The sequence below is a fragment of the Desulfacinum hydrothermale DSM 13146 genome, assembly GCF_900176285.1.
GTDB lineage: Bacteria > Desulfobacterota > Syntrophobacteria > Syntrophobacterales > DSM-9756 > Desulfacinum > Desulfacinum hydrothermale.
Genome location: NZ_FWXF01000015.1, coordinates 1 through 89,021, shown reverse-complemented (window position 1 = coordinate 89,021; position 89,021 = coordinate 1). Strand labels below are relative to the sequence as shown.

Annotated in this window: 98 protein-coding genes, 2 tRNA genes and 2 pseudogenes; 71 read left to right on the top strand and 31 right to left on the bottom strand. The window is 60.7% G+C overall.

Going from position 1 to position 89,021, the window contains the following annotated elements:
• From B9A12_RS12765 to B9A12_RS12595, 34 genes are all read left to right on the top strand, one after another.
• The coding region (locus B9A12_RS12765; protein ID WP_483863794.1) for an elongation factor Tu at window positions 1–414 on the top strand (414 nt) is incomplete at its 5' end.
• Window positions 415–489: 75 nt separating this feature from the next.
• Complete coding sequence (gene rpsJ, locus B9A12_RS12760; RefSeq protein WP_073037150.1) at window positions 490–798, top strand: 30S ribosomal protein S10; 309 nt, start codon at window positions 490–492, stop codon at window positions 796–798.
• A 43-nt stretch (window positions 799–841) separates the two neighbouring features.
• Window positions 842–1,474 carry a 50S ribosomal protein L3 gene (rplC, locus tag B9A12_RS12755; RefSeq protein WP_084058434.1) on the top strand — a complete coding sequence of 211 codons (633 nt, stop codon included), beginning with the start codon at window positions 842–844 and terminating at the stop codon, window positions 1,472–1,474.
• Window positions 1,475–1,516: 42 nt separating this feature from the next.
• Window positions 1,517–2,140, top strand: a complete 624-nt coding sequence (gene rplD, locus B9A12_RS12750) for a 50S ribosomal protein L4 (RefSeq protein WP_084058432.1) — start codon at window positions 1,517–1,519, stop codon at window positions 2,138–2,140.
• Window positions 2,137–2,430 (top strand): 50S ribosomal protein L23, encoded by a 294-nt coding sequence (rplW, locus tag B9A12_RS12745; RefSeq protein WP_084058430.1) that lies wholly within the window; start codon window positions 2,137–2,139, stop codon window positions 2,428–2,430. The genes rplD and rplW overlap by 4 nt, the downstream gene beginning before the upstream one ends.
• A gap of 72 nt (window positions 2,431–2,502) precedes the next feature.
• Window positions 2,503–3,324 (top strand): 50S ribosomal protein L2, encoded by an 822-nt coding sequence (gene rplB / locus B9A12_RS12740; RefSeq protein ID WP_084058428.1) that lies wholly within the window; start codon window positions 2,503–2,505, stop codon window positions 3,322–3,324.
• Between the two features lie 21 nt (window positions 3,325–3,345).
• Complete coding sequence (gene rpsS / locus B9A12_RS12735) at window positions 3,346–3,633, top strand: 30S ribosomal protein S19 (RefSeq protein WP_084058426.1); 288 nt, start codon at window positions 3,346–3,348, stop codon at window positions 3,631–3,633.
• The gene (rplV, locus tag B9A12_RS12730; protein ID WP_084058424.1) at window positions 3,633–3,965 is read left to right on the top strand and encodes a 50S ribosomal protein L22; all 333 of its coding nucleotides are present in this window, start codon (window positions 3,633–3,635) and stop codon (window positions 3,963–3,965) included. The genes rpsS and rplV overlap by 1 nt, the downstream gene beginning before the upstream one ends.
• A 108-nt stretch (window positions 3,966–4,073) precedes the next feature.
• Entirely contained in the window at window positions 4,074–4,700 is a 627-nt protein-coding gene (gene rpsC, locus B9A12_RS12725) for a 30S ribosomal protein S3 (RefSeq protein ID WP_084058423.1), read from the top strand.
• Between the two features lie 86 nt (window positions 4,701–4,786).
• Window positions 4,787–5,203, top strand: a complete 417-nt coding sequence (rplP, locus tag B9A12_RS12720; protein ID WP_084058421.1) for a 50S ribosomal protein L16 — start codon at window positions 4,787–4,789, stop codon at window positions 5,201–5,203.
• Window positions 5,200–5,400 carry a 50S ribosomal protein L29 gene (gene rpmC, locus B9A12_RS12715; protein ID WP_084058419.1) on the top strand — a complete coding sequence of 67 codons (201 nt, stop codon included), beginning with the start codon at window positions 5,200–5,202 and terminating at the stop codon, window positions 5,398–5,400. The genes rplP and rpmC overlap by 4 nt, the downstream gene beginning before the upstream one ends.
• An 11-nt stretch (window positions 5,401–5,411) precedes the next feature.
• Window positions 5,412–5,675, top strand: a complete 264-nt coding sequence (gene rpsQ, locus B9A12_RS12710) for a 30S ribosomal protein S17 (RefSeq protein ID WP_084058417.1) — start codon at window positions 5,412–5,414, stop codon at window positions 5,673–5,675.
• A 64-nt stretch (window positions 5,676–5,739) separates the two neighbouring features.
• Window positions 5,740–6,108 (top strand): 50S ribosomal protein L14, encoded by a 369-nt coding sequence (gene rplN / locus B9A12_RS12705; protein ID WP_084058415.1) that lies wholly within the window; start codon window positions 5,740–5,742, stop codon window positions 6,106–6,108.
• A gap of 23 nt (window positions 6,109–6,131) precedes the next feature.
• Window positions 6,132–6,464: a 50S ribosomal protein L24 gene (gene rplX / locus B9A12_RS12700; RefSeq protein ID WP_084058413.1), complete on the top strand. Its 333-nt coding sequence runs from the start codon at window positions 6,132–6,134 to the stop codon at window positions 6,462–6,464.
• Window positions 6,465–6,496: 32 nt separating this feature from the next.
• Window positions 6,497–7,036: a 50S ribosomal protein L5 gene (gene rplE, locus B9A12_RS12695; RefSeq protein WP_084058411.1), complete on the top strand. Its 540-nt coding sequence runs from the start codon at window positions 6,497–6,499 to the stop codon at window positions 7,034–7,036.
• A 19-nt stretch (window positions 7,037–7,055) separates the two neighbouring features.
• The gene (locus tag B9A12_RS12690) at window positions 7,056–7,241 is read left to right on the top strand and encodes a type Z 30S ribosomal protein S14 (protein ID WP_073037093.1); all 186 of its coding nucleotides are present in this window, start codon (window positions 7,056–7,058) and stop codon (window positions 7,239–7,241) included.
• Window positions 7,242–7,269: 28 nt separating this feature from the next.
• Entirely contained in the window at window positions 7,270–7,668 is a 399-nt protein-coding gene (rpsH, locus tag B9A12_RS12685) for a 30S ribosomal protein S8 (protein WP_084058409.1), read from the top strand.
• Window positions 7,669–7,733: 65 nt separating this feature from the next.
• Window positions 7,734–8,273 carry a 50S ribosomal protein L6 gene (rplF, locus tag B9A12_RS12680; protein WP_084058408.1) on the top strand — a complete coding sequence of 180 codons (540 nt, stop codon included), beginning with the start codon at window positions 7,734–7,736 and terminating at the stop codon, window positions 8,271–8,273.
• Window positions 8,274–8,284: 11 nt separating this feature from the next.
• A complete protein-coding gene (rplR, locus tag B9A12_RS12675) occupies window positions 8,285–8,659 on the top strand; it encodes a 50S ribosomal protein L18 (RefSeq protein WP_084058406.1) in 375 nt (124 codons plus the stop codon).
• Between the two features lie 40 nt (window positions 8,660–8,699).
• A complete protein-coding gene (gene rpsE / locus B9A12_RS12670; RefSeq protein ID WP_084058449.1) occupies window positions 8,700–9,191 on the top strand; it encodes a 30S ribosomal protein S5 in 492 nt (163 codons plus the stop codon).
• 19 nt (window positions 9,192–9,210) lie between these two features.
• Window positions 9,211–9,393 carry a 50S ribosomal protein L30 gene (gene rpmD / locus B9A12_RS12665; protein WP_084058404.1) on the top strand — a complete coding sequence of 61 codons (183 nt, stop codon included), beginning with the start codon at window positions 9,211–9,213 and terminating at the stop codon, window positions 9,391–9,393.
• Window positions 9,394–9,424: 31 nt separating this feature from the next.
• A complete protein-coding gene (gene rplO, locus B9A12_RS12660) occupies window positions 9,425–9,865 on the top strand; it encodes a 50S ribosomal protein L15 (protein ID WP_084058402.1) in 441 nt (146 codons plus the stop codon).
• A gap of 18 nt (window positions 9,866–9,883) precedes the next feature.
• Window positions 9,884–11,191, top strand: coding sequence for a preprotein translocase subunit SecY (secY, locus tag B9A12_RS12655; protein ID WP_084058400.1), 1,308 nt, complete (start codon window positions 9,884–9,886; stop codon window positions 11,189–11,191).
• A gap of 111 nt (window positions 11,192–11,302) precedes the next feature.
• Window positions 11,303–11,944, top strand: coding sequence for an adenylate kinase (locus B9A12_RS12650; protein WP_084058398.1), 642 nt, complete (start codon window positions 11,303–11,305; stop codon window positions 11,942–11,944).
• Between the two features lie 8 nt (window positions 11,945–11,952).
• A complete protein-coding gene (map, locus tag B9A12_RS12645) occupies window positions 11,953–12,705 on the top strand; it encodes a type I methionyl aminopeptidase (protein ID WP_084058396.1) in 753 nt (250 codons plus the stop codon).
• Between the two features lie 250 nt (window positions 12,706–12,955).
• On the top strand, window positions 12,956–13,177 hold the full coding sequence (infA, locus tag B9A12_RS12640; RefSeq protein WP_073037079.1) for a translation initiation factor IF-1: 222 nt from the start codon (window positions 12,956–12,958) through the stop codon (window positions 13,175–13,177).
• Window positions 13,178–13,238: 61 nt separating this feature from the next.
• Window positions 13,239–13,352: a 50S ribosomal protein L36 gene (gene rpmJ / locus B9A12_RS12635; protein WP_073037078.1), complete on the top strand. Its 114-nt coding sequence runs from the start codon at window positions 13,239–13,241 to the stop codon at window positions 13,350–13,352.
• A gap of 15 nt (window positions 13,353–13,367) precedes the next feature.
• Complete coding sequence (gene rpsM, locus B9A12_RS12630; RefSeq protein WP_084058394.1) at window positions 13,368–13,739, top strand: 30S ribosomal protein S13; 372 nt, start codon at window positions 13,368–13,370, stop codon at window positions 13,737–13,739.
• 19 nt (window positions 13,740–13,758) lie between these two features.
• Entirely contained in the window at window positions 13,759–14,151 is a 393-nt protein-coding gene (gene rpsK / locus B9A12_RS12625) for a 30S ribosomal protein S11 (protein WP_084058392.1), read from the top strand.
• An 83-nt stretch (window positions 14,152–14,234) separates the two neighbouring features.
• Window positions 14,235–14,861, top strand: coding sequence for a 30S ribosomal protein S4 (gene rpsD, locus B9A12_RS12620; protein ID WP_084058390.1), 627 nt, complete (start codon window positions 14,235–14,237; stop codon window positions 14,859–14,861).
• Window positions 14,862–14,984: 123 nt separating this feature from the next.
• Window positions 14,985–15,995, top strand: a complete 1,011-nt coding sequence (locus tag B9A12_RS12615; RefSeq protein WP_084058388.1) for a DNA-directed RNA polymerase subunit alpha — start codon at window positions 14,985–14,987, stop codon at window positions 15,993–15,995.
• Window positions 15,996–15,997: 2 nt separating this feature from the next.
• Window positions 15,998–16,468, top strand: coding sequence for a 50S ribosomal protein L17 (gene rplQ, locus B9A12_RS12610; RefSeq protein ID WP_084058386.1), 471 nt, complete (start codon window positions 15,998–16,000; stop codon window positions 16,466–16,468).
• Between the two features lie 734 nt (window positions 16,469–17,202).
• Window positions 17,203–19,257: an elongation factor G gene (gene fusA, locus B9A12_RS12600; RefSeq protein ID WP_084058381.1), complete on the top strand. Its 2,055-nt coding sequence runs from the start codon at window positions 17,203–17,205 to the stop codon at window positions 19,255–19,257.
• A 216-nt stretch (window positions 19,258–19,473) separates the two neighbouring features.
• A complete protein-coding gene (locus B9A12_RS12595; RefSeq protein WP_084058378.1) occupies window positions 19,474–19,665 on the top strand; it encodes a hypothetical protein in 192 nt (63 codons plus the stop codon).
• A 153-nt stretch (window positions 19,666–19,818) separates the two neighbouring features.
• Here the strand turns inward: B9A12_RS12595 and B9A12_RS12590 are convergent, their stop codons facing one another.
• The 11 genes from B9A12_RS12590 to B9A12_RS12540 all read right to left on the bottom strand — a co-directional run bounded on the left by B9A12_RS12590 (window position 19,819) and on the right by B9A12_RS12540 (window position 29,744).
• A complete protein-coding gene (locus tag B9A12_RS12590; RefSeq protein WP_084058374.1) occupies window positions 19,819–20,967 on the bottom strand; it encodes an acyl-CoA dehydrogenase family protein in 1,149 nt (382 codons plus the stop codon).
• Between the two features lie 58 nt (window positions 20,968–21,025).
• Entirely contained in the window at window positions 21,026–21,817 is a 792-nt protein-coding gene (locus B9A12_RS12585) for an enoyl-CoA hydratase-related protein (protein WP_084058370.1), read from the bottom strand.
• Window positions 21,818–21,859: 42 nt separating this feature from the next.
• Entirely contained in the window at window positions 21,860–23,038 is a 1,179-nt protein-coding gene (locus B9A12_RS12580) for an acetyl-CoA C-acetyltransferase (RefSeq protein WP_084058367.1), read from the bottom strand.
• A gap of 189 nt (window positions 23,039–23,227) precedes the next feature.
• Window positions 23,228–24,256: a potassium channel family protein gene (locus B9A12_RS12575; protein ID WP_170920586.1), complete on the bottom strand. Its 1,029-nt coding sequence runs from the start codon at window positions 24,254–24,256 to the stop codon at window positions 23,228–23,230.
• Between the two features lie 149 nt (window positions 24,257–24,405).
• Window positions 24,406–24,482: transfer RNA gene (locus B9A12_RS12570), tRNA-His, on the bottom strand.
• Between the two features lie 346 nt (window positions 24,483–24,828).
• A complete protein-coding gene (locus B9A12_RS12565) occupies window positions 24,829–25,539 on the bottom strand; it encodes a succinate dehydrogenase iron-sulfur subunit (protein ID WP_084058360.1) in 711 nt (236 codons plus the stop codon).
• Window positions 25,540–25,624: 85 nt separating this feature from the next.
• Window positions 25,625–27,400: a succinate dehydrogenase flavoprotein subunit gene (gene sdhA, locus B9A12_RS12560; protein ID WP_084058356.1), complete on the bottom strand. Its 1,776-nt coding sequence runs from the start codon at window positions 27,398–27,400 to the stop codon at window positions 25,625–25,627.
• Between the two features lie 21 nt (window positions 27,401–27,421).
• Window positions 27,422–27,787 carry a succinate dehydrogenase, hydrophobic membrane anchor protein gene (gene sdhD / locus B9A12_RS12555; RefSeq protein WP_084058352.1) on the bottom strand — a complete coding sequence of 122 codons (366 nt, stop codon included), beginning with the start codon at window positions 27,785–27,787 and terminating at the stop codon, window positions 27,422–27,424.
• A gap of 16 nt (window positions 27,788–27,803) precedes the next feature.
• Window positions 27,804–28,190: a succinate dehydrogenase, cytochrome b556 subunit gene (gene sdhC / locus B9A12_RS12550; protein ID WP_084058349.1), complete on the bottom strand. Its 387-nt coding sequence runs from the start codon at window positions 28,188–28,190 to the stop codon at window positions 27,804–27,806.
• A 94-nt stretch (window positions 28,191–28,284) separates the two neighbouring features.
• A complete protein-coding gene (locus tag B9A12_RS12545; protein WP_084058345.1) occupies window positions 28,285–28,845 on the bottom strand; it encodes a Fe-S-containing hydro-lyase in 561 nt (186 codons plus the stop codon).
• A gap of 59 nt (window positions 28,846–28,904) precedes the next feature.
• Window positions 28,905–29,744, bottom strand: a complete 840-nt coding sequence (locus tag B9A12_RS12540; protein ID WP_084058342.1) for a fumarate hydratase — start codon at window positions 29,742–29,744, stop codon at window positions 28,905–28,907.
• A gap of 401 nt (window positions 29,745–30,145) precedes the next feature.
• Between B9A12_RS12540 and B9A12_RS12535 the strand changes: the two genes are divergently transcribed.
• The 6 genes from B9A12_RS12535 to B9A12_RS12510 all read left to right on the top strand — a co-directional run bounded on the left by B9A12_RS12535 (window position 30,146) and on the right by B9A12_RS12510 (window position 34,233).
• On the top strand, window positions 30,146–30,496 hold the full coding sequence (locus B9A12_RS12535) for a 4Fe-4S dicluster domain-containing protein (protein ID WP_084058447.1): 351 nt from the start codon (window positions 30,146–30,148) through the stop codon (window positions 30,494–30,496).
• A gap of 21 nt (window positions 30,497–30,517) precedes the next feature.
• On the top strand, window positions 30,518–31,663 hold the full coding sequence (locus tag B9A12_RS12530; RefSeq protein ID WP_245802443.1) for a 2-oxoacid:acceptor oxidoreductase subunit alpha: 1,146 nt from the start codon (window positions 30,518–30,520) through the stop codon (window positions 31,661–31,663).
• Between the two features lie 21 nt (window positions 31,664–31,684).
• Window positions 31,685–32,527: a 2-oxoacid:ferredoxin oxidoreductase subunit beta gene (locus tag B9A12_RS12525; protein WP_084058338.1), complete on the top strand. Its 843-nt coding sequence runs from the start codon at window positions 31,685–31,687 to the stop codon at window positions 32,525–32,527.
• Between the two features lie 244 nt (window positions 32,528–32,771).
• The gene (locus B9A12_RS12520; RefSeq protein WP_084058334.1) at window positions 32,772–33,320 is read left to right on the top strand and encodes a 2-oxoacid:acceptor oxidoreductase family protein; all 549 of its coding nucleotides are present in this window, start codon (window positions 32,772–32,774) and stop codon (window positions 33,318–33,320) included.
• Between the two features lie 4 nt (window positions 33,321–33,324).
• The gene (gene surE, locus B9A12_RS12515) at window positions 33,325–34,128 is read left to right on the top strand and encodes a 5'/3'-nucleotidase SurE (protein ID WP_084058330.1); all 804 of its coding nucleotides are present in this window, start codon (window positions 33,325–33,327) and stop codon (window positions 34,126–34,128) included.
• Between the two features lie 28 nt (window positions 34,129–34,156).
• A tRNA-Arg gene (locus tag B9A12_RS12510) sits at window positions 34,157–34,233 on the top strand.
• 319 nt (window positions 34,234–34,552) lie between these two features.
• Here B9A12_RS12510 and B9A12_RS12505 read toward each other — a convergent pair.
• Window positions 34,553–35,578: an ARPP-1 family domain-containing protein gene (locus B9A12_RS12505; RefSeq protein WP_084058327.1), complete on the bottom strand. Its 1,026-nt coding sequence runs from the start codon at window positions 35,576–35,578 to the stop codon at window positions 34,553–34,555.
• Between the two features lie 249 nt (window positions 35,579–35,827).
• Between B9A12_RS12505 and B9A12_RS12500 the strand changes: the two genes are divergently transcribed.
• On the top strand, window positions 35,828–37,405 hold the full coding sequence (locus tag B9A12_RS12500) for a sigma-54 interaction domain-containing protein (protein WP_084058323.1): 1,578 nt from the start codon (window positions 35,828–35,830) through the stop codon (window positions 37,403–37,405).
• A 536-nt stretch (window positions 37,406–37,941) separates the two neighbouring features.
• Window positions 37,942–38,271: a DUF2283 domain-containing protein gene (locus B9A12_RS12490; protein WP_212636934.1), complete on the top strand. Its 330-nt coding sequence runs from the start codon at window positions 37,942–37,944 to the stop codon at window positions 38,269–38,271.
• A 230-nt stretch (window positions 38,272–38,501) separates the two neighbouring features.
• Here the strand turns inward: B9A12_RS12490 and B9A12_RS12485 are convergent, their stop codons facing one another.
• The 8 genes from B9A12_RS12485 to B9A12_RS12450 form a co-directional block, all read right to left on the bottom strand.
• On the bottom strand, window positions 38,502–38,960 hold the full coding sequence (locus B9A12_RS12485) for an ARPP-1 family domain-containing protein (RefSeq protein ID WP_342752492.1): 459 nt from the start codon (window positions 38,958–38,960) through the stop codon (window positions 38,502–38,504).
• 57 nt (window positions 38,961–39,017) lie between these two features.
• Entirely contained in the window at window positions 39,018–40,715 is a 1,698-nt protein-coding gene (locus B9A12_RS12480) for an ABC transporter substrate-binding protein (RefSeq protein WP_084058313.1), read from the bottom strand.
• Window positions 40,716–40,880: 165 nt separating this feature from the next.
• Entirely contained in the window at window positions 40,881–41,153 is a 273-nt protein-coding gene (locus B9A12_RS12475; protein WP_084058442.1) for a DUF2160 family membrane protein, read from the bottom strand.
• Between the two features lie 121 nt (window positions 41,154–41,274).
• Window positions 41,275–42,078, bottom strand: a complete 804-nt coding sequence (locus B9A12_RS12470) for a carbohydrate ABC transporter permease (protein ID WP_084058309.1) — start codon at window positions 42,076–42,078, stop codon at window positions 41,275–41,277.
• The gene (locus tag B9A12_RS12465) at window positions 42,075–42,947 is read right to left on the bottom strand and encodes a carbohydrate ABC transporter permease (protein WP_084058306.1); all 873 of its coding nucleotides are present in this window, start codon (window positions 42,945–42,947) and stop codon (window positions 42,075–42,077) included. Before B9A12_RS12465 ends, B9A12_RS12470 begins: the two co-directional genes overlap by 4 nt.
• A 22-nt stretch (window positions 42,948–42,969) precedes the next feature.
• Window positions 42,970–44,055 (bottom strand): ABC transporter ATP-binding protein, encoded by a 1,086-nt coding sequence (locus B9A12_RS12460; RefSeq protein ID WP_084058302.1) that lies wholly within the window; start codon window positions 44,053–44,055, stop codon window positions 42,970–42,972.
• Window positions 44,056–44,070: 15 nt separating this feature from the next.
• The gene (locus B9A12_RS12455) at window positions 44,071–45,174 is read right to left on the bottom strand and encodes an ABC transporter ATP-binding protein (protein ID WP_084058299.1); all 1,104 of its coding nucleotides are present in this window, start codon (window positions 45,172–45,174) and stop codon (window positions 44,071–44,073) included.
• A gap of 200 nt (window positions 45,175–45,374) precedes the next feature.
• Complete coding sequence (locus B9A12_RS12450) at window positions 45,375–46,202, bottom strand: DeoR family transcriptional regulator (protein ID WP_084058296.1); 828 nt, start codon at window positions 46,200–46,202, stop codon at window positions 45,375–45,377.
• Window positions 46,203–46,451: 249 nt separating this feature from the next.
• On the opposite strand from B9A12_RS12450, the gene glpA reads away from it, so the two are divergent.
• From glpA to glpK, 3 genes are all read left to right on the top strand, one after another.
• Complete coding sequence (gene glpA, locus B9A12_RS12445; RefSeq protein WP_139796622.1) at window positions 46,452–48,032, top strand: anaerobic glycerol-3-phosphate dehydrogenase subunit GlpA; 1,581 nt, start codon at window positions 46,452–46,454, stop codon at window positions 48,030–48,032.
• A complete protein-coding gene (gene glpB, locus B9A12_RS12440; protein ID WP_084058293.1) occupies window positions 48,029–49,324 on the top strand; it encodes a glycerol-3-phosphate dehydrogenase subunit GlpB in 1,296 nt (431 codons plus the stop codon). Before glpA ends, glpB begins: the two co-directional genes overlap by 4 nt.
• A gap of 396 nt (window positions 49,325–49,720) precedes the next feature.
• Entirely contained in the window at window positions 49,721–51,232 is a 1,512-nt protein-coding gene (gene glpK, locus B9A12_RS12435) for a glycerol kinase GlpK (protein ID WP_084058289.1), read from the top strand.
• Between the two features lie 419 nt (window positions 51,233–51,651).
• Here the strand turns inward: glpK and B9A12_RS12430 are convergent, their stop codons facing one another.
• From B9A12_RS12430 to B9A12_RS17035, 6 genes and pseudogenes are all read right to left on the bottom strand, one after another.
• Window positions 51,652–53,106, bottom strand: a complete 1,455-nt coding sequence (locus B9A12_RS12430) for a nickel-dependent hydrogenase large subunit (RefSeq protein ID WP_084058285.1) — start codon at window positions 53,104–53,106, stop codon at window positions 51,652–51,654.
• Window positions 53,107–53,109: 3 nt separating this feature from the next.
• A pseudogene (locus tag B9A12_RS17880) lies at window positions 53,110–54,048 on the bottom strand (NADH-quinone oxidoreductase subunit B family protein).
• Window positions 54,049–54,054: 6 nt separating this feature from the next.
• Entirely contained in the window at window positions 54,055–55,167 is a 1,113-nt protein-coding gene (locus tag B9A12_RS12420) for a Coenzyme F420 hydrogenase/dehydrogenase, beta subunit C-terminal domain (protein WP_084058282.1), read from the bottom strand.
• A gap of 40 nt (window positions 55,168–55,207) precedes the next feature.
• On the bottom strand, window positions 55,208–55,639 hold the full coding sequence (locus B9A12_RS17650) for a hydrogenase iron-sulfur subunit (protein ID WP_245802440.1): 432 nt from the start codon (window positions 55,637–55,639) through the stop codon (window positions 55,208–55,210).
• A gap of 59 nt (window positions 55,640–55,698) precedes the next feature.
• Window positions 55,699–58,749 carry an FAD-dependent oxidoreductase gene (locus tag B9A12_RS12405; protein ID WP_170920584.1) on the bottom strand — a complete coding sequence of 1,017 codons (3,051 nt, stop codon included), beginning with the start codon at window positions 58,747–58,749 and terminating at the stop codon, window positions 55,699–55,701.
• Window positions 58,750–58,926: 177 nt separating this feature from the next.
• A complete protein-coding gene (locus B9A12_RS17035; RefSeq protein ID WP_170920583.1) occupies window positions 58,927–59,427 on the bottom strand; it encodes a hydrogenase maturation protease in 501 nt (166 codons plus the stop codon).
• A 178-nt stretch (window positions 59,428–59,605) separates the two neighbouring features.
• Here B9A12_RS17035 and B9A12_RS12390 point away from each other — a divergent pair, with 178 nt between their 5' ends.
• Window positions 59,606–60,283 (top strand): thermonuclease family protein, encoded by a 678-nt coding sequence (locus B9A12_RS12390; RefSeq protein WP_084058269.1) that lies wholly within the window; start codon window positions 59,606–59,608, stop codon window positions 60,281–60,283.
• Window positions 60,284–60,342: 59 nt separating this feature from the next.
• On the opposite strand, the gene B9A12_RS12385 is transcribed toward B9A12_RS12390, so the two are convergent.
• Complete coding sequence (locus B9A12_RS12385; protein WP_084058266.1) at window positions 60,343–61,569, bottom strand: cation:proton antiporter; 1,227 nt, start codon at window positions 61,567–61,569, stop codon at window positions 60,343–60,345.
• A 284-nt stretch (window positions 61,570–61,853) separates the two neighbouring features.
• Between B9A12_RS12385 and B9A12_RS12380 the strand changes: the two genes are divergently transcribed.
• Complete coding sequence (locus tag B9A12_RS12380; RefSeq protein WP_084058262.1) at window positions 61,854–62,168, top strand: hypothetical protein; 315 nt, start codon at window positions 61,854–61,856, stop codon at window positions 62,166–62,168.
• Between the two features lie 209 nt (window positions 62,169–62,377).
• Here the strand turns inward: B9A12_RS12380 and B9A12_RS12375 are convergent, their stop codons facing one another.
• The 4 genes from B9A12_RS12375 to B9A12_RS12360 are packed head-to-tail and all read right to left on the bottom strand — an operon-like array spanning window position 62,378 to window position 65,192.
• Window positions 62,378–63,004, bottom strand: coding sequence for a hypothetical protein (locus B9A12_RS12375; RefSeq protein ID WP_084058259.1), 627 nt, complete (start codon window positions 63,002–63,004; stop codon window positions 62,378–62,380).
• Window positions 62,982–63,539, bottom strand: a complete 558-nt coding sequence (locus B9A12_RS12370; RefSeq protein ID WP_084058257.1) for a DUF6691 family protein — start codon at window positions 63,537–63,539, stop codon at window positions 62,982–62,984. Before B9A12_RS12370 ends, B9A12_RS12375 begins: the two co-directional genes overlap by 23 nt.
• Window positions 63,536–64,090, bottom strand: coding sequence for a YeeE/YedE thiosulfate transporter family protein (locus B9A12_RS12365; RefSeq protein WP_212636932.1), 555 nt, complete (start codon window positions 64,088–64,090; stop codon window positions 63,536–63,538). The genes B9A12_RS12370 and B9A12_RS12365 overlap by 4 nt, the downstream gene beginning before the upstream one ends.
• A 7-nt stretch (window positions 64,091–64,097) precedes the next feature.
• On the bottom strand, window positions 64,098–65,192 hold the full coding sequence (locus B9A12_RS12360) for a sulfurtransferase (protein WP_084058252.1): 1,095 nt from the start codon (window positions 65,190–65,192) through the stop codon (window positions 64,098–64,100).
• Between the two features lie 470 nt (window positions 65,193–65,662).
• On the opposite strand from B9A12_RS12360, the gene B9A12_RS12355 reads away from it, so the two are divergent.
• The 24 genes and pseudogenes from B9A12_RS12355 to B9A12_RS17380 all read left to right on the top strand — a co-directional run.
• Window positions 65,663–66,217 carry a DUF4178 domain-containing protein gene (locus B9A12_RS12355; protein WP_084058249.1) on the top strand — a complete coding sequence of 185 codons (555 nt, stop codon included), beginning with the start codon at window positions 65,663–65,665 and terminating at the stop codon, window positions 66,215–66,217.
• A gap of 115 nt (window positions 66,218–66,332) precedes the next feature.
• Window positions 66,333–67,049 (top strand): hypothetical protein, encoded by a 717-nt coding sequence (locus B9A12_RS12350; RefSeq protein WP_139796621.1) that lies wholly within the window; start codon window positions 66,333–66,335, stop codon window positions 67,047–67,049.
• A 290-nt stretch (window positions 67,050–67,339) separates the two neighbouring features.
• Window positions 67,340–68,224 carry a DUF350 domain-containing protein gene (locus tag B9A12_RS12345; RefSeq protein WP_084058245.1) on the top strand — a complete coding sequence of 295 codons (885 nt, stop codon included), beginning with the start codon at window positions 67,340–67,342 and terminating at the stop codon, window positions 68,222–68,224.
• 43 nt (window positions 68,225–68,267) lie between these two features.
• On the top strand, window positions 68,268–69,848 hold the full coding sequence (locus B9A12_RS12340; RefSeq protein ID WP_084058243.1) for a polyamine aminopropyltransferase: 1,581 nt from the start codon (window positions 68,268–68,270) through the stop codon (window positions 69,846–69,848).
• Window positions 69,849–69,865: 17 nt separating this feature from the next.
• Window positions 69,866–70,273, top strand: a complete 408-nt coding sequence (locus B9A12_RS12335) for a YbjN domain-containing protein (protein WP_084058242.1) — start codon at window positions 69,866–69,868, stop codon at window positions 70,271–70,273.
• A gap of 93 nt (window positions 70,274–70,366) precedes the next feature.
• On the top strand, window positions 70,367–71,407 hold the full coding sequence (locus B9A12_RS12330; protein ID WP_084058240.1) for a potassium channel family protein: 1,041 nt from the start codon (window positions 70,367–70,369) through the stop codon (window positions 71,405–71,407).
• Between the two features lie 60 nt (window positions 71,408–71,467).
• Window positions 71,468–72,184, top strand: a complete 717-nt coding sequence (locus B9A12_RS12325; protein WP_084058238.1) for a PspA/IM30 family protein — start codon at window positions 71,468–71,470, stop codon at window positions 72,182–72,184.
• A 205-nt stretch (window positions 72,185–72,389) separates the two neighbouring features.
• Window positions 72,390–72,707 (top strand): hypothetical protein, encoded by a 318-nt coding sequence (locus tag B9A12_RS12320; protein WP_139796620.1) that lies wholly within the window; start codon window positions 72,390–72,392, stop codon window positions 72,705–72,707.
• 46 nt (window positions 72,708–72,753) lie between these two features.
• Complete coding sequence (locus B9A12_RS12315) at window positions 72,754–73,350, top strand: MarC family protein (RefSeq protein ID WP_084058234.1); 597 nt, start codon at window positions 72,754–72,756, stop codon at window positions 73,348–73,350.
• A 590-nt stretch (window positions 73,351–73,940) separates the two neighbouring features.
• Complete coding sequence (locus tag B9A12_RS12310) at window positions 73,941–74,996, top strand: epoxyqueuosine reductase (RefSeq protein WP_084058232.1); 1,056 nt, start codon at window positions 73,941–73,943, stop codon at window positions 74,994–74,996.
• Between the two features lie 630 nt (window positions 74,997–75,626).
• On the top strand, window positions 75,627–77,180 hold the full coding sequence (locus B9A12_RS12300) for an ABC transporter substrate-binding protein (protein ID WP_084058229.1): 1,554 nt from the start codon (window positions 75,627–75,629) through the stop codon (window positions 77,178–77,180).
• A 27-nt stretch (window positions 77,181–77,207) separates the two neighbouring features.
• Window positions 77,208–78,218: an ABC transporter permease gene (locus B9A12_RS12295; protein WP_084058227.1), complete on the top strand. Its 1,011-nt coding sequence runs from the start codon at window positions 77,208–77,210 to the stop codon at window positions 78,216–78,218.
• 4 nt (window positions 78,219–78,222) lie between these two features.
• Entirely contained in the window at window positions 78,223–79,104 is an 882-nt protein-coding gene (locus tag B9A12_RS12290) for an ABC transporter permease (protein WP_139796619.1), read from the top strand.
• A gap of 3 nt (window positions 79,105–79,107) precedes the next feature.
• Entirely contained in the window at window positions 79,108–80,076 is a 969-nt protein-coding gene (locus B9A12_RS12285) for an ABC transporter ATP-binding protein (protein ID WP_084058223.1), read from the top strand.
• A 61-nt stretch (window positions 80,077–80,137) separates the two neighbouring features.
• Complete coding sequence (locus B9A12_RS12280) at window positions 80,138–81,154, top strand: ABC transporter ATP-binding protein (RefSeq protein ID WP_245802439.1); 1,017 nt, start codon at window positions 80,138–80,140, stop codon at window positions 81,152–81,154.
• A gap of 18 nt (window positions 81,155–81,172) precedes the next feature.
• Window positions 81,173–81,997: a M55 family metallopeptidase gene (locus B9A12_RS12275; RefSeq protein WP_084058219.1), complete on the top strand. Its 825-nt coding sequence runs from the start codon at window positions 81,173–81,175 to the stop codon at window positions 81,995–81,997.
• A gap of 175 nt (window positions 81,998–82,172) precedes the next feature.
• Window positions 82,173–82,793, top strand: a complete 621-nt coding sequence (locus B9A12_RS12270) for a nitroreductase family protein (protein WP_084058217.1) — start codon at window positions 82,173–82,175, stop codon at window positions 82,791–82,793.
• A 523-nt stretch (window positions 82,794–83,316) separates the two neighbouring features.
• Complete coding sequence (locus B9A12_RS12265; protein ID WP_084058216.1) at window positions 83,317–83,751, top strand: hypothetical protein; 435 nt, start codon at window positions 83,317–83,319, stop codon at window positions 83,749–83,751.
• A 492-nt stretch (window positions 83,752–84,243) separates the two neighbouring features.
• Window positions 84,244–85,323 (top strand): SLC13 family permease, encoded by a 1,080-nt coding sequence (locus tag B9A12_RS12260; RefSeq protein ID WP_170920582.1) that lies wholly within the window; start codon window positions 84,244–84,246, stop codon window positions 85,321–85,323.
• 144 nt (window positions 85,324–85,467) lie between these two features.
• Window positions 85,468–85,698 carry a hypothetical protein gene (locus tag B9A12_RS12255; protein WP_084058212.1) on the top strand — a complete coding sequence of 77 codons (231 nt, stop codon included), beginning with the start codon at window positions 85,468–85,470 and terminating at the stop codon, window positions 85,696–85,698.
• Window positions 85,699–86,693: 995 nt separating this feature from the next.
• The gene (locus B9A12_RS12240) at window positions 86,694–86,897 is read left to right on the top strand and encodes a type II toxin-antitoxin system HicB family antitoxin (RefSeq protein WP_212636936.1); all 204 of its coding nucleotides are present in this window, start codon (window positions 86,694–86,696) and stop codon (window positions 86,895–86,897) included.
• A pseudogene (locus B9A12_RS17965) lies at window positions 86,894–87,055 on the top strand (type II toxin-antitoxin system HicA family toxin). Before B9A12_RS12240 ends, B9A12_RS17965 begins: the two are co-directional and overlap by 4 nt.
• A 110-nt stretch (window positions 87,056–87,165) precedes the next feature.
• On the top strand, window positions 87,166–88,542 hold the full coding sequence (locus B9A12_RS12230; protein WP_084058207.1) for an MBL fold metallo-hydrolase: 1,377 nt from the start codon (window positions 87,166–87,168) through the stop codon (window positions 88,540–88,542).
• A gap of 269 nt (window positions 88,543–88,811) precedes the next feature.
• Window positions 88,812–89,021 (top strand): hypothetical protein (locus B9A12_RS17380; protein ID WP_212636931.1); only part of this gene is annotated, 210 nt, incomplete at its 3' end.

Sequence of the window (89,021 nt, the reverse complement as noted above, 5' to 3'; positions counted from 1 at the left end):
GGCGTGGAGATGTTCCGCAAGACGCTGGACCGCGGTGAGGCGGGCGACAACGTGGGTTTGTTGCTTCGCGGGATCAAGCGCGATGAGGTGGAGCGCGGCCAGGTGGTGGCCAAGCCTGGGAGCATCACGCCGCACACGAAGTTCAAGGCGGAAGTTTACGTGCTGAAGAAGGAAGAAGGTGGCCGTCATACGCCGTTTTTCCCCGGGTACCGTCCTCAGTTCTATTTTCGGACCACGGACGTGACGGGTGTAGTGACGCTTCCTGAGGGCGTGGAGATGGTGATGCCGGGCGACAACGTGAACATGGAAGTGCAGCTGATCGCCCCGGTGGCCTTGGAAAAGGAGCTTCGCTTCGCGGTCCGCGAAGGCGGACGCACCGTGGGGGCCGGCGTCGTCACCGACATCATCGAGTAGGGCAGCACCAATAACGGAAAGGGTCCCCGGCCGACGCCTTCGGCGGGGACCCAACTTATGGGAACAACAGCTATGATGATGAATCAGCGAATCAGAATCCGCTTGAAAGCTTACGACCACAAGCTTCTTGATCAGGCGGCCGCGGAGATCGTGAACACGGCGAAGAAGACGGGTGCCCACGTGGCAGGGCCCATCCCGCTGCCCACCAAGATTCATCGCTACACGGTGTTGCGGTCTGTCCACATCGACAAGAAGTCGCGGGAACAGTTTGAGGTCCGGGTTCACAAGAGGCTGGTCGACATCCTGGAGCCGACGCAGCAGACGGTGGACTCCCTGATGAAGCTGGATCTTTCGGCCGGCGTGGACGTGGAAATCAAGCTGTAAAAGCCTCTTCGAGCGGAAAGGCTACTGAGAGAGAGCAGACAAAATGGTTAAGGCATTGATTGGACGCAAACTCGGTATGACGCAAGTCTTCGCCGATGACGGCAGCGTGGTGCCGGTGACGGTGATCCAGGCGGGTCCCTGTGTGGTCACCCAGGTGAAGGTGCCGGAGCGCGACGGTTACAGTGCCCTCCAGCTGGGCTTTGGCACCAAGAGTGAGAAGAAGGTCAACCGTCCCATGAAAGGCCACCTGGACAAGGTGGGCAAAGGCTATTTCCAGGCCTTGCGCGAAGTGCGCGTGGACAATGTGGACGAGTTCGAAATGGGGCAGGTGATCGGCACAGATGTCTTTGAAATCGGCGACCGGGTGGATGTGACCGGCATCAGCAAGGGAAAGGGCTTCGCAGGAACCATCAAACGGTGGGGCTTCCACCGGGGGCCGGAAACCCACGGCTGCAAGAACATTCGCGAGCCCGGTTCCACAGGATGTGCCACGTACCCCGGCAGGGTGATCAAAGGCAAGAAGATGGCTGGCCAGAAGGGAAATAAGCGCGTGACCACCCTCAACCTGAAGATCGTAGACGTGCGGCCCGAGGAAAACCTGCTGTTGATCAAAGGTGCTGTGCCGGGAGCCAAGAACGGTTTGGTGTTCATTCGCAAGACGAATCGTGTCAAGTAAGGCTCCAAGCCGGAAAAACCTGGGAGGACTAGAGGTAACGTCATGCCTACGATTGATATTTTCGACATGAACCGTCAGGTTGTGGGGCAGATGGAGCTCCGGGACGACGTGTTTGCCGTTCCGGTCAAGGCCCACGTGCTCCATGAGGTGGTGCTCTATCAGCTGGCCAAGCGCCGGGCGGGAACGGCCAAGACCAAGGGCCGAAGCGAAGTCGCCGGTGGGGGTCGAAAGCCCTGGCGCCAGAAGGGTACGGGACGTGCCCGCGTGGGAACCATTCGTTCGCCCCTGTGGAAGGGGGGCGGCACGGTGCACGGGCCGCAGCCCCGTTCCTACGAGATGAAGGTGCCCAAGAAGGTCCGGAAATTGGCCCTGAAGATGGCCCTGAGCCAGAAGCTTCAGGATCAGGAGCTGACCGTTGTGGAAGAGCTGAGCCTGCCGGAGATCAAGACCAAGGAATTCGCGGCGTGGGTCCAGCGCTTTGAGCTCAGCAAACCCCTGGTGGTGATTGCGCGCCGGGATGAGGTGGTGGAAAAATCGGCCCGCAACATTCCCAACGTGAAGGTGTTGCGCTCGGAAGGGCTGAACGTGTACGACATTCTCAACCACCGGAACGTCGTCCTGACCAAAGAAACGATTGGCAAAATAGAGGAGTCCTTGGGGTCATGACGGACAAAGCTTATCACATTCTCAAGCGCCCCCTGATCACCGAAAAGAGCACCCTGGAAAAAGAGCTGATGAACAAGCTCCATTTCGAAGTGGACCGCCGGGCCAACAAGATCGAGATCAAGGAGGCGGTCGAGCGAATCTTCAACGTGGACGTGCTCGAGGTTCGCACCATTCGGGTGAAGGGAAAGACGAAGCGTGTGGGTCGCTGGGTGACCAGGACGCCGGATTGGAAGAAGGCGATTGTGACCATCAAGCCCGGCCAGCGCGTGGAATTCTTTGAGGGCGTCTAGGTCTGGAAAGAGAGGGACGGATCCGGGGTCCTGCCGGGCCGTCCGTGAGCCAGTTGTTGACGAGGGATACCTATGGGCATCAGAAAGGTCAAACCGAGAAGCGCCGGTACCCGCTTCATCACCTATCCGATCTTCGAGGAGATCACCAAGAAGGAACCGGAAAAGAGTCTGCTCGAGCCCGTGAAGAAGTCGGGAGGCCGCAACGCCAACGGCCGCGTGACGGTCCGACATCGGGGCGGAGGACACAAGAGGCGGTATCGGATCATTGATTTCAAGCGCAATAAGGACGGGGTGCCGGCCAAGGTGGCGGCGATCGAATACGACCCGAACCGTTCCGCTCGCATTGCCCTGCTGCACTACGTGGACGGGGAAAAGCGCTACATCCTGGCCCCCGTGGGCCTCAAGGTGGGCGATCAGTTGCTGTCCGGGTCCAATGCGGAAATCCGCGTGGGAAACTGCCTGCCCTTGGAGAACATGCCGCTGGGTACGATCGTGCATAACATCGAGATGATCCCGGGAAAGGGCGGACAGATGGTGCGATCCGCCGGCACGGGCGCGCAGGTGATGGCCAAGGAGGGGCGCTACTGCACGTTGCGGATGCCTTCCGGCGAAATGCGCATGGTCCCGATCAAGTGCCGGGCCACCGTGGGACAGGTGGGTAATATCGACCACGAAAACGTCAGTTATGGCAAGGCGGGGCGTACCCGTTGGTTGGGACGCCGTCCCAAGGTCCGCGGCGTGGCCATGAACCCGGTGGATCACCCCATGGGCGGCGGCGAAGGCCGGAGCTCCGGCGGTCGCCATCCGTGTACCCCTTGGGGCAAGCCCACCAAGGGTTACAGAACCCGCAAGGCCAAGAACAGCGATCGACTCATCATCCGTCGCCGCAAGTAGCGTGAAGGTAAGGAGGGTAAGGTGCCTCGCTCTTTGAAGAAGGGACCCTTTGTCGATGATCACCTGATGCGCAAGGTCCTGAAGGCCAGGGAGACCGGTGATCGCAAAGTGATCAAAACCTGGTCTCGGCGTTCGACCATTCTTCCGGACTTTGTGGGCCTGACCATCGCCGTGCACAACGGGAAGAAATTCATCCCCGTCTTCGTGACGGAGAACATGGTCGGTCACAAGCTGGGGGAATTTTCGCCCACAAGGACCTTTTACGGTCATGCAGGTGACAAGAAGTCGAAGGTGAAAGGGAAGAAGTGATGGAAGTTAGGGCTGTGTCCAAGTATTTGCGGATTTCCCCACGGAAAGCGCGCTTGGTGGCCGAGCTCATCCGAAGCAAGAACGTGGGTGATGCCTTGACAATACTGAAGTTTACCCCGAAAAAAGGGGCCCGCTACATCAGTAAGACCCTGCGGTCTGCCGTGGCGAATGCGGAGAACACCAACGCCATGGACATGGACAGCCTGTATGTCAAGGCCATCTACGTGAACGAGGGTCCTCGGCTGAAGCGCTGGAGGCCGCGTGCCATGGGTCGGGCCACGCAGATTCTCAAGCGCACGAGCCACATCACGGTGGTGCTAGGGGAAAGATAGGAAGGAATCATTGAAGGCCGAAGGGCCTGCTCCCCCGGGGGCGTCGGTGCGGAACTGCCGGGCGCCGGGTGCGGGAGTCGAAGGATTCAACGAGCGCGGAGGTGAAGTTTGGGACAGAAGGTACACCCCATAGGATTCCGTCTGGGCGTCATCAAGACGTGGGATTCCAAATGGTTTGCCACGAAGGACTACGCCAAGCTGGCATATGAGGACCGCAAGATCCGCGAGTTCATCAAAAAGCGGCTCTACCATGCCGGCATTGCAAAAATCGAGATCGAACGCGCCGCCAACCGAGCCAAAATCAGGATTCATACGGCCCGCCCGGGAATTGTCATCGGAAAGAAGGGTGTCGAGATCGAAGCCTTGCGCCGGGATTTGGAAAAGAAGTTCCAGCGGGAGATGCTCATCGATATTCAGGAAGTGCGCCGTCCGGAGCTGGATGCCACGCTGGTGGCGGAAAACATCGCTCTGCAGCTGGAACGGCGGGTGGCATTTCGAAGGGCCATGAAGCGGGCGGTGACCTCGGCCCTCAAGTTCGGCGCCAAGGGCGTGCGCGTGGCCTGCGCCGGTCGACTGGGCGGGGCCGAAATGGCGCGTCGTGAATGGTATCGTGAAGGGCGCGTGCCTTTGCATACCTTGCGTGCGGATATCGATTACGCGGTGGGCGTGGCCAAGACCACTTACGGTGTGATCGGCGTCAAGGTATGGATCTTCAAAGGGGAAGTGTTGCCGTAGTCCCGATGGGGAGCCATCTGAGCCCATTCGCCCCCTTCGAGGGGGAACGACTTTCGCCGCGCTTGGAATGACAGAGGAGTTGGAAAATGCTAGCCCCAAAACGAGTGAGATACCGCAAGCAGCAGAAAGGCCGCATGAGAGGGACGGCGTATCGCGGCAATCAGCTGAATTTCGGTGACTACGGCATCAAGGCCCTGGAATCCGGGCGGATCACGTCCCGTCAGATCGAGGCGGCCCGTGTGGCCATCACACGGCATGTAAAACGCGGCGGGAAATTGTGGATTCGAATCTTTCCGGACAAGCCCATCACGAAGAAGCCTGCGGAAACTCGGATGGGTAAAGGTAAGGGATCGCCCGAGATGTGGGTGGCCATCGTGAAGCCGGGTCGGATTCTTTATGAACTGAAGGGCGTGCCCGAGGAAGTGGCCCGTGAAGCGTGCCGACTGGCATCCCACAAGCTTCCGGTGGCAACGCGTTTTGTGTCGAGGCAGGATGTCCTATGAAAGCAGCGAGCCTTCGAGAATTGAGCGTGGAAGAGCTTCAGCAGAAGCTGGTGGAGCTGCGCGAGTCGCACTTTAACCTGAAATTTCAGCACGCCACCGGGCAGTTGGAAAACACAGCGCAGCTCAAGCAACACAAGCGCAACATTGCGCGCGTGTTGACCGTATTGCGAGAAAAGCAAAGCGTCAGCGAGGCTTAAGAGGCATGTCAATGGAAGAGCGTAAGACCAACAGGAAGACCCGCGTCGGCACGGTCGTCAGCGACAAAATGAACAAGACGGTGGTGGTGAGTGTCGAGCGCCTGGTGAAACACCCTTTGTACGGAAAGTACATTCGACGTCGCAACAAGTTCAAGGCGCATGACGAAACCAACGACTGTCGCGTGGGCGATCGCGTCGTCATCCAGGAGAGCCGCCCGCTGAGCAAGACCAAGCACTGGGTCGTGGTCAAGATTCTGGAACGGGCTGCTGTGTGAGGTCCCGAGACGGCGGAGGCCGTGCGGTGGCCCAGCTGTGTCGAGCGATTGAAGGGAGTTCAAGATGATCCAGGCAGAAACGCAACTGACTGCCGCCGACAACTCCGGAGCGAAGCGGCTGTATTGCATCAAGGTGCTTGGCGGATCCAGGAAAAGGTATGCCACGGTCGGTGATATCATCGTGGTGTCTGTGAAGGAAGCCATCCCCAATTCCAAGGTGAAAAAGGGCGATGTGCTCAAAGCCGTGGTGGTGCGCACCAAGAAGGAAGTTCGCCGGCCGGACGGAACCTACATCAAATTCGATGACAATTCGGCCGTGCTGATCAATGCGGCCAGGGAGCCCATCGGGACCCGTATCTTTGGTCCTGTGGCTCGAGAACTGCGGGCCAAGCAGTTCATGAAAATCATCTCGCTCGCTCCGGAAGTTCTCTAGCGGGGTAACGGAGAAAGTCGAAAATGGCTTTGGCAAAAAAGTACCGCATCAAAAAGAATGACAAGGTGATGGTGATCGCCGGCAAGGAGAAGGGCAAGTCCGGGAAGGTCATGAAGATCTTGCCCAAGACCGACAGGGCCATTGTGGAAAAGCTCAACATGGTCAAGCGCCACATGCGTCCGGGAGCCTACAGCCGGCAGGGTGGAATCGTGGAGAAGGAAGCCCCTATTCACATTTCCAATCTCATGTTGATCTGTTCCAAATGCACGGATCCGACCCGAGTGGGCTATAAGACCCTGGAAGACGGCCGCAAGGTGCGCGTTTGCAAGAAATGCGGCGAAGTCATCGACGGGTGACGTCCACGACGTCGGGCGGAGTGGAGGCACGAATGGCTCGTTTACGTGAGTTGTATGCGAAGGAAATCGCACCGCAATTGGCGGGAAAATTCCAGTACAAGAGCCCCATGCAGATTCCGAGGCTGAGCAAGATCGTGCTCAACATGGGGCTGGGCGAGGCGATTCAAAACGTCAAGGTGTTGGAAACGGCGTCCGAGGAGCTGGCCCTGATCAGTGGGCAGAAGCCGGTGATCACCCGTGCCCGGTTGAGCATCGCCGCGTTCAAGCTGCGCAAGGGCATGCCCATTGGCTGCATGGTCACGCTGCGCAAAGATCGGATGTACGAGTTTTTTGACAAGCTCGTGAACATCGCCTTGCCCCGAGTCCGCGACTTTCGCGGCGTATCGCCCAAGTCCTTCGACGGACGGGGCAACTACACACTGGGTGTCAAAGAGCAAATCATCTTCCCCGAAATCGACTACGACAAGATCGACAAGATCAAGGGGATGAACATCACGATCGTGACGACAGCCAAGACAGATGAGGAAGCGCGGGAGCTTCTGACTCTTCTGGGCATGCCGTTCAGGAAGTAAGAGGTCAGAGGAGGCAGCCTTGGCTAAGAAATCGATGATGGCAAAAGCGCAGCGCCCGCCCAAGTTCAAGGTTCGGGCCTACAACCGTTGCCCGTTGTGCGGACGTCCTCGTGCGTTTCTGCGAAAGTTCGGGATGTGCCGTATCTGCTTCCGCAATATGGCGCTGAACGGCGAACTCCCTGGCGTGACCAAGGCCAGTTGGTAACCGGCTGGGAGCAGAAGGAGAATACCTCATGGTGATGACCGATCCGATTGCCGATTTTCTGACAAGGATCAAAAACGCGCACAGGGCGCGCTTCGATAAGGTGGACATCCCGGCATCACGCATCAAGACGGAGTTGGCCCGGATCCTGAAAGAAGAGGGCTACATCAAGCACTACAAGGTGATCAAGGACAACAAGCAGGGCATCTTGAGGATCCACCTCAAATATGGTTCCGACCGGGAAGCCGCCATTGTGGACATGAAGCGCGTGAGCAAACCGAGCCGGCGCATCTACGTGGGAGCCGACGAGATTCCCCGCGTTCTCAATGGTCTGGGCATTTCCATCCTGTCCACGTCCAAGGGAGTGATGACCGACAAGCAGGCGCGGCGCCAGGGCGTCGGGGGGGAAGTCCTGTGCCAGGTTTGGTAAGCCCTTGGGCCGCAGGCTCCTGCTGTAGGTGTGCGTTTCAGGCAGTCTAGACAAGGAGATCCAAGATGTCTCGTGTGGGCAAGAATCCCGTCCCCGTTCCCCAAGGGGTGGATGTGAAGGTGGACGGCGCGAAGATTACGGTCAAGGGTCCGAAAGGGGTTTTGACCCGTGAGTTGCCGAGCCAGATCCAGGTGACCGTGGAAGGTGATCAGATCGTTTGCCGCAGGGCGGACGAAAGCCGACAGGCCCGGTCTCTGCACGGTTTGGTACGGGCCCTGGTGAGCAACATGGTGGTGGGAGTCAGCCAAGGTTTTACGAAGGTCTTGGAAATCCACGGTGTGGGCTACCGCGCCGAGGTGAATAAAAACGTGCTCAATCTGACCCTGGGCTATTCCCACCCGATCAACTACGAGCTTCCGGAAGGCATCCAAGCCACGGTGGACAAGCAAAACGTGATCCGCCTGGAAGGGACCGACCGGGAAGTGCTGGGGCAGACGGCGGCCAATATCCGGGCCCTGCGGCCGGTGGAGCCTTACAAGGGCAAGGGTGTCCGGTACGCCGATGAGCAGGTCCGACGCAAGGCTGGCAAGGCCGGCAAGAAATAGGGGATAAGACGATGGGATCGAAGACGCATCCGAGAGTTCTCGCTCGACTGAAGCGGAAAAAGAGGATTCGAGCCAGGGTGACAGGGACTGCGGATCGCCCGCGGCTGACGGTCTACCGGAGTGCCAAGCATATCTACGCCCAGCTCATCGATGACACCGCCGGGGTGACCTTGGCGGCCGCGTCCACCCTGTCTCCGGAGTTCAAGAACCTGGAGGAGGAGGTCAAGGGCAAGGAGGGCGCCGCGCAGATGGTGGGGCAGTTGGTTGCCCAAAAGGCCTTGGAAAAGGGGATCAAGAAGGCTGTTTTCGACCGCAATGGGTTCATCTACCACGGTCGAGTGCGTGCCCTTGCCGATGGCGCCCGGGCCGCCGGTCTCGAGTTCTGACTAGAGCCCGAAAGGGAAGAGGAGGCATATCTTGGCAGCTCTGGAGTCCAACGAAGTTCAATTGATCGACAAGATTGTTCATATCAACCGCGTGGCCAAGGTGGTCAAGGGCGGACGCCGATTCTCCTTCAGCGCTATCGTGGTGGTGGGAGACGGCAACGGCCGGGTGGGCTTTGCCCTGGGTAAGGCCAACGAGGTCCCGGAGGCGATTCGCAAGGGGCTGGAGGCGGCCAAGCGTGAGATGTTCCAAGTGCCGCTCATCGACGGGACGCTCCCCCACGAAGTGCTGGGCCGTTTCGGTGCATCCCGTGTGGTTCTCAAGCCCGCCTCGCCCGGTACGGGAGTGATTGCCGGTGGGGCCGTGCGCGCCATCATGGAGGCCTTGGGTGTCTCGGACGTGCTCACCAAGGTCTTGGGATCGCGCAATCCGCACAACGTTGTGAAGGCGACGCTGACGGGCCTCAAAGCCCTGAGAAGCCCGGAAAAGATCGCCAAGATTCGCGGCATCGATGCGAACGAGCTGCGAGCCTAGCTTGGCAGGAGGAAGATCCATGGCGAAGCCCATTAAGGTGAAACTTGTCCGCAGCCCGATCGGGCGCCCTGAAAAACATCGAAAGATCCTCAAGGCGCTGGGGCTGACGAAGCTGCATAAGGAAGTGACCTTGTACGCCACCCCGCAAATCGTGGGTGCCGTCAAGAAGGTCAACCACTTGGTGGAAGTGAGCGAGGCGTAGGCTCGGCTGACTGGGGAAGGTGGTAAGAGCGATGCGATTGAATGAACTGAAGCCCGCAACGGGCGCCAAAAAGAATAAGAAGCGGGTCGGCCGCGGCTCGGGCTCCGGCCTGGGGAAGACGGCCGGTCGGGGTACCAAGGGACAGAAGTCGCGTTCCGGTGGTGGCGTCCCGCCCTGGTTCGAGGGCGGTCAGATGCCGTTGCAGCGGCGCGTGCCCAAGAGAGGATTCACCAACATCTTCCGGACCGAGTACGAAGTGGTCAATGTGCAGGACCTGGACCGCTTTGAGGCGGGATCCGCGGTGGGTCCCGACGAACTGAAGGCCGCAGGCCTCGTGCGCAAGAAGGCCAAGCGGATCAAGCTCCTTGGCGACGGAGATATCTCCAAGGGCCTGACCCTGCGCGTGCACAAGGCCAGTGCCTCGGCCATTGCCAAGGTGGAGGCGGCCGGCGGCAAGGTGGAGTTGATCTAAAGGAAGGGGAAGCAGAGCGTGCTGTCAGGTTTTCAAAACATAGGTCGAATCCCCGAGCTGAAAAAGCGGATCGGAAACACGCTGCTCCTGTTGGCCGTGTATCGCATCGGGGTGCATGTGCCCACGCCGGGGATCAACCGGGAGGCCCTTGCGGCCTTTTTCTCCGCCGCCCAGGGCACCCTCCTGGGGCTCTTCAACATGTTTTCCGGTGGAGCCCTCAGGCAGCTGTCGGTCTTCGCACTGGGGATCATGCCCTACATCAGCGCATCCATCATCTTGCAGCTCCTGACCGTGGTGATCCCGCACCTGGAACAGCTCAGCAAGGAAGGCGAAGCCGGTCACAAAAAAATCACCCAATACACCCGCTATGGGACGGTGCTGCTGAGCATCATCCAAGGATTCGGCATCGCCTTCGGTCTGGAAGGCATGACGGGTCCGGGGGGTGAGCCGGTGGTGCTCAACCCGGGATGGGGCTTTCGGTTGGTGACCGTGATCACCCTCACGGCGGGAACCGCTTTCATCATGTGGCTGGGTGAACAGATCACCGAGCGGGGTATCGGCAACGGCATCTCCCTCATCATCTTCGCCGGTATCGTGGCCGGCATGCCGGGGGCCGTGGGCAACACCCTGCGCTTGATGCAGACCGGGGAGATGAGTGTCTTCAAGATCCTGGTGCTGCTGGTGCTCATGGTGGGCGTGGTGGCCTTCATCGTCTACATGGAAAGCGGGCAGCGCCGGATCCCGGTCCAGTACGCCAAGCGGGTGGTGGGCCGCAGAATGTACGGGGGGCAAAGTACGCATCTGCCTTTGAAGATCAACACATCGGGGGTGATCCCGCCCATCTTTGCCTCTTCCATCATCATGTTCCCGGCCACGGTGGCCAACTTCATTCAGGTGCCCTGGGTGCAGAACATGGCCAACATGGTCCGGCCGGGCCACTGGCTCTACATCACCCTCTACGTGGGATTCATCATCTTTTTCTGCTACTTTTATACGGCCATCGTCTTCAATCCGGAGGATGTGGCCGACAACATGAAAAAGTACGGTGGCTTCATCCCCGGCATCCGGCCGGGACGGCCCACTGCGGAATACATCGACAAGGTGCTGAGCCGCATCACGCTCGGCGGGGCGATCTACGTGTCCGCCGTGTGCGTGCTGCCCACCCTGCTCATACGTAACTTCAACGTCCCGTTCTATTTCGGAGGGACGGCCCTCCTGATCGTTGTGGGCGTGGCCATGGACACGGTGGGGCAAATCGAGGCGCACATGCTCACGCGACACTACGAAGGATTCTTGAAGGGCGGGCGCGTGCGTGCCGGGCATTAGGTCCGGATCCAGTAAAGCAGGCGAGGGAACAGGGGAGGTTGCTCTGTTCCCTTTCACCGTTTGGGTGGTGTCCGAAGGGTATACGTTTTGAGAGCGAAAGGGAGGAAGCGCATGAACATCATCTTGTTGGGGCCTCCGGGAGCCGGAAAAGGAACACAGGCGAAACGGCTGATCGATGCTTACGGGATTCCACAGATTTCCACCGGGGACATGTTGCGGGCCGCCCTCAAGGAAGGCACTCCCCTGGGGCTGGAAGCCAAAAAGTACATGGATCAGGGCGCCTTGGTCCCGGACGAGGTCGTGGTGGGACTGGTCAAAGAGCGGATTCAGCAGGACGACTGCAAGAAGGGATACATGTTGGACGGGTTCCCGCGGAACGTGAGCCAGGCGGAGACCTTGGACAGGATGCTGTCCGAGCTGGGGCAGACCATCGACCATGTGGTCTGTATCCAGGTGCCCGACGAGGAACTGGTCAAGCGCCTCACGGGGCGCCGGACGTGCCGCGACTGCGGAGCCGGGTTCCATGTGATGTTCGATCCTCCCAAGAAGGACGGGGTCTGCGACAAGTGCGGCGGAGAGCTCTACCAGAGGGACGATGACAACGAGGCCACCGTCAAGTCGCGCCTTCAGGTCTATGGGGAACAGACCAAACCGTTGATCGACTACTACGAAAAGCAAGGCAAGCTGCGACAGATCGACGGCGTGGGTTCCATCGATGAAATCTTTGCTCGTATCAAGGCCGTTCTTGGCTAGAGGTTGTCTTGATTACACTGAAGTCTCCTGAAGAAATTGACAAGATCCGCAAGGCGTGCCGCATTGTGGCGGAGGTGCTGACTCGGCTGCGGGAAGCGGTCGAGCCGGGGGTGAGCACATGGGATCTGAACGCCCTGAGCGAAGAGCTGGCGGCGGAACGCGGCGCCAAGCCGGCCTTCAAGGGATACCATGGGTTCCCCCACGCCTTGTGCACGTCGGTGAACGAAGAGGTGGTCCATGGGATGCCGTCCAAGAAACGGGTCTTGAAAGAAGGGGACATTATCAGCCTTGACTTCGGCGTGATCGTGGACGGCTACTACGGGGACGCGGCCATCACCGTCGCGGTGGGCAAGATCAGCGGGCAAGCCGAGGCGTTGTGCCGCGTGACCCGGGAATCGTTGGACCAGGCCATCGCCAAGGCGAGGGTGGGCAACCGCCTTTCGGACATCTCCCATGCGGTTCAGGCCCACGTGGAAAAGCACGGCTTTGCCGTGGTCCGGGAATTTGTGGGGCACGGTATCGGTCGGAATCTACACGAGAGTCCTCAGATCCCCAACTACGGGCCTCCGGGGCGTGGCGTGAAGCTGCAGGCGGGCATGGTCTTCGCCATCGAGCCCATGATCAACCAGGGGAGAGCGGAAATCGAGATCCTGGAAGACGGCTGGACGGCGGTGACGGTTGATCGCAAGCTCTCCGCCCATTTCGAGCATACCGTCGCCATCACGAAAAACGGTCCGGAAATCCTGTCGGTGTGCGACTAGAGAGGACCGGCGACGGCCAGGAAGCAAACGACAGGGGCGCGTAACGAGCCCAAGCGGGACCGGGTGCAAGACGCCGTGAGCCAAGGGTTTTCGCTCGAATAGGGGTGGGTGCCCTGGCCCCAAGGGGGAGGGTCCAAGCGCCGGAACGTCACATCGCACATAAAGGCTTTACAGCCCCTGGGGGCATGTTTATAATGCAGCGCTTTGCAGAAGCCAGGTGAGGACTCTTAAGTTTTGAGGGGATTGATTTATGGCCAAAGAAGAAGCGATCGAGGTTGAAGGCACTGTCATTGAGCCCCTTCCAAACGCCATGTTTCGTGTTGAGCTGGAAAACGGGCACCGGGTGCTCGCCCATATTTCCGGGAAGATGCGTATGCATTTCATCCGCATCCTGCCGGGCGACAAGGTGACAGTCGAGCTTTCCCCTTACGATCTGACTCGTGGCCGCATCGTATATCGATCCAAGAAGTGAATGCGTAACGACCCAAGAAGTGAATGCGTAACGACAGCGTGTTGCGGGAAGGGAGTTTGGCATGAAGGTGCGAGCGTCGGTGAAACGCATCTGCCGCAAGTGCAAGATCATTCGGCGACATGGCCAGGTGCGGGTGATCTGTGAAAACCCCAAGCACAAACAGCGTCAAGGCTAGTGGGAGGATTTCGCATTGGCACGTATTGCAGGTATAGACTTACCCAAAAACAAGCGCATTGAGATTGCCCTGACCTACATCTATGGGATCGGGCGGGCCACCGCGTCCAAGATTGTGGCGGAGGCGGGCGTGGATCCTGCCATTAAGTCCGACGACCTGACCGAAGCTCAAATTACGGCCATTCGCCGGGTCATCGATACCAAGTACAAGGTGGAAGGTGACCTTCGGGCCGAAGTATCGATGAATATCAAGCGGCTGATGGATTTGGGCTGTTACAGGGGACTGAGACACCGCAGGGGCCTGCCGGTGCGAGGGCAGAGAACGCATACCAACGCCCGTACGCGCAAAGGTCCCCGACGATCGGTTATGGGCAAGAAGAAAAAGTAATTGAGAGGATGGAGTCAACATGGCACGGGGCAGAGGTGGACCTCGCAAGAAGAAAGAGCGCAAAAACATCCAGAATGGGATCGCTCATATCCATTCCACGTTCAACAACACGATGATCACCATCACCGATATGAGCGGCAACACCATTTCCTGGGCCAGTGGCGGCAAACAGGGCTTCAAGGGCTCCAGAAAGAGCACTCCGTTTGCGGCTCAGATGGCGGCGCAGGCGGCGGCCAAGGCGGCCATGGAACACGGCCTGCAAAACGTGGAAGTGCACGTGAAGGGTCCCGGCTCGGGGCGTGAGGCGGCGCTGCGTGCCCTGCAGGCAGCAGGCTTGAATGTGACCGTCATCAAGGACGTCACTCCCATGCCCCACAACGGATGTCGGCCTCCCAAGAGGCGGCGCGTCTAAGGGGAAGAACGTGCCCGTTTGGGTGGACCGGCGGATGGGTAGGTCCCGGCGGGCGGTTACCGGTTAAAGAGGAGGATTGGATTTTGGCTCGATATACTGGTCCTGTGTGTCGGCTGTGTCGGCGCGAAAGCATGAAGCTCTATCTCAAGGGCGACCGGTGCTTTTCGGATAAGTGTGCCTATGAACGTCGGAGCTATGCACCGGGACAGCACGGTCAGCGGCGCAGCAAGCTTTCGGACTACGGCATACAGCTTCGCGAAAAGCAGAAGATCAAGCGGATCTACGGCCTGCAGGAAAAGCAGTTCAAGGCCTATTTCAAGGAAGCCGACCGCCAGAAGGGTGTGACGGGTACCAACTTCCTGATCCTGCTGGAACGAAGGCTTGACAACACGGTCTATCGACTCGGCTTTGCCAACTCCCGCTCCCAGGCGCGTCAGCTGGTCCGGCATGGTCACTTCCTGGTCAACGGCCGCAAGGTGAACATTCCGTCCTACCTGCTTCGGCCCGGGGACGTGATCGCGGTTCGGGAAAAGAGCCGGCAGGTGGGCATGATCAACGAGGCCCTGGAGGCTTTGCCGCGGCGGGGTGTGATGCCGTGGCTGGATTTGGACAAAGACAAATACCAGGGTGTGTTTCGAACTCTTCCGACCCGGGAAGAGATACCGTTGCCCGTCCAGGAACACTTGGTGGTGGAATTCTACTCCAAGTAAGGCGACTCCGAACCGGCCGGCTGGTGCGCGGTAGCGAACGCGCCGGCCGTGCGGGCTTTTTCGTGATAGGACGGGGTGGGCCGCCACGGGCGGCCGCATCTTATCGAAGGGATGGGAACAGGTATGGAGAAGAATTGGCGCGAGTTGATCCGGCCGAGGCGCTTGGAGGTCGAAGCGGGGGAGGATCCCAGCCGCTATGCCAAGTTCACGTGCGAGCCTTTGGAAAGGGGCTTCGGAACGACGCTCGGCAATGCGTTGAGGCGGGTGCTGCTCTCGTCCTTGCGGGGCGCCGCCATCACCGCCGTGAAGATCGACGGCGTACAGCACGAATTTTCCTCGGCGCCGGGCGTTGTGGACGACGTGACCGAGATCATCCTGAACCTCAAAGAGGTGAGGTTGCGACTGGACGGTGACGGACCGAAGCAGCTCGTGTTGGAAAAGGAAGGTGAGGGCTTGGTCACGGCCGGAGACATGCAAGGGGACTCCTCTGTGACGATCCTCAACAAGGATTTGCCCATCTGTACGTTGGCCAAAGACGGCAAGATCCGCATGGAGCTGAGGGTGGATGAGGGCAAGGGGTATGTGCCCGCCGACTGGGATTCGGAAGCCACGGAAACGATCGGGATGATACCCATCGACGCCATCTATTCACCCGTGCGAAAGGTCAGCTACAACGTGACCCAGGCGCGGGTGGGGCAACGTACGGACTACGACAAGCTGACCATGGAGATCTGGACGGATGGCAGTGTGAGTCCCGAAGATGCCCTTGCCCTGGCGGCCAAGATTCTGAAAGAGCAGCTGTCGGTTTTCATCAATTTCGAAGAATACGAGCTTCCGGTCGAAGAAGGCGAGGAGGAAGAGGAGCCGGCCTTCAACGAGAACCTCTTCCGGAGCGTGGATGAGCTGGAGCTTTCCGTGCGTAGCGCCAACTGCCTGAAGAATGCGGACATCCGTTACATCGGTGAGCTGGTGCAGAAGACCGAAGCCGAGATGCTCAAGACGAAGAATTTCGGCCGTAAATCCCTCAACGAAATCAAGGAAATTCTCGCTGAAATGGGACTCTCCCTCGGGATGCAGCTGGAAAACTTCCCGAGCCGCGAAGAGATTGCGCAGAGAAGAAAGGAAGAGGAATAGCCATGCGCCACAGGAAATCTGGTCGGAAATTGAATCGGACTTCCAGTCACCGCACGGCCATGTTTCGAAATATGGTGACATCGCTCCTGGAACATGAGCGTATCTACACGACGGTACCAAAGGCCAAAGAAATTCGCCGTTGGGCGGATTCCATGATCACGCTGGGCAAGCGGGGCGACTTACATGCGCGCCGGCAGGCTTTGGGCGTGGTTCGGAGTAAGGCGGTCGTGCACAAGCTTTTTGCCGAGCTAGGACCGCGCTACCAGGATCGGCCCGGGGGATACACGCGGATTGTGAAGATGGGATATCGGCGTGGTGACGCCGCCCCCATGTGTTTGATCGAGCTGGTGGGAGGCGAGACGCAGCCGCCAAAGAAGGCCGAAAAGCCCGCTGAAAAGAGGGAAGCCCAGGCGCCGGCGGAAACGCTCGAGCCGGAAGGCGAAGGGGCGGCAGTGGAAAAGGAGTCGGAATAGGCGGCCCTGTGGCGCTGAGGTCCTTTTAAGAACGGCTGAATACAAAGAGCCCAACGTCCCTGGGGACGTTGGGCTCTTTGCTTGCGGGGGCCTGCGATGGAGGTCATTCGCGATCCCGCGAATTGTAAAAGGCGCATTCCACGCAAGTGAAACCGGTCCACATGGCCTTGGCGGCCTTGTCGAGGCAAGCATCGTAGTGGGCGCAGGCAAAATGACGAATGCCTCGCCCTTCCCGGCACAGGACGGGATTGGGGATTGGTTGTGCGCCATGGCGCACAGAGTCTCTCTGGCGGGTTGGCTGAGCCTTGGCCATCATCATAGTGTCCGCTCCTCCTTGTGATGTTTGGGAGTTACCTTAAAACCTTAAACTAATCAAAAAAACGGCGAGCGCAAGGGGATCGGTTTTCTTGACACCTAGATCTGGATTCCGTACCGTTGGCGCGCTGCCCTTGGAAGCGACAAACAGACGGCCATGGCCGGGCCGTGCGTTGTGGTATGTGTGACGCCGGGCGATGGCATGGGACTGTGTGATGCGCGTTTGGGGCATCGTGGAAGGGGTCGGCCGGCGATATCGAAGAGGCAGAGCGCAACGCCTGCTGTCGCCTGCGCCACATGCGGATCAGGAGAGAGCCTTCGCTCCCCTGAAAACGGTGGTCCGCTCAACAGGATGGGTTGGGGACTTTCGCCGCCTTCGGGCTGGGGGCGGCTCATTTCATGCCGAGAGAGGTGAGGACATGGCGGCGCCATCCAGGCTGAAGAAGGTCAGAAATATAGGTATCATCGCCCACATCGATGCGGGCAAGACCACGGTCACCGAACGGATTCTCTACTACACGGGCCGATCGTACAAGATCGGGGAAGTCCATGATGGCACGGCCGTCATGGACTGGATGGAACAGGAACAGGAGCGGGGAATCACGATCACCTCGGCGGTGACCACCTGTGAGTGGAAGGGCCACCAGATTCAGTTGATCGACACGCCCGGCCATGTGGACTTCACCATCGAGGTGGAACGTTCCTTGCGCGTCCTCGACGGCGTGGTGGCCGTATTTTGCGCTGTGGGGGGAGTGGAGCCCCAGTCGGAGACCGTCTGGCACCAGGCCGATAAATACGGTGTTCCCAAGATCGCTTTTGTGAACAAAATGGATCGGATCGGGGCGGATTTCTCTCAAGTTCTGGAACAGATGAAGGAGAAATTGCAGGCCAACCCGGTGGCGATCCAGATTCCCGTGGGCAGGGAATCGGATTTTCGTGGCGTGGTGGATCTTTTGAGTCAGCGCCAGATCGTCTGGAAAGACGAGGCCCTGGGGGCCGAATATGAATATGTACCCATTGAGGAGGCTCTGTCGGATCAGGTCCAGGAGGCGCGAGAGGAGTTGGTGGCCCAACTGGCCGAATGGGACGACCAGCTCATGGAGAAATACCTGGAGGGGGTGGAAATTACAGACTCGGAGCTTCGCAGAACGCTCAGACGCCTCACTCTGGAACTGAAGGTGGTCCCGGTGCTTTGCGGTGCGGCTCTTCGCAACAAGGGCATCCAACCCCTGGTGGATGCCGTGGTGGATTGCCTGCCGTGTCCTCTGGACGTGCCCCCGGTTCGGGGGATCCATCCTGTGACGAAGGAGACGGAGGAAAGGCTGAGCAGCGACCAAGAGCCCCTGGCGGCCCTGGCCTTTAAGATCCAGATGGACCAGGGACGCAAGCTGACCTACACGCGGATCTATTCGGGAAAGATTCGCGCAGGGGATGTGATCTACAATGCGCGACGAGGCACGCGGGAAAAACTGTCGCGAATCTTTAGGATGCACGCCAACAAGCGAGAGCGTCTGGAAGAGGCCGGGGCGGGGGCCATTGTGGCGCTCATGGGGCTCAAGTCCGCCAGTACGGGAGACACGCTCTGTGACGAAAAACGTCCGATCCTGCTGGAAGCCATCCAGGCCTACGAACCGGTCATCAGCGTGGCCGTGGAGCCCAAGACGCGCGGCGATCAGGACAAGCTGATGGATTCCTTACAAAAGCTTGCCGAGGAGGATCCCACCTTTCGCTTCTACGAGGATGAAGACACGGGCCAGATCGTCATCCGTGGCATGGGCGAGTTGCACCTGGATATCCTGATCACCCGGCTGCAGCGGGACTACGGCGTGGGGGTCAACGCGGGCAAACCCCAGGTGGTCTACCGCGAAACGGTCCAGGAGTCGGCCTTGGGCCGCGGCGTTTTCGACCGGGATATTGGAGGTGCCAAGCACTATGCGGCCGTTGAGGTCCATGTGGAACCGAGGCCGCGGGGCAAGGGAAACCGGGTCGTACAGCGGGTGCGGGACGACTCCATCCCGGAGGCGTTTCTACCGGCCGTGGAACAAGGGATATCAGATGCCCTCACCAGCGGGGAGCTGATGGGCTATCCGGTCGTGGACGTGGAAGTGTCCATCGTTGGCGGGGAGTTTCGAGAGGGGGCCTCCACGGAGCTGGCCTTTCGGGTGGCGGCGACCATGGCCTTTCGCGATGCGTGTCAAAAGGCGCAACCCACGCTCCTGGAACCCTACATGGCGGTGGAGGTGCTGGTCCCCGAAGAGTTTCTGGGGGAAGTGATCGGGGACCTGAACCTGCGGAAAGCGCGGGTGGAGGGCATCACAGCCAGGAAGGCCGTCCAGGTGGTCGATGCCATCGTGGCCCTGTCCAAGATGTTCGGCTATTCCACCGCCCTGCGTTCGGTCACCCAAGGTCGGGCCACTTTTTCCATGCAGTTTGCGCGCTACGACGTGCTGTGTGAACCGTTGGGCGGCTATTGAGGGGGCCGCCAAGGGAAAGATGGCGCGGAGGCCTTGGAATCTTGGCTCAAAGCACTTGCCAGAAGGTGCGGACCATGATACATGCCACAGGATCGCATGATAACGGCAGGCTGCAAGCGTATCGGAAATGCCTTCCCGATCTTTTCGGGGAAGGCAACTTTATGCAAGGAGATCCAGAGCGGATCTTTTTGTAGTTGAAAGGCAGGTGAAATCTGAATGTCGGAGCCGGAGACCCGGGAGAGTTTCGAGAAAAAGATTCGCAAGCTCCGGAAGGATTTTCAAAAGAACGTCCAGCCGGTGCTGCGACGCCACAATTACTACCTCTCCAAAGGTGAGCGCCGCCGCATCAAGCGGAAGAAGGCCATCAAGAGGATCCAGCGCCGCATGCGTCGGCTGCAGAGGATGTGATCTTCCCGCGGAAAGGCCTCGTATTGCGAAGCCTTTCCGCGGTTTACCCAACAACCTTTTCGCTTCAAGCAGCCTGCGGTGTGACCCAAAGAAAAGCCCCGGAAGACGCGCTTGTCTTCCGGGGCTTCTCTTTGGGGTTTTAAGTGATGGCGCTTAGAACTTGCCCAGGATTCTGCGGGCGATCACCAGGCGCATGATTTCATTGGTACCCTCATAGATCTGGGTGATCTTGGCATCGCGCAGGTGCCGTTCCATGGGATACTCCTTACAATAGCCGTAGCCGCCCAGGATCTGTACACCCTCCACGGCGGCCCACATGGCCGTATCCGAAGCAAAGAGTTTGGCCATGGCCGCTTCCTTTTCGTAGCCCCGGCCGTTTTGTTCCAGCCAGGCGGCCCGAAGTGCCAGCAGTTCCGCAGCGTCCAGCTGGGTGGCGATGTCGGCCAGCTTCCACTGGATCGCCTGGAACGAGGCGATGGGGCGTCCGAACTGCTCGCGCGTCTTGGCATACTCCAGCCCTTCTTCCAACACGGCCCGGCCGATGCCGATGGCCTGGGAGGCGATGCCGATCCTGCCACCGTCCAGGGTGGTGAGCATCTGCTTGAAGCCCTCGCCTTCCTTGCCCAGTAGGTTTTCCTTGGGAATGCGCGCATCCTCGAAGATCAGCTCCGCCGTACCGGAGGCAGCGATCCCCAGCTTGTCCTCCACGCGCCCCACCTTGAACCCGGGAGTGTTGTGCAGGTCCACCAGGAAGGAACTGATGCCCTTGTAGCCCTTTTCCTTGTCGGTCACGGCCGCCAGAACGCAGTAGCGGGACACGTTGCCGTTGGTGATGAACTTCTTTTCCCCGTTGATGACCCACTCGTTGCCGTCCAGCACGGCGGTGGTGCGCATCCGGGCCGGATCCGATCCCGCACCCGCTTCCGTCAGGCCGTAGCAGCCCAGGTATTCACCACTGGCGACGGGGGTGAGAAAGGCCTGCTTCTGCTCTTCCGTGCCGTAGGTGTAAACGGGGAAGTTGTAGAGGCTGTTGCAGACGCTCATGATGACGCCGCACGAGGCGCAGGCCTTGGAGATCTCGATCATGGCCAGGACGTAGCTCACGTAGTCCATGCCCGCTCCGCCGTATTCCGGCGGGATGGTGATGCCCATGAGGCCCAGCTCGCCCATCTTCTTGACGATCTCTTCCGGGTGCTTGTGGGTTTGGTCCAGTTCGCTCGCCACCGGCGCGATTTCCCGTTCGGCGAACTTGCGGGCCATGTCCTGGATCATACGTTGTTCTTCGGTCAGTTCGAAATTCATGGATTGTCCTCCGCACGCACTGGGTTCAATACTGTCTTTCAGCTTACCGGCCCAAGCCTCAGTTGGTAAAGGAGCCTTTGAAGACGGGTTTGCGCTTCTCCAAGAAGGCGGTGGTGCCTTCCTTGGCGTCTTGACTGGCAAAACAGACGCCGAAGGCCTCGGCCTCCAGGGCGCAGCCCGTCTTGAGATCCGCATCCATACCTCGGTCCACCACCTGCTTGATGGCCCGCAGCGCCGTGCAGCTCTTGGCGGCCATGGCCTTGGCCACCTTGAGAGTCTCGTCCAGGAGGGCATCGTGGGCAAAGACCTTGGCCGCCAGCCCCAGGTCCTTGGCCTGCTGCGCATCGATCATTTCGCCGGTCATGCACAATTCCTTGGCCTTGGCGCGGCCCACCAGGCGAGCCAGCCGCTGGGTGCCGCCGAAGCCCGGGATGATGCCCAGATTGATCTCCGGCTGGCCGAACTTGGCCTTGTCGGAAGCGTAGATGAAGTCACAGCTCATGGCCAATTCACAGCCCCCGCCCAAGGCGAATCCGTTCACACAGGCGATGACGGGCTTGGGCAGGGCCTCCAGGCTGAAGAAGATGTCTTGACCCCTCTGGGCAAAAAGGCGTGCTTCCAGGGGGTTCATCTTTTGTAATTCCGTGATGTCGGCTCCCGCCACAAAGGCCTTGTCTCCGGCCCCGGTGAGCACCAGCACGCCAACCGCGTCATCCTCTTGGACCGCAGCCACCGCCCGGGCCAGCTCCTCCAGGGTGGCAGGGTTCAAGGCGTTCAAGGCCTTGGGCCGGTTGAACGTGATCACAGCCACGCCGTCTTGCACTTGGAACAGAATGTTTTCAAATTCCATGATCCAGCGCCTCCCTCGGATTGGGTGTGTGGGGTGGTTGAGCTAGCGTTCGACGGCAACGGCCATGCCCTGGCCGCCGCCGATGCACAGGGTGGCCAGGCCCTTTTGGGCGTTGCGTCGCTTCATTTCATAAAGCAGGGTGATCAGTATGCGCGCCCCGGACGCCCCGATGGGATGACCGAGGGCGATGGCGCCGCCATTGACGTTCACCTTGTTCGTATCCCAGCCCAACTCCTTGTTGACCGCGATGGCCTGAGCGGCGAAGGCCTCATTGGCTTCCACCAGGTCCAGATCGTCAGGAGTCCAGCCCGCCTTTTCCAGGGCTTTGCGACTGGCGGGAATGGGACCGGTGCCCATGTAGGCGGGGTCCACGCCCGCAGACGCATAGGCGCGGATGGCGGCCAGGGGGGTCAACCCCAGTTCGGCGGCCTTCCGTTCCGACATGACCACGAGGGCGGCCCCGCCGTCGTTGATGCCGGAGGCGTTGCCCGCGGTGACCGTACCGTCTTTCTTGAAGGCGGGCCTGAGCTTGGCCAACGCCTCCAGGGTGGTGCCGAACCGGGGGTGTTCGTCCGTATCGAAGAGGATGGGATCTCCCTTTCGCTGGGGGACCTCCACGGGCACGATCTCGTCGCGGAATCGCCCTTCCTTGATGGCCGCTTCGGCCTTCTGCTGGCTGGCCAGGGCGAAAGCGTCCTGTTCCTCGCGGCTGATGCCGTAGCGCTCCGCCACGTTCTCGGCCGTGATGCCCATGTGGTAGCCGTTGAAGATATCCCAAAGCCCGTCGTGGATCATGATGTCCACCATCTCACCATGACCCATGCGCTGGCCCCAGCGCACTTTGGGCAAGGCATAGGGCGCGGCGCTCATGTTTTCAATGCCCCCGGCCACCACCACTTGGGCGTCCCCCACCATGACGGCCTGGGCCGCCAGACCCACGGACTTGAGTCCGGAGGCGCACACCTTGTTGATGGTGAAGGCGGGCACCTGGTGGGGGATGCCGGTATGGACCGCCACCTGCCGGGCTGGGTTCTGTCCTTGCGCGGCCTGGAGGACATTTCCCAGAATGACTTCATCCACCTGATCGGGGGAAAGGCCGATGCGCTTCAGGGCCTCCCGCACGGCCACCACACCAAGGGTTACAGCGGGGATGGCCGCCAGAGATCGGCCGAAGCTGCCGACGGGAGTTCGAACCGCGCTGACGATGACCGCTTGCTGCATGTTCACCTCCGTGAGAAAGGGGTTGGATAGGGATCACGGCTCAGGGATTGCCCTGTGACTGCATAAAGGAGGGTGATGCCTGTGAATCAACGTCACATATACGGGATGCTTTTGTGCTTGTCAAACTTTAGGAACCCCTGGACGAAAACCCGCCGGGAAGCGGAAGCCAAGGGGGGGGAAGGAACCGGTTTATGAGCGCTTGGAGGTGCCGAAAAGACCCTCGGCAAAACGGTCCAAATTCTCCCGAGGCCCGATGGCCACCAAGGTGTCGCCCTGTTCCAGCACTTCGCCGGGAGAGGGATTGTAGATCATGGTGCCTTCCCGGCGCTTGATGGCGACGATGATCAGGTTGTAGTCACTGCGGATGCCCGAATGCACCAGGTCCTTGCCGATGAGGTCGGCCCCGGCGGGGATCACCAGCTCTTCCATGGAAAGCTCCATGCCGTCGCCCGAAAGGGCCAGCTCCAAAAAATCCGTCACCGTGGGCCGAAGGATGTTCTGGGCGATGCGCATAGCCCCGCTGGCGTAGGGGGAGACCACCCGATCGGCCCCCGCTTTGCGCAACCGTCTTTCCGTTCCCGACGTGGAGGCCCGGGCACAGATGAAGAGATCCCGATTGAGGTCACGGGCCGTGAGGACGATGAAGACGTTGTCTGTGTCGCTGTGTACCACCGCCACCAGGCCTTTGGCCTTGCGGATGCCAACGGCCAACAGGTTTTCCTCTTCCTTGGCGTCGGCGATGAGGAAGGGAACTCCCAGTTCCTGCAGCTCCCCGGCTTGACTCTCATTGGTTTCCACCACCACCAAGGGCACCTGGTGGCGGAGGAGCTGGCGGACGATGTAACGGCCCATCTGGCCGTAGCCGCAGATGATGTAATGGTCCTTCATTTGGTTCAGTTTCTGTCTCACGCGCCGCCTCCGATAGACTTCCAGGAAACTTCCCTCCAAGATCATCTGACCCACGTAGGCCACGTGGTAGGCCACAAACACGACCCCCAGCGTGATGAGCACAATGGTGAACAGGCGCCCGTCGGAGTCCAAGGGCCGGACTTCCTGAAAGCCCACGGTGGTGAGGGTGATGACCGTCATGTAGAGGGCGTCCAGGAAAGGATAGTGGCCGACGAGCATATATCCGGACACGCCGAAGCAGAGAATAAAAAACGATGACAGGGCGACGAGCAGAAAGCGCTGGCCGAGCAATCGATGTAGGGATCGCATGGGGCCTCTCACTCGGATTTGTGGAGGGGTTATCGAGAAGACGAGTTTAGGCCAAAGGCCGCAAACAGGCAAGAGCCGAAAGGGCGGCATGGCTTTCGTGTGGTGGAGACAAAAAAGCCGCCATCCTTGGGACGGCGGCTTGGTGTGCATGGGGTGAGTGAGCGGACTCGAACCGCCAGCCTCTGGGGCCACAACCCAGTGCTCTAACCAATTGAGCTACACCCACCATCTGTGGACGACCTTTCGGCCGAGGCGGAGGTTGCTTAACACAATGGACCGAAAACGGCAAGGGAAAAGTATCAAAGCTGGAGCCGGGTGGAGAACCTCAGGCGGCCCCACCGTTTTCCGTCCTCTTTGCGTAAGCGTGGATCCATGGCTGCGGATGGTCCTGGAACCCCGGCTTGCTCCATGGGCACGTGACGGGGGAGGAGCGGCCCGTCGGGGCTGCAGGCGAGGAAAGGCCCTCCGAGCTTGGGCCGGCCTGTCCGTTTTAGAGCGGTGGAACCCAGGGAAAGGTCGTTCCCGCGGGGCCGGAGCCCCGCGGGAGCCGAGGGTGCCATTGGCACCATGGCCTAGAACTTTCGGTGGATGATGGTCTTTTTCAGTTCCGCGATGGCTTCCGTGGGATTGAGCTGTTTGGGACAGGCTTCCACGCAGTTGAGGATGGTGTGGCAGCGCCAGGCGCCGTCGCGGTCGTTGATGATCTGCAGCCTTTCATCGGCGCCTTCGTCACGGGTGTCGGCGATGAAGCGCCAGGCCTTGAGAAGCGCTGCCGGTCCCAGGTAGTCGGGATCGGCCCAGAAGCTGGGGCACGACGTGCTGCAGCACGCGCACAGGATGCACTCGTACAGGCCGTCCAGTTTCTTGCGGTCTTCCGGGCTCTGCAGGCGCTCCCGATCGGAAGGCGGCGGGGTCTTGGTGATGAGGTAGGGCTTGACCAGGTAGTACTTCCTGTAGAAGTCGGTGAAATCCACCACCAGGTCCTTGATGACCGGCATGGACGGCAGGGGCTGCACCACGATGGGGTCCTTGAGGTCCTTGATGTGGGTGATGCAGGCCAACATGTTGACTCCGTTGATGTTGAGCCCGTCGGAGCCGCACACCCCCTCCCGGCAGGAGCGTCGGTAGGCCAGGGTGCCGTCCTGTTCCCAACGGATCTGGTTGAGGCCGTCCAGGACCATCATGCCCGGCCGGCGCAATTCCACTTTGTAGTCCTTGTAGTAGGGTTTCTTGTCCTTTTCCGGATCATATCGAAAGACCGAGAAGGTAACTGTTTTCAGCATGATATGCACCTCATGTCGTCCCGGGTCCGCGGATTCCGCTTCCAGTCCCCGCTCGGCCCGCCCCCGCGGGGCGGGCCGATAGTCTCTAATAGACACGTTCTTTGGGTTCAAAGGTGGGTACGGTGAGCGGTTTCATGCGGACGGGCTTGTAATCGAGGCGGATGGAGCCGTCCTCTTCCATGTAGGCCAGGCTGTGCTTGTGCCACTTTTCGTCGTCGCGCTTGGGGTAGTCGTCGCGGTAGTGGGCGCCGCGGCTTTCCTGGCGGGCCAGGGCTCCTTCCACGATGGCCTTGGAATAGTCCAGCATGTGGCCCAGTTCCAGGGTTTCGATCAGATCCAGATTGAATGCCAGCCCCTTGTCGGCGATGCCCACCTTTTTGTACCGATCGCAGAGCTTTTGCAGCACGGCCCGTTGCTTGGCCAGGGTCTCCTCGGTGCGGAACACCCCGCAGTTGGCTTCCATGGATTCCTTCAGCTCGTCCCAAACGGCGCCCATCGTTTCTCCTGCCGTGCCGTTCAGGAGGCTGGTCACTTCTTCGATGCCCCGCTTCCCGGGGTTTTCCGGCAAGGGCACATGTTCGGGCAAGGACTGGGCGAATTGGGCCATGTGTTGTCCGCCCACCTTTCCGAAAACCATGATGTCCAGAAGCGAATTGGATCCCAGGCGGTTGGCCCCGTGGACCGAAGCGCAAGCCGCCTCCCCCGCAGCGTAGAAGCCCTTGACCGGTTCTTCGGGCTTGTCCATACCGCCCAGGACCACTTCCGCAGACAGGTTGGTGGGGATGCCCCCCATGGAGTAGTGGGCCGTGGGGGTGACGGGGATGGGTTCCTTGGTGCAGTCCACGTGGGCGAACACATAGGCCAGTTCCCAGATGCCGGGCAGCCGTTCGTGAATGATGCCCGCTCCGATGTGATCCAGCTTGAGCAGCATGTGGTCGCCCTCGGGCCCGCAGCCCCGGCCTTGCCGCATTTCTTCGGCCATGGCCCGCGAGACCACGTCTCGGGAGGCCAGGTCCCACACGGTGGGAGCATAACGCTTCATGAAGCGCTCGCCGTCTTTGTTGAGCAGGTAGCCGCCTTCGCCGCGCACGCCCTCCGTGATGAGGTTGCCCACGCCGTAGATGCCGGTGGGATGGAACTGGACGAACTCCAGGTCCTCCACGGGAAACCCCGCGCGCAGGGTCAGGGCCAGGCCGTCTCCCGTGTTGATGTGGGCGTTGGAGTTGGTCTTGTAGACACGGACGTAGCCGCCCGTGGCGAACATGGTGGCCTTGGCGTGAAAGATGTGGAAGCCGCCGTTGGCGATGTCCCAAGCCAGCACACCCACCACGTGGTCCTCGTTCTTGAGCAGTTCCAGGGCATAGAATTCGTTGTAAAAAACCACCTGGTTTTTCACGCACTGTTCATAGAGGGTGTGGAGCATGGCGTGGCCTGTGCGGTCGGCCGCGGCACAGGTGCGCTGGACGGCCTCCTTGCCGAAATCCTTGGTGTGGCCGCCGAACCGGCGCTGGAAGATCTTGCCGTTCTGAAGGCGGCTGAAGGGCATGCCCATGTGCTCCAGTTCGATCACCACCTCGGGGGCCATGCGGCACATGAACTCAATGGCATCCTGATCACCCAGATAGTCGCTTCCCTTGATGGTGTCGAACATGTGCCAGACCCAGTCGTCGGGCTCCACGTTGCTCAGCGAGGCCGCCACTCCCCCCTGGGCCGCCACCGTGTGGGAGCGGGTGGGAAAGACCTCACTGATCACCGCCGTATTCACCCCCTTGGAAGCCTCCAAGGCGGCGCGAAGCCCGGCGCCGCCGGCGCCCACGATCACCACATCGTGCTTATGAATGGTCACGCTGATATCTGCCATGACGTCGATCGCTCCTTTTGCCTACGCTTGCACTTTGAGAGTGACGATGGTGAGGACGCCCAGCCCGAAAAAACCGATGGCAAGCACCCACAGGGTGCCCACCAGCACGGCCCGCAAGCCGGCGGAATGGACGTAGTCGTCGATGATCATCTTGAAGCCGTTCATGGCATGGTAGACGGCGAAGACCAGGAAGGCGATGTCCAGGGCCTTCCAGGCGGGAGAGACGAGCCGCGCCATGACCTTCTGATAGGTGACGGGCCCTTCCGAGGCGTAATGCAGTACCCAGAAGTGCAAAAAGAGCGTGATGAGCAGGGCCACGCCGGAGATGCGTTGGAAGAACCAGTCGAAGGCCCCCGAACGTCCCGAACCGAAGTATTTACCCAACATGTTCCAAGCCTCCCTCTTAGATACCGAAAGCCAGCCGCAGCATGGGAATCGCCCCTGCCAGGATGAGGATCGCCGAGACGGCGAAGACGGCGAAGACGGCCTTTTGCATGATGTCACGCTTTGCCAGGTTGCCGTAGTCCATGAAGACCACGCGCAGGCCGTTCAGGCCGTGGTAGACCACGGTTGCCAGCAGCCCGATTTCCAGCAGGTGGAAAAGCGGGGACTGGACCACGGCCATCACCTCATTGAAGGCTTTTTCGCCCTGGGACAGGTGATGGATCACCCAGATGTGAAGAAAGAGGTAGAGCCCCAGCAGGACCCCCGTGGCTCTGTGGAGGATCCAGGCCAGGTAGCCGGGATGAAGCTTGTAACGGACCTTGGGTTGAAAGACGACCTTTTTCATGAAGACCTCCTCGCTTGAACCGCATGCCCCGGCCCGGCGCCGTCCCAGCGCACTGGAAGGGAACGAACGGCGGGCAAGGGCGGAAAATTAGAACTCACGCCGTGCGTGCATACCTCCTGACGCCTTCCTCGTACAGATCCCCACCGTGGCAATCGTTGGCCACGATCACGGGAAAATCCTTCACTTCCAGGCGGCGGATGGCTTCCGGACCCAGCTCCGGGTAGGCGATCACCTCGGCCGACAGGATGCTCTGGGCCATGAGCGCTCCGGCGCCGCCGATGGCGGCGAAATAGACCGCCCCGTGTTCCTGCATGGCGGCTTTCACCGCGTCGTTTCGAGCGCCCTTTCCGATCATGCCCCGCAGGCCGCGTTGGATCAGCTCCGGCGCATAGGCGTCCATGCGGTAGCTGGTGGTGGGACCGGCGGCGCCCACGGGCCGGCCCGGCTTGGCCGGCGATGGGCCCACATAATAGATCACCTGGCCTTCCAGATCAAAAGGCAGGGGCTCGCCGGTGTGGAGAAGATCCACCAGGCGTTTGTGGGCCGCATCCCGGGCCGTATAGACGATTCCGTTGAGGAGAACCCGGTCTCCGATCCGCAGCTTTTCCACGTCTTCCCTTCCAAGCGGCGTGGTGAGTCGAACGGCGTCCTGCATGTTGGGGCATCTCCTTTCTTGGATCCAAGGGACAAGGGGCGAGCCCTTTGTCACTGCAATCAGAGTTCGGTCTCCTTGTGCCGGGCGGCGTGGCACTGAATGTTCACGGCCACGGGCAGGCTGGCGATGTGACACGGCATCATCTCGATGTGGACTGCCAGGGAGGTGACGCGTCCCCCCAGTCCCTGGGGGCCGATGCCCAGGTCGTTGACGGCATCCAGCCAGTCTGCTTCCAGAGCGGCCAGTTCCGGATCGGGGTGGGGACTTCCCACGGGGCGGAGCAGGGCCTTCTTGGCCAGAAGCGCCGCCGTTTCAAAGGTGCCGCCGATGCCCACGCCCACGATGGTGGGCGGGCAGGGGTTGGGGCCCGATTCCTTCACCCGCTGTACCACGAAGTCCTTGACCCCCTGGATGCCGGCGGCGGGTGTGAGCATGGTCACACGGCTCATGTTTTCACTGCCTCCACCCTTGGGGGCCAGCGTGATCCGAAAGTGCTCTCCGGGACGCACGTCCAGATGGACGATGGCGGGGGTGTTGTCACCGGTGTTCTGGCGCGTGAAGGGATGGCAGATGCTCTTGCGCAGGTAGCCGTCCCGGTATCCCTGCCGCACCCCTTCTTCCACGGCTTCCCGAAGGCCGCCGCCCACGATGTGCACATCTTGGCCCATGTCCACAAAGACCACGGCGAACCCGGTGTCCTGGCACATGGGGATCCCTTCGGTCCGAGCGATCTCGGCGTTCTGGATCAGCCTTTGCAAAATGTCCTTTCCCGCCGGTGACTCCTCCCTTTCCAGGGCCTTGCGGAAGGCGTCCAGCACGTCCTCGCCCAACTCCGTATTGGCGCGGATGCAAAGATCCCGAACGGCGGATGCAATCGTGTCCACATGGATTTCGCGCATGGATCCTCCTTATTTTCAAACGGCTATGGGTCCAGTCCCCAGAGAAGGGGCGACGGCTGGAAGGCGCTTGATCTGACGAACATCGAGGCGGTAGCAAGCGCGGGGGCTTGCCGGAGGTGTTGTGCCTGCATGGTGGGGCGGTCTCCCTGGTGATGGTGGCGCCGGGTGGAAAGACTCCGCTGCCGTTGGTGCCTTCTCGTGAATTGGGGCGTTCGACCGAGCTTCGCTGGTTCCGCTTCGGGAGATCCTTACCGTAGGGACAGTGCTTAGTACAGCGAAGTCATTTTGTCAATGGATTCTGCAGACTCAAAGGCCTTTGGTGGTTGAAAATGGGTGGGCGATGGGCTAAGGAGACACAACGGATGGATGGCACGAGACGGCTTTTTTCTCAGGAGAAGACAATGGGTGACGAAACGGCAAAAAAGACCAGGAAGAAGACGCCCCAGGAATCGTTGCAGGAGGAGTCGACGGACGTTCCCGTGGATCCGCTCCGGAAGGAGGCCTCGGAAGGAGCCAAACCGAGTCGGGCAAAAAAAGACTATGATATCGCCATCTTCATGGGCTGGTGCAAGGGCTGTGGCATCTGCGCCGCCTTCTGTCCCCGGCAGTGCATCGAGATGGACGAAGATGGCTCTCCGGTGGTGACCCAGCCGGATCGATGCACGGGCTGCGGGTTTTGCGAGATACACTGCCCGGATTTTGCCATCAGCGTGCGCGCCCGTAGGAAGAAGGCGGTGGGTGACGACGATTAGGGGTGACAAGGAGAAGATGCTGTGAACGAGCAAGCGACCACGGGACGCCAGGTGCTCCTCCAGGGCAACGAAGCCATGGTGGAAGGGGCTTTAGCGGCCGGATGCACCTTTTTCGCCGGCTATCCCATCACGCCGGCGACCGAAATCAGTGAAGTCATGTCGGTGAAACTTCCCGCCGTGGGGGGGACGTTCGTCCAGATGGAGGACGAAATCGCCAGCATGGGCGCCATCATCGGGGCGTCCTTGGCGGGGGCCAAGTCCATGACCGCCACCAGTGGCCCGGGCTTTTCCCTCATGCAGGAAAACCTGGGGTTCGCCTGTGTGGCGGAGGTGCCCTGCGTGGTGGTCAACGTCATGCGGGGCGGGCCCAGCACGGGGCTTCCCACCAATGTGAGTCAGGCCGACGTGATGCAGGCCCGCTGGGGCACCCACGGAGATCACCCCATCATCGTGCTGGCCGTCTCCACCACCAAGGAGTGCTTTGATATCACGGTCAAAGCCTTCAACCTGGCGGAAAAGTACCGCACGCCGGTGATCATCCTTTCCGACGAAGTGGTGGGCCACACCCGGGAAAAGATCAGCCTGCCGCACCCGGGCGAGATCGAAGTGATCGACCGGATCCGGCCCAACATGCCGCCGGAATGGTACGTGCCCTACGAAGACAACAGCCGGGGCGTCCCGCCCATGGGCATCTTCGGGGACGGCTACCGCTACCACGTCACAGGCCTTGTCCACGACGTGCGAGGCTTTCCGACTCAGCGACCCGACGAGATCGTGCCGTTTCTCAACCGGATTCATCGCAAGATCTCTCAACACTTTTTCGACATCCTGATGGTGGACGAGGAACTCACCGAAGATGCGGAGATCCTGGTGGTGGCCTATGGATCCGTGGCCCGCTCCGCCAGACGGGCGGTGCGCGAAGCCCGGGAGCGGGGCGTCAAGGCGGGGATGATGCAGCTCATCACCTTGTGGCCCTTTCCTCGCCAGATCTTGGAGCCGTATCTTTCCCGGGTGAAGGCCGTGCTGGTGCCGGAACTCAACATGGGCCAGGTGTCCCGGGAAGTGAAACGGATCAATCAGGGCGCAACCCGTGTGGAAACCATCAACCGAATCGACGGAAACCTGATCACCCCCGAGGAGATCCTGGTGCGCCTCATCAAGATGTAGGGGTGGAAAGAGGGAAGAACCATGGCGGAAGTGACCAAACTCATCCATAAATACCTGCGTCACGACAAGAAGTTTCCCCACGTTTGGTGCCCCGGTTGTGGAAACGGGATCGTACTGGGTTCACTCATCCGGGCCATCGACAAGCTGGGCTATGAAAAGGACGACGTGGTGCTGGTCTCGGGCATCGGTTGTTCGGGACGGCTGCCCGTGTACGTGGATTTCAATACGCTGCACACCACCCACGGGCGGGCCCTCACATTCGCCACCGGTGTGAAGCTGGCCAATCCCAATCTCCACGTGATCGTCATCATGGGGGACGGGGACGCCACGGCCATCGGCGGAAACCACTTCATCCATGCGGCCCGACGCAACCTGAATCTGACGGCCATCATCATCAACAACAACATCTACGGGATGACCGGCGGCCAGTATTCGCCCACCACGCCCTACGGGGCCCTGGCCACCACGGCGATGTACCGACACATCGAGCATGCCTTTTCCATCGCCGAGCTGGCGGTGACGGCCGGGGCGGCCATGGTGGCGCGCGGCACGGTCTATCATGCCAACATGTTGGATAAGCTGATCGAAAAAGCCATCGTCAAGAGGGGCTTTTCCGTGGTGGAGGTGGTGAGCAACTGCCACACCCAGTACGGGCGTCGAAACAAGCTGGGAGGAGCCGTGGAGATGCTCCGCTGGCAGAAGGACCACGCGGTGCGGGTGGAAAAGACGGCCGAGATGGGCGAAGAGGAGCTGGCCGACCGATTCACCATCGGCGTCTTGGTGGACCGGGATCTTCCCATCTACACGGAAGAATACAAAAAAATCCGGGAAGCGGCCCGGGCCAAGATGGCCGCCGCGCGCTGATGGGACCGGTTTGGGGAAGCCGACCGGCGTGGGACGTCCTGACAGGCCGGAAGGAAAGCCGCGATGGCCGACGCGGCCGGGGTAGAGGGTCCAAGTGAGGGTGAAGCGACAAACCGTGGTTGAATCGAAGCCCGTGCGTCGCCATACCCGGCAAGGCTTTCCCCCTGGCGCATCACAAATGGCGATCTCCAGATCACGAATCACGGACCACCCGTTTCATGCAAAAGGGAAAGGGACCTGTCCAATGGGATATCGGTATGAAGTGCGTTTGAGCGGATCCGGCGGGCAAGGAATCATCATGGCCGGCATCATCTTGGCCGAAGCCGCCGGGGTCCATGACGGAAAGTATGTGTGCCAGACCCAGAGCTACGGGCCGGAAGCCCGGGGCGGGGCCAGCAAGGCGGAGGTGGTCATCAGCGATGAAGAGATCGACTACCCCAAGGCCATCAAGCCGGACCTGCTCCTGGCCATGAACCAGAAGTCGTGTGACGCTTACTTTTTCGACCTGAAGCCGGAGGGCACCCTGGTGGTGGACAGCACCTTCGTCAAGCAGATCCCCACCACGCGGGCCATCGCCCTCCCCTTTACCCAGCTTGCCCGCGCCGAGCTCAAAAAGGAAATGGTGGCCAACATCGTGGCCCTGGGCGCCCTGGCCACGCTCACCAAGGTGGTCTCCCTGGCGTCGCTGGAAGCGGCGGTTCTGGGCCGGGTTCCGCCGGGAACGGAGGAGCTGAACCGGAAGGCGCTGGAAACGGGCATCAATGCGGCCAAGCTCTACATGCAGGGGCACTAAATCCATGCGGGTGCTGCTCACAAACGACGACGGGATCTTCGCCAAGGGCATCGAAGCCCTCTACGAGGCTCTGATTGCCGAACACGACGTGGTGGTGGTGGCGCCGGAGACGGAACAGAGCGCGGTGGGGCACGCCATCACCTTTCTCGATCCGCTTCGGGTGAAGCCCGTGAAGCGAAACGGGGCCTTTTTCGGGCATGCCTGCAGCGGCACGCCGGCCGATTGCGTCAAGCTGGCCATTCGGGAACTGGTGCGGCCGCTTCCGGACGTGGTGGTTTCCGGGATCAATCTGGGCGCCAACGTGGGCATCAACGTGCTCTATTCGGGGACGGTGTCGGCGGCCACCGAGGGAGCCATCCTGGGCTTTCCGGCGGTGGCGGTGTCCATCGATTCCTTTGAACCGTCCGATTTTTCGGCGGCCACCGACGCGGTCTTGCGCATCCTGGAGCGGATCGAGCGTTTCGGCCTTCCCAGGGGGGTGAGCCTCAACGTGAACGTGCCCAACGTGCCGGCATCACAGGTGCGGGGGATGCGCGTAACCCGTCAGGGCCGGCTCACTTACCAGGAAAGCTACGACCGCCGGGTGGATCCGCGAAACCGGGTCTACTACTGGCTCACCGGAAACATCGTGGAGACGGAAAACAGCCCGGACGCGGACGTTCAGGCTCTGGCCGATCACTACGTGTCGGTGACGCCCATTCAGCACGATCTCACCCACTATGCCATGCTGGAGGAGCTGAAACACTGGGGGCTGGAAGCGGAAAGCGGGCCGGGGGATTTTTTCCTTGCTCCGGCCCAATCAAAGTGATATAAGCCGCTTCGTTCCAAGGCCCAATGCGCCCGTAGCTCAGCTGGATAGAGTGCCGGACTACGAATCCGTAGGTCGCAGGTTCGAATCCTGCCGGGCGCACCAGAAAAAGAAACGGGGTTGCAACCACCGGGTTGCAACCCCGTTTTGCTTTGCCTGCAGTCCCGCCCCCTCCACTGGTACACGATCCGATCCATGTGAAAATTTACAATGCCCGGGGCCTTGCCTGCAGCTCCCTGGAACACGGCCTGCGTGGTGCTTTTTGAGCGTTGTCGGGGCGGGTTCGGAACCCGCCCCTATCACAGCGACCTGGTCAGGCCGGCAGCACGGGCCCGGATGGAGCGCAACCCGGGCGTTTTCGGACAGCCTCCCGGGAAGCGGCCCCATCGAATCCATGGAAGAACCGGCCCATCGATCCACCCGGCTAGGATTCGCTGGGATCCTGCCGGTTGCGCATCCGGCGCCGACGTTCCCCGGCCGATTGGCGGCGGCTTCGGAGCCGATCGTCTTGGGTGCCGGTGTCGTCCCAACGGCTGGGAAAACAGGACAGATGCACCAGACGCTGCCGCCAGAGCAGTGCCGAGCCCACCAGGTCCTCGTTTTCCAGCCGCAGATCCTCTCCGGCTCCAGGAGACGGGAAGGCTCTGATCGGGCATTCCAGAACCCGGTTCCACCAGGCGCTCGCCGCTTGGGCGCCGGCATGGGACACCCCGGGCGCGTTCAGCACCTCAAAGGCGAAGCTCCGGATGATCTTGGGAAAGGCCCGCTTCAACAGGTCCGAGGTGGCCAGCCATTCACAGCCGAGTACCCCGCGGGCGGAAAAGAAGATCGCTCCCCGTTGCCCATCTTGGGGAAGAAGCTCATCCACATAACGATCGATTTCGGAAGAGACCCGTTCCCGGGCCGCCCGAAAATCGCGGGTGGGGGAGGCGGCCCGCAGTTCGTCCAGGGAATCTTCAACCTCCTCCCAAACGCTCATCTGATGACTTCGGAACTCCCCGGTCCGGCGAATGTTGGCACTGACACCGGCCTTCTGGCGGGCCCTCGATTTGGCCCGAAAAAGCGCGCCGCCGGCCTGGAAGGCCGTGCTGTCCAGGCGCCAGCGGCCCTGTTCCATGCAGGAAACCGGGATCCGCAGCGAACTTTTCGCCGGCACCAGCAGGGTCGCGTTCACCACCCGGTTCTGCTTGCCGCCCACCAGCTCCTCGCCTTCCAGGATCAGCACCGGCTGGTCGCCCGTGTTTTTCACCAGAAGAAATGGCACCTCCCCGCCCTCCCCAGTCTCCGTCACCCGCAGGACTTCGTGGGAAATGGCTTCATCCAGCAGGAGAAATTGCAGATCCTCCCGGTCTTCCTCCACATCCGCCAACAACGGCAGCATCCCCAAGGCTCCCGTCACAACCGCGTTTCCCAACCGACACTCGCCATTCCAAAAGTCCGTCAATCGCATGGGTTACCTCCCGTTTGCAGGAAAAAGTATGGCATGCCGTCCGGCCCGCCGGCACCACCCGCTGCCCGGCGGCTTCGACCCACTCTCCCTGCATAGGGCAAGCACCGTGCCATGATTCCACATCATACGGGAAATCCCTTTTTCGACCAGCTTTTGCCTCCATTGAACCTCCGCGAACCCCGTGGTATAGAAAACTGTTTCTTTCTCTCATCATAAAAAATTTTACCCTCCACGGCTGGGCGGCGACTCATGGGAAATGTTCTGGTTTGCTGGCTGGGGAAAACGGATATCCGGGCGTCCCGGGGAGAAGTGGAGTGCGGGCTCGGGCCCATCGGCCAGGCCGCCCGGACGCGCCGGTTCAGTGAAATCTTTCTGTTGTGTGACACCGATGAAGACACCATCAGGGGCTACCTGGACTGGCTGAAGAAGATCACACCGGCCCGCCTGCGTCACCGCCAAGTGGCGCTCACGCGGCCCACCCATTTCGGCGAGATCTACGAAGCCGCGGTGGCGGCGGTGCTCGATGTTCAGAAGCGCCACGGCAAGCAAGTTCGGCTCACCTTCCACCTGAGTCCCGGCACCCCGCACATGGCGGCGGTTTGGATCATCCTGTCCAAGGCCAGGTTCGATGCCGAACTGATTGAATCGTCGCCGGAAGCCGGGGTCCAGGACGCGCCGGTTCCTTTCGATATCACGGCCCAATTCGTGCCCGACATGATGCGCCGGGCGGAGCGCTTCAGGGGCCGCACAAGGGCGGAGCCCCCACCCATGATGATGCTGGCCGATCTCATGCGACGGCCGGACCGGCGCCTGGAAAAATTGGCGGAAGCTTCAGCGTCGTTCGAGGAACCGGGGTTTTCCCGCATCGTCTATAACTGCGACGCCATGCAACGGCTCATGGATCGGGCCGAGCGGGTGGCTCGGCGTTCCGTTTCCGTTTTGATCGAAGGAGAATCCGGGACCGGCAAGGAGCTCCTGGCACGCCACATTCACGAGCGCAGTCCGCGCAAGAATCAACCCTTCCAGGCGATCAATTGCGGCGCGATCCCCCCCGAACTGGTCGAATCGGAACTGTTCGGGCACCAGAAGGGCGCCTTCACGGGGGCGGACAAGCTCCGAAAGGGCCATTTCGAGCAGGCCGACGGCGGCACTCTCTTTCTGGACGAAATCGGCGAGCTGCCGCTCGGTGCCCAGGTGAAGATCCTCCGGGTGCTGCAGCAGGGAGCGGTGACCCGCATAGGTTCCAGCAAGGAAATTCCGCTGGATGTCCGGATCATCGCCGCCACCAACCGCAACCTGTTGGACGAAGTGCGAGCCGGGCGATTCCGGGCTGATCTTTTCTACCGGTTGGCGGTGGCCATTTTCAAGCTGCCGCCGATCCGGGAGCGGGAAGGAGATCTTGAGCTACTGGTGGATGCCATGCTCCACCGGGTCAACCGGGAAAGCCGGGAGGACCCGGGCTATGTGGAAAAGACCCTGGCTGTGGCCGCACGCAAACTGCTGCTCGCCCACCCCTGGCCGGGGAACGTACGCGAACTCTTGAACACCCTGCGTCGTGCCGCCATCTGGTCGGATCGGGACGTGATCGAAATCGAAGATATCCAGGACGCGCTTCTGCCGCTGGACGCAAGCGGCCGGTCGGGGATCCTGGATCGCCCCCTGGGCTCTGGTTTCCAGCTGAAGGACGTGATCAGCGAGGTGGCCCACCACTACATCCAGCGGGCCTTGGACCAGACCAACGGCAATAAGTCGCGGGCCGCCGAACTGCTCGGATTCAAAAGCTACCAGACCCTGAGCAACTGGCAGAAACGCCATTCACCGGGATAACCTGGCCGGCGGGTGGTTGATCCGGGAGGAACCGGACAGGGCTAGGGTGAGGGAGACCTTCTCCCGGGCGGCGTGGCTCGGTCCGGAGAGCAGCCACAACAGCACAAAGACCTTGCAGAGCTGGTGGCCACGCGCGGCGGGCTCCAAGTCGCCGCTCCAAGGCGATGGCACAGCCTCGCAACCAGTGAAACCAGCAAGGCAATCGGCCGGTATGTCAACGGAAAGTGGGGAAAATCCCAAAATGACCGCCATGTCATACAAGGATTTGCTCGACGCCTTTGAAACGATCGCCATGTGACCGCCCTACGGGATGGAGGTCACCCTCGACCGGGAGACGGGAATGAACTACTATTGCTTTCCCGACGGAGACAACCCGGGACCGCCCCCGGACGACATCCATGACCCGCGTAGTGGTCTGGGGGATTCTCACCTCCGTGCAACGGCGGTGCACGGGGCGCCCGGGATAGCCCCCGACGGAGTCGGTGAATGCACAGCCAGACACTTTCGAGAAACGGATTGAGCCCAAGAAATTCTAGGTGGTGCAAAATGAAGGAGAAGAAGACGGTTTTGTCATCGCCGCTTTTTCTGACCCGTCGGGTCAACTGGCTGAACAGGCCGAAACAATTATGGCCGCCATTTCAATAGAAGAATACCTACCGCTGGTGGGAGCCCTGCGCAAGACTCCGCAGGGCTATCTGTGGTCCTCCTACGACGCCGAAGCGGATGTGCTCTACATCAATTTCAAGAAACCGGCCCGTGCCACCCACAGCGAAATGACCGATGACGATGCGATCATCCGCTACGAAGGGGACGAGATCGTGGGCATGACGATTTTGCATGCCAGCAAACGGAGGGCGGGGATCTGAGTGCGGAGAGTGGAGATCGGAAGTCGGATGTCGGCGGATGGGGTTCTGAAATGTGCCTGGTGGAGAGAGAACCCCTGGGTCGTCGGCCGTATAATGCGGACCCTTGCGGCCGGCAGTGAGCCGCGAGTGAGTTGCCGCAACATCACCACTGGACTCCCCCGGTTCTCTCGCCGGTCTTGAATCCAGCGGACTGCGCAGGCAAAATCGATTCAGCCCTTCATTTTTTATGTTCAAACAAAACATTTTATGCACCCTCTTTGATTAGTTGGCAAGAAACCATCATCCCAAAAGGTGAAGCTCCGGATAAACTTGGGAAAGGCCCGCTTCAACAGGTCCGAGGTGGCCGGCCATTCACAGCCGAGTACCCCGCGGGCGGAAAAGAAGATCGCTCCCAGTTGCCCATCTTGGGGAAGAAGCTCATCCACATAACGATCGATGTGGGAAAAGACCCGTTCCCGGGCCGCACGAAAATCGCGGGTGGGGGAGGCGGCCCGCAGTTCGTGCAGGGAATCTTCAACCTCCGCCCAAACGCTCATCGGATCACTTCGGAACTCCTCCCCGGGCCGGCCCGAAGGGAGTGCCTCATGGAAGGGAGGCGGGGTTCTGGACGTGGGGACTTGGCAAAGGGGCTGGGATCGATAAAAAAACTCGGACAAGCCCGTGGGAGCTTGTCCGAGATGTGTTTTCACGAGCAGCCGTCAGGTGAAGTGCGGCTGCTCTTTTCGTTCCAGGATCCGCCGAGATGCCTAACGCACGCGGCCCGCGCGCCAGGCCTTGAGCAGCTCGTCGTAGTCCACCGTCTGGCCCTTGGGCTTTTCATTGGCCAGCTTGGGCTTGGGCGCTCCGGGCTGATTGAGCCAATAGCTTTCATCCTTGATGGGATTGAGCTTGGGGCCGTGTTCGCCCTGCACGCCGGAGCGTTCCAGCCTCTGGAGCACCCGATCCTGTTCCTTGGCCAGGTTGTCCATGGCGCGGTCCACGGTGACCTCACCGGCCACGGCTTCCCCGATGTTCTGCCACCAGAGCTGAGCCAGCTTGGGATAATCGGGCACGTTGGTGCCGGTGGGCGTCCAGGCCACGCGGGCCGGGCTGCGGTAGAATTCCACCAGGCCGCCCAGGTACGGGGCGCGCTTGGTGAAAGATTCATGGCGAATGTCGCTGTCGCGGATGATGGTGAGGCCCACGTGGCTCTTTTTGAGGGACACCGTCTTACAGACACAGAACTGAGCGTAGAGCCAAGCGGCCTTGCGGCGCTTGAGCGGAGTGGACTTGAGCAGCGTCCAAGAACCGCAGTCCTGGTAACCCTGCTTCATGCCTTCCTGCCAGTAGGGGCCGTGGGGAGAGGGAGCCATGCGCCACTTGGGCGTGCCGTCCTCGTTGACCACCGGGGTGCCCGGCTTGACCATGGAGGCCGTAAAGGCGGTGTACCAGAAGATCTGCTGGGCCACGTTGCCCTGGGCCAGGCTGGGAAGGGACTGGTAGAAGTCCATGCCCAGAGCGCCCGGAGGAGCGTATTTGCGCAGCCATTCCATGTACTTTCGCAGGGCGTACTTGGCGGCCGGGCTGTTGGTGGCGCCGCCGCGGGCCACGCTGGAGCCCACCGGACGGTCGTTTTCATCCACGCGGATGCCCCATTCGTCCACGGGCTTGCCGTTGGGAAGGCCCGGATCCCCGGCGCCGGCCATCACGAGCCAGGCGTCCGTAAACCGCCAGCCCAGATCGGGGGCCTTCTTGCCGTAGTCCATGTGCCCGTAGACGCGCTTTCCGTCGATTTCTTTCACATGCTCGGTGAAGAATTCGGCGATGTCTTCATAGGCGCTCCAGTTGACGGGCACACCCAGCTCGTAGCCGTAGATCTCCTTGAACTTCTTCTTGAATTCGGGATTGGTGAACCAGTCGTAACGGAACCAGTAGAGGTTGGCGAACTGCTGATCCGGCAGCTGGTACATCTTGCCGTCGGGCGCGGTGACGAAGGACTTGCCGATGAAATCGTCCACATCCAGGGTGGGAAGGGTCACGTCCTTGCCTTCGCCGGCCATAAAATCGCTCAAGGGCACCACGAAGCCGTAGCGCCAGTGGGTGCCGATGAGGTCGGAGTCGTTCACATAGGCGTCGTAGACGTTCCGACCCGACTGCATCTGGGTCTGGAGCTTCTCGATCACGTCGCCTTCTTGGATGAGATCGTGCACCACCTTGATCCCGGTGATTTCCTCGAAGGCCTTGGCCAGTACCTTGGATTCGTATTCATGGGTGGGGATGGTCTCGGAAACCACCCGGATTTCCATCCCCTTGAAGGGCTTGGCGGCGTTGATGAACCATTCCATCTCTTTGAGCTGTTCTTCCTTGGTCAGGGTGGAGGGCTGAAACTCCGTTTCCACCCAGCGCTTGGCCGCCTCCATGTCCGCATGGGCGGGAAGGGCCCAAAGGACCAGTAGAAGCGCCATGGCCAGCGCTCCCCACGCCGGACAGTTCCATCTCTTCCTCCGTTTCGCACCTCGCATCGTTTTTGCTCCTCCCGGCCTTCCTCTGTGGGTTTCCTTTCCGGCCGCCACGCCGCTCCGGTGGGAAGGCCGAAGCCACCGCAGAGCGTGGGCCGGCTCCTGCAAAACCTATCCCCAGCGCATCACCACCACCAGCCACACCAGGGCGATGGCCAAGGCGATCCACAGGGACAGGTTTGTGAAGGCGATCCAGGCGATATGGATGTAGGCGCTGCCCAGAAGGCCGATGAAGAGGCGATCTCCGCGGGTGGTTTCGATGGGCAGAAAGCCGCGACGGGGAACACTGGGAGAGAGGATCTGCCAGATGGTCATACCCACGAGCATGAGAGCGATAACTACGAAGAAGATTGCGGTGGGTAGCGTCCAGGCCATCCATTCCAAGTTCATGACGTCGTTCCTTCATGGGGCGGCCGCAACGGGGCCGACCTCGGCGGTAAGTGGTGACATGTTTTGAGAACACCCGGGGGGTGTTCCGTGTCGGTTGGCTTCCACAAAATGGGTTTCACACCCGGCCCAGGGCGAATCCCTTGGCCAAGTGGTTGCGCACAAACCAGATGACAAGGGCTCCCGGCACGATGGTGAGCACACCGGCGGCTGCCAGCAGGCCCCAATCGAGCCCCGAGGCGCTCACGGTCCGCGTCATGGTGGCCACGATGGGCTTGGCGTTGGTGATGGTGAGGGTTCGGGCCAGGAGCAGCTCCACCCAGCTGAACATGAAGCAGAAGAAGGCCGTCACGCCGATGCCCGCCCGGATGAGCGGGACGAAGACGGTCAAAAAGAACCGGGGGAAGCTGTAGCCGTCGATGAAGGCCGTTTCATCGATCTCCCGGGGGATGCCGGACATGAAACCCTCCAGGATCCAAACCGCCAGGGGCACGTTGAAAAGGCAGTGGGCCAGGGCCACGGCGATGTGGGTGTCGATCAGATGAAAGGTGGAATAGAGCTGGAAGAAGGGCAGGAGAAAGACGGCCGGCGGGGCCATGCGGTTGGTCAGGAGCCAGAAAAAGACGTGCTTGTCTCCGATGAAGCGGAACCTGGAGAAGGCGTAGGCCGCCGGAAGGGCCGTGGTGAGCGAGATGATGGTGTTCAAGCTCACATAGATCATGGAGTTGATGTAGCCCGAATACCACGAAGAATCCGTAAAGATCTTCATGTAGTTGGCCAGGGTGGCGTTTCGGGGGAAAAGGGCAAAGGAGGCCAAGATGTCCGCGTTCGCCCGCAGGGACATGTTGAGCATCCAATAGATGGGCAAGATCAGCAGAAAGAAGTAGAGCCCCAGGGCCACGGTTCTTTTTTGCACTCTCATCTGGACTCCCCGGTTCCCACGTTTTGAAGCGCTTGGTAGAACACAAAGCAAAAGAGTAACACGATCAAAAAGTAGATGAGCGAAAAGGCGGCGGCGGGCCCCAGATCAAACTGACCCACGGCGATCTTGACCAGGTAGATGGAAAGGAAGGTGGTGGTATCCCCCGGGCCGCCGCCGGTGAGGACAAAGGGCTCGGCGTAGATGAGGAAGCTGTCCATGAAGCGCAGGAGCACGGCGATGGTGAGCACTCCGCGCATCTTGGGCAGCTGAATGTGGCGAAAGACGGCCCAACTGGACGCTCCATCGATCTTGGCCGCCTGGTAGTACGCCTCGGGGATGGCCCGCAGGCCGGCGTAGGCCAGTAGTGCCACCAGCGGCGTCCAGTGCCACACCTCCATGGCCATCACCGTGATCCACGCATCCAGGGGGCGGGCCGTGTGGTCGAAGGCGATGCCCAGATCGTTGACCGTCTTTCCCAAAAGACCGATGTCCGGTCGGGTGAAGATGATCCAGATGGTGCCGATCACGTTCCAGGGGATGAGCAGGGGGAGGGCCAAGAGCACCAGGCAGGCCGACACGCCCCATCCCTTCTTGGGCATGGCCAAGGCGATGAGGACTCCCAGCGGGATTTCGATGAGCAGCACCATGCACGAAAAGGCCAACTGGCGCAGCAAGGCGCTGTGGAGGCGTTCGTCATGGATCACCTCGCGAAACCATTCCATGCCCACGAAAAAGCGCTGGCCCGGACCGAAGATGTCCTGCACCGAATAGTTGACCACCGTCATGAGCGGGATGATGGCGCTGAAGGCCACGATCACAAAGACGGGCAGGATCAGGAACCACGCCCGGTTGTTTTCCCATTTCTCCATGATTCCCCCTTAACGTGCGATGCTAGGCCACCAGTCGGCCGTTGGCGTAGAGCTTGATCCAGCGGCGCGGAAAGCGGATCCAAGCCTCCTGGCCGGGCAGCGGCCTTTCTTCCGAGATCCGAACCTTGAGCGTGGAGGAAGCCATCTGGACGGTGAGAATCCGAAAGATGCCCTGATCCTCCACCTTGCGCACCTGAACCGGGATCCGATCGTCTCCGGGCTCGTCGTGCACTTCCAGATACATGGGACGGATTCCCAGCTCGAAGGGGCCTTCTTTGCCCTGGGCCCGTCGCACCGTCTCCTCGTCCAGAACCACGCTGGCCCCGTCACAGACCGCTCGGTTTCCTTCCAGGCGGCAGGGGATGAAATTCATGCCGGGGCTGCCGATGAAGTAGCCCACGAACTTGTGCCGGGGTTCTTCGAAAAGCTCCGCGGGCGTGCCCATCTGCACCATTTCTCCCTCGTACATCACCAGGACCTTGTCGGCGAAGGTGAGGGCCTCCACCTGGTCGTGGGTGACATAGATGAGGGTCAGTTGAAGCTTTTCGTGAATCTCCTTGAGCTTGCGCCTCAAATGCCACTTCAAATGGGGATCGATCACCGTGAGGGGCTCGTCGAAGAGGATGGCCGCCACGTCCTCGCGCACCAGGCCGCGGCCCAGCGAGATCTTCTGCTTGGCGTCGGCGCTCAGCCCCGCGGCCTTCTTCTTCAGGTCCGCCGTCAGATCCAGCACCTCGGCCACTTCCTGCACCCGCCGGTGGATCGTCTGGGGGTCCAGGCCGCGATTGCGAAGGGGGAAGGCCAGGTTGTCGAAGACGCTCATGGTGTCGTAGAGCACGGGAAACTGGAAGACCTGGGCGATGTTGCGCTGTTCGGGGGGCAGCTCGGTCACGTCGCGATCGTCGTACAGGACCCGGCCCCGGGTGGGGGTGAGGAGCCCGGAGATGATGTTGAGCATGGTGGTCTTGCCGCACCCGGACGGTCCCAGAAGGGCGTAGGCGCCCCCGTCCTCCCAGACCGTGTCGATGTTTTTCAGTGCGTAGTCCGATGGATCCTTGGGGTGGCGCTGGTAGCTGTGAGCCACTTGCTGGAGCGTGATGCGGGCCATGGCCGATTCCTCCGCCTATCGCCGTGCCGGCGTCCGTCCGGGATCGACCTCCGGGGCGGCCACCAGACTTCCTTCTTGGTTGAAGACGAAAAATTGGGCCGGATCGGCATGGACCGTCACCGTGGAGCCCATCTTGTACGTGCGGATTCCCGTCTCATGAACCACCAGCGGAAAACCCTGATGGTTCACATGGATGAAGGTCTCCGATCCGTTGATCTCGGAAAGCTCCACTTGAGATTCCAAGGCCACGTCCCGATCGGTTCGCCTCTTGAGAAAAAAGCGATTGGCCCGCAGTCCCGCGTGGTAGCGGCCGGGTGCCAGCCCCTCCAGATGGGCGCACAAGGCAAAGGTGACCTGCTCCCCGATGCGGGCCTGGGAGCCTTCCACCACCAAATCCAGGTAGTTGATGGGGGGGTCACTGTAGACTTCCGCCGCGCGCATGGTGGTGGGACGGTGGTACACCTGGTCCGTGGGGCCCGTTTGAAGGACGCGTCCCTCGTCCAGAATTACCACGTTGCCGCCCAACATGAGGGCTTCCGTGGGCTCCGTGGTGGTATAAACCACAATGGAACGGCCCCGCTCGAAGATGGCCGTCAGTTCCTCGCGCAGTTCCTCGCGCAGCTTATAGTCCAGGTTCACCAGGGGTTCATCCAGCAACAGAAGGTCCGCATCCTTGACCAGGGCCCGCGCAATGGCCGTTCGCTGCTGCTGGCCTCCGGACAGCTGAGCGGGGAGCCGGTCCAAAAGCGGGGTGAGCCGAAGCATCTCGGCCACCTCCCGAACCCTGCGGTCGATCTCCTCCCGCGGCACCCCCTGAAGGCGCAGCGGGGAGGCGATGTTGTCGTACACGGTAAAAGAAGGATAGTTGATGAATTGCTGATAAACCATGGCCACGTTTCGCTTCCGAACGGAAACGCCGGTCACGTCCTTTCCGTCCACCAGCACGCGCCCACGGGTGGGCCGGTCCAGACCCGCCATGATGCGAAGCAGGGTGGTCTTTCCCGCCAGGGTCCGTCCCAGCAGGATATTGCGCGATCCCGAAGGAAACTCCAGGGTGACGTCGCAAAGATGGGTTTCCCCGTCCACGATTCGATCCACATGCTCCAGGGTCAACCCCATGAGGTGCACTCCCGGTCTAGGCTTCTTCTTCAATAAGGGAAGGGGGACGAGCCTGGCGGCTCGTACGGCCGGATGAAATCACCGACACGCTATCACCTTTTTGTCTTTTTCGCAAGAGAAAATAACCCCGCGGGAAAACGATTCGCAAACGGGAGGGATGGGCCCCCGTTGGCCTTTCGTTCGCGAAACTCAGGTACGATTCAAGGGACCGTGCCGGCGACGGGGGGCGCCACGTGCAGCTCCACCTGGGTGGTCTTCAGCACGTCTTGCAGCGGTGCCGGAGGCGGCTGGTCCGTGAAGAAGGCGTCGATTTCGGCGATGCTTCCCAGGCGCACCATGGCGTTTCGTCCGAACTTGGTGTGGTCGGCGGCCAGAAAGGTGGTGCGAGAATTGTCGATGATGGTCCGGGCGGCGCGCACTTCCCGGTAGTCGAAGTCCAGGAGGGTGCCGTCCATGTCGATGCCGCTGATGCCGATGATGCCGTAATCGACTCGAAACTGCTCGATGAAGTCGATGGTCATGGGGCCCACGATGCCGCCGTCGCGATGGCGTACCAGGCCGCCCGCCACGATCACCTCGAAGTCCTCTTTGGCGCTCAAGATGGAGGCCACGTGCAGATTGTTGGTGATGACCCGCAGGCGCCGGTGGTTGATCAGGAACTTGGCGATCTCTTCCGCGGTGGTGCCAATGTTGATGAAAAGGGAGGCATTGTCCGGGATGGCCTGGGCCACCATGCGGGCGATCCGCCGCTTTTCCTCCTGACACAGGATCTTTCGCCGGCTGTAGGCCACGTTCTCCGTACTGGGAGCCGCTCCCGCCCCTCCCCGATAGCGGATGAGCTTCCCCTCCCGGCTCAAGGCGTTGATGTCCCGGCGCACCGTCTGCGGCGTCACGCCGAATTCCCGGGCCAAAAAGTTCACCGTCACGAAACCCCGCTGGCGAATGAGCCGGAGGATCTGCTGATGGCGATCCCGGGTGGCCGCCACGTCCCGAGGTGCGCTACGGGAAGAAGAGGGGGACGAGTTCATGGGAGGCGCCTTCCTTTCTTTCTGGGATTGGAATGGGACGGTTTGCTGTTCTCAAACGAACACGATTGTGTCGATATGTTGGAATGCGAAAATAGGAGATGACATCCCCGGGCCGTTGTGATACCGAAAAAGGGATGGAAATGGGGTCCTTGACCAGCCATTCGCCGCGCCATCCATGCTAGCACCCGTGGAAAAGGTTCTCAAGCGAAAAGCCAAGGGGGCCGGCGGTGGGCGCAGAAGGAGAAGGGGATGGTGGAAACACAGGTGGTCATCGTGGGCGGGGGAGTCACGGGAGCGGGTCTGGCCCGGGATCTGGCGCTGCGCGGGGTTTCCTGCGTGGTGGTGGAAAAGAAGGATCTCACCGCGGGAGCGTCGGGAGCGAACCACGGGCTCCTCCACGGAGGCGGCCGCTACGTGGGAAACGATCCGGAAGCGGCCGGGGAATGTGCGCAAGAGAGCGCCCTGCTCAAGCGCCTGGCGCCCCAGTGCATTGAGGATACGGGAAGCCTGTATGTGGCGGTGGCGGGCGATGACGAAAATTACATCGCGGATTTTCCCACTCTGTGCCAACGCTGCCATGTGCCGGCGGAGCCCGTGGAAACGGCCCAGGCCCTGGAGATGGAGCCGGCCCTTTCGGATCAGGTGATCGCCGCCTATGCCCTCCAGGACGCCGCCGTGGACCCCTTCGGGCTCACGCTGGACAACATGGCCCAGGCCTGTGCCCTGGGGGCGCGGCTGATGACCCACACCCGGTTGGAATCCCTGGAAAGGGACAACGGGCGGATCGTGCGGGTACGGGTTCGCCACACCCGCACCGGCCGGGAGACGGTTCTGGAACCCCAGGTGGTGGTCAACGCGGCGGGGGCCTGGGCGGGCCAGGTGGGGGCCTTGGCGGGCATCCGTTTTGATATGGTCTATTCCAAGGGCAGCCTGGTGGTCAGCCAGGAGCGGGTGAGCGATCGAGTGATCCACCGGCTGCGGCCCGCTTCCGATGCGGACATCGTGGTGCCCGGCGGCACGGTGTCCATCTTGGGAACCACCTCCGTTCGGGTGGCGTCGCCCGACACCATCTATCCGGAAATCCATGAAATCGACACCATCATCGATGAGTGTGCGCGCATGATGCCGTCGCTGGCTTCGGCCCGCTACATTCGGGCCTACTGCGGTGTGCGGCCGCTCCTGGCGGAAGGGAGCCGGCGGGGGGATCGCACGGTGAGCCGGGGATATCATCTGATCAATCACCAGGCGTGCGGCGTGGGAAATTTTTTGACCATCACGGGCGGCAAGCTCACCACCTACCGACTCATGGCCGAAAAGACGGCGGATCGGGTGTGCGAGCTGCTGGGGGTCCGGGAGCCGTGCCGAACCCACGTGGAGCCCCTGCCGCCCAGCGAGTGGGGACGGTGGACCGAGCCCGGCAAGGCGCCGCGCCAATGGGTGAAGCGGTCCGATCCTTCCGATTGGATCCTTTGCGAATGTGAGATGGTGCCTCGCACCACCGTGGAAGAGCTGGTGGACCAGATCCGCCGCGAGGGCGAAGCCCCCACGCTGGAGGCGGTGGGGATGCGCAGTCGGGTGGGCAAGGGGCCCTGCCAGGGAAATTTTTGCAGCCAGCGCATCGCTGCCCACCTGTACCAGGCCGGCGTGTACCAGGGCCGGGAGGGCATGGCAAGCCTTGTGGGGGTCCTTCGGGAAAGATGGCGCGGCAAACGGCCGCTGCTCTGGGGACAGCCCATGGTGCAATACGAGTTCCAGGAGGCGCTCTATTGCGCTTTGTTCAGTCTGGATCTGGAAACACGGGGGCGGGACGTCCAGGAGGCGGGGGCATGAGTGGGCAGTTGGATCGCACGACGGTGGATGTGGCGGTGATCGGAGCAGGCATGGCGGGCCTTGCCGCCGCGCTTTTCGCGGCCCGCCGCGGTCTTCGGGTGGCGGTGGTGGGCACCACGGGACCCCTCATCTTTTCCAGTGGTTTCGTGGATCTTCTGGGTGTGCATCCGGTGTCGGAAGGACAGGTCTGGGACGATCCGTGGACGGGCCTGGATGCCCTTGCCCGCGATCTTCCGAACCATCCCTATGCGCGCCTGGCCAGAAGGGACATGGAAGAGGCCCTGGACGTCTTTCTGGACTTTTTGGGCGCCCACGGCCTGGCCTACCACCAGGAAAAGAACCGAAACCTTTGGGTGGTGACGGCTGCGGGCACCTTGAAACCCACCTATGCCGTGCCCTGGACCATGAAGAATGCCGTGACGGCCTACGAGGAAAAGTGGCCGTGTCTCCTGGTGGGCCTGGAGGGACTCAAGGGGTTCAGTGCCCGCCAGGCCGTATCGAGTCTGCAACGAACGTGGCCCGGGGTGCGTTCGTGCACAGTGGCTTTTCCGGAACCGGGCCGGGAGATCTTTCCTGAGCAGGTCGCCGGGGATCTGGCGGCGGAAGGCGGCTGTGAACGTCTGGCGGAACGCATCCGTCCCCATCTGGGAGATGCCCGGGCGGTGGGGCTTCCCGCCGTGTGCGGGATCCACGATGGGGGTCGAGTGTTTCGAAGACTGGAGACGGCCCTGGGACTCCCCCTTTTCGAAATCCCCACCATGCCGCCGTCCCTTCCCGGCCTTCGCCTGAAAAACCTCTTCGAAGAAGCCCTTCCCCAGGAGGGCGTGGATTGTCGGCTCCAGCACAAGGTGCTGGGCCACACCCCCTTGAACCAGGGGGGATTCCTCTTTGATTGCGGCTCCCAACGACCCACCTTCCAGATTCAATGCCGGGGGGCTGTGCTGGCCACCGGCCGCTTTTTCGGACGGGGCCTCCTGGCGGAACGCACGGGCGTGCGGGAGACGGTCTTCGACCTTCCCGTGGTGCAACCGGAATCTCGAAGCCAATGGCACCGAAAGGACTTCTTCGACCCGCAAGGCCATCCGGTGAACCGAAGCGGCTTGGCCGTGGACGAACACTTTCGCCCTTTGGATCCTTCGGGACGGCCGGCTTTTGCCACTTTGACGGCCGCCGGGTCCGTGTTGGCCCATCACGACTGGATGCGGGAAAAGTGCGGGGCGGGCCTGGCGGTGACCACCGCCTGGGCCGCCGTGGCCTCTCTGGCGGACCTTCTGGGCCAGGAGCCTGCCTGAAAAGGACCTTCCGGCTCAAAAGGCCGGAAATTTCCATCGCCTTGGCAGCCCGTGGGGTTTCAGCCCCTGGCCAATGTACTGTCGGAACCCATATTCTTTCCGGGCATCCCATGGGCCACGCCGGGGCGGGTTTTGGGCAGGTCCGTTGGGGCGGCGCCCCGTGGATGGAGAAAGCCGCCCGGCTTTGGGGGCAACTCTAGGGGGACAACAGCGAGTCACGGTCGTGGAAACGACAATCCATGACCATCGGCAAACGCCCATCCCCGGACTGGGCTGCAATCTGCAGCCGGACGACGGCGCTCCAGGGGGCGGAATTGTCCCTTTCCGAGCGGAAGCGAATTCTGTAAAAGATGGGAACCATCCTTTCTGATCGTTAACGCAAGACGGAGGTGTCCGATGGGGGCTTACATCGGGGCGTTGGACCTGGGAACGACCAGTAACCGCTTCATCATCTTCGATCGGGAAGGGCGCATCGTGGGCCTGGACCAAAAGGAACACCGCCAGATCTTTCCAAATCCCGGCTGGGTGGAACACGATCCCCTGGAAATCTGGGAAAACACCCAAGCGGTGATCCAGGGGGCGCTGAACAAGACCGGGCTCCAGGGATCGGATCTGGTGGCCCTGGGCATCACCAATCAGCGGGAAACCACGGTGGTCTGGGACAAGACCAACGGTCGGCCCTTCCACAACGCCATCGTGTGGCAATGCACCCGGACGGCGGACATCTGCCGGAACCTGGAAAAGACCTACGGGCAGGATGGGTTCCGGCAAAAGACGGGTCTTCCCATCGCCACCTACTTTTCCGGTCCCAAGATCCGGTGGATCTTGGACCACGTGCCGGAGGCCGCGGAAGCGGCCCGCAAGGGCACGGCTCTGTTCGGAACCATCGAAAGCTGGGCCATCTGGTGGCTCACAGGCGGCCCTCAGGGCGGCACCCACGTGACCGACGTGACCAATGCCAGACGCACCCTGCTCATGAACCTGGAGACCCTGGATTGGGATCCGGAGATCCTGGAAGCCCTGGAGATTCCCGCCGGGATGCTTCCGCGCATTGTGCCGTCCATCGATCCCAACACCTGGGGGCACACGTTGCGAACGGGCATCTTTCAGGCCACGGTGCCCGTGTGCGGTGCCCTGGGTGACCAGCAGGCGGCCCTGGTGGGACAGACCTGCTTCCAGCCGGGAGAGGCGAAAAACACCTACGGCACGGGCTGTTTTCTGTTGCTGAACACGGGCACCAAGCCGGTGGTGTCCCAACGGGGGTTGCTCACCACCTTGGGCTATCAGATGCGGGGTCAGAAGCCGGTCTACTGCCTGGAAGGATCCATCGCCATCGGAGGGGCCCTGGTGCAGTGGCTGCGGGACAACCTGGGTCTGATCAGGACGGCGGCGGAGGTGGAGGAGCTGGCCCGGAGTGTGGAAGACAACGGCGGGGTCTACATCGTTCCCGCTTTTTCAGGCCTGTTTGCTCCCTACTGGAGAGCGGATGCCCGAGGCGTCATGGTGGGGCTCACCCGGTTCGCCAACAAAGGGCACCTGGCCCGGGCCGCGCTGGAAGCCACGGCCTACCAGACGCGGGACATCGTGGAAGCCATGAACGCCGATTCCGGCGTGGCCCTGACCACTCTCAAGGTGGACGGAGGCATGGTGGTCAACGACCTGCTGATGCAGATCCAAGCGGATGTGCTGGGGGTTCCCGTGGTGCGCCCCAAGGTGACGGAAACCACAGCGCTGGGCGCCGCCTACGCGGCCGGGCTGGCGGTGGGCTACTGGTCCGGCTTCCAGGAACTCACGCGAAACTGGGCCCAGGACAAGACGTGGGAACCCGCCATCGATGCCGCTCGGCGGGAAGAGGGGTACCGGTACTGGAAGAAGGCCGTGGAACGCACCTTCGACTGGGTGGACTGAGGGGCTCAGAATCGTTGGGAAAAGAAAACGCTCAAAGGGCGGCTCAAAAGGCCGCCCTTTTTTGTCTTCTGCATTGTGGGTGGCGGCGGGGCTTGGCCCCTCCTTTGGCTCCCGGTCCGGCGGGTGGAGCCAGGTTCCAGCCCACAAGTCCCACAAATCCCTCCCCCTCGATGGGGCAGGTTAGGAGGGGGTGATCCAATCTCAGGTCATCTCCATCCCCCCTGCTCAGCAAGGGCAAAAGATGGCCCCTTCCTACCATCCGACCCCTTCCCCTAACCCACCCGGGGAGGGGAACTTCTAGACAGCCATCATGCCCCTAGGAGGCTCTCTGAGAACGCCAAACCATCCATTGGGGCCAACGCAATTTCGAACACTTAGCATACCCAAAAGTTCTAAAATCGGCATTTTCGGGCAAGCCCCTAGGCCGAAGTCCTGGGCCAACGGGCCACCACTCGGTTGGAGGCATCCCTGATGGTGATGTTCATGCCGTAATCGCCGTCCAGGCGATGCGTGGCACAGGAAATTCACGGGTCGTAGGCGCGCACGGCCATCTCGATCCGGTTGAGCATCCCTTCGTCCACCTTGCCGTCGTGGATGAGGGACTGGGCCGCCTGCTTGACGCTCATGTTTATGGGGCCGATGTTGTGGGTGGTGCCCACGATCAGATTGGCCCGGGTGATGCAACCTTCGTCATCCGTGGAATAGTCGTGGATGAGAGTGCCCCGGGGCGCTTCCACGCAGCCCACGCCGCGTCCCGCCTTGGGTTCGGCAGTGGTGCGTATCTGCGGGCTGCAGATTTCCGGGTCTTCCAACAGCTCGATGGCGTGTTCGCAGGTGTAGACCTCCTCGATGAGTCGGGCCCAATGGTAGAGTAGGGTGGCCTGGGCAGGGCGGCCGAAACGCTCCCGAAACTCCTCCAGTTCCGCCTGGGCCCGTGGTGTGGCCATCTTGTCCGCCACGTTGATCCGGGCCAGGGTGTTCACCCGGTAGATCCCTTTGGGGTCGTCCAGATCCAGGCTGAATCCCTCGTTCCATGCCTTGGCGTAAGGCATCTTGGCGTAGGAATGGGATTCCACGTGCTCGCTCAGGTAGTCCTTGTAGTCCTGGGCGTCGAAGTCCGTGCAGGATCCGTCGGGCTTCATGAGGCGGATCTTGCCGTCGTAGAGGTTCAAGGCGCCGTCGTCGTCCACCGTGCCCATGAAGCCCGTGCGGATGACTCCCAGGGTCTGAATGGCGTCCAGGTAGGGCGGAAAGACCTTCTCCTTGGCAAACTCCAGGGTGAAGAGCGCGAAGTCCAGCAGCTCGCGCATCTGGGCCAGGATGTCCTGGCGATCCGCCTCCGTCATGGGCTTGGCGAAACCGCCCACCACGCCCGCCACGGGGTGGATGGCCTTTCCGGCGAACTTTTCCAGGATCATCTTGGCCTTGTAGCGCATCTGCACCACTTTCTGGGCCAATTCCGGGTTGGCCTTGGCGATGCCGATCACGTTGCGCACCGCATAGTCCGCGTCGGGGCCGATCACAAAGTCGGCGGCGGCCAGAAAGAAAAAGTGCAGCAGCTTGTCTTCCGCATGGGCGATGGTCTGCATGAGTTCCCGGAGCATTTGGCCGGCTGGAGGCGGTGTGACACCGAAGCAGCGGTCCACCGCCTTGTTGGATGCCAGGTGGTGCATCCAGGGGCAAATGCCGCAGATGCGGCTCACAATGCGCGGGACCTCTTCGGCGGGCTTGCCCTCGACGAACTTTTCAAAGCCCCGCAGGGACATGATGTTCACGCGGGCATCGCGGACTTCGCCCGCATCGTCCAACTGGATTTGGATCGAGGCGTGTCCTTCGATGCGCGTGATGGGTTGGATATGGATTTCCCGAGCCATGAATTACGCCTCCTTTCGCTGGCGTTTGGGTCGCAGTCGTCGGTGGGCCCCGGAAAAGCGCAGCAAAGACACGTGCTCCGGAAGGGAGTGCACGTCGATGCCGTTGGAAGCCAAGGCGTTGAGCATGTCCACCATCTGGTTGCCTTCGTGGACCACCGGACCGTAGCAGCCACGGCAGGGAACGCGGGCCGAGATGCATCGGGGCGTGATCTGGCTGCCTCCGCAGCCGGCCCGGGTGACGGGCCCCATGCACAAAAAGCCCTGTTCCAAGAAGCAGCGCATCTTGTCCAACGGCTCATCGGGGGCTCCGTAATGGGGAGATTGCAGGAACCGGCGGAGCGCCTTGAGCTGGCCCTTGCCTTCACGGATGGTGGGGCAGGTGTCGCACACGCTCTTTCCCGGAAGCTCCGGGGCCTCGCCTTCCACCGCGGCCGTCAGGGCGGCGAACACATGATCCGGGTGGGGAGGGCATCACGGCATGTAGAGATCCACCTGGATGTGCTCGTCCAGGGCGTAACAGGCGTCCAGCAGCCGGGGCAGGGGCTTTTCCGGATCGAAGCGGTTGGGATCCGTGGTCTCGGTGCCGAAGGCCCGTTCCAGGATCTCGTCGTTTCCATAGGAATTGCACAGGGCGGGAATCCCCCCGTGGGTGGCGCAGGTGCCCAGGGCCACGATGACCTTGCACTTGGCCCGCATTTCCTTGGCCACCTCCAGGTGCTCTTCGTTTCGGATTCCCCCGCTGATGAGCCCCACGTCCGCCTCGGGGATCTCCACGTGGTGCCCGTCGCCCAGCTGGCCGAAGTACTTGTGGTCCATGAGCGCCGGGATGTGCACGAACTCGGCCACCTGGAGGACATCCAGCAGACGTTCCCCCAGGTCCACCACCGATATTTCACATCCGGAGCAGGAGTTGAGCCATTCGCTCGCTACTTTGACAGACATGGATGGTTACCTCCTTGTGGACGCTCCGCGCGTCATCTGTTCGCGGAAGGCTTGAGCGTGACGGCGCTTGGCGGCGCTTGCGCGCATGAGCTGCTCCAGGACTCTGTCCGCGAGGTCCGGTTGCCCGGTGCGATCGTATTCCTCCACGGTATGCCCCAAGGTGTCCAGAAAAGCCGCCCGGCCCTTGGGAGTGCGGGACACCACCGTGGTCCAGCCCTCCGGAGCGCCGATGCCCCCGAAGGAGATGTCGGCCACTTCCGCCGCATAGTCTTGGCAGTAGTGGCATGCGGGGTGCTTCATGGTATCCAGGATGTGCAGATCCAGCTCGATGACATCGCCCGAGCGCAGATGCACCTGGAAGGTATCCTTCACGTTGATCTTTACCACATCGGCCCAGGAAAAACCGCCGGCTTCGGCCAATCGGGCCCGTTCTTCTTCACCGAAGGCGAAGTTGCCGGAACAAAAGAGGCCCAGGCACAGGGCCACCGATTCGGAGGGCATGACGCCGAGGGTTTCCAGCCGTCGAAAGGCGTGGATCTGGCACGGTGTGCCCACCAGGGCCACGCGGTGGAGCCCCTTGAGGATCTTAGGGCTCACCAGATCCAAGCCGTGGCGGTGGGCATATTCCCTTCCCAGCCCCACCATGGAATGAGTCGTGTCGAAATGGAACCCCGCCCCCTCCAGGATCTCCTCGCGACGCACGGCCAGGGTGGGTTCCCGGTGGAAGGGCCCGGTTTGGCGGGCCACGATGGCCCCGTCGATGTGGCCGGTGTCCAAAAGGTGCAGGAGCAGGGCGGTGACCACCCCGCCGTCGGTGGCCTGCTGGCGCACCTGGGGATCCAGGGCGCGGGCCACCCGGATGCCGAGGATGCGACCGATGGGCGCGCTCCAAGCCAGACGTTGCCGCGTTTCGGCTTCCAGCTCCGGGTTTTCCGGACAGGCCGCGTGGCACAGGCCGCATTCGATGCACCGGTCCACGTCCTTGTAGCGGGGGTGGCCGTCCGGGCCCAGCTCCAGGGCGCCGTAATTGACCGCTGTGCAAAGGCTCACGCATCCGCCGCACCGGTGGCACAGGCCCCGTTCGACCACTTCCTTCTGCAAGTCAAAAAAGGTCTTCATGATCCCTCCATTGGCAAGATGCCCGCTTGTGGATGGTCGCTCAGGCGTTGGCGGCCCGGTCCATGGACAAGGGATTGGGTCCCAGTCGACGAATCTTTTCCACAAACTGGGTGACGAGCTGGGCAAAGCGCGGCGCTTCCGCCGAAGAGACCCACTCCAGGGCGAAGCGTTCGGGATCGATGCCGGCATTTTCCAGGGCAATGCGGATGCCTTCACTTCGGGCCAGGGCTTTGTGATTACCATCCAGGTAATGACATTCGCCCAGGTGTCACCCCATGACCAGGACGCCGTCGGCGCCCTTGGACAGAGCATTGACCACCAGGTCGGGGTGCACCATGCCCGAGCACATGACCCGGATGGGGCGCATGTTGGGCGGGTATTGTAGTCGGGACACACCGGCCAGGTCGGCCCCGGCGTAGGCGCACCAGTTGCACAAAAAGCCAATGATGACCGGTTCAAAGGATTCAGACATGGGTGCGACTCCTTTTTCTTTCCCAATCAGGGATGTTGATCGGTGTTTTTCTTCTGGCGTTACACGGCCTTGGCCAGGGCCGCCTCCACCTGGGCCTCCAATTGGTTCAGCGTGAACCCGTGGACCATGACACCGCCCTTGGGGCAGGTGGCGGCACATAGGCCGCAGCCCTTGCACAGAGCCGGGTCCGTGGCGATGCGCCGGACCGCGCGTCCTCCCTCTTCCACCGATTCCAAGCGGATGGCCTGGTAGGGGCACACGTCCACACAGAGGGCGCAGCCGTCGCATTTGTCGGTGACGAAGGACTTGATGGCGTCGAGGCGCATCTCGTCCTGGGCCAGGACCACGCCGGCTCGGCCCGCCGCCGCCTTGGCCTGGGCGATGGATTCGTCCAAGGGCTTGGGATAGTGGCACAGGCCGGCCACAAAGAGCCCGTCCACGGACAGATCCACGGGCCGCAGCTTGGGGTGCGCTTCGGTGAAGAAGCCGTCTTCGTTGGTTCCACACTTGAACATCTCCACCAGGTCCTGGGCCGGATTGGGCTCCATGGCTGCGGCGAGCACCAGGTAGTCGGCAGGGATCTTCAGTGGCCGTCCCAGGATGGGATCGGTCACGGTGACGCAAAGGTCCTGGCCGTTCTTTTCCACCTGCGGCTTGTCTTCCAGGCTGTACTGGATGAAGAGAACTCCCCGCCGGCGGGCTTCCTGGTAGAGGCGTTCCCGTTCTCCGTAGGTTCGCATGTCCCGATAGAGCACATAGATGTCCAGGTCGGGGTTGGCTTCCTTCAGGCGAAGGGCGGCCTTGACCGTGTGGGTGCAGCAGACGCGGCTGCAGTAGGGCCGCTGCGGTTCCCGGGAGCCCACGCACTGGATGAAGACCACGCTGCGGGCCTGGGCAGGTGCTTCCGGCCGTTTTTGAAGCATCTCGTCCAGCTGTTGGTGGGTGAGGATCCGGGGATCCTGGCCATAAAGGTATTCCACAGGCTGGGATTCCCGAGCCCCCGTGGCCAAGACGGCCGCGCCGAAGCGGATTTCCTGCTGGGTGCCGTCCACGTCCAGGATGCCCTGAAAGTTGCCCACGGATCCCGACGCCTGAGCGAGGGTGGCGCGCGTGTGGACGGTGATGTGGGGATGTGCGTTCACCTTCCGGATGGTGGCTTCCAGCTGGGGCTGGACCGGCTCGCCCGTGTCGGCTGTGGGAAGCTTCCAGGCGTTGCCACCCAGCCGGTCGGATTTTTCCACCAGGATCACCGGGAAGCCCTGGTCGGCCAGGGCCAGGGCGGCGTTCATACCGGCGATGCCGCCTCCGATCACCAGGGCCTGCTGGATCACGTTCACCTTGAGGCGCTCCAGAGGTTCGTTGAGAGCCACCTTGGCCACGGCCATCCTGACCTGATCCTTGGCCTTTTCCGTGGCCTTTTCCCGGTCCTGCTGGTGGACCCAGGCGTTCTGATTGCGGATGTTGGCCATCTCGACCAGATAGGGATTGATGCCCGCCTCGCGCAGCGTGTCCTGGAACAGGGGTTCGTGGGTGCGTGGGGTGCAGGCCGCAATCACGATCCGGTTGAGGCCGTGTTCCTTGATCTTTTGGGCGATGAGATTCTGGGTGTCGGCCGAACAGGTGAACAGATTGTTTTCCACCAGGGCCACGTGCGGCAGGGTGTGGGCATATTCGACCACCGCCTGCACATCCACCGTGTTGGCGATGTTGATGCCGCAAGAACAGACAAAGACCCCGATGACCGGTTCCTGGTGGCGCACGTCCCGCTCGACCGGATACGTCTTTTCCCGCGCCTGGGATCCCCGCGCCGGCGCCAGCGCGCGGGCGGCTTCACAGGCCGCTGTGGACGCTTCGGTGACCGCCTGGGGAATATCCTTGGGGGACTGAAAGGCGCCGGTGACGAAGATGCCCGGATGCGTGGCGGTCACGGGTTCGAAGGCACTGGTGCGGGCGAAACCGCTTTCGTTTAACTGGATGCCGAGAGCTTGGGCCAGTTCCTGGGCGGTCCGAGGCGCCTGTAGTCCCACGGACAGGACCACCATGTCGAAGGCTTCCCGCACCGGACGTCCGTCTCGGGACACGTATTCGAGCACGGCCCCTTTGCCCTTGTCGCCCGGGAAAAGACTGTGCGGACGGGCCTGGATGAAGCGCACACCCTTTTCCTTGGCCGACTCGTAGTAGCGTTCGAATTCCTTACCGTGACTGCGGATGTCCATGTAGAAGATGGCCTGCTCCACATCCCCGCCGCTCAGGTGTTCGGCGGTCACCAGGGCCTGCTTGATGGCGTACATGCAGCAGACACTGGAGCAATAGGGATTGTCGCAGCGGTTGATGTTGCGTGATCCCACGCACTGGATCCAGGCGATCTTCTTCGGTTCCTCGTGGTCCGACGGGCGCACCAGGTGGCCCATGTGCGGGCCGTTGGACGCCAGCAGGCGTTCATATTCCATGCTGGTCACCACGTCGCGCAGGCGGCCGTATCCGTAGACGTCCAGGCCCTGGGGATGGAAGGCTTCGAAGCCCGGTGCGGCGATGACGGCTCCCACCGTCACGGTCACGGTCCGCTCCGTGTCCTCAAAATGGATGGCCCCCGTGGGGCAGAACTTCTCGCAGGCTCGGCACTTGCCGCGCGTGAGATAGATGCAGTGCTGGGGATCGATGGCGTACTTGAGCGGGACCGCCTGACCGTACGGAATGTAGGCGGCCTTGCGCTTTCCCATGCCCGCGTTGAAGGGATCGTCCACCTTCTTGGGACACTTCTCCGCACAGAGCCCGCAGGCGATGCACTTTTCCATGTCCACGTAGCGGGGCTTTTGACGGATGGTGACCTGGAAGTTTCCAAGGGATCCGGAGACGTGAACCACTTCGGAAAGGGTCATCAGCTCCACGTTGAGATGCCGGCCGACCTCGACCAGTTTGGGAGCGATGATTCACATGGCGCAGTCGTTGGTGGGAAAGGTCTTGTCCAGTTGGGCCATGGCCCCGCCGATGGCGGCCGTGCGCTCCACCAAGTGGACCCGGTAGCCCGAGTCCGCCAGGTCCAGCGCGGCCTGCATGCCGGCGACACCGCCGCCCACGACCAGAACCGAGCCGCAGGGATCCTGTTTCATGAAACTACCCTCCAAAAGATGACTGAATCGATTGCCGTGCCCTAGCCAAAAGGTGTTGAACAGCAGGAGTCAGCCCCCCTGTCTGATGACTGTGCGCCTGAAACCACCTCAATCCCCGCCCGGAGATCCATGCCTTTCGGACCCGAAAGACCCCGGGCTCCTCCGGCTCCGGTCCTGTCACGCGTAGCCGTGATGCCGGAGGAAACGGAGGATCCGCTCGGCCATCCGCGGCACCGCCCGGGCCACCGAAGGGGACAGGCCTTCGCTCACCTGGTCCGGCAGGAACTCCGGTTGCACCACCCAGATGCGGACGCGCACGTCCGTGTGATCACTCAATTCCTTGAGCATATTGGTGGTGGGAAATTGGTGCAAGGAAAAGTCGTGGATCTTGGCGGGGAGCACTCGATCCACGTCGATTTCGAAGATCTCTCCCGGCGCCTTTTCGGGGTCCTGGCCGGTGTCCACAAGGATCAGCTGCTGGGGTTTTTCGGGGGAGAGGAGGAGGTCGAAGAGGATGTCCCGAACGGCCGTGCCCGCGTCCACAAAGGCCACTGAGGAGGGCGGAGGGCCCAGGGACTGCAACTGTTCGATCACCTTGGGACCGAATCCATCGTCGCCCAGAAGCGTGTTTCCGCATCCGAGCACCAGGCATGTTTTGGAAAAGAGGGGGTGGTTCATGGGCACCTCCTGAAGTGTCCTGGGCATTTTATGCATCTTGTGCAAATGTGCAAGCCTTTTTTGCACACCGGTCCGGGACTTCAGTCCGGAACCGCTTCGGCCGATTGAATCCAATGGGGGCACGGGTGGCTCCCCAGGTAGCCATGTCACGCCAAGGTTTTGGTAAAGGAGGTCGAAAATGAAGTCACGCTTTTTCCTCATCTTCTTCTTGGGACTGCTGGGAATCCATGGGCTTATGGGCGCTGGATCGGCGCGGGCCTGGGAGGGCCCCGTGGTGAAGGTGCACGACGGCGACACCCTCACGGTGCTCAGGGGGTCCGCCGCCGTGCGCATTCGCCTCTATGGCGTGGACTGCCCGGAAAAGAGCCAGGAGTTCGGCCCGGAGGCCACGGCCTTCGTGCGGGGGCTGGTGCAGGGCCGGCTCGTTTCGGTTTTCCCCGTGACCCGGGACCGCTATGGACGCACCGTGGCCGTGGTTCAGGTGGGCGGCGTTCTTCTCAACGAAGAGGTGGTGGCCGCCGGATACGGCTGGGTCTATCGGCGCTATTGCAGGGAAGCTGAGCGGTGCCGACGCTGGCTGCATTTGGAAGAGGGGGCCCGGGAGCGGGCGCAAGGGTTGTGGGCCGCCGTGGACCCCGTGCCTCCCTGGGAATTCCGCCATGGGCGCCGGCTCGCCTCGGCCTCGGTCCCATCCGCCGGCGGTCCATGCCGCTGCCATGTGGACATGGACTGCAAGGACTTTATGTCCTGGCAAGAGGCCCAAGCCTGCTTTGAAGAGTGCCTGCGGCGCACCGGCCGGGACGTGCACCGACTGGACCGGGACGGCGACGGGCGGGTGTGCGAGGGGCTGCGCTGACGGGGCTTCTTGCCAACGATCGGGCCGGGACTCCCCCATGGCGCAGGCAGATCCCATGCTCACACCGATCGCACCAACTGTTCCACCGTGAGGCCCTGAACGAGGATGGAAAAGACCACCCCCACGTAGGTGGCGGTCAGGAGGGTGTCCCGGACGGGCCCCGGTGGCAGGGAAAGGGCCATGGCCACGGAGATACCGCCGTGCAGCCCGCCCCAAGTGAGGATCCGGATGACCCCCGGGCTGAATCGCCGGAAGGGACGCAGCACCGCCACGGGCACCGACACACTCACGAGCCGTGACAGCAGACTCACCGGGATCAACATCAGGCTCGCCGCCAGATGGATCCGGTTCCAGGAGAGGGCCAGGACTTCCAAGCCGATGAGAACGAAAAGGACCACATTGAGGACCTCATCCACCAACTCCCAGAACGTGTCCAGATGCCTGCGGGTGCTTTCGGACATGGCCAACATCCGACCTGGATTTCCAATAAAAAGACCCGCCACCACGATGGCCAAGGGCCCGGAGATGTGCAGGGCGTCCGCCAGGGCGTAGCCGCCGGAGACCAGGGCCAGGGTGATGAGCACCTCCACGTGGTAGTCGTCGATGCTTTTGAGCATCACATAGGCGATCCAGCCGATGACCAGCCCATAGACGATTCCTCCCAGGGCTTCCCGGGCGAAGAGGCTCAAGGCCGCGGCGGCGGTGGCGCCGCCGGGATCCCGGTTCATTTCCAGTAGAATGGTAAAAAGCACCACGGCCACCCCGTCGTTGAAGAGCGACTCCCCACAGATCTTGGTCTCCAGGCTCTCGGGAACCCCCGCCTTTCTTAGGATCCCCAGCACCGCGATGGGGTCCGTGGGGGCGATGAGGGTGCCGAAAAGCAGACAGCCGAGAAACGGCAGGGGCAGGCCCAGCCATCGCGTCACGAACCAGGTGCCCAGGCCGTTGAGCAGGGTGGCCAAAACCGTTCCCACGGTGGCCAGGAAGGTGATGATCCGCTTCTGGCGGGCCAGCTTTTCCAGGTCGATATGAAGGGCCCCCGCAAAGAGAAGAAAGCTGAGCATGCCGTGGAGCAAGGTGTCGTCGAAGTCGATGCTCTGGACGAGCCGCAGGGCTTCCTGTCGGAGCCCCAGGGAAAGGGGCCCCGCGGCCACGACGGCCAGGGACCCCAGCAGGGAAATGGCCATAACGCCGATGGTGGTGGGCACCCGGAGGAACCGATGGTTGAGATAGCTGAAGACCGCCGAAACGGTGATGAGGATGGACAGAATATCGAAGAACTTCATGACAGCAGGCCTCGGTCTTGTATGCCAGGGGAATCTTTTCCGGCCGGATGGGATGATCGTCTCGAGCCAAGTTCCTACTTTCTGTCGAAGCCCGCCCGGTGTCAACGCCTTCGGGCTGGGTGCCGGCCCTTCGGCCCGCCTCTCGATGCCGTGGCGTCCTTTCCCGCGCCATGGCGAGCGGCCCCCTGGGGAATCCGGTCGCACGCTTGTTTGGGCGGCCACTTCCGGGTAGAGTGATCGGGGTGCGAGGCGGCGTTGATCCATGCTGGTGAAAGGATGATGCGGTGGGACGGAGAAAAAAGCGGGTGCGATGGTCCTGGCGGCCGGAGACGGGCGAGCTGGGCTGGGAGGTTGTGAAGGCCGGGGTGCCCATGGCCTCCAGTGAGGGACTTGGGCCCGTCCGAGAGGCCCTCGTGCGCCTCATGGACCTGGTGAGTGACCTGGACGATGCGGGTGAAGAGCTGGAAGCGCATCGGATCATGGAGGAATGGGTGGAGATGGCCTGGAGCATCCGAAACCAGGTGGCGCCGGATCTTCGGGAAGTGATCGAGGACGCCTGCCATGAATGGTGGAGCGCCGACGACGAAGACGACCTATAGGTGGTTTTCTGACCAGTTGAAGTTCCACCGGCCCCGTGGTGCTTTTTGAATTCTCAGACAGCCTTGTAGGGGGGGCGGGATCCGCCCCTATAGGGAGCAACCTGGGCGTTCTCGGACAGGCTCCTCGGAGACCGGCCCCAACTTCTATTTCCTTCCTGCCGTAAATTCTTGCGCAATACAACGGGACAGCTAATTACTCCGCGTGCCTCTCAGGGCCTTTTCCGGCCGCGGTCGAACTCGATAATGCGGGCGAAGCGCTTGTCCGGTCCCCGCTGCACCTTGTGGTAGAGGGGGCTTCCGGGCCCGACGCGGCCGCCCATGTCGTAGGTGAAATCGCGAACGGCCACATGACGGATCCAATAGCCTGTGAGTACGGGGCCGGTGGCGTCATGGCACGAATGGAAGTGAACGTAGGCGTCACGGGGATTCGGGCGCGTATGGAGCCAGGCCGCCGGGGCCGTGGTGAAAAAAATGGGATAGATCCTTTCTTGCCCGCGGGAAATGGGGATCCCCGCGGGGGGAAGTTCGGTGAGCACCCCGTCTCCTTGGTAGAGCAGGGCGTTTTCGGAGGCGTCCGACGCATAGAATTTGCCTTCATTGAAGCAGACCAGGCGGATGCGGCGCATGTCACCCGGTGCGTCCGCACGGAAGTAGTAGCCCACGAACGGCCCGAAGTGAAGAAGCCGCCCGTTATGGACGAATTCCAGCACCGGCGCGTAGCCTCTGGGCAGTCGCAGGGGCACCTTTTCGTCGGTCCGCCCGTTGGAACAGCCCCACAACAAGAGGCAGAGGGCGAGGCCCCAGATCCAAGGGTTATTCCGCTTCTTCCGACCCATGCCCGCTGTGCCTTCCCCAGATCTTCCCCACGGCCCAGGCGGATGCGCCGAAGACGGCAGCCAAGAGCACCGCAGCGGCGAAACGGTTTCCCACCCAGTCCGCCAGCGTGAGGGGCCCTTGGTTGGTGGGAAGGTAGATGGCGGCGATGATCCCTTCGTGGAAGTGGGCGAAAAGGGCGGTCCCCGCAAGCCCGCCCAGTAGGGCGAAGAGAGCATCCAGGCGTCCTTCCCCCGCCGCGGCCCAGCAGGTGCCCGGGCAATAGCCGCACAATCCCCATCCGATGCCGAAGATCACCGCGGCGATGCCGGTGGCCGCCAGGCTGGTGGGCAGAATGACCGTTCGGCCCACGCCCACTGCCTGCAGGCCCGCCAGTCCCAGGGCGGAAAAGGCCACGGCCAGCATCATGAACTGGGGGATCTGGGGCTCCACCATGAGATGCGCTCGGGCCATCTTGTCGGGATCCGTGGCCCCGATCCGTTGAACGATGAAACCGAAGGCGATACCGGAAAAGAGACCCAAAAGGACCTGCGTCATTTCTTGTCTCCCTTTTGTGATCCGTACACCAGACGGCTGGTGAGCATGGCCACGGCGAAGATGACGATGCCGAAGTAGAGGCCGCTCACGGCCAATTGAGTGGATCCGGAAATGAAGAGCCCCAGGGTGCAGCCGCCGGCCAGGCGGGCTCCGAAAAGGATGAGGAAGCCGCCCAGAAAGCAGGCCGCGTAACGAAGCCCCGGACGGGCTCCGAATCTGCGTTCCCACAGAGCCGGAACCTTTCGAAGGGGCTTTCCCAGGGTCAGTCCGCCCAGGTATCCTCCGGTCGCCATGCCCAAAACGAAGGCAAAGAGCCAGGATCCAGGTCCCGGGATGATCCGGTAGTGTTCCTTGTGGGCGATGTAGTCAGGAAAGATCGGACCCAGCAGGCCTTTCAAGAGGCTGACGAATCCGCTGGAAGAGGCCGGAGGGCCGAAGGTGGCGAAGATGAAGACGATGACGCCCGCCAGGGCCAGGGCCGCCGGCAGCACCGGCCAGTAAAAGGTCGCTTCCCGGCGGTGTTCATTTTGGTGAGTTGGCATGTGGTCCATGATCTTTTCACCCTCCGCAGGAGATGTAGCCGCTGGACGAAGCGGGCTGGGCTTCTTTTCCCGCCTCCGATGGGCGAAAGGCCTTGGCCGCGGCGGCGGGAGCGGCCGTCGGCTCCAAGACGGCGCCCGTCAGCCGGTTGGCCTGGGTTTCCACCGGATAGTAGAAGCGGCTGTTCCCCCATTCGCTCCAGGAGGCATCGTAGAGACGTACGTCCCGAAAGCCCATGAGTCGCAGCACGAAATAGGTGAAAGAACTGCGCCGTCCCGTATAGCAGTAGAGGATGACCGCCCGGTTCGGATCCAGCCCGGCGTAGAGTTGCTGGAGTTGGGAATAGGAGCGGAGTGTCTTGGTGGTGGCGTCTTGCCAGTTGGATCGATAGTCCACGTTATAGGCGCCCGGGATGTGACCGGGGGCCAATGGGCTTCCGTCCAGGGCAGTGTTCTGCTTGATCCCCAGGTATTCTTCCGAAGACCGCACGTCCAGGATCTGGTAGTAGGGGTCTCCCAAGCGGCTCTGGACGAAGGGACCGTCCACCAGGCACTCGGCCCGGATCTCTGAGGACGGGGCCTGGTAGGTGACGGGTTCCCGGCGGGCCGGCTCTGCGACCGTTTCTCCCCCGGCCTCCACCCAGCCGTCGATGCCCCTGTGCAAGATCTTCTTGGACGGGTGTCCCAGGTAGTCCAGGACCCAGAACACGTAAGAGGCCGTGGCGCCTCCATCGCGCGCCACGGAATCATAGAGAACCACGGTGTCCGTTCGCGCGATGCCCGCCCGACCGAGGATCTCCTGGGCTTCCGCCGCTCCCACAAAGACCGCTCCCACGCCCCGAACCGTGTCGTGACGCTGGAAGCTCTTCCAGGGGAGCCGGACGGCCCCTGGCAGGAACCGGCCGTCCAGGCGCTTGTCCACTCGAACGTCCACCAAAACCACATTGGGATCATTGCGGTGTTCCAGAAGCCACTGGGGCGTGGCCAGGCAATCCCGGCACGGGTAAGCCGCCTTGGACCCCTTGGCGGATGGAACCGAGGCCATTGCCCAAGCAACACCGGCAATGAGAAAGAGGGGAACGAGCCACCATCTGGCATTCTTTCTAGGCACCATCCCTTCCTCCTTGAGCTTTCGTCCATGCACAGGGCCTTCATCCCCAAAAGAAGCGCCAAGAATGTGCTGACAAAGTAATCTAGCCCATACGCCGGATGATTTCCAGGGGCCTGAGCGCCTGTAGCCAAAATGAAATGCCTGCTTTGAACAGCCTATGGATTACTCGAATGCGGGCGGCCACGGCATGAACGTTTTTAAGGGCCGTGGGGGCGCCGATTTTGTTTCTTGCCGGAGGATCGGCGAAGAGAAGATGTGGCTACCTTGATCGCCCAGCCCTTACCAAGTACGATTGCAAAATAGGGATGGACCCTGACTGTGTGAGGCCATTATGATGCTTTATGGCGCTTATCTCGATGCCTTTTATGGTGATGGATGTGTTCGGATGGAGAATCCTGCCTCGGTCGGCGAGGAGTCCACGGCACGTGCTGAGGATCGCTTGGGCCCCAGGACGGGCACAGGGAGGTTGATCGGTGATCTGGAAAAAGTGGTTTGGAAGGGAAAAAGAGCGCCAACAGGACCTGGATCCCCTCCACGATCTGAGCCTGGACAAGCTCCAACCGGGCTACCTGGTGGACTACGACTTGACCACATGGCAGGTGACGGCCAGGCACCGCTATGACCTGGGAGACGGCGGCGGGATGATCGAATGGGAACTTCGAAGCGGAAGGCAGACCCGGTACTTGAACATGGAAGAAGACGACGGTGCCGTGTGGACCTGGACCCGGAAGATTCCCCTGGCGCAGATCGACGCGCGCTTGAAACAACTCATCATGGAAAAGGGGGATCCGCCGGAGCGGATCGACTTCGACGGGGACACCTACATCATGGAAAGTTACGGGGGAGGCCAATTTTACGAGCACGATCGAGGGGAGGGGATCCCTTTTCTGTTCTGGGACTATGAAACGGAAGACGGCGAGAAGGTCTTGACCATTGAGCAATGGGGCGATACGGAATTTGAAGCCGCCGTGGGCCACTACGTGGAAGAGTACCAGTTCAGTCATATCCTGCCGGGTGCGCCGTCGTGACACCCAGCCCGCCACAGCGGGATGCGAGGGGATGATGGGATTTGCCGAGATGAGGAGGCCGGGGATACGGGAGGCACCGCGAACGTTACGGGCTGTTCTGGCGGGTGTCCTCTTCTTGTCGGTCTTGGTGGGGTGCGGGACCAGCGGGTCGGTGCTCGACAAACTGGTGCGGGAGCTGGATCGTTTTCCCGAATATAGCATTATCTTGGAGGATATGCGCCGGGACGACGGCTTCTTTCCGGACTACCAGCATCGGTATCGCCTGTTGTGGGTGAAGCCGGGCGGCACGGAAAAGGACGGAGCCGCCTTGGGCGAGCGAGTGACCGGCTGGTATACGGTGGACAAGAAGACCTACGACAAATACCGCTCATGCCTGGGCATGACCATCGTAGCCAAGAACAAGGACGGCCGTGTGGATCGAACCCCTCAGCCCCCGGGCTATCAATACGTGGGCGATCAAAGATTCGGCCGCTGGCGCACCGACCAGCGTGGAAACCGATTCTGGGAATGGTATGGCAAATACATGTTCTTTCGAACCATCTTCGGCGGTCTGGGCGGTTACGGCTATGGGCCCATCCGCTATGACGACTGGACGTCCTACCGCACCACGGTGTCCCGGCGTGTTCCCTATTACGGCAGGCGTACTTCCGACGGGCGTCCGGCCTTTGGCACCGGCGGGGTGGTGACCCGCAAGACGCACCGCACCTTTTTCGAACGCCAACAACAGCGCATGGCGGCCAGGAAAGGATCTTTTGCCCAAAAGGTCAAGAGCCGCATGGGCCGAAGCAGGGCATCGGGCTTCCGGTCCCGCAGCGGATTCTTCGGAAAGTAAGAGGTCTTAGAAGCTTGTCTGAGAACGCCCAGGTGGCTCCCTTTTTGTGCGGACGGAAGCTTGGGGCTGGCAGGAGGGCCCGTGCCGCCGGGCCGGCCTTAGAGGAGTAGGGGCGGGTTCCGAACCCGCCCATGCCCGGGCTGTCTGAGGACTTCCAAAGAGCCACATGGCACGGTGGAGTTTCAACCAGTTAGAATGCCTTGAAAAGGCCGAAAGGCCATTTTCGGACAACCTCCCAAGATGGTTGCCGGAGCAGGCCGAAGAGAAGAGACGAGGGAAAGGAGGGGGAGATGGCGCCGACGAGTTCTGCTCTTGGAGTTACCTTTGGAGCAGTGGCCGGCTTTTGGGCAAGTTCCATCGTCTTCGTGTTGCTGGCCTTGGCCCTCATGGCGGCCGGCCGCGGCCTGTTCGGGCTTTTCAATCGACGCTTCAACCTGCGCCGGCAGTTGGTGGAGCTGGACAATCCGGCGGTGGCGCTGGTCCTTTCCGGCTACCTGATGGGACTGGCCACCGCTCTGGGAGGGGCCCTGATCGGCCCATCGGTGGGCTTTGTGGCCTCGCTTGTGGATCTTATCCTGTACGGCATCCTGGCCATCGTCTTGCTGCATGTGTCCGCGTGGCTCAACGATCGATTGATCCTCTACCGGTTCGACAACGTCAAGGAGATCATCCAAGACCGCAATTGTGGGGCGGGCGTGGTGATGGCGGCCAACCATCTGGCGGTGGGGCTGGTCGTCTTCGGCGCCGTTTCGGGAGAAGGGTCCGTGCTGTCCGCCCTGGTCTTCTGGGGGTTGGGCCAGGCGGCCCTGGTGCTGGTGACCCGATTGTACGACGCCCTCACTCCCTATGATCTCCACGGAGAAGTGGAAAAGGACAACGTGGCCGTGGGAGTGGCCTTCGCCGGTGTGCTGGTGGCCACGGGCAACATCGTGCGCTACGGCATCCAGGGAGACTTGGTGGCGTGGGGCCGGGATTTGGCCTTCTTCGGGGCGGTCCTTCTCTTCGGCGTGGTGATGCTTCCGGTGACCCGCTGGGTGGGCGACAAGCTCATCCTGAGGGGACGGAGCCTGACCGATGAGCTGGTGAACCAGGAGGTGCCGAACCTGGGGGCGGGAATCCTGGAAGCGTCCATTTATGTGGCCATGAGCTTTTTGATCGGCTGGGCCGTGTCTTAACGGCGCCCGGGGTGCTCCACAGGCTTTCCAGCGAGTGGGGAAGATGGCCGAGACATCCGTTGCTTCAAGCGGAGACAGCACGCCCGTACCGGCCCCGGCAGGGGCCCGGCGGGTGCTCCAGTGCTGTGTGGTGGCCACGGGGCTTGCCGGCATCGTGGCCGAATACACGCTGTCCACCCTGGCATCCTACCTGCTCGGAGATACCATCTTCCAGTGGGTCATGACCATCAGCGTCTTCCTCTTCGCCATGGGGGTGGGAAGCCGGACCACAGGGCGGATCCAAAGGCGGGTGCTGGAAAGCTTCGTCGCCACCGAGTATGCCTTGTCCCTGGCGGTGGCGGTGGCCGTTCCCGCCAGTTACGCCCTGGCCGCCTGGCCCGACTGGCTGCCCGTGGCTCTCTACGGTTTCACCTTCCTCATCGGTTTTCTGATCGGCATGGAAATCCCGCTGGTCATTCGCATCAACGCGGAATTTGAGACGCTCTCGCTCAATCTGAGCAACGTGCTGGAAAAGGATTACATCGGGGCCCTGCTGGGCGGTGTGTTCTTTGCCTTTATCGGACTTCCCCGGTTGGGGCTTTCCCGCACGCCCCTGGTGCTTGGAGCCGTCAATTACCTGGTGGCGGCCTTCTTCTGGAAGACCTTCCGCCATCGGCTGCCGTCTCGGTTCTGGTCGGTGGGGGCGGTGGCTGTCCTGGTGCTGCTGGCGGCGGTGGCCGTGGGGACCGGTCCCGTCATGCTGTGGGGGGAACAGAAGCGATACAAGGACCTGGTGATCTACGAAGAACAGAGCCCGTACCAGAAGATCGTCATGACCCAATGGCGGGACTATTTCTGGATCTACCTGGACGGGCATCAGCAGCTGTCCAGTTTCGACGAGGCCCGCTACCATGAATGCCTGGTTCATCCGGCCATGCTGGCGGCGAAACGCCATGGAACGGTGCTCATCCTGGGGGGCGGAGACGGCTGTGCGGCCCGCGAGGTGCTCAAGTACCCGGATGTGAAGCGCATCACGCTGGTGGACCTGGATCCGGCCATGACCCGCCTGGCCAGGGAGCATCCCCTGGTGGTGGCCGCCAACGACGGAGCCCTCAACGACCCGCGGGTTCGCATCGTCCATGAGGATGCGTACCAATTCGTGCAGCGAACGGATGCCGTTTTCCAGGTGGTTCTGATCGATTTGCCGGACCCCAGGAACCCCGGGCTGGAACGGCTCTACGGTGTGGAATTCTATCGCATGCTCCGGCGCCTGGTGCCTCCGGGCGGCGTCATCGTCACACAGGCCACCAGCCCCGTGTTCAGTCGGGAGGCTTTCTGGTGCATCCACGACACCATGCGGGCCGCCGGCTGGAAGACGGTGCCCCTTCACGCCAACGTGCCCACCATGGGCGAATGGGGCTGGGTGATGGGCATGCGGGAGGAGACGGATCATCTGCCGGAAAGGCTGGCCGAGGTGGCCCGGCGGCGTCTGCCGCCCACCCGGTATTTGGATCCGGAGGTTCTTCGATCACTCTTTGTCTTCGGCAAGGACCTGCGACGCGGTCCGGAGCCTTTGTTGGTCCACTCCGAAAAGAAACCGGTTCTTTACCGGGCCTATGAACAGGGCCTGTGGGAAACCTACTGAAAGGGGGGAGGATAGCCATGGCACATCATGTGGACAAGGTGCGAGACTATTTGCTGGATTTGGGTCTGGTCATCGACAAGGAGCTTCCCGAGGAGGAACTCTTTGTGGTGAGTGACGAGGAAAGTGGAATCCACTCGCTGGTGGTGGATTGCGAAGATCCCATTCTGGTCCTGGAGCAGAGGATCATGCCCGTGCCCGAAGCGGATCGGGAAAGATTCTTCCTTCGCCTGCTGCAGATGAACCGGACCCTGGTGCATGGGGCCTTCGTGGTGGACGAGGAGGCGGCCAACGTGCTTTTTCGAGATACCCTGCAGCTGGAAAATCTGGACAAGAACGAGCTGGAAGGGACGATCCGGGCCCTGGAGTTGGCCTTGGTGGAACACGGCGACGAGCTGCTTCGGTTCGCCCGGAGTCGGGGGGCGTAAAGGAGCTTGGGCTTTGGAACGGGTGACCGTGTCCGGGCGGACAGGGCCGATGCCGAAAGAACCGGCATCCGTTCTTTGGGGTGCAGGTGATCCATGCCCGTCGTATTGAGAATCCTCAAACGGTTTGTGGACCTCCTACGCCGAGAAAACCTCCACCAGATCCTTCTGGGGGCGGCGGCGGTGATCGCCTTTGGAGCTTTGGGCTTCTGGGCCTTCGAAGGCCGTGGGAGTCTGGCGGACGCCGTGTGGTGGGCGCTGGTCACGGCGACGACCGTGGGCTACGGAGACGTGTACCCGACCACCGGGCCCGGGCGAGCCATCGGGGTCCTGGTGATGCTGGTGGGGATCGGTTTCCTGGGACTCCTGACGGCATCCATCGCCGGGATCGTCATCGAAAACCGGCTCAATAAAAACAAGGGGCTGAGGAGCGTGCATCACAAAGGGCACTATTTGCTGTGCGGCTGGAATTTTCGGGGAGCGGATCTGGTGGCCGAAATCCGCGCCGACGCCAAGGGCCGTCAATCACCCATTGTGGTGCTGGCCCAGTTGGAAGAAAAGCCTCCGCTGGACGACTCCGACTTTCACTTTGTCCGCGGTGAGATCAATAAGGAAGGCCTGGAACGGGCGGGGGCCGCGCAGGCGGCGGGGGCCGTGGTCCTCTCCGACGAAAGGCTCGATCCTCACGCGCGGGACGCCACCGTCATCCTGAACGTCCTGACCATCAAGACCCTCTATCCCCAGCTCTACACCTGTGTGGAGCTGGCTGCCCCGAAGAATGTGGATCATGCGCTTCGCGCCGGAGCCGACGAGATCGTGGCCCTGGGAGAACTGGGCACCAACCTGTTGGCCCAAGCGGCGCTCGATCCGGGCGTCTCCCGGGTGGTGACGGAGCTGGTGAGCAATCGGTTCGGCCAGGAACTCTACAAGGTGCCGCCGCCGGCCACTCTGGTGGGCCGCACCTTCCTGGAAGTCCTGGACGAACTGAAGCGCGCTTACGACACCCTCTGTGTGGCCGTGGAGTCGAGCGAGGACCGGCGATTGGAAACCAACCCGCCCCCGCACCGGGTGATCACGGAAAAGGACCGGCTCTTGGTCATCTGCAGGGAAAGGCCCCAGTGGACCCAGGCCGGCTAGCTGGGCGCGGGGTTGTCCCACACAGACCAAAGGCAGGCACAAACCTACAAGGAGACAATGATGGCGAGTTTGCTGCAAAGGCTTTTCAAGATCGGGCAATCGGAAGCCCATGCCGTGGTGGACAAGATGGAGGATCCCATCAAGATGACCGAGCAGGGCATTCGGGATCTCAAAAAGGACCTGACCACCGCCATGCAAAGTCTGGCGGAAGTGAAGTCGCTGGCTATACGGCTCAAGAAACAAGCGGACGACGCCGCCAAGGGAGCCGCCGACTACGAAAGAAAGGCCATGCTTCTTTTGCAAAAGGCCCAGGAAGGTCAGCTGGACCCGGCGGAGGCCGAACGATTGGCCATGGAGGCCCTGGGCAAGAAGAAGGAACTGGAGGCCCGAGCCGCCCAGCTTCTCCAGGACCATCAGGCCCAGCACAACATGGCCACCCAACTGCAGACCAAGGTGGACAACTTGAAGAATCAGATCACCACCTACGAAAACGAACTGATCACGCTCAAGGCTCGGGCCAAGACGGCCAAGTCCATGCGCAAGATCAACCAGCAGCTGGCCAAGGTGGACTCTTCCGGCACCCTGGCCACCCTGGAGCGCATGAAGCAGAAAGTCCAGGAAGAGGAGTCGCTGGCCCAGGCCTACGGGGAGCTGGCCACCACCGGGGGCGGTCTCGATACCAAGATCGACCAGGCCCTGGCGGCATCAACCCCGGCGCCGGATACGGCCGCGGAACTGGAGGCCCTCAAAAAGAAGATGGGTCTCGGAGGCGCATAAGGGGCGTGACATCCGGGCGGGGATCCATCGGCCGGGGCCGGCGTGAGGGCACACCGGGCCGGGAACCTTTTTCGGTGTTCGTGGCTCCGGAGGTGCGCCCTGCTTCCGTGCGGAGGGGTCGGGTGAGGGCGGCTCCAGGTATGGCGTAGGGATGAGCCATGGAGCCGCCGACAAGGTTCATCATCACGACCGGGAGGAGATTGCCATGAACGGGTTCAGGTGGCTTTGGGCGCTGGCCGTGGGGGTCATGGTCCTATGGAGCCCTGCTGGGGCCCAGACGGACGATCCCATTTACGTCCAATGCCGGGACGAAGTCCGCGCGCCCTGGTGTTACCAAGAGGCGGTGGAAAAACGGGAAGAGCCGGAATTGTGCGAAAACATCCTTCGCTATTGGCCCAACGCCGCTGGGGTGCACGGGTGGTGCTATTATCGGCTGGCCTGGAAGAAACGGGACTGTTCCCTGTGCAAGCCCATCGTACACGACCAGGTCAAGGCCCTGTGTCGGCGCGAGGTGTGTCGCTGATTTTCGTGCCTCCTTTCCTGCAACCCTTCCTCCCGCGTGAGAGCTCATGACCTTCTACTCCGCCTTCGTGCTGCTTATCGTGGTGATCGATCCCTTTGGAAATGTTCCCTTCTTCGTGGCCGCGTTGGCGAAGGTGCACCCGCAGCGGCGCAAGCAGGTGATCCTTCGGGAACTGCTGATCGCCTATGGGCTCATGGTTCTCTTCCTCTTTTCCGGCAGGCCCTTGCTCGCCGTGCTGGAGATTTCCGAGCCGGCGCTCACCCTGGCAGGGGGTGTTTTGCTTTTTCTCATCGCCGTGCGCATGGTCTTTCCACCGTCTCCGCAGGCTTGGAAAGAGGAGGTGGAAGGAGAGCCCTTCGTGGTGCCGCTGGCGGTTCCCTACATCGCAGGTCCCTCCCTGTTGGCGGTGGAGCTGCTGCTCATGAATCGGGAGCCACACCGGTGGCCCGAATGGTTAATGGCGCTCACCCTGGCCTGGGCCGTGACAGCCGCGATCGTCTTTTTCGGGAGTCAGATGGCGGCTCGACTGGGAGCCCGGGGGCTGATCGCCATCGAACGTCTCATGGGCATGATTCTGGTGGCTCTGTCCATCCAGATGCTTCTGACGGGCCTCAACGCCTACTTGGGCATGCTTCCATCTTAACCTGGGAACGCCGAGCTCTGGCTCGGCAATACCTTCCGCCCTGAACCGCAGGGTCCCAGCCTACAAGGTTGGTGTTTCATGGCGTCAATTCCGGCTTCACGAGCCGCACCCGGCCGGTGAGCAGTTGCTGCTGGGTTGCCCTTCCAATAAAACGCACATGCCAGATTTACGATCCAAAAACAAGGGAGGCACCATCAATTCAGGGCTCTACACGGGTGGCCACTACCATGATCACTGACAAGGGGCAAATGATCCACGTCCGAAATACTTCTGAGCCGGAGCCGATCCATGTGAAAATTTACAATGCCCTCAGACTCCCGATCAGCCCCTTGGAAAGGGTCCTGAGCCTCGATTGAAAATTTGTAGGGAAGAATGAAAAACCACATTCTAAGAATAAGAACAAGTTACACAAAAAAGTGACAAACATAGGTTAAGGCGCCGTTTTTGCGATCCTGTTCCATGGGAGCGACCATTGCGGGGTGGCGCCACAACCAATCGAGTGATGAGTCAAGAGTGAGCCGTGATGCGGTGGGAAGGCTGGAAATCCCAATGGCAGAAAGTTCGGATCCCATCCATACAAAGGAGCTTTCATGGCGGAATTGAGCCGGATCGTGCGGGAATTCGCCGAAATCGAAGGGGCCTGTGCCGCGGGGATCGTCACGCCCCGAACCCTGAGCGGGGGCCCTCCTTCCACGGATCTGTCCTACGTGCTACCCCAGGCCCGTTCGGCGGTGGTTTTCGCCGTGCCCATGGATCCCGCTCCCATTGACGGCTATCTCCGCAAAGAAGACCGTCTTTCCCTGGAGCGGGCCTACGTGCGGGCCAATACGGTGGCCAGCGGCATTGCCCTGCACCTGGCCAATTTCCTTGCCCAGAAGGGATACCCGTCGGCGGCCGTGGCCGCGAACAACGTCTTTCGACCTGCGAGCTCCCAATCCGGGAATGGCTGTCCGGCGGATAGCTACTATCCCGATATCGCCCACCGCTACCTGGCGGTTCGCTCCGGCGTGGGCCACATGGGCTTTTCCGGCAACGTGATCACTAAGGACCATGGCGCCGCGGTGATCCTGGGAACGGTGGTGACCGAAGCGGACTTGGCGCCCACGGAGCCCCTGGCGCCGGAGGAAAGCTACTGCGATCGCTGCGGCCTGTGCCGGGCGGCCTGCGCCTCAGGATTCATGGACTTTCGGAACACCACCAGGGTGGTGCTGGGAGGCGTGGAAATCGCCTATTCCGGACGGCGCCATTATGGACGATGCGATCTGGTCTGTAGCGGCTACACCGGGCTGCACCCATCGGGGAAATGGTCCACCTGGTCCCCCGGCAGGTTTCCCGTGCCGGATCGCGACGAAGACCTTCCGGCCGCCTACGAACGCATGCAGAAGGCCCACGCGAGCTGGCCCGCATCGGAAGGCGGCCGCTACTTCTTTTTCATGGACGAAAAGCTTCGGTTCTCTTGTGGCCACTGCATGCTGATCTGCCATCCGAGCAGGGAAGAGCGGAAACGCCGCTACCAACTGTTGCGCCATTCGGGGGTGGTGGTGCAGATGGCCGATGGGACACGAAAAGCCGTGACGCCCCACGAAGCGCGGACGATCCTGGATGCCATGCATCCCGAGCGACGGATCCTGTATGAGGATGTGTAATTGGAAAGACGCCGCACCTTCCTTGTGGCGTTTAGCCGTGCCTTGGGGTGCATTATGCCTATGTCGATTTACGATCGTTTCTTCCACCTGGACGCGAATCTGGAAATGTTCGTGTTGCGCGGCGGGTTGACCGCACCAGCGCGGCGTGGTCAGATGCCTTTCCGCTGGGGTATTCGCACCCCGACTGTCATCGGCGCCCGACGCTGTCCGAAGATTCCTCCGTGGTACGGATTGGCATCGAGCTCGTGGATAGGGCGGTAAGCGCTGTTCACCTGTCTGTAGTGAACGCGGGCGAACTCGGATCCGCTCGTGAGGTTGTCCACGGTGCGGGGGCAGCCTCCTGGTTTTATGCCCATCGCCAGTTGGAGTTTGTCCGATGGCTGGCAGGAACATGGTGCGACGGTCAGGTATGAGGCGAGGGCCTTCAAGGGGGCGATCCCGGGTGACGTCTTGCGGGTGGTGCTGCTTTCCAGGGGGATGAGCCAAGGGGCCCGCCGCCTACCCCTCCGGTCCATGAAGGTGTCGCCCGAAAAGAAGGCGCTGAGGCCGAGACCGGTCGAACCGTGAGGCGCCACCGTTTGTTTCAAGGAGACATGACGGCCCAGAACCCACAAAGAGAAGGAGGACGCCATGAGAAGGACACGCTTTTTGGCTGCCATCTGTGTGCTGGCGGCACTTTGGTTTTCCGGGAGCGCCCGGGCGGGCACGCCGCCGGACACCCTGGTGGTGGGCGTCTCGTCGGACATCCACCTGCTGGACCCGGCGGTTTCCAGCGACAATTACGACTGGCGCCAGATCTACCCATGCTACGACCGCCTGGTGAAGTACAAAGTGGTCAACGGGCAAGGCTCCACGGAGGTGGAACCCATGGCCGCCGAATCGTGGCAGGTGTCCGAGGACGGCAGGGTCTGGACGTTTAAGATCCGAAAAGGCATCCGGTTTGACGATGGCACGCCCCTGGATGCGCGGGCCGTGAAATTTTCCTTCGAGAGGGTGCTCAAGATCGGCAAGGGTCCCGCGGACAACCTGGGCGCCATCCAGACCGTGGACGTGGTGGACGATTACACGGTGAAGATCACTCTCAAGAACCCCTTCGGGCCCTTCCTTCAGACTTTGGCAACGGATGCTGCCTCCATCGTCAATCCCGCCGTCATGAAGAACGAAAAGGGCGGGGATCTGGCCCAGGGCTGGCTGGCCCAACACACGGACGGCAGCGGTCCCTTCCGGCTCAAGGAGTGGATCCGGGGTGAGCGCTGCGTGCTGGAGGCCAAGCCCGACTATTGGGGCGGAGCGCCCCGGCTCAAGCGGGTGGTCATCCGCTTCATGCGGGAATCCTCCGACCGGCGCATGGCCCTGGAACGCGGCGACATCGACATCGCGGAAGGCATCCTGATCGACCAGATCCCCGCCCTGGAAAAGAACCCCGATCTGGTGGTCCGGCGCTATCCGTCCCAGCTGGTGGAATACGTCTACCTCAACTGCCAAAAGCCGCCGCTGGACAACCCCTTGGTGCGCCAGGCGCTGAACTACGCGGTGGACTACAAGGGCATCATCGACTACGTGCTCCAGGGAAACGGCGTGCAGATGCGCGGGCCCATTCCCAAAGGCATGTGGGGTCACAAACCCGAGGTCTTCCAGTACCATCGCAACGTGGCCAAGGCCAAAGAGCTGTTGAAGAAGGCCGGTGTCTCCCGCCTGCAGCTCACGCTCATCTACTCGGAACGGCGCCCCACCTGGGAACAGATCGCCACGATCCTCCAGAGCAACTTCGCCGATATCGGCGTCAACCTGAAGCTCCAGCTCATGGCCAATCCCACCCTGCGCGACAAGATCGACCGCGGCGATTTCGAGCTTTGCTTGGGGGCGTGGAGCCCCGATTACGCCGATCCGTCCATGTTCATGAACTTCTGGTTCGATTCCAACAACTGGGGCCTTCCCGGCAACCGCAGTTTCTATAAGAACGAGAAGGTGGACGCGCTCATCCGAAAGGCCCTGGCTCTGAGCGATCAGGAGGCACGGATTCGGCTCTACGGCGATGCTCAGGACATTATCATGACCGACGCTCCCTACATCTTCCTCTACCAGACCCAGACCATCGTTCCCATGCGCAAGAACGTAAAGGGCTATGTGTACAACCCCATGCTGGAATCCATGTACAACTTCGAGTCCATTTACAAGCAATAGTGGTATTGGGAGGGAACCGGGCCAGTCATGCGACTGTTGCGCTACATCGCCAAACGCCTGCTGCACCTCATTCCCGTGCTCCTGGGGGTGACGGCGCTCGTCTTTGTCATCTCCCACGCCATCCCGGGCGATCCGGCCCGTATGATGGCGGGCCAGAAGGCGAGTCGCGAGGCGGTGGAAAACCTGCGACGGTCCATGGGCCTGGACCGGCCCCTCCATGAACAGTACCTGCGCTACATGTGGGGGCTTCTGCACGGAGACCTGGGGCGATCCGTGCGGAGCCAGCGGCCCGTGGCGGAGGATCTGAAGGACTTTTTTCCCGCCACCTTGGAACTCACCCTGGCCAGCATGAGCCTGTGCCTGGTGGTGGGACTGCCCTTGGGCATTCTTTCCGCCGTGCGTCGAAACCGCCCTGTGGATCACGCCTCCCGGGTCTTTTCCGTGTGCGGAGTGTCCATGCCCGTCTTTTGGCTGGGCTTGATGCTTCTTCTGCTCTTTTACCGGAACCTCCAGTGGCTTCCCGGTTCCGGTCGACTGGACGTGGGACTGGATCCACCCGCTTCCGTCACCGGCCTCTACCTGGTGGACGCCCTGCTGGAAGGAAACGGCCCCGTCTTTTTCAACGCCTTGAGCCACATCATCTTGCCGGCCTTCTGCCTTTCCTATGTCTATCTGGCGGTCATCACCCGGATCGTGCGCTCGTCCATGATCGCCGTCATGGAACAGGACTACGTCACCACGGCCCGGGCCAACGGCCTTGCCGAGGCCGTGGTGATCCTCAAACATTGCCTGAAGAATTCCCTCATCCCCACCGTCACCATCGCGGGCCTTTCGGTGGGGGAACTCCTGGGAGGTGCCATCCTGACCGAGACCATCTTCGACTGGCCCGGAATGGGAAAGTACGTGGTGGACTCGGTCAATTTCCTCGATTTTCCCGCCATCATGGGATTCACCCTGGTGGTCTCCCTTTCCTACGTGTTCATCAACCTGACGGTGGACGTGATCTATGCCTTCCTCAACCCCCAGATCCGGTATTGATCCCATGGAATGGTGGCGGCGTTTTCAGGAAGAACACGCATGGCAGCTCCGCGAATTCGTCTTCACCCTGGGGCTGCTTCGCCGGAACCCGTCCGCCGTCGCGGGCTCTTGCATCATCGCCGCCATGGTCTTCCTGGCCCTTGCTGCACCCTGGATCGCTCCCCACGATCCCATCCGGATCAGCCTGAGCGAGCGGCTTTCTTCCCCGTCCTGGCATCACCTTTTCGGTACCGACGAATTGGGCCGGGACATCTTCAGCCGTGTGCTTTTCGGCGCCCGGATATCCCTTCGAATCGGACTTCTGGTGGTGGGCATCGCAGGAGGCCTGGGAACGGTTCTGGGAGCGGTGGCGGGCTATGTGGGTGGCAAGCTGGACGATGCGATCATGCGCTGCCTGGACATCGTGCTCTCCTTTCCGTCCCTGGTGCTGGCGATGGCCTTGGCGGCGGCCTTGGGACCGAGCCTGCGCAACGCCATCATGGCCGTGGCCTTCGTCATGATCCCCAAGTTCGCCCGCCTGGTGCGCGGTGAGGCGCTGGCCGTCCGCGAAAAGCCTTTCATCGCCGCCGCCAAGGTGTCAGGGGCCGGACACGGTTGGATCATCTTGCACCATGTGATCCCCAACTGCCTGTCGTCGGTGATCGTTCTGGGCACCCTGGTGGTGGGAGAGACGATTTTGATCGCGTCCTCCTTGAGTTTCATCGGCCTGGGGGCCCAGCCGCCCACCCCGGAATGGGGGGCCATGATCAGCGTGGGCCGAAAGTTTCTCATGGACCAGTGGTGGTACGCCACCTTCCCGGGATGCTTCATCCTGGTGACGGTGATCGGTTTCAATATCTTCGGCGACGCCCTTCGGGACGTGCTGGATCCTCGAATCAGAAGGTGAGGCTTGGACACCGATCTGCTGCGCATCCAGGACCTTTCGGTCCGGTTCTTCACCTACCAGGGAGTGGTACGGGCTCTGGAAGGCGTGTGGCTTTCGGTCCGCCGCGGGGAGATCCTGGGGCTGGTGGGGGAGACGGGCTGCGGCAAATCGGTGCTGGCGCGAAGTATCTTGCGCCTCATCGCCGATCCACCGGGCAAGATCTCAGGAGGCCGGATTCTGTTCAAGGGCCGGGATCTGCTGGCGCTGCCCATGAAAGAGATGCGCCGCATCCGGGGAAACGACATCTCCATGATCTTCCAGGAACCCATGACGAGCCTCAACCCGGTCTTTACCGTGGGCAACCAGATGGAGGAAGTGGTGCGTCTCCACCAGAAGGTGAGCCGGAAGGCCGCCCGGCGGATCTGTGTGGAAATGCTCACACAGGTGCGCATGCCCGATGCCGAGGCGGTGCTGCGCAAATACCCCCACGAGCTTTCCGGCGGCATGCGCCAGCGGGTGATGATCGCCTTGGAACTTTCCTGTCGGCCGGATCTTCTCATCGCCGACGAGCCCACAACGGCCCTGGATGTGACCGTGCAGGCCCAGGTGCTGCACATCCTGAGCGATCTGACCCGGGCGCGGGAAACGTCCGTGCTCTTCATCACCCACGATTTGGGGGTGGTGGCCCATTTGTGCGACCGGGTGGCGGTCATGTATGCGGGAAAGATCGTGGAAACGGCGCCGGTGGAGGCCTTGTTTCAGTCGCCGCGGCATCCCTACACGCGGGGGCTCCTGGCTGCGGTTCCCAGCCTGGATGAGGACCGGGAGTTTCTGGCTTCCATCCCGGGCGTGGTGCCGGGCCTCATCGATCCCCCGGGCGGCTGCCGGTTTCATCCGCGCTGCGACGGGGCCGGGGAGCCGTGCCGGAGGATGGAACCGGCCGGGGTGGAAGTGGGCGAAGACCATTGGGTCTTTTGTCATGGCATACGGTGAAGGGGGCCAGGGATCGGGCGATGAATACACAAGTGGATGAAGGCATTGGACGCTCCTTTAGTTGGACAGAGTACACAAACGGCGGAAGGTGGAAGCGGTGAGCGACGGGGTGGTGATCCGCGCAGTGGGGCTGAAGAAATACTTTTCCGCCGGATCCGGCCTGTGGGGGCGCCGGAAGGTGTTTGTCAAGGCCGTGGACGGTGTAAGCTTTGAGGGGCGACAAGGCGAAACCCTGGGTCTTGTGGGCGAATCGGGCTGCGGCAAGTCCACGGTGGGCATGCTCCTTTCGGGACTCCACCGCCCCGAGGCGGGCCGCGTCTTCTACAGGGGCCAAGACATCATGAAACTGGACGGCCGGGAGAGAAGACGCATGCGCCGAAACATCCAGGTGGTCTTCCAGGACCCGCAGTCGTCTCTGGATCCGCGCATGCTCATCAAAAAGGCCGTGGGCTTTCCGCTGGAAGTGAACAGGCTGGCTCGGGGAGCGGAGGTGACTCGGCGGGTGGAGGCCATGCTGGCGGAGGTGGGGCTTCGCCCCGAGCACATGTACCGCTATCCCCACGAATTCAGCGGAGGACAGCGTCAGCGGATCAATATCGCCCGAGCCCTCATCACTGGACCTCAATTCGTGGTCTTGGACGAGCCCACTTCCGCCCTGGATGTGTCGGTCCAGGCCCAGATCCTCAATCTCATCAAGGATCTGCAGCGCCGAAGAGGATATTCCTATCTCTTCATTTCCCACGACTTGAGCGTCATTCGCCACGTGAGCCACCGGGTGGCGGTCATGTACCTGGGCCGCATCGTGGAAAGCGCTCCGCGCCGACAGCTCTTTTCGGCCCCCCGCCATCCCTACACCCGGGCGCTCATGGCCGCCGTGCCCACGCCGGATCCGACACGCCGCCGACCCCTGGCGCTTTTGCCGGGAGACGTGCCCAGCCCGGTCCACATTCCGCCGGGCTGCCGATTCCATCCCCGGTGCTCGGAGGCCCTGGACGTGTGCCGGCACGTGGAGCCTACCGAGGTGCCGGTGGGCTCGGACCATTGGGTTGCCTGCCATCTGTGGGGGGGCGGGGCCTAAACGTCAGAGGAGGTTGCAGTGAAAGTCTACATCTCGGTGGATATCGAAGGTATCGGCTGCGTGGTTCGAAGTGAGCATTCATCGCCGCAAGGCCGGGAATTCCAGTGGGCTCGCAAGCGCATGACCGAGGAGGTGAACGCGGCCGTGGCCGGGGCGTTTGCAGCGGGCGCCTCGGAAGTGGTGGTGGCCGATTCCCACAATGTGGGCCTGAACCTTCTGGCCGATCAATTGGACTCGCGGGTGCGCTTGGTCATGGGTGCGCCGCGGGCTCTTTCCATGATGGAAGGCGTCCAACTGGGCTTTGATGCTGCGTTTCTTGTGGGCTATCACGCCATGGCGGGGACGGCCGACGGGGTGATCGTCCACACCTACACGGGCCGTATCGCCTCTGTCGCCGTCAACGGAACGCCCGTGGGAGAGATCGGCTTGAGCGCAGCCCTGGCGGGCCATTACCATGTGCCTGTGGTGTTGGTGACGGGAGACGACAAGGCGGTCCGGGAAGCCCGAAGCCACCTGGGAGATGTGGAAACGGTGGAGGTGAAAAAGGGGCTGGGGGCCTACGCGGCTCTCTGTCTTTCTCCCAGAGCCTGTAACGAAAAGATCCGGGAGGCCGCCCAGAGGGCGCTCCAACGAGCCCATTGTACCGCGCCCTTCCGGGTGGAAACGCCGGTGGAATTGACGGTGGGATTCACCACGGCGTCATCTGTGGACCGGGTGACGGCCATTCCCGGCGTCCGGCGCGTGGACGGCACCACCGCGGTCGCCGCCTGTGAAGATATCCTGCATGCCTTCCGGATCTTTCACCTCATGACCGATCTGGTGGAGCTGACACCCTTCATCTGACCGTTTTCGTAAAGCGCCATGGTTCCGCATCCCCCGCCTGTCATCGACCTTGGGCGGGTCGGAAAAGGTGGTCTCTAAGGCGGCGGAAAACCGTGCGTTGGTGTCTGGGCCCGCTCGGTACAAGATCCCCCGGCGGTGGTCCAGGATTGTGACTCAAAAAAGATAGGAGGCGGGGATGGAACTGGAACGAGCCATTCGCGGACGCCGCAGCATCCGGAAATATGAGGAGCGGGAGGTTCCCCGGGAGGTTCTTCGGGAAGTGATTGATCTGGCGCTCTGGGCCCCTTCCGGCATGAACCGCCAGGAATGGGAGATCGTGGTTGTGCAGGGGACCATGAGGGACCGGCTTCTCGAGGTGGTTTCCCGTTCTCAGGACCACATCATGCCGCACCTGCAGGAGCTCTTTTCGGAAAAGATCATCAAGATCTCCCTGCAGGTGTTCAAGAACCTGGGGGGAGCGCCGACGGTCATGGCCGTCTACATCCCGGAAAGCCGAAGGGAAATCGATGCGGCGACCGATGCCAAAGGCCGCTACCACCAGGAATTCGACCGATTCAACCGACTCTTGAGCGCCGCCGCTCTGATTGAGAATCTGCTGCTGGCGGCTTACGAAAAAGGCCTGGGCACCTGTTGGATGACGGGCCCCAAGTACATGGAAGAAGAGATCAACGCCTTGCTGGGCATGGAGGGCCGTGAGTTGGTCTCCCTCATTCCCATTGGCTATCCGGATCAGTCTCCGCCGGCCCCGCCAAGGAAAAAAGACGTGGTGCGCTGGATCGGAAGCCAATCGTCCTAAGGATTTCCGGGACCGACAGGTCTTTAGGCAATGGAATCGAGCCGCAGGTTGCCTGTCGAATAAAAGTGACACGGGGATAGGATGACGATGCATAGATGCGGTAGAAGTCCGTGACCTGAGAACGTACCGAAACGTTGGTCCGCCAATCGTAAGCAAGCGGTGGTCCTCCGGTTGCTAAAGGGGAGAGTTTGGATTTGTTGACCGACGGCCGTCGGTTCGCTTTGTTCTCGATCCACCCGGAACGACCCGATACCCTAATTTGCCTGGCCCGGGTGGGTCTCGACGAGGCGCTCGAAGACATCGCGAAGCGCGATCTCCTTCGCCGCCTGCTGGCACGTGAAAGCCACCGCCATGGTGCTGGCGGCGCATTGGACCGGATGGTGGTGGACGCCTTGGCCCATCTTGGCGAAGAATCGGCTGCGGGAATCAGGTTCCTGACTGGGGCGAATCGCCACTTCCCGCGGACTGGGCCGAGCAGGTCCGGAGCTGGTGTCTGGAACTGGGGCAGGAAGCCTTCCTTCCGGTGCTGGTTCGCGAAAACGGCATGCAGGAAATCGAAAAGCTCTCGAGCTATCACAGTCTGCGCTTCTGTTCGCGGTTGCAGGCAGAGCTTCCCGCCGGCTGGCGTTTACGCTTCAAGCGGGGCTCCAGAGGCAACCTCAACATCCACCTGTTTCCCAAATGGACTTGCAAAAGCCTTGCCGGGTCCGGCAACGGATTCCTGTTCCAGCTCACCCCGACCGGTGGAAACATCAGGGTCATCTGGATCAACGCCTCGGAGGCGGTGCTGAAGCGGGAACCGGAAGGAAGTTGCCTTTGGCATTTTCAGCGGATCAAGGCTAAAATGAAGAACAGGCTCGGTCCAAACCCAAAGATTTACCGGCCGGACATGGTGGAAAGACTCCTTGATGTGGTGGCCGAAGCCCGGCAGTTGGTGGAACAGGCGGCGCTGGTCTGAGCGAACGGTGCCGCACATCGATCTCCGGATTCAGACCGTGGGTCCGACCGCGCGGCTGGGGCCGGTCTTACCGCTTCGGCGTGCTGACGCAGATTGTGGTTGGATTTCGCCTGGGTTCCGGGGTGCTGCCTTGCAGGTAACTGATCCGGAGGAAAATTCCAATTCCGTTTGAAGCACGACACTTGGGCCCTGCCAGTTGACGTTTCCGAAGAGACTCGGCATAACGATCATGTTACCGCTCAAATTCTTTCTCGGCACGATTCGTAATGACTTCCTGATTATGCATAATCTCCATAACACCGTAGTAGCCGAATTATGGTAGTTGGCAACCTGCTGCTGAGCAAGTGATCTTTTCTTGCAATTCCATTAACTTGAGGAGGCGGTGGTATGTTAATAATGATCAACTCATTGGATTGGGCATAAGCCGTCCCGGATAAATGGATATTGTGTAGAATAAAGAGTTAGCCCTCACGTCAGACAATGGGAGCATTATTGAAAGCCGAAAGCACATTTATTCATTTTGTTCTGAAAGAGTGGCTGGTAGTTGCATCTGGTATCGGTTTGGTTCTGACATCCGTTTATATCAAGCATTTTCCGGTCTATTCAATCCAAGAGCTACAGGTGCTGTTCATTCTGTTTGCGCTTTTTGTTGCTGTTAACGGTCTTCGCTATAGTGGGTTGATATTAAGAATAGCCCAAAAAATAGAAAAAGGGAAAGCCATACCATTAAAATTGGTGGTAACAACATTTTTTCTATCTATGCTGGTGACAAATGATATTGCCTTAATTGTCATCGTGCCACTTACTTTATCACTTAATATCAATCATGAGGGCATTCTAGTCATTCTTGAGGCATTAGCAGCAAATGCTGGTTCCGCATTGACCCCTTTTGGTAATCCACAAAATTTCTTTATTTATTGGTTTTACGGGATTCATCCGGTTAGATTCGTTGAAACGATTGTGCCATTTTCATTGGTCTTCCTGATTATTCTGATTGTTTCATCACTTTTCGTTAACACAACAAACAACGCTCAAGAAACGATTGTTCAAAAAATAAATAAAAAGGCATATATATATGGTGTGTTACTTTTTATTGTTCTATTGACGGTTCTCCATGTTCTGCCAGTTTTAACTGGCATTCTGGTTTTTATCTTCGCTCTGATATTTGACCGAAAAGCATTGTATGTAGATTACGCGCTTTTATTTAGCTTCTTTTTCTTCTTCGGCCTTGCAGAGAATATGAAATTAGTCCTGGCATCTAAAATGAACCATTCAGGACATATATTCTTGTTTTCTTCTTTAGCAAGCCAAGTGATGAGCAATGTTCCAGCAGCCCTGTTGTTCGCTAAATTCACGACAAATTGGGAAGCCTTGCTCTGGGGAGTGAATGCAGGCGGATTTGGGAGTCTGTTCGGGTCGTTAGCAAATTTGATTGCATACAAAATTTACGTTACACATGAAAATACAAATAATATGCCCATGTTCACTGCGCAATTCCTTATAATTGGCTATGTAGCATTCTTTCTGTCAATTTGGTTGTATTTCTTTTTTTATAAAATGCAAGGTTTGTAATGAACCACCAAAGGGCTAACAACCGCATCAACTCGGACTGGCAATTCCGCTGCGCTACATTGCCAGCCGGTTATGCGGAGCGTTATGGCCCAATAAATTCTCGTATGGCGATAAACATACTCTAGAACAGGAGGGAGGAAATCTATGGCTTCGGAAGCAACGATGACAATCATTAAAATGCTTGAGACACTACCGGAGCAAGTCCAGGATCGGGTGGTTGAGCATCTACGCGAATACATCGAAGATCTGCGGGACGAAGCGCTGTGGAATGAGTCATTCTCCCGAACCCAACCCAATCTTGTCTCAGCAGCCCGGCGGGTACGGAAAGAAATTGCAGAGGGCAAGGCAACTCCCTTGGATATCGAGAAGCTATGAAATCCGCCACTGTACCATCATTCTGGGAACGGTATCATAAACTCGACCGTGAAATCAGAGGCAGAGCGAAAAAGGCGTATCGACTCTGGACCGAGAACCCTTTTCGTCCATCTTTGCGTTTCGAGTGCATTAACCGTGATGAGAATATCTGGTCAGTAAGAGTTATACTTGGGTACCGTGCTCTAGGAGCTTGTCCGACAATGCCGATTTTAGAACTTTTGAGTATACTAAGTGTTCGAAATTGCGTTGGCCCCAATGGATGGTTTGGCGTTCTCAGACAGGCTCCTAGGTGGTTTTGACCAAGATACGGTCACATCGTTCTGGGTTGGGAATCATGATGAGTATGGGCGATTTTTCGGTTGATGTACAGCAGCCATAACATCGCAATTCACCAGACCAGCTACAGCCTGCGGCTTCCGCTGGCTGGTGATTGCGGGCGTTAGCTGGACGGAGGACTCAACTGTGCAACTCTACAGGCATAGACAGGTTGGGACACTGATTCTAGTCGCCCTTGGCTTCGGCGTCGTGCTAACGGCAATGCTCTTGATTCTCGTGCCCGAGGGCCGCGTTTTGACTGGTCTGGTCCTGGTAATTTTGTTGTTGTGCATACTTCTATTCCACGCACTCACTGTCGAGGTAAGCACAGATGAGTTGGTCGTGTCGTTCGGCCCCGGAGTGATTCGTAAGAGATTCCGTATCGCAGACATCCACGACGCGCGGGTCGCAAAGAATCGGTGGTATTACGGATGGGGGATCAGACTGACGCCACATGGTTGGTTGTTCAACGTCTCGGGCCTCAACGCCGTAGAGCTGGAACTGAAAAACAACCGGAAGTTCCGCATAGGAACTGACGACCCTCAACGGCTGATAACTTCAATTCAAACGGCTCGCCAGCTAACAAGCCAATGAAGCTGCCGGCCGCTTTTGGCGTCCGCAGCTTATCGGCAGGCCGTTAGGCTAATATAGATTGGAGGTGTGAGGTGAAGGGTAAATTTATGGCAATTATAGAGCCCGCACCTGAAGGTGGGTATTGGGCAATTTGTCCGGAAGTGCCAGGTGCCAATGGGCAAGGAGAAACAATAGATGGGGCAAAAGAAAATTTGCGTCAAGCTATACAGCTGATTCTACAGGATCGGAGAGAGGATATTCTTCGCGGGTTGCCTGAGGATGTAATTGAAGAAAAGATAGTAATTGGATGAAACGCAAAGATTTGGAAAGAATGCTACCTTAAGAGAGAAGGAGCTTGCATTCATTGTGGATTAATCCAAAGACTGGGGTTATTGAAGCTGTTCCTCGGCATAATGAAATCAAGGAATCTTTAGTAAAGAAAATACTGAAAAATCTAAATGCAGAATAAGTAGCCTAACAAATCGCTGCAGCCGAGCGCCAAAGGCGGCGCCTGAACTTTGTCGTTGTGTGAATCAAGGAAACATAAACTGATATGATTCAAGGCAAGGAGGTATTACCATGTATTTTAAACAGATAACTGTTGAAGGAATGGGCTGTCTTTCTTATCTGATCGGCTGCCCGAAGGCAAAAGTTGCTTGCGTAGTGGATCCTAAAAGAGATGTCCAGGATTACATTGATCTTGCACGTAAAAATGGTATGAAAATTACCCATATATTTGAAACCCATCTGCATGCGGATCATGTGAGCGGCAACCAGGAACTGCGTTCCCGCACCGGAGCCGAGATCTGCCTTATGGAGGATACTCCGGTCACCTTTGAATACACCGCTTTGAAAGAGAATCAGGTTCTTGAATTCGGCAATACAAAACTGGAATTTATAAAAACACCCGGCCATACGCCTCATTCCATGTCTATTCTTGTGACAGACACAGCACGCAGTTCCGACCCCTGGATGGTACTTACCGGAGATTGCATGTTTGTGGGCGATATTGGGAGGCCTGATCTGGCTGGTGAAGAGCTGGTTGATGACCAGATCCTAAACCTTTATAATTCGCTTTATAATAAGCTTGGCAAAATGCCGGACAGCCTTGAAGTGTTTCCCGCTCATGGTGAAGGTTCTTTGTGCGGTAAAGGGATGAGTGCTAAATCTAGCTCTACAATAGGATTTGAAAAGCGTAATAACGAGTTATTGAATCTGTCCAAGGAGATGTTTAGAAAACGAATGAAGCAGAGCTTTCCTGAACGACCCAAAAGCTTTACCCATATCATCAATATGAATAAAAACGGAGCTCCCTTGCTTGACAGGTGCCCCATGGTTCGGGATATGAGCCCTGACCAGGTTCAGGAAGAAATTGACCGTGGGGCACTGGTTTTAGACACCCGTGATACGGCGGCTTTTGGAGGTGTTCATATCCCCGGATCAATCAATATCGGTTTTGCGAAACAAACCGCCAACTGGATTGGAATGGTGATCGATCCAGACAAGGATCTGATTTTAATTGTTACCGATGAGAAAGCCTATGAGATAATGACATTGCATCTTCACAGAATAGGTTATGACAATATCATAGGATATCTTTATGGTGGCATAGACGCATGGCAACAGGCCGGTTTGCCTATCAATCAACTCTGGCAGATATCAACGGAGAAACTGAAACAAAAAATTGCAACAGGTCAATGTGAATATCTCTTTGATGTACGAACACCAGCTGAATGGGCCAATGGACATATAGAACAGGCGTCTCATCTGCCATTAACGGAATTACTCAACCATCCACCGGATGTTCCAAAGGACAAAGAGATAATTGTAACCTGCGGTGTAGGATACCGTGGAAATATTGCGGCAAGTTTTCTTCAAAACAACGGCTTTAAACATGTACACAGCCTTGCCGGTGGAATGTCTGCTTGGATCAACAGTGGTGGCGCGGTGGTGTGACCTGTCTATTGTACTGTCCACACAACCTGGTGTTTCACTGGATTGCAGGGGCTCATCCGTTTCGAATAGTCGCGGTTATCAGCCTTTTTTGGCAGGAAGACGTTTTCTCGAATCCTCTGCAACCAGTGAGCTTTACTCTATGCTCATCTGAGCGGTTTTTGAAAAATGGCCCTAAAAATGGCAAACTTGGGCTAGGAGCTTGTCCGACAATGCGGATTAAAATTTGAGTCCTGCATCGTTCATGAGCAAACATCGCGGGTGAAAGTGCTGTGACTGCAGAGACGTTGCTCGTCGACGCAAGATATCGGGCATCAGCAGGTATCAAAGAGCCATTCAAAAAGGAGCAAGCTGCCCCTTTAGGCAGCCTGTGCCCTGATCGCTCTTTGATCTATATTGATGATGCCCTCAGCTACGGCCTTTACAATCTTAAGAAGGTTATGGGCAGCGCACATCAGGGCAAATTCGCCCCTGACCTTTTC

What these genes read in the sequence shown, in the direction of transcription:
- B9A12_RS12375 (WP_084058259.1), bottom strand. Translation starts at nt 63,004, where the DNA reads ATGGGTCGGAAGAAGCGGAATAACCCTTGGATCTGGGGCCTCGCCCTC.
- rpmD (WP_084058404.1), top strand. Translation starts at nt 9,211, where the DNA reads ATGGCGAAGCCCATTAAGGTGAAACTTGTCCGCAGCCCGATCGGGCGC.
- B9A12_RS12460 (WP_084058302.1), bottom strand. Translation starts at nt 44,055, where the DNA reads ATGGCCCGCATCACGCTCCAGCAAGTGGCTCACAGCTACCAGCGCCAC.
- rpsJ (WP_073037150.1), top strand. Translation starts at nt 490, where the DNA reads ATGATGAATCAGCGAATCAGAATCCGCTTGAAAGCTTACGACCACAAG.
- B9A12_RS12365 (WP_212636932.1), bottom strand. Translation starts at nt 64,090, where the DNA reads ATGGACCACATGCCAACTCACCAAAATGAACACCGCCGGGAAGCGACC.
- B9A12_RS12500 (WP_084058323.1), top strand. Translation starts at nt 35,828, where the DNA reads ATGGGAAATGTTCTGGTTTGCTGGCTGGGGAAAACGGATATCCGGGCG.
- B9A12_RS12470 (WP_084058309.1), bottom strand. Translation starts at nt 42,078, where the DNA reads ATGAGAGTGCAAAAAAGAACCGTGGCCCTGGGGCTCTACTTCTTTCTG.
- B9A12_RS12540 (WP_084058342.1), bottom strand. Translation starts at nt 29,744, where the DNA reads ATGCGCGAAATCCATGTGGACACGATTGCATCCGCCGTTCGGGATCTT.
- B9A12_RS12595 (WP_084058378.1), top strand. Translation starts at nt 19,474, where the DNA reads ATGTCGGAGCCGGAGACCCGGGAGAGTTTCGAGAAAAAGATTCGCAAG.
- rpmJ (WP_073037078.1), top strand. Translation starts at nt 13,239, where the DNA reads ATGAAGGTGCGAGCGTCGGTGAAACGCATCTGCCGCAAGTGCAAGATC.
- B9A12_RS12545 (WP_084058345.1), bottom strand. Translation starts at nt 28,845, where the DNA reads ATGCAGGACGCCGTTCGACTCACCACGCCGCTTGGAAGGGAAGACGTG.
- B9A12_RS12255 (WP_084058212.1), top strand. Translation starts at nt 85,468, where the DNA reads ATGGCTTCGGAAGCAACGATGACAATCATTAAAATGCTTGAGACACTA.
- B9A12_RS12230 (WP_084058207.1), top strand. Translation starts at nt 87,166, where the DNA reads ATGTATTTTAAACAGATAACTGTTGAAGGAATGGGCTGTCTTTCTTAT.
- rplO (WP_084058402.1), top strand. Translation starts at nt 9,425, where the DNA reads ATGCGATTGAATGAACTGAAGCCCGCAACGGGCGCCAAAAAGAATAAG.
- B9A12_RS12345 (WP_084058245.1), top strand. Translation starts at nt 67,340, where the DNA reads ATGGCGCCGACGAGTTCTGCTCTTGGAGTTACCTTTGGAGCAGTGGCC.
- rplF (WP_084058408.1), top strand. Translation starts at nt 7,734, where the DNA reads ATGTCTCGTGTGGGCAAGAATCCCGTCCCCGTTCCCCAAGGGGTGGAT.
- rplC (WP_084058434.1), top strand. Translation starts at nt 842, where the DNA reads ATGGTTAAGGCATTGATTGGACGCAAACTCGGTATGACGCAAGTCTTC.
- B9A12_RS12465 (WP_084058306.1), bottom strand. Translation starts at nt 42,947, where the DNA reads ATGGAGAAATGGGAAAACAACCGGGCGTGGTTCCTGATCCTGCCCGTC.
- B9A12_RS12385 (WP_084058266.1), bottom strand. Translation starts at nt 61,569, where the DNA reads ATGAAGTTCTTCGATATTCTGTCCATCCTCATCACCGTTTCGGCGGTC.
- B9A12_RS12650 (WP_084058398.1), top strand. Translation starts at nt 11,303, where the DNA reads ATGAACATCATCTTGTTGGGGCCTCCGGGAGCCGGAAAAGGAACACAG.
- B9A12_RS12320 (WP_139796620.1), top strand. Translation starts at nt 72,390, where the DNA reads ATGAACGGGTTCAGGTGGCTTTGGGCGCTGGCCGTGGGGGTCATGGTC.
- B9A12_RS12590 (WP_084058374.1), bottom strand. Translation starts at nt 20,967, where the DNA reads ATGAATTTCGAACTGACCGAAGAACAACGTATGATCCAGGACATGGCC.
- rplB (WP_084058428.1), top strand. Translation starts at nt 2,503, where the DNA reads ATGGGCATCAGAAAGGTCAAACCGAGAAGCGCCGGTACCCGCTTCATC.
- B9A12_RS12450 (WP_084058296.1), bottom strand. Translation starts at nt 46,202, where the DNA reads ATGAACTCGTCCCCCTCTTCTTCCCGTAGCGCACCTCGGGACGTGGCG.
- B9A12_RS12325 (WP_084058238.1), top strand. Translation starts at nt 71,468, where the DNA reads ATGGCGAGTTTGCTGCAAAGGCTTTTCAAGATCGGGCAATCGGAAGCC.
- B9A12_RS12340 (WP_084058243.1), top strand. Translation starts at nt 68,268, where the DNA reads ATGGCCGAGACATCCGTTGCTTCAAGCGGAGACAGCACGCCCGTACCG.
- B9A12_RS12480 (WP_084058313.1), bottom strand. Translation starts at nt 40,715, where the DNA reads ATGGCGCTTCTACTGGTCCTTTGGGCCCTTCCCGCCCATGCGGACATG.
- B9A12_RS12270 (WP_084058217.1), top strand. Translation starts at nt 82,173, where the DNA reads ATGGAACTGGAACGAGCCATTCGCGGACGCCGCAGCATCCGGAAATAT.
- rpmC (WP_084058419.1), top strand. Translation starts at nt 5,200, where the DNA reads ATGAAAGCAGCGAGCCTTCGAGAATTGAGCGTGGAAGAGCTTCAGCAG.
- sdhC (WP_084058349.1), bottom strand. Translation starts at nt 28,190, where the DNA reads ATGAAAAAGGTCGTCTTTCAACCCAAGGTCCGTTACAAGCTTCATCCC.
- B9A12_RS12585 (WP_084058370.1), bottom strand. Translation starts at nt 21,817, where the DNA reads ATGGAATTTGAAAACATTCTGTTCCAAGTGCAAGACGGCGTGGCTGTG.
- rplN (WP_084058415.1), top strand. Translation starts at nt 5,740, where the DNA reads ATGATCCAGGCAGAAACGCAACTGACTGCCGCCGACAACTCCGGAGCG.
- B9A12_RS12565 (WP_084058360.1), bottom strand. Translation starts at nt 25,539, where the DNA reads ATGCTGAAAACAGTTACCTTCTCGGTCTTTCGATATGATCCGGAAAAG.
- glpB (WP_084058293.1), top strand. Translation starts at nt 48,029, where the DNA reads ATGAGTGGGCAGTTGGATCGCACGACGGTGGATGTGGCGGTGATCGGA.
- B9A12_RS12330 (WP_084058240.1), top strand. Translation starts at nt 70,367, where the DNA reads ATGCCCGTCGTATTGAGAATCCTCAAACGGTTTGTGGACCTCCTACGC.
- B9A12_RS12300 (WP_084058229.1), top strand. Translation starts at nt 75,627, where the DNA reads ATGAGAAGGACACGCTTTTTGGCTGCCATCTGTGTGCTGGCGGCACTT.
- rplD (WP_084058432.1), top strand. Translation starts at nt 1,517, where the DNA reads ATGCCTACGATTGATATTTTCGACATGAACCGTCAGGTTGTGGGGCAG.
- B9A12_RS12310 (WP_084058232.1), top strand. Translation starts at nt 73,941, where the DNA reads ATGGCGGAATTGAGCCGGATCGTGCGGGAATTCGCCGAAATCGAAGGG.
- rpsK (WP_084058392.1), top strand. Translation starts at nt 13,759, where the DNA reads ATGGCACGGGGCAGAGGTGGACCTCGCAAGAAGAAAGAGCGCAAAAAC.
- B9A12_RS12455 (WP_084058299.1), bottom strand. Translation starts at nt 45,174, where the DNA reads ATGGGGTTGACCCTGGAGCATGTGGATCGAATCGTGGACGGGGAAACC.
- B9A12_RS12290 (WP_139796619.1), top strand. Translation starts at nt 78,223, where the DNA reads ATGGAATGGTGGCGGCGTTTTCAGGAAGAACACGCATGGCAGCTCCGC.
- B9A12_RS17035 (WP_170920583.1), bottom strand. Translation starts at nt 59,427, where the DNA reads ATGAACCACCCCCTCTTTTCCAAAACATGCCTGGTGCTCGGATGCGGA.
- B9A12_RS12520 (WP_084058334.1), top strand. Translation starts at nt 32,772, where the DNA reads ATGGGATATCGGTATGAAGTGCGTTTGAGCGGATCCGGCGGGCAAGGA.
- B9A12_RS12390 (WP_084058269.1), top strand. Translation starts at nt 59,606, where the DNA reads ATGAAGTCACGCTTTTTCCTCATCTTCTTCTTGGGACTGCTGGGAATC.
- rplP (WP_084058421.1), top strand. Translation starts at nt 4,787, where the DNA reads ATGCTAGCCCCAAAACGAGTGAGATACCGCAAGCAGCAGAAAGGCCGC.
- infA (WP_073037079.1), top strand. Translation starts at nt 12,956, where the DNA reads ATGGCCAAAGAAGAAGCGATCGAGGTTGAAGGCACTGTCATTGAGCCC.
- rplW (WP_084058430.1), top strand. Translation starts at nt 2,137, where the DNA reads ATGACGGACAAAGCTTATCACATTCTCAAGCGCCCCCTGATCACCGAA.
- glpK (WP_084058289.1), top strand. Translation starts at nt 49,721, where the DNA reads ATGGGGGCTTACATCGGGGCGTTGGACCTGGGAACGACCAGTAACCGC.
- rpsQ (WP_084058417.1), top strand. Translation starts at nt 5,412, where the DNA reads ATGGAAGAGCGTAAGACCAACAGGAAGACCCGCGTCGGCACGGTCGTC.
- rplX (WP_084058413.1), top strand. Translation starts at nt 6,132, where the DNA reads ATGGCTTTGGCAAAAAAGTACCGCATCAAAAAGAATGACAAGGTGATG.
- B9A12_RS12505 (WP_084058327.1), bottom strand. Translation starts at nt 35,578, where the DNA reads ATGCGATTGACGGACTTTTGGAATGGCGAGTGTCGGTTGGGAAACGCG.
- sdhD (WP_084058352.1), bottom strand. Translation starts at nt 27,787, where the DNA reads ATGTTGGGTAAATACTTCGGTTCGGGACGTTCGGGGGCCTTCGACTGG.
- B9A12_RS12615 (WP_084058388.1), top strand. Translation starts at nt 14,985, where the DNA reads ATGGAGAAGAATTGGCGCGAGTTGATCCGGCCGAGGCGCTTGGAGGTC.
- B9A12_RS12295 (WP_084058227.1), top strand. Translation starts at nt 77,208, where the DNA reads ATGCGACTGTTGCGCTACATCGCCAAACGCCTGCTGCACCTCATTCCC.
- rpsH (WP_084058409.1), top strand. Translation starts at nt 7,270, where the DNA reads ATGGTGATGACCGATCCGATTGCCGATTTTCTGACAAGGATCAAAAAC.
- B9A12_RS12240 (WP_212636936.1), top strand. Translation starts at nt 86,694, where the DNA reads ATGGCAATTATAGAGCCCGCACCTGAAGGTGGGTATTGGGCAATTTGT.
- B9A12_RS12580 (WP_084058367.1), bottom strand. Translation starts at nt 23,038, where the DNA reads ATGCAGCAAGCGGTCATCGTCAGCGCGGTTCGAACTCCCGTCGGCAGC.
- B9A12_RS12575 (WP_170920586.1), bottom strand. Translation starts at nt 24,256, where the DNA reads ATGCGATCCCTACATCGATTGCTCGGCCAGCGCTTTCTGCTCGTCGCC.
- B9A12_RS12370 (WP_084058257.1), bottom strand. Translation starts at nt 63,539, where the DNA reads ATGACGCAGGTCCTTTTGGGTCTCTTTTCCGGTATCGCCTTCGGTTTC.
- surE (WP_084058330.1), top strand. Translation starts at nt 33,325, where the DNA reads ATGCGGGTGCTGCTCACAAACGACGACGGGATCTTCGCCAAGGGCATC.
- fusA (WP_084058381.1), top strand. Translation starts at nt 17,203, where the DNA reads ATGGCGGCGCCATCCAGGCTGAAGAAGGTCAGAAATATAGGTATCATC.
- sdhA (WP_084058356.1), bottom strand. Translation starts at nt 27,400, where the DNA reads ATGGCAGATATCAGCGTGACCATTCATAAGCACGATGTGGTGATCGTG.
- glpA (WP_139796622.1), top strand. Translation starts at nt 46,452, where the DNA reads ATGGTGGAAACACAGGTGGTCATCGTGGGCGGGGGAGTCACGGGAGCG.
- B9A12_RS12420 (WP_084058282.1), bottom strand. Translation starts at nt 55,167, where the DNA reads ATGAAGACCTTTTTTGACTTGCAGAAGGAAGTGGTCGAACGGGGCCTG.
- B9A12_RS12525 (WP_084058338.1), top strand. Translation starts at nt 31,685, where the DNA reads ATGGCGGAAGTGACCAAACTCATCCATAAATACCTGCGTCACGACAAG.
- B9A12_RS12335 (WP_084058242.1), top strand. Translation starts at nt 69,866, where the DNA reads ATGGCACATCATGTGGACAAGGTGCGAGACTATTTGCTGGATTTGGGT.
- B9A12_RS12315 (WP_084058234.1), top strand. Translation starts at nt 72,754, where the DNA reads ATGACCTTCTACTCCGCCTTCGTGCTGCTTATCGTGGTGATCGATCCC.
- rplV (WP_084058424.1), top strand. Translation starts at nt 3,633, where the DNA reads ATGGAAGTTAGGGCTGTGTCCAAGTATTTGCGGATTTCCCCACGGAAA.
- rplQ (WP_084058386.1), top strand. Translation starts at nt 15,998, where the DNA reads ATGCGCCACAGGAAATCTGGTCGGAAATTGAATCGGACTTCCAGTCAC.
- rplR (WP_084058406.1), top strand. Translation starts at nt 8,285, where the DNA reads ATGGGATCGAAGACGCATCCGAGAGTTCTCGCTCGACTGAAGCGGAAA.
- B9A12_RS12535 (WP_084058447.1), top strand. Translation starts at nt 30,146, where the DNA reads ATGGGTGACGAAACGGCAAAAAAGACCAGGAAGAAGACGCCCCAGGAA.
- B9A12_RS12360 (WP_084058252.1), bottom strand. Translation starts at nt 65,192, where the DNA reads ATGGTGCCTAGAAAGAATGCCAGATGGTGGCTCGTTCCCCTCTTTCTC.
- rplE (WP_084058411.1), top strand. Translation starts at nt 6,497, where the DNA reads ATGGCTCGTTTACGTGAGTTGTATGCGAAGGAAATCGCACCGCAATTG.